Source organism: Yeosuana marina, assembly GCF_011762485.1.
Lineage (GTDB): Bacteria > Bacteroidota > Bacteroidia > Flavobacteriales > Flavobacteriaceae > Yeosuana > Yeosuana marina.
The window spans coordinates 115,344-230,686 of the sequence record NZ_JAAKGI010000003.1 but is presented as its reverse complement, the minus strand read 5'-3'; the positions used below and the strand labels follow the sequence as shown (position 1 = coordinate 230,686).

100 protein-coding genes and 2 tRNA genes (2 of these 102 cut by a window edge) are annotated in these 115,343 nt (G+C 32.9%); 43 read left to right on the top strand and 59 right to left on the bottom strand.

All coding sequences use genetic code 11. The features are described from left to right. The 3 genes from asnS to G5V56_RS05650 all read left to right on the top strand — a co-directional run. Positions 1-423, top strand: the 3' portion of a protein-coding gene (gene asnS, locus G5V56_RS05660) for an asparagine--tRNA ligase (protein WP_166962739.1). Its footprint begins 1,011 nt before the window's first position; only the last 423 of its 1,434 coding nucleotides appear in the window; its start codon lies off the left edge, out of view; the stop codon is at positions 421-423. 110 nt (positions 424-533) lie between these two features. Continuing rightward, positions 534-1,994 carry an RNA polymerase factor sigma-54 gene (gene rpoN, locus G5V56_RS05655; protein WP_166962737.1) on the top strand — a complete coding sequence of 487 codons (1,461 nt, stop codon included), beginning with the start codon at positions 534-536 and terminating at the stop codon, positions 1,992-1,994. Next, a complete protein-coding gene (locus G5V56_RS05650; RefSeq protein WP_166962735.1) occupies positions 1,994-2,599 on the top strand; it encodes a hypothetical protein in 606 nt (201 codons plus the stop codon). Before rpoN ends, G5V56_RS05650 begins: the two co-directional genes overlap by 1 nt. On the opposite strand, the gene G5V56_RS05645 is transcribed toward G5V56_RS05650, so the two are convergent. The 8 genes from G5V56_RS05645 to G5V56_RS05610 form a co-directional block, all read right to left on the bottom strand. Beyond that, entirely contained in the window at positions 2,594-3,286 is a 693-nt protein-coding gene (locus G5V56_RS05645; protein WP_166962733.1) for a porin family protein, read from the bottom strand. The genes G5V56_RS05650 and G5V56_RS05645 overlap by 6 nt on opposite strands. 86 nt (positions 3,287-3,372) lie before the next feature. Then, complete coding sequence (locus G5V56_RS05640; RefSeq protein ID WP_166962731.1) at positions 3,373-3,846, bottom strand: ExbD/TolR family protein; 474 nt, start codon at positions 3,844-3,846, stop codon at positions 3,373-3,375. A gap of 24 nt (positions 3,847-3,870) precedes the next feature. Beyond that, positions 3,871-4,458: an ExbD/TolR family protein gene (locus G5V56_RS05635; protein WP_166962729.1), complete on the bottom strand. Its 588-nt coding sequence runs from the start codon at positions 4,456-4,458 to the stop codon at positions 3,871-3,873. Positions 4,459-4,462: 4 nt separating this feature from the next. Continuing rightward, on the bottom strand, positions 4,463-4,906 hold the full coding sequence (locus tag G5V56_RS05630) for a hypothetical protein (RefSeq protein ID WP_166962727.1): 444 nt from the start codon (positions 4,904-4,906) through the stop codon (positions 4,463-4,465). Between the two features lie 18 nt (positions 4,907-4,924). Next, a complete protein-coding gene (locus G5V56_RS05625; RefSeq protein WP_166962725.1) occupies positions 4,925-5,695 on the bottom strand; it encodes a MotA/TolQ/ExbB proton channel family protein in 771 nt (256 codons plus the stop codon). Between the two features lie 73 nt (positions 5,696-5,768). After that, positions 5,769-5,856, bottom strand: a tRNA-Ser gene (locus tag G5V56_RS05620). 75 nt (positions 5,857-5,931) lie between these two features. After that, the gene (locus G5V56_RS05615) at positions 5,932-6,963 is read right to left on the bottom strand and encodes an asparaginase (RefSeq protein WP_166962723.1); all 1,032 of its coding nucleotides are present in this window, start codon (positions 6,961-6,963) and stop codon (positions 5,932-5,934) included. Between the two features lie 3 nt (positions 6,964-6,966). Next, on the bottom strand, positions 6,967-7,734 hold the full coding sequence (locus tag G5V56_RS05610) for a TatD family hydrolase (RefSeq protein WP_166962721.1): 768 nt from the start codon (positions 7,732-7,734) through the stop codon (positions 6,967-6,969). An 87-nt stretch (positions 7,735-7,821) separates the two neighbouring features. On the opposite strand from G5V56_RS05610, the gene G5V56_RS05605 reads away from it, so the two are divergent. Together G5V56_RS05605 and G5V56_RS05600 are read left to right on the top strand one after the other, a co-directional pair. Then, positions 7,822-8,262 (top strand): retropepsin-like aspartic protease family protein, encoded by a 441-nt coding sequence (locus G5V56_RS05605; protein ID WP_166962719.1) that lies wholly within the window; start codon positions 7,822-7,824, stop codon positions 8,260-8,262. A gap of 47 nt (positions 8,263-8,309) precedes the next feature. Next, positions 8,310-8,933, top strand: coding sequence for a response regulator (locus G5V56_RS05600; protein WP_166962717.1), 624 nt, complete (start codon positions 8,310-8,312; stop codon positions 8,931-8,933). A gap of 337 nt (positions 8,934-9,270) precedes the next feature. Here the strand turns inward: G5V56_RS05600 and odhB are convergent, their stop codons facing one another. Further along, the gene (odhB, locus tag G5V56_RS05595; RefSeq protein WP_166962715.1) at positions 9,271-10,485 is read right to left on the bottom strand and encodes a 2-oxoglutarate dehydrogenase complex dihydrolipoyllysine-residue succinyltransferase; all 1,215 of its coding nucleotides are present in this window, start codon (positions 10,483-10,485) and stop codon (positions 9,271-9,273) included. Positions 10,486-10,519: 34 nt separating this feature from the next. Beyond that, complete coding sequence (locus G5V56_RS05590; protein ID WP_166962713.1) at positions 10,520-13,264, bottom strand: 2-oxoglutarate dehydrogenase E1 component; 2,745 nt, start codon at positions 13,262-13,264, stop codon at positions 10,520-10,522. A 199-nt stretch (positions 13,265-13,463) separates the two neighbouring features. Between G5V56_RS05590 and G5V56_RS05585 the strand changes: the two genes are divergently transcribed. Next, entirely contained in the window at positions 13,464-13,964 is a 501-nt protein-coding gene (locus G5V56_RS05585) for a c-type cytochrome (protein WP_166962711.1), read from the top strand. A gap of 3 nt (positions 13,965-13,967) precedes the next feature. On the opposite strand, the gene G5V56_RS05580 is transcribed toward G5V56_RS05585, so the two are convergent. Further along, positions 13,968-14,315 (bottom strand): hypothetical protein, encoded by a 348-nt coding sequence (locus tag G5V56_RS05580; protein WP_166962709.1) that lies wholly within the window; start codon positions 14,313-14,315, stop codon positions 13,968-13,970. Then, positions 14,315-15,289: a polyprenyl synthetase family protein gene (locus G5V56_RS05575; protein ID WP_166962707.1), complete on the bottom strand. Its 975-nt coding sequence runs from the start codon at positions 15,287-15,289 to the stop codon at positions 14,315-14,317. Before G5V56_RS05575 ends, G5V56_RS05580 begins: the two co-directional genes overlap by 1 nt. 124 nt (positions 15,290-15,413) lie before the next feature. On the opposite strand from G5V56_RS05575, the gene G5V56_RS05570 reads away from it, so the two are divergent. Genes G5V56_RS05570 through G5V56_RS05555 form a run of 4 tightly spaced genes read left to right on the top strand, consistent with a single transcriptional unit; the run spans position 15,414 to position 22,001 of the window. Continuing rightward, complete coding sequence (locus tag G5V56_RS05570) at positions 15,414-16,016, top strand: TetR/AcrR family transcriptional regulator (RefSeq protein ID WP_166962705.1); 603 nt, start codon at positions 15,414-15,416, stop codon at positions 16,014-16,016. A gap of 3 nt (positions 16,017-16,019) precedes the next feature. Continuing rightward, positions 16,020-17,369, top strand: coding sequence for a TolC family protein (locus tag G5V56_RS05565; RefSeq protein ID WP_166962702.1), 1,350 nt, complete (start codon positions 16,020-16,022; stop codon positions 17,367-17,369). 5 nt (positions 17,370-17,374) lie between these two features. Then, positions 17,375-18,532 carry an efflux RND transporter periplasmic adaptor subunit gene (locus tag G5V56_RS05560; protein ID WP_166962700.1) on the top strand — a complete coding sequence of 386 codons (1,158 nt, stop codon included), beginning with the start codon at positions 17,375-17,377 and terminating at the stop codon, positions 18,530-18,532. A 7-nt stretch (positions 18,533-18,539) separates the two neighbouring features. Further along, positions 18,540-22,001, top strand: a complete 3,462-nt coding sequence (locus G5V56_RS05555) for an efflux RND transporter permease subunit (RefSeq protein WP_166962698.1) — start codon at positions 18,540-18,542, stop codon at positions 21,999-22,001. Positions 22,002-22,122: 121 nt separating this feature from the next. Here G5V56_RS05555 and G5V56_RS05550 read toward each other — a convergent pair whose 3' ends face one another. Then, positions 22,123-25,002 carry a TonB-dependent receptor gene (locus G5V56_RS05550; protein ID WP_166962696.1) on the bottom strand — a complete coding sequence of 960 codons (2,880 nt, stop codon included), beginning with the start codon at positions 25,000-25,002 and terminating at the stop codon, positions 22,123-22,125. Positions 25,003-25,272: 270 nt separating this feature from the next. Here G5V56_RS05550 and aspS point away from each other — a divergent pair, with 270 nt between their 5' ends. The 3 genes from aspS to G5V56_RS05535 all read left to right on the top strand — a co-directional run bounded on the left by aspS (position 25,273) and on the right by G5V56_RS05535 (position 29,173). After that, positions 25,273-27,030, top strand: a complete 1,758-nt coding sequence (gene aspS / locus G5V56_RS05545) for an aspartate--tRNA ligase (RefSeq protein ID WP_166962694.1) — start codon at positions 25,273-25,275, stop codon at positions 27,028-27,030. 17 nt (positions 27,031-27,047) lie between these two features. After that, positions 27,048-28,835: a chloride channel protein gene (locus G5V56_RS05540; protein WP_166962692.1), complete on the top strand. Its 1,788-nt coding sequence runs from the start codon at positions 27,048-27,050 to the stop codon at positions 28,833-28,835. A gap of 101 nt (positions 28,836-28,936) precedes the next feature. After that, positions 28,937-29,173 carry a hypothetical protein gene (locus tag G5V56_RS05535; RefSeq protein WP_166962690.1) on the top strand — a complete coding sequence of 79 codons (237 nt, stop codon included), beginning with the start codon at positions 28,937-28,939 and terminating at the stop codon, positions 29,171-29,173. Positions 29,174-29,276: 103 nt separating this feature from the next. On the opposite strand, the gene G5V56_RS05530 is transcribed toward G5V56_RS05535, so the two are convergent. Next, positions 29,277-29,726 (bottom strand): nucleoside deaminase, encoded by a 450-nt coding sequence (locus G5V56_RS05530; protein ID WP_166962687.1) that lies wholly within the window; start codon positions 29,724-29,726, stop codon positions 29,277-29,279. Positions 29,727-29,857: 131 nt separating this feature from the next. On the opposite strand from G5V56_RS05530, the gene dxs reads away from it, so the two are divergent. Beyond that, positions 29,858-31,618 (top strand): 1-deoxy-D-xylulose-5-phosphate synthase, encoded by a 1,761-nt coding sequence (gene dxs / locus G5V56_RS05525; protein ID WP_166962685.1) that lies wholly within the window; start codon positions 29,858-29,860, stop codon positions 31,616-31,618. 161 nt (positions 31,619-31,779) lie between these two features. Here dxs and G5V56_RS05520 read toward each other — a convergent pair whose 3' ends face one another. Further along, positions 31,780-33,120, bottom strand: coding sequence for a deoxyguanosinetriphosphate triphosphohydrolase (locus tag G5V56_RS05520; RefSeq protein WP_166962683.1), 1,341 nt, complete (start codon positions 33,118-33,120; stop codon positions 31,780-31,782). A 159-nt stretch (positions 33,121-33,279) separates the two neighbouring features. Here G5V56_RS05520 and G5V56_RS05515 point away from each other — a divergent pair, with 159 nt between their 5' ends. From G5V56_RS05515 to G5V56_RS05505, 3 genes are all read left to right on the top strand, one after another. Further along, entirely contained in the window at positions 33,280-33,666 is a 387-nt protein-coding gene (locus G5V56_RS05515; protein WP_166962681.1) for a carboxypeptidase-like regulatory domain-containing protein, read from the top strand. A 263-nt stretch (positions 33,667-33,929) separates the two neighbouring features. Beyond that, on the top strand, positions 33,930-36,779 hold the full coding sequence (locus G5V56_RS05510) for a TonB-dependent receptor (protein WP_166962679.1): 2,850 nt from the start codon (positions 33,930-33,932) through the stop codon (positions 36,777-36,779). A 38-nt stretch (positions 36,780-36,817) separates the two neighbouring features. Then, on the top strand, positions 36,818-37,999 hold the full coding sequence (locus G5V56_RS05505) for a multidrug transporter (protein ID WP_166962677.1): 1,182 nt from the start codon (positions 36,818-36,820) through the stop codon (positions 37,997-37,999). Positions 38,000-38,071: 72 nt separating this feature from the next. Here G5V56_RS05505 and G5V56_RS05500 read toward each other — a convergent pair whose 3' ends face one another. Beyond that, positions 38,072-38,428, bottom strand: a complete 357-nt coding sequence (locus tag G5V56_RS05500) for a toxin-antitoxin system YwqK family antitoxin (RefSeq protein WP_166962675.1) — start codon at positions 38,426-38,428, stop codon at positions 38,072-38,074. Positions 38,429-38,716: 288 nt separating this feature from the next. On the opposite strand from G5V56_RS05500, the gene G5V56_RS05495 reads away from it, so the two are divergent. Beyond that, positions 38,717-41,005, top strand: coding sequence for an inorganic phosphate transporter (locus G5V56_RS05495; RefSeq protein WP_166962673.1), 2,289 nt, complete (start codon positions 38,717-38,719; stop codon positions 41,003-41,005). Positions 41,006-41,165: 160 nt separating this feature from the next. Then, complete coding sequence (locus G5V56_RS05490) at positions 41,166-42,011, top strand: OmpA/MotB family protein (RefSeq protein ID WP_166962671.1); 846 nt, start codon at positions 41,166-41,168, stop codon at positions 42,009-42,011. A 94-nt stretch (positions 42,012-42,105) separates the two neighbouring features. Here G5V56_RS05490 and G5V56_RS05485 read toward each other — a convergent pair whose 3' ends face one another. The 3 genes from G5V56_RS05485 to G5V56_RS05475 all read right to left on the bottom strand — a co-directional run bounded on the left by G5V56_RS05485 (position 42,106) and on the right by G5V56_RS05475 (position 46,649). Beyond that, complete coding sequence (locus G5V56_RS05485) at positions 42,106-44,586, bottom strand: ribonucleoside-diphosphate reductase subunit alpha (RefSeq protein ID WP_166962669.1); 2,481 nt, start codon at positions 44,584-44,586, stop codon at positions 42,106-42,108. Positions 44,587-44,786: 200 nt separating this feature from the next. Next, on the bottom strand, positions 44,787-45,767 hold the full coding sequence (locus tag G5V56_RS05480; RefSeq protein ID WP_166962667.1) for a ribonucleotide-diphosphate reductase subunit beta: 981 nt from the start codon (positions 45,765-45,767) through the stop codon (positions 44,787-44,789). A 315-nt stretch (positions 45,768-46,082) separates the two neighbouring features. After that, on the bottom strand, positions 46,083-46,649 hold the full coding sequence (locus G5V56_RS05475; RefSeq protein ID WP_166963300.1) for a DUF3109 family protein: 567 nt from the start codon (positions 46,647-46,649) through the stop codon (positions 46,083-46,085). Between the two features lie 109 nt (positions 46,650-46,758). Here G5V56_RS05475 and G5V56_RS05470 point away from each other — a divergent pair, with 109 nt between their 5' ends. From G5V56_RS05470 to G5V56_RS05460, 3 genes are read left to right on the top strand one after another with little or no spacing between them, the layout of a single operon-like run. Beyond that, positions 46,759-47,340: a MarC family protein gene (locus tag G5V56_RS05470; RefSeq protein ID WP_166962665.1), complete on the top strand. Its 582-nt coding sequence runs from the start codon at positions 46,759-46,761 to the stop codon at positions 47,338-47,340. Between the two features lie 2 nt (positions 47,341-47,342). Next, a complete protein-coding gene (locus G5V56_RS05465; RefSeq protein ID WP_166962663.1) occupies positions 47,343-47,546 on the top strand; it encodes a hypothetical protein in 204 nt (67 codons plus the stop codon). Beyond that, the gene (locus G5V56_RS05460; RefSeq protein WP_166962661.1) at positions 47,546-48,154 is read left to right on the top strand and encodes an FAD-dependent oxidoreductase; all 609 of its coding nucleotides are present in this window, start codon (positions 47,546-47,548) and stop codon (positions 48,152-48,154) included. Before G5V56_RS05465 ends, G5V56_RS05460 begins: the two co-directional genes overlap by 1 nt. Here G5V56_RS05460 and G5V56_RS05455 read toward each other — a convergent pair. From G5V56_RS05455 to G5V56_RS05440, 4 genes are all read right to left on the bottom strand, one after another. Continuing rightward, complete coding sequence (locus G5V56_RS05455; RefSeq protein ID WP_166962659.1) at positions 48,151-49,740, bottom strand: S41 family peptidase; 1,590 nt, start codon at positions 49,738-49,740, stop codon at positions 48,151-48,153. The two genes, G5V56_RS05460 and G5V56_RS05455, sit on opposite strands and share 4 nt — an antisense overlap. Further along, a complete protein-coding gene (locus G5V56_RS05450) occupies positions 49,740-50,171 on the bottom strand; it encodes a deoxycytidylate deaminase (protein WP_166962657.1) in 432 nt (143 codons plus the stop codon). Before G5V56_RS05450 ends, G5V56_RS05455 begins: the two co-directional genes overlap by 1 nt. A gap of 208 nt (positions 50,172-50,379) precedes the next feature. Then, a complete protein-coding gene (locus G5V56_RS05445) occupies positions 50,380-50,967 on the bottom strand; it encodes a HupE/UreJ family protein (protein WP_166962655.1) in 588 nt (195 codons plus the stop codon). A gap of 50 nt (positions 50,968-51,017) precedes the next feature. Beyond that, positions 51,018-51,974: an NAD-dependent epimerase/dehydratase family protein gene (locus G5V56_RS05440; RefSeq protein WP_166962653.1), complete on the bottom strand. Its 957-nt coding sequence runs from the start codon at positions 51,972-51,974 to the stop codon at positions 51,018-51,020. Positions 51,975-52,124: 150 nt separating this feature from the next. Here G5V56_RS05440 and G5V56_RS05435 point away from each other — a divergent pair, with 150 nt between their 5' ends. Together G5V56_RS05435 and G5V56_RS05430 are read left to right on the top strand one after the other, a co-directional pair. Continuing rightward, positions 52,125-52,646, top strand: coding sequence for a hypothetical protein (locus G5V56_RS05435; protein ID WP_166962651.1), 522 nt, complete (start codon positions 52,125-52,127; stop codon positions 52,644-52,646). 110 nt (positions 52,647-52,756) lie between these two features. Beyond that, the gene (locus G5V56_RS05430) at positions 52,757-54,820 is read left to right on the top strand and encodes a M13 family metallopeptidase (RefSeq protein ID WP_240911227.1); all 2,064 of its coding nucleotides are present in this window, start codon (positions 52,757-52,759) and stop codon (positions 54,818-54,820) included. Between the two features lie 55 nt (positions 54,821-54,875). On the opposite strand, the gene G5V56_RS05425 is transcribed toward G5V56_RS05430, so the two are convergent. Continuing rightward, the gene (locus tag G5V56_RS05425) at positions 54,876-55,589 is read right to left on the bottom strand and encodes a hypothetical protein (RefSeq protein ID WP_166962647.1); all 714 of its coding nucleotides are present in this window, start codon (positions 55,587-55,589) and stop codon (positions 54,876-54,878) included. A 254-nt stretch (positions 55,590-55,843) separates the two neighbouring features. Here G5V56_RS05425 and G5V56_RS05420 point away from each other — a divergent pair, with 254 nt between their 5' ends. Continuing rightward, positions 55,844-56,314: a CBS domain-containing protein gene (locus G5V56_RS05420; RefSeq protein ID WP_166962645.1), complete on the top strand. Its 471-nt coding sequence runs from the start codon at positions 55,844-55,846 to the stop codon at positions 56,312-56,314. Positions 56,315-56,317: 3 nt separating this feature from the next. On the opposite strand, the gene G5V56_RS05415 is transcribed toward G5V56_RS05420, so the two are convergent. Both G5V56_RS05415 and G5V56_RS05410 read right to left on the bottom strand, forming a co-directional pair. Then, the gene (locus G5V56_RS05415) at positions 56,318-56,668 is read right to left on the bottom strand and encodes a hypothetical protein (RefSeq protein WP_166962643.1); all 351 of its coding nucleotides are present in this window, start codon (positions 56,666-56,668) and stop codon (positions 56,318-56,320) included. A gap of 2 nt (positions 56,669-56,670) precedes the next feature. Then, positions 56,671-57,201: a GNAT family N-acetyltransferase gene (locus G5V56_RS05410; RefSeq protein WP_166962641.1), complete on the bottom strand. Its 531-nt coding sequence runs from the start codon at positions 57,199-57,201 to the stop codon at positions 56,671-56,673. A gap of 177 nt (positions 57,202-57,378) precedes the next feature. On the opposite strand from G5V56_RS05410, the gene G5V56_RS05405 reads away from it, so the two are divergent. Next, a complete protein-coding gene (locus G5V56_RS05405; protein WP_166962639.1) occupies positions 57,379-57,711 on the top strand; it encodes a single-stranded DNA-binding protein in 333 nt (110 codons plus the stop codon). 426 nt (positions 57,712-58,137) lie between these two features. Then, positions 58,138-60,525 carry a hybrid sensor histidine kinase/response regulator gene (locus tag G5V56_RS05400; protein ID WP_166962637.1) on the top strand — a complete coding sequence of 796 codons (2,388 nt, stop codon included), beginning with the start codon at positions 58,138-58,140 and terminating at the stop codon, positions 60,523-60,525. On the opposite strand, the gene nadB is transcribed toward G5V56_RS05400, so the two are convergent. After that, positions 60,522-62,081 (bottom strand): L-aspartate oxidase, encoded by a 1,560-nt coding sequence (gene nadB / locus G5V56_RS05395; RefSeq protein WP_206285874.1) that lies wholly within the window; start codon positions 62,079-62,081, stop codon positions 60,522-60,524. The two genes, G5V56_RS05400 and nadB, sit on opposite strands and share 4 nt — an antisense overlap. Positions 62,082-62,083: 2 nt before the next feature. Then, positions 62,084-63,025: a quinolinate synthase NadA gene (nadA, locus tag G5V56_RS05390; protein ID WP_240911226.1), complete on the bottom strand. Its 942-nt coding sequence runs from the start codon at positions 63,023-63,025 to the stop codon at positions 62,084-62,086. 105 nt (positions 63,026-63,130) lie between these two features. On the opposite strand from nadA, the gene G5V56_RS05385 reads away from it, so the two are divergent. Further along, complete coding sequence (locus tag G5V56_RS05385; protein ID WP_166962635.1) at positions 63,131-63,586, top strand: RrF2 family transcriptional regulator; 456 nt, start codon at positions 63,131-63,133, stop codon at positions 63,584-63,586. Here the strand turns inward: G5V56_RS05385 and G5V56_RS05380 are convergent. From G5V56_RS05380 to nrdG, 3 genes are all read right to left on the bottom strand, one after another. Next, on the bottom strand, positions 63,583-65,400 hold the full coding sequence (locus G5V56_RS05380; protein WP_166962633.1) for a hypothetical protein: 1,818 nt from the start codon (positions 65,398-65,400) through the stop codon (positions 63,583-63,585). The genes G5V56_RS05385 and G5V56_RS05380 overlap by 4 nt on opposite strands. Before the next feature lie 146 nt (positions 65,401-65,546). Continuing rightward, positions 65,547-67,421, bottom strand: coding sequence for an anaerobic ribonucleoside-triphosphate reductase (gene nrdD / locus G5V56_RS05375; RefSeq protein WP_166962631.1), 1,875 nt, complete (start codon positions 67,419-67,421; stop codon positions 65,547-65,549). A 2-nt stretch (positions 67,422-67,423) separates the two neighbouring features. Further along, the gene (gene nrdG, locus G5V56_RS05370) at positions 67,424-67,873 is read right to left on the bottom strand and encodes an anaerobic ribonucleoside-triphosphate reductase activating protein (protein WP_166962629.1); all 450 of its coding nucleotides are present in this window, start codon (positions 67,871-67,873) and stop codon (positions 67,424-67,426) included. A gap of 339 nt (positions 67,874-68,212) precedes the next feature. On the opposite strand from nrdG, the gene G5V56_RS05365 reads away from it, so the two are divergent. Further along, positions 68,213-70,801, top strand: a complete 2,589-nt coding sequence (locus G5V56_RS05365) for a phosphoenolpyruvate carboxylase (RefSeq protein WP_166962627.1) — start codon at positions 68,213-68,215, stop codon at positions 70,799-70,801. Positions 70,802-70,946: 145 nt separating this feature from the next. Here G5V56_RS05365 and G5V56_RS05360 read toward each other — a convergent pair whose 3' ends face one another. The 6 genes from G5V56_RS05360 to G5V56_RS05335 form a co-directional block, all read right to left on the bottom strand. Beyond that, the gene (locus G5V56_RS05360) at positions 70,947-71,285 is read right to left on the bottom strand and encodes a P-II family nitrogen regulator (RefSeq protein ID WP_166962624.1); all 339 of its coding nucleotides are present in this window, start codon (positions 71,283-71,285) and stop codon (positions 70,947-70,949) included. A gap of 163 nt (positions 71,286-71,448) precedes the next feature. Then, entirely contained in the window at positions 71,449-72,693 is a 1,245-nt protein-coding gene (locus G5V56_RS05355; RefSeq protein ID WP_166962622.1) for an ammonium transporter, read from the bottom strand. A 24-nt stretch (positions 72,694-72,717) separates the two neighbouring features. Beyond that, the gene (locus G5V56_RS05350) at positions 72,718-73,056 is read right to left on the bottom strand and encodes a P-II family nitrogen regulator (RefSeq protein WP_166962620.1); all 339 of its coding nucleotides are present in this window, start codon (positions 73,054-73,056) and stop codon (positions 72,718-72,720) included. A gap of 156 nt (positions 73,057-73,212) precedes the next feature. Continuing rightward, positions 73,213-74,433 carry an ammonium transporter gene (locus G5V56_RS05345; protein WP_166962618.1) on the bottom strand — a complete coding sequence of 407 codons (1,221 nt, stop codon included), beginning with the start codon at positions 74,431-74,433 and terminating at the stop codon, positions 73,213-73,215. Between the two features lie 26 nt (positions 74,434-74,459). After that, positions 74,460-74,798 carry a P-II family nitrogen regulator gene (locus tag G5V56_RS05340; RefSeq protein WP_166962616.1) on the bottom strand — a complete coding sequence of 113 codons (339 nt, stop codon included), beginning with the start codon at positions 74,796-74,798 and terminating at the stop codon, positions 74,460-74,462. 27 nt (positions 74,799-74,825) lie between these two features. Further along, positions 74,826-75,824, bottom strand: coding sequence for an outer membrane beta-barrel protein (locus G5V56_RS05335; protein ID WP_166962614.1), 999 nt, complete (start codon positions 75,822-75,824; stop codon positions 74,826-74,828). Positions 75,825-76,290: 466 nt separating this feature from the next. On the opposite strand from G5V56_RS05335, the gene gltB reads away from it, so the two are divergent. The 7 genes from gltB (at position 76,291) to G5V56_RS05300 (ending at position 87,882) form a co-directional block, all read left to right on the top strand. Further along, a complete protein-coding gene (gene gltB / locus G5V56_RS05330; protein ID WP_240911225.1) occupies positions 76,291-80,805 on the top strand; it encodes a glutamate synthase large subunit in 4,515 nt (1,504 codons plus the stop codon). Between the two features lie 4 nt (positions 80,806-80,809). Beyond that, positions 80,810-82,273: a glutamate synthase subunit beta gene (locus G5V56_RS05325; RefSeq protein WP_166962612.1), complete on the top strand. Its 1,464-nt coding sequence runs from the start codon at positions 80,810-80,812 to the stop codon at positions 82,271-82,273. Positions 82,274-82,448: 175 nt separating this feature from the next. Beyond that, positions 82,449-82,745: a hypothetical protein gene (locus G5V56_RS05320; protein ID WP_166962610.1), complete on the top strand. Its 297-nt coding sequence runs from the start codon at positions 82,449-82,451 to the stop codon at positions 82,743-82,745. A gap of 84 nt (positions 82,746-82,829) precedes the next feature. Then, positions 82,830-84,422, top strand: a complete 1,593-nt coding sequence (locus G5V56_RS05315) for a SulP family inorganic anion transporter (RefSeq protein WP_166962608.1) — start codon at positions 82,830-82,832, stop codon at positions 84,420-84,422. Positions 84,423-84,427: 5 nt separating this feature from the next. Next, the gene (locus tag G5V56_RS05310) at positions 84,428-85,258 is read left to right on the top strand and encodes a universal stress protein (protein ID WP_166962606.1); all 831 of its coding nucleotides are present in this window, start codon (positions 84,428-84,430) and stop codon (positions 85,256-85,258) included. A 30-nt stretch (positions 85,259-85,288) separates the two neighbouring features. Continuing rightward, positions 85,289-85,918 carry a carbonic anhydrase family protein gene (locus G5V56_RS05305; protein WP_166962604.1) on the top strand — a complete coding sequence of 210 codons (630 nt, stop codon included), beginning with the start codon at positions 85,289-85,291 and terminating at the stop codon, positions 85,916-85,918. Positions 85,919-86,034: 116 nt separating this feature from the next. Further along, positions 86,035-87,882, top strand: coding sequence for a SulP family inorganic anion transporter (locus G5V56_RS05300; protein WP_166962602.1), 1,848 nt, complete (start codon positions 86,035-86,037; stop codon positions 87,880-87,882). 48 nt (positions 87,883-87,930) lie between these two features. On the opposite strand, the gene fbp is transcribed toward G5V56_RS05300, so the two are convergent. After that, a complete protein-coding gene (gene fbp / locus G5V56_RS05295; RefSeq protein ID WP_166962599.1) occupies positions 87,931-88,941 on the bottom strand; it encodes a class 1 fructose-bisphosphatase in 1,011 nt (336 codons plus the stop codon). A gap of 120 nt (positions 88,942-89,061) precedes the next feature. Between fbp and G5V56_RS05290 the strand changes: the two genes are divergently transcribed. From G5V56_RS05290 to G5V56_RS05280, 3 genes are all read left to right on the top strand, one after another. Further along, positions 89,062-89,541 (top strand): GNAT family N-acetyltransferase, encoded by a 480-nt coding sequence (locus tag G5V56_RS05290; RefSeq protein WP_166962597.1) that lies wholly within the window; start codon positions 89,062-89,064, stop codon positions 89,539-89,541. Then, complete coding sequence (locus G5V56_RS05285; RefSeq protein WP_166962595.1) at positions 89,541-90,791, top strand: aspartate kinase; 1,251 nt, start codon at positions 89,541-89,543, stop codon at positions 90,789-90,791. Before G5V56_RS05290 ends, G5V56_RS05285 begins: the two co-directional genes overlap by 1 nt. A 101-nt stretch (positions 90,792-90,892) precedes the next feature. Further along, a complete protein-coding gene (locus tag G5V56_RS05280; RefSeq protein ID WP_166962593.1) occupies positions 90,893-92,728 on the top strand; it encodes a GNAT family N-acyltransferase in 1,836 nt (611 codons plus the stop codon). A 72-nt stretch (positions 92,729-92,800) separates the two neighbouring features. On the opposite strand, the gene G5V56_RS05275 is transcribed toward G5V56_RS05280, so the two are convergent. Genes G5V56_RS05275 through G5V56_RS05255 form a run of 5 tightly spaced genes read right to left on the bottom strand, consistent with a single transcriptional unit; the run spans position 92,801 to position 95,284 of the window. Beyond that, positions 92,801-93,181: an NINE protein gene (locus G5V56_RS05275; protein WP_166962591.1), complete on the bottom strand. Its 381-nt coding sequence runs from the start codon at positions 93,179-93,181 to the stop codon at positions 92,801-92,803. 55 nt (positions 93,182-93,236) lie between these two features. Continuing rightward, on the bottom strand, positions 93,237-94,001 hold the full coding sequence (locus G5V56_RS05270) for a sulfite exporter TauE/SafE family protein (RefSeq protein WP_166962589.1): 765 nt from the start codon (positions 93,999-94,001) through the stop codon (positions 93,237-93,239). Positions 94,002-94,034: 33 nt separating this feature from the next. Continuing rightward, positions 94,035-94,421, bottom strand: a complete 387-nt coding sequence (locus G5V56_RS05265) for a VOC family protein (RefSeq protein WP_166962586.1) — start codon at positions 94,419-94,421, stop codon at positions 94,035-94,037. A 14-nt stretch (positions 94,422-94,435) separates the two neighbouring features. Further along, entirely contained in the window at positions 94,436-94,807 is a 372-nt protein-coding gene (locus tag G5V56_RS05260; RefSeq protein ID WP_166962584.1) for a VOC family protein, read from the bottom strand. A 21-nt stretch (positions 94,808-94,828) separates the two neighbouring features. Then, a complete protein-coding gene (locus G5V56_RS05255) occupies positions 94,829-95,284 on the bottom strand; it encodes a DUF1801 domain-containing protein (protein ID WP_166962582.1) in 456 nt (151 codons plus the stop codon). A gap of 125 nt (positions 95,285-95,409) precedes the next feature. On the opposite strand from G5V56_RS05255, the gene G5V56_RS05250 reads away from it, so the two are divergent. Continuing rightward, positions 95,410-96,630 (top strand): serpin family protein, encoded by a 1,221-nt coding sequence (locus G5V56_RS05250; RefSeq protein WP_166962580.1) that lies wholly within the window; start codon positions 95,410-95,412, stop codon positions 96,628-96,630. A 27-nt stretch (positions 96,631-96,657) separates the two neighbouring features. On the opposite strand, the gene G5V56_RS05245 is transcribed toward G5V56_RS05250, so the two are convergent. The 9 genes from G5V56_RS05245 to G5V56_RS05205 form a co-directional block, all read right to left on the bottom strand. Continuing rightward, complete coding sequence (locus tag G5V56_RS05245) at positions 96,658-97,593, bottom strand: 2-hydroxyacid dehydrogenase (protein WP_166962578.1); 936 nt, start codon at positions 97,591-97,593, stop codon at positions 96,658-96,660. Beyond that, positions 97,594-97,959, bottom strand: coding sequence for a cupin domain-containing protein (locus G5V56_RS05240; RefSeq protein WP_166962576.1), 366 nt, complete (start codon positions 97,957-97,959; stop codon positions 97,594-97,596). Between the two features lie 104 nt (positions 97,960-98,063). Continuing rightward, positions 98,064-99,437, bottom strand: coding sequence for a magnesium transporter (gene mgtE / locus G5V56_RS05235; RefSeq protein WP_206285873.1), 1,374 nt, complete (start codon positions 99,435-99,437; stop codon positions 98,064-98,066). 20 nt (positions 99,438-99,457) lie between these two features. Next, positions 99,458-100,231: a 16S rRNA (adenine(1518)-N(6)/adenine(1519)-N(6))-dimethyltransferase RsmA gene (gene rsmA / locus G5V56_RS05230; protein ID WP_166962574.1), complete on the bottom strand. Its 774-nt coding sequence runs from the start codon at positions 100,229-100,231 to the stop codon at positions 99,458-99,460. A gap of 20 nt (positions 100,232-100,251) precedes the next feature. Next, positions 100,252-100,575 (bottom strand): DUF4286 family protein, encoded by a 324-nt coding sequence (locus G5V56_RS05225; protein ID WP_166962572.1) that lies wholly within the window; start codon positions 100,573-100,575, stop codon positions 100,252-100,254. A gap of 12 nt (positions 100,576-100,587) precedes the next feature. Next, complete coding sequence (locus G5V56_RS05220; RefSeq protein ID WP_166962570.1) at positions 100,588-101,106, bottom strand: GNAT family N-acetyltransferase; 519 nt, start codon at positions 101,104-101,106, stop codon at positions 100,588-100,590. A gap of 5 nt (positions 101,107-101,111) precedes the next feature. Further along, on the bottom strand, positions 101,112-102,896 hold the full coding sequence (locus G5V56_RS05215) for a tetratricopeptide repeat protein (protein WP_240911224.1): 1,785 nt from the start codon (positions 102,894-102,896) through the stop codon (positions 101,112-101,114). Between the two features lie 456 nt (positions 102,897-103,352). Further along, on the bottom strand, positions 103,353-104,624 hold the full coding sequence (gene serS, locus G5V56_RS05210) for a serine--tRNA ligase (protein ID WP_166962568.1): 1,272 nt from the start codon (positions 104,622-104,624) through the stop codon (positions 103,353-103,355). A 71-nt stretch (positions 104,625-104,695) separates the two neighbouring features. Then, positions 104,696-105,628 (bottom strand): bifunctional riboflavin kinase/FAD synthetase, encoded by a 933-nt coding sequence (locus G5V56_RS05205; RefSeq protein ID WP_166962566.1) that lies wholly within the window; start codon positions 105,626-105,628, stop codon positions 104,696-104,698. 83 nt (positions 105,629-105,711) lie between these two features. Between G5V56_RS05205 and G5V56_RS05200 the strand changes: the two genes are divergently transcribed. After that, a complete protein-coding gene (locus G5V56_RS05200; protein ID WP_166962564.1) occupies positions 105,712-108,525 on the top strand; it encodes a zinc-dependent metalloprotease in 2,814 nt (937 codons plus the stop codon). Between the two features lie 9 nt (positions 108,526-108,534). Here the strand turns inward: G5V56_RS05200 and pth are convergent, their stop codons facing one another. The 3 genes from pth to G5V56_RS05185 form a co-directional block, all read right to left on the bottom strand. Then, positions 108,535-109,161: an aminoacyl-tRNA hydrolase gene (gene pth, locus G5V56_RS05195; protein WP_166962562.1), complete on the bottom strand. Its 627-nt coding sequence runs from the start codon at positions 109,159-109,161 to the stop codon at positions 108,535-108,537. Positions 109,162-109,241: 80 nt separating this feature from the next. Next, complete coding sequence (locus G5V56_RS05190; protein WP_166962560.1) at positions 109,242-109,880, bottom strand: 50S ribosomal protein L25/general stress protein Ctc; 639 nt, start codon at positions 109,878-109,880, stop codon at positions 109,242-109,244. 92 nt (positions 109,881-109,972) lie between these two features. Beyond that, complete coding sequence (locus G5V56_RS05185) at positions 109,973-110,914, bottom strand: ribose-phosphate pyrophosphokinase (protein ID WP_166962558.1); 942 nt, start codon at positions 110,912-110,914, stop codon at positions 109,973-109,975. Between the two features lie 143 nt (positions 110,915-111,057). On the opposite strand from G5V56_RS05185, the gene G5V56_RS05180 reads away from it, so the two are divergent. Then, positions 111,058-111,139, top strand: a tRNA-Leu gene (locus G5V56_RS05180). Between the two features lie 237 nt (positions 111,140-111,376). Continuing rightward, entirely contained in the window at positions 111,377-112,621 is a 1,245-nt protein-coding gene (locus G5V56_RS05175; RefSeq protein WP_166962556.1) for a site-specific integrase, read from the top strand. On the opposite strand, the gene G5V56_RS05170 is transcribed toward G5V56_RS05175, so the two are convergent. The 4 genes from G5V56_RS05170 to G5V56_RS05155 all read right to left on the bottom strand — a co-directional run. Continuing rightward, positions 112,616-113,416 carry a DUF4138 domain-containing protein gene (locus G5V56_RS05170; protein ID WP_166962554.1) on the bottom strand — a complete coding sequence of 267 codons (801 nt, stop codon included), beginning with the start codon at positions 113,414-113,416 and terminating at the stop codon, positions 112,616-112,618. The two genes, G5V56_RS05175 and G5V56_RS05170, sit on opposite strands and share 6 nt — an antisense overlap. Then, positions 113,413-114,309 carry a conjugative transposon protein TraM gene (gene traM / locus G5V56_RS05165; protein WP_317166400.1) on the bottom strand — a complete coding sequence of 299 codons (897 nt, stop codon included), beginning with the start codon at positions 114,307-114,309 and terminating at the stop codon, positions 113,413-113,415. Before traM ends, G5V56_RS05170 begins: the two co-directional genes overlap by 4 nt. Before the next feature lie 61 nt (positions 114,310-114,370). Beyond that, positions 114,371-114,991, bottom strand: coding sequence for a conjugal transfer protein TraK (locus tag G5V56_RS05160; protein ID WP_166962549.1), 621 nt, complete (start codon positions 114,989-114,991; stop codon positions 114,371-114,373). Positions 114,992-115,012: 21 nt separating this feature from the next. After that, on the bottom strand, positions 115,013-115,343 hold the final stretch of the coding sequence (locus G5V56_RS05155; protein ID WP_166962546.1) for a hypothetical protein. 497 nt of this gene lie beyond the right edge of the window; the window shows 331 of its 828 coding nt (coding positions 498-828); its start codon lies off the right edge, out of view; it ends in the stop codon at positions 115,013-115,015.

Sequence of the window (115,343 nt, the reverse complement as noted above, 5' to 3'; positions counted from 1 at the left end):
AAATATATAATCAAGGAATGGGGATCTGATTTACAAAGTGAACACGAACGATTTTTAGTAGAAAAACACTTTAAATGTCCTGTTATATTATTTGATTATCCTGCAAATATTAAAGCCTTTTACATGCGATTAAATGAAGATGGCAAAACCGTTAGAGCTATGGATATTTTATTCCCAGGTATTGGCGAAATAGTGGGTGGTTCTCAACGTGAAGAGCGTTTAGACGTCCTTAAAGAAAAAATGGCTGCTCTTGATATTGACGAATCTGAATTGTGGTGGTACTTAGACTTGCGTAAGTATGGCACCGCAGTACATTCTGGTTTCGGACTAGGCTTTGAGCGTCTCGTTATGTTTGCCACAGGTATGGGTAATATAAGAGATGTTATTCCGTTCCCTAGAACACCACAAAATGCTGAATTTTAGTTTAAAGATTTTGTAACAAAATAATTCTAACGTCGTTTTATTTTAAACAAATCTCTTTTAACACTTAGTTAATAGAATTTTTATACATTTATCTTAACTAGTTTTTAAATATGCTTAAGCAACAATTACAGTTTAAATTATCGCAAAAGTTGTCACCGCAACAAATTCAATTAATGAAATTGATTCAGTTGCCTACACAAGCTTTTGAGCAACGCTTAAAGCAAGAATTAGAAGAAAACCCGGCTCTCGAAGGCGGAAAAGAAGATATAGAAGATAACTATGATTCTGATTTAGACAATACTACAGATGATTTTAATGATGGAGAATCAATAAATGCCGAAGACATTAATGTTGATGAGTATTTAAGTGATGATGAAGTACCTGATTACAGAACACAAACCAGCAATTATAGCATTGATGATGAGGAAAAAACAATTCCTTATGCTGCTGGAACTTCATTTACTCAATATTTAATCGATCAATTAAACACCTATAGACTTTCTGATGAAGAGCGTGATATTGCTGAATTTTTAGTTGGAAGTGTTGATGATAGCGGCTATATTCGTCGTTCTTTATCTGATATTATGGACGATTTAGCCTTCACACAGAACGTCTTTACAACCGAAGAAAAAATTGAACACGTTTTATCCCTAGTACATCAGTTAGATCCTGCCGGTGTTGGTGCTAGAAATCTTCAGGAATGTTTAAGTATTCAATTACATAGAAAAGAAAAAAATTTAGATATTGAGTTAGCAACTCGTATTATTGATGAGGCTTTCGATCAGTTTACAAAAAAACATTACGAAAAGCTTATTCAAAAATTTGATATTTCTGAACTTCAATTAAAAGATGCTATTTCCGAAATTGAACGTTTAAACCCCAAACCTGGTGGTTCTTACGCTGGAAATAATCGTATTGTTGAACATGTTGTTCCTGATTTTGCCATTAAAATTGTTGATGGAGAATTAGAATTAACACTCAACGGAAGAAATGCCCCTGAACTTCACGTCTCTAGAGAGTATCATAACATGCTAAAAGGTTATAAAGACTCTAAAGATAAATCAAGTTCTCAAAAAGATGCTGTTGTGTTTATTAAGCAAAAACTAGATGCCGCAAAATGGTTTATAGAAGCTATTAAACAACGTCAACAAACATTATTTATTACCATGAGTGCTATTATGCACTACCAAAGTGAGTATTTTTTAACTGGCGATGAACGTAACTTAAAACCCATGATTCTAAAAGATATTGCAGATGAAATTGATATGGATGTATCTACGGTATCTAGGGTTGCTAACAGTAAATATGTTGATACTCCTTACGGAACCAAGCTTATAAAAGAATTCTTTTCTGAATCCATGAAGAATGATCAAGGTGAAGATGTATCAACTAGAGAAATCAAAAAAATCTTAGAAACAGTTATTGAGGAAGAAGATAAAAGAAAGCCTCTAACTGATGAAACATTAGCTGCTATTTTAAAAGAAAAAGGGTATCCTATAGCTCGACGCACTGTCGCTAAATACAGAGAGCAATTGGATATTCCAGTTGCTAGATTACGTAAAAAAATGTAATGAATAAAGTTCTAAAAAGTATTTCATTTTTTTTTCATCCTTTAATAATGCCTCTACTTGGTGTTATATTTTATTTCTCAAAATCACCTCGATATATTCCTATTGACATTATTAAAGCCAAATTAATTTCTCTATTTATACTCACTATTATTTTACCAATACTACTGTTTTTTTTACTAAAAACACTAGGTAAAGTAAAAACAATCTACTTAGAAACAACTAGAGAGCGTATTTTACCCTTACTACTTAATTGTATTGTTGTTTTATTAGTACTAAATAGAATCATAACACCCAATCAAATTATTGAACTGTATTACTTTTTTGTAGGTATATTAATCTCTACACTTACGTGTTTAATTTTAGTTATCCTAAAGTTTAAAGCTAGTCTTCATATGGTATCAGTTGCTGGTGTCTTGATGTTTTTTATTGCTTTAAGCATTCATTTTAGCATCAATATTAATGGAACCCTAGCATTACTATTTATCATTATAGGTGCTATAGCAACCTCAAGGTTACATTTGCAAGCGCATACATTTATAGAATTGATTATTGGTTTTTTTATAGGGCTTATCCCACAGCTAATTCTACTTAAATATTGGTTATAAAATATAAAACATAAGACCAATTTTTACAGCTTTCATATCTATTGATTTTCCATCAATCTTTGCATTACCAGAAAACAGTGGGTTTAGTCCATAATACGTATAAAAATTCCAAGTATTATACCCTATAGAAAGGGTTAAACCATACTGCAAATTATTAAAATCTTGAATCCCTTTATATTTTAAATTGCCTAAGTCTCCTACATGTTTTGTTGTACTTGCCAATACATACCCTATTTTAAAACCAGTATAGATACGCCAAAATTTATAATCGGTAGCATTTGATGTACGCCATCTAAACTCAAATGGCATCTCTATTAAGTGTTCAGAAAACTTGTTTCTTGAATATGTATCAGTGCTAGATAAAATACTGTAATTTAAAACTCCTTGGCTATCTTTATTAATTAATAAATTTTGATTAAATGAATTTGCAGAATAGCCCAATCCAATCCCTATTGCAATATTCCTATCTTTATTAATAGGCATATCTTTGATAAATCCTAAATGAAGCCCTATAGAAAAGCCACTTTGGGAAACATCGGCAGGTTTTTTACTTAATAAATTATAGCTTGTTCCAATATAAAATTGGTCTTCTTTATATAAAGAAACAACTTGTTTACCAACAGCCTCTTGCGAAAAAGACCATTGTAAACTAATCAAAAAAATACTAACACAAACAAAAGATTTCATAATTTGAATATAAACATAAAAGTATAAAAAAAGGTGTTTTGATATTTCAAAACACCTTTTTATAATATAAAATTAAGATTTAAAAATTAATGGCTAAAAACATCACCTTTTTTAGTGGTGTAATTAATTTTTAACGCATTTACTTTTCGTAATTCTTGCTTAATATCCATTATCGTTCCCATATTTGCATCTTTATCAACTTTAAGTGCAGTTGTTAAAAAAGGAACTAATTCTTCTCTTTTGGAAGCGCGTTCAGAAGCAATAAAAGCCGCTATTTCACTAACATCAGCAAATTTATCATTGAGCTGAATTTTAGTTTCTGTACCTAAATTCTTGTAAGCATCACTTGGTTTACCCGCATAAATATACATTACTAAATCCTTCTTATCTAGTTTTTCAACTTGATCTGCATATGGTAAGTCATTCTTAATCATCAACGTGTTTTCTCTCATAACCGTTGCAACCATAAAAAAGAATAATAACATAAATACAATATCTGGTAATGATGCTGTCGAAATTGCTGGCAGTTCGCCTCCTTTTTTCTTATTAAATTTACCCATATAAAATGTATTATAACTTTAAAATTATTGGACTTCAGAAAGTTTTATAGGATATTCTTCCTTAATCTTTTCTAATTTTTCCTTTAATTTAGTTTTATTTCCTACCCAGTTCACATTATCATAATCAGCTTGCATTTCAATGAAAGATTTTCCATACAATGACTTAGCCCTTGCATTCCTTAAATCGTTATAAGCAGCTACAAGTTCATTTGTTACAGCTACAAACATCTTATAAGATGTTTCCCTATCATTTTTTAGAGATATAATCGCTTTATCTGGATTATCTGAAGAACTTGGGTCTTTCTTTCCATTACAGTAATTACAAGTTCCGTCGCCTCCGTTATCTAAAAATTTAACGGCGGCTGCTCTCAAATCCTTAAGTTTCATCCTTTCATCCTCTACTAGCAAATCATCATTTCTATTAATATTTACAGTGAAAATATTTTTTTGTTTAATAATAACATCTTCTTGGTTGTCATCAACAGGTGGTAATTTACGGTTAATACCCGTATCTGTCTCTATAGTTGTGGTTACCAAGAAAAAAATTAATAATAGAAATGCTATGTCGGCCATGGAGCCTGCATTAACTTCTGGTGCTGCTCTTTTTGCCATAATATTATTTATTAAATAGGTTTTTTACTCCAGCCATTAGCATGGCAACAATTGTTCCCACTATCAATATGTAAAATGCAACAATTCCAGCTCCTACCAAATGAGATGCAGTTTCTGTTGCTGGCACACCTCCATAAAGATATTCTTTAGTGTCTCCACCAGAAACGGCATACGATATGATTAAAACGACTAGAAAAGCGCCAACGCCAATTAATGTACTTTTTAATGTAGCTGTATTTGTAAACAAGCCCTTTAATGTAAATATAAGTACTAAAGCTATTGTAACAATTAAAATAGCATAAGCAATATACATAAAGGTGTTTACTGTTCCGCTAGATTCGCCAGCTTTTATAGCCGTATCACCTGTTCCTATTATCATAGCAAGAAAGATGATTGAAAGTACGCCTACAATTCCAACAAATATAGTTGATAATTTTTTTGACATCATAATTGTGTTTTTAAATTATTACTTTTTTTGTCTGATTAGTAAATCCATTAATGTTATAGAAGCATCTTCCATATCATTAACAATACTATCAATTTTAGCAATAATATAATTATAAAAAATTTGAAGTATAATAGCAACAACTAAACCAAATACAGTTGTTAAAAGTGCTACTTTAATACCTCCTGCAACAAGTGATGGTTGCATATCTCCAGCAGCTTCAATTTTATCGAATGCTTGAATCATACCTATTACTGTACCCATGAACCCTAACATTGGAGCTAATGCGATAAATAATGATATCCAAGATACATTTTTTTCTAATTGTCCCATTTGAACGCCACCGTAAGCTACTACAGCTTTTTCAACAGCCTCTAAACCTTCATCTGTTCTATCTAAACCTTGGTAGTAAATAGAAGCAACAGGTCCTTTTGTGTTTCTGCAAACTTCTTTTGCTGCATCAATTCCGCCAGAAGACAATGCTTCTTCAACTTCTGATGTTAATTTTTTTGTGTTTGTAGTTGAAAGATTTAAAAAGATAATTCTTTCAATAGCAATTGCTAATCCTAGAATTAAACATAATAATACAATCCCCATAAATCCAGGACCTCCTTCAATAAAACGCTTTTTTAATTCTTGATGAAAACCAAGTTCTTCCGCAGGTGCTGCAGCATCATCTTGGGTTGTAGTTACTACCGTCGTTGCAGTAGATGTGTTTGCATTTGTAGTTGCATTAACAGTTCCGAATGCCATTATTCCTGAAATGGCTAGGATAGAAAATAATCTTTTCATGTTCTAGATCTTAATTTTATTAGTTAAAGTGTTAAAGATATAAAAAAAAAGTAATTAAAAATAAAAATAACAGCAGAGAGGAAGGGATTCGAACCCTCGATACGCTTTTGACGTATACACACTTTCCAGGCGTGCGCCTTCGACCACTCGGCCACCTCTCTGTATTTCAATATACTCAATTACGAGGACTCAAATAACAAAAAATTTGTTAAATGGTAAAACTTTATCCGTTAATTTTAAGACAATTCTCCTCTTAGAGAGGTTTCATATATGGTTTTGAATACATTAGAGGAGATATTTTGCCCTAACATATACATTAACTTACAAATTGCAGCTTCCGTAGTAATGTCTTTTCCTGAAATTACACCTGCTTTTATTAATTGTTCGCTAGTTTCGTAGTGTCCCATTATAACACTTCCGCCAGAACATTGTGTTATATTAATAATATGTATCCCATTTTTGATGGTTTTTTCAAGTAAATTAATGAACCATTTTTCGGTAGTACAGTTTCCTGCTCCATAGGTTTCTAAAATAATGCCTTTTAAATTTGGCGTATTACATATATTATTTAGTAATACTTCTGTAATTCCAGGAAATAATTTAACCAGTGCGATGTTTGTATCTAAATTTTTATGAACTATGAGTGACTTTTTTAAATTTGGTTTAAATAAATATGTCTTATTAATTTTTAAATGAACGCCTGATTCAGCCAAATCGGGATAATTTAATGAGGCAAAGGCTTCAAAATGTTCTGCATTAATTTTAGTTGTTCGATTACCTCTATACAATTTGTATTCAAAATATAAGCACACCTCTTTAATGATTGGTTTATTTGCATATTGCATAGAAGCAACTTGAATAGACGTAATTAAATTTTCTTTAGCGTCGGTTCGTAAATCGCCAATAGGTAATTGTGACCCTGTAAAGACAACCGGTTTTGCTAAGTTTTCTAACATAAAACTTAATGCTGAAGCCGTATAACTCATGGTATCGCTTCCGTGTAGCACAACAAACCCATCAAATAGGTTGTAATTGGTTTCTATTATTTCGGCAATTTGAACCCAATACTCTGGATTCATATTACTTGAATCAATAGGTGTTTCAAAAGAAATCGTATCAATTTTACAATCGAGTAACTGAAGTTCTGGAATTCGTTTTAAAAGATTTTTAAAATCAAAAGCTCTTAGCGCTCCTGTTTTAAAGTCTTTTATCATACCTATTGTTCCTCCAGTATATATGAGGAGTATGTTTGGACTTGATGTACTCATTCTTTAAATTTTAAAAATCTGTTTAGAATTTTGGGTAGTAATACGTGCTATTTCTTCTTTGGATATATTGTAGATTTCTGATAGTTTTTCCAATACCTTTAATATATAGAGACTTTCATTACGTTTTCCTCTGTATGGTGCAGGGGCTAGATATGGGGCATCTGTTTCTAAAACAATATGTTTCAAATCAATTTGATTTAAAAATTGATCAATTTTACCGTTTTTAAAAGTTACAACGCCACCTATTCCTAATTTCATATTATAAGACATCGCTTGATGTGCTTGCTCTATTGAACCCGTAAAGCAATGAAAAATACCAAATAAATCACTATCCTTTTCTTCTTCTAAAACTTCAAAAACTTCATTAAAAGCTTCTCTACAGTGAATAACAATGGGCAGCTTATATTTTTTTGCTAATTTAATTTGATACCTAAACGCTTCTTGCTGAATTTGCAATGTTGACTGATCCCAATACAAATCTATCCCTATTTCACCAACAGCATAAAATGGTCGTTTAGCAAACATGTCTTCTACATGTTTTAATTCCTCCTTATAGTTGTCTTTAACATGAGTTGGATGCAAGCCCATCATTAAAAAAATATTATTGGGGAATTCCTTTTCTAACTCAAGCATTGATGCTGTATATGTTGAATCTATAGCAGGAATAAAAAATCGCGTAACATTTGATTGAATAGCGCGCTCTATCATTTCTTTGCGGTCTTCATCAAAATCCTCGCTGTATAAATGTGTATGTGTATCTGTTAGTATCACTAATGGTAAGTTAAAAAAATTATAATCGTTATTCTAGCAACAAAAATAATTGTTTTACATGAGTATCTTTGTTTAAAATTAATTTTGATGCAATCACTTTCTGAATTCCTTCTTGAAAAAGGATATATTAAAATAAAACTTAAACTTGCTAAAACAGATCACTTCGAGTTGAAAGCAACTATTAATGGTGTAAAAGGTCGTTTTATATTAGACACGGGCGCTTCCAGCTCTTGCGTTGGCTTAGAAGCTATTGAAACATTTAAGCTTGCTGCGGAAGAATCTGTTATTAAAGCTGCTGGTGCTGGTGCCATAGATATGGAAACTCAAATTTCTCAAAAAAACAATATTAAAATTGGTAAGTGGAAGAAAAAAAATGTTGTTTTAATTTTATTCAATCTAACTCATGTAAATACAGCTCTGGTTAATCATAATTCAGAGCCTGTAGATGGAATTATTGGTGCCGATATTTTAAAAAAAGGTAAGGGCATTATAGATTATGAAAAGAAATATTTGTACCTAAAGCCTTAATTAAATAACAAAATTCTTACATTTATGGTCTTTAATCCCTTAAATGAATGAATTCAATAGTAATCGCAGATGATCACCCTCTTCTGCTAAGAGGTCTGAGTGATTTTTTAACGTCGAAAGGCTTTAACATTATTGGTGTTGCTGAAGATGGACAAAGCGCCTATAATTTAATAGTGAAACTAAAACCCGATATTGCCATTCTTGATATAAGGATGCCGCATAAAACAGGATTAGAAATTGCTGAAGATTGCCAAAAGAACAAGTTAAGCACTAAGATTATTTTAATAACCTTTGATCAGGAAGAAGAATTATACGAGCAAGCGAGATCTCTTAATGTTTATGGTTATATTTTAAAAGAATTGGCTATTGAGGAAATTGAAATTTGTATCCAGCACCTTCTAAAAAATGAACCCTATTTTAGTAAAGAAATTGAAAGTCATCTTAAAAAAAGCACTTCAAGTGATGATGCTTTAAACATATTAACTAAAACTGAAAAAAAGGTTATAAAGCTAATTGCTGCGAATAAGACTAGTCAAGAAATAGCAGAGGAATTATCGGTTTCAATAAAAACAATTCATAAACACAGAAGTCATATAATTGCTAAGCTAAAATTAGACAACAAACCCATGTCTCTTTCTGTTTGGGCCAATTTAAACAAGGAACAATTTTAAAAAATACGCATAAGTGCGTATTTTTTTTTACAATGCTAAAACATATCTTTACAGTGCTATTAATTAATTCTTAGGGAGAATTTACGAAAACTCTGTGTTGTAATGATACAGAGTTTTCAATTAAAAAAGTTAAAAGTGTAAAACCCAAATCTGCCTATATAATGTTAAATAATAAATTTGATAAATTTTTTATGGTTACGTTAATCATCTTAATTGTTATAGTTATTTCCATTAATATCTTTGTTTGTTTCTTTTAATCATTTCTATTATTAGTTAAAAAAACAAGGCTTCCTAAATTTAGGAAGCCTTGTTTTTTTATTATAGATTAAATAAAATATTAAAGTTCTAACGCTTTTTTAACATCATTATTCATTAATAATTCAATAGGATTTTCTAATGCTTCTTTAACAGCTACCAAAAATCCAACACTCTCTTTACCATCAATAATTCTATGGTCGTAAGATAAGGCTACATACATTATAGGTCTAATCTCAACTTTTCCATCAATTGCAACTGGTCGCTCAACAATATTATGCATTCCTAAAATACCACTTTGTGGCGGATTGATAATTGGCGTAGACAACATACTGCCAAAAACACCTCCATTAGAAATAGTAAAGGTTCCACCTGTCATTTCATCTACAGTAATTTGTCCGTCACGAGCACGAATTGCTAAACGTTTTACTTCAGATTCTACTCCTCTAAAACTCATATTTTCCACATTTCTCATGACTGGAACCATTAAACCTTTAGGACCAGAAACCGCGATGCTAATATCACAAAAATCATATGTAATCATTTCCTTCTCGTCAATCATAGAATTAACTGCAGGATACATTTTCAAAGCTCTTACCACTGCTAAAGAAAAGAAACTCATAAACCCTAAGCCTACACCATGTCTCTCCTTAAAGGTTTCTTTATATTCGTTTCGTAACGCAAAAATTGGTGACATGTCAACCTCATTAAAGGTGGTTAACATGGCTGTTTTGTTTTTAGCTTCTACTAAACGCTCTGCTACTTTACGACGTAACATTGACATTTTACTTCTTGAACTTCCTCTATTTCCACCAGTTGGTGTTCCCATAGATGGTGTAGCTTTTACAGCATCATCTTTAGTAACTCGACCATCCTTACCAGTTCCTTTTACTTCAGATGCTTCCATTCCCTTTTCAGCTAAAATCTTTTTTGCTGCTGGACTAGCGGTTCCTGTGGCATATGTTTTAGACTCAGTTTCTTTTTCAACCGGTTTTGAAACCTCAGCTTTTGGCGCTTCCTCTTTCTTGTCTTCTTTTGAGGAATCTCCTTCTGGTTTTTCAGCACTGGTGTCAATTAAGCAAACAATAGCTCCAACTTCAACGGCATCTCCCTCTTCTGCCTTTAAAGTGATGATTCCACTAGATTCTGCAGGTAATTCGAGGGTCGCTTTATCACTATCAACTTCGGCAATAGCTTGATCTTTTTCAACATAATCACCATCTTCTACCAACCATGTAGCAATTTCTACCTCTGTTATAGATTCCCCTGGTGAAGGGACTTTCATTTCTAAAATCATTCGTTATAATTTTAAGTGTCTTCTTAATTTAACTCTACTTATTTACTTCAAAAACAGCATCAATAACACGCTGTTGTCTTCTTTTATCACGTGTACTAGATCCTGGTGCAGGCACAGAACTATAGGGTCTAGATATAACATCTAGTTTTACCAAATTCATTCGTTGTGCCATAAAACTCCAAGCTCCCATATTTTTTGGTTCTTCTTGTGCCCAAATATATTCTTTAGCATTTGAATACTTATCAATTACTTGTTGTATTTTATCAAAATGCAAAGGGAACAATTGCTCAATTCTTATTAAAGCAACATCATCTCTATCTAATTTTTCTCGTTCTGTTAGTAAATCATAATAAAACTTACCTGTACAGAAAACCAGTCTCTTTATGTTTTTAGAGTCTAAAGTATCGTCAATAACTTCATTAAATTGTCCATTTACCAAATCTTCTAAAGGCGAAACAGCTTTAGGGTTTCTCAACAAACTTTTAGGGGTAAATACGATTAAAGGCTTTCTGAAATCACGCTTCATTTGTCTACGAATCAAATGAAACATATTAGCTGGAGTAGTACAATCTGCAACAGTCATATTATCATCTCCACACAACTGCAAATAACGCTCTATTCTTGCCGATGAATGTTCGGACCCTTGACCTTCGTATCCATGAGGCAATAACACGACAATACCATTTTGTGACTTCCATTTATCTTCTGCTGCTGATAAATACTGATCAAAAATAATTTGAGCACCATTACTAAAATCTCCAAATTGAGCTTCCCAAAGGGTTAATGTATTTGGATTAGCCATTGCATATCCATAATCAAAACCTAGCACTGCATATTCTGATAGCAACGAATTGTATATAAACATTTCACCTTTACTTTCAGGATTGATGTTTAGCAAATTAATTCGTTCTTCTGATATTTCATCACGAAGAATCGCATGACGATGGCTAAATGTTCCGCGTTCTACATCTTGACCGGACATCCTTACATTGTAGCCTTCTTCTAACAAACTACCGTATGCTAGGGTTTCAGCGATTCCCCAATCAAGAGAATTTGATTCAAAAACCATCTCAGCTCTACCATGCAAAATCTTTTCGGCTTTTCTTAAAAACTTAACACTTTCTGGAACTGTAGAAACTACTTTAACAATGTTTTCTAGTTTGTCTTTAGGGTAACTTGTGTCAACCGGTTGCAACATCTCTTCTAATCCCTTACGGCTAAAGTTAGTCCATCGTTCTTCCATGAATTCTCTAACCTTGGAAGATTCTTCTTCTTTAGACTTCGTATATTCTCTTTCCAAGAAGTCTTTAAATTCATCAACAACACCATCAATATAGGCCTTCTCAAGTGTTTTCTCTGAAATTAACTTATCTGTATAAATTTTAAAAGGATTAGGATGTTTTGCAATTTCTTTATAGAGTTTTGGTTGTGTAAAACGAGGTTCATCGCCTTCATTATGACCGTATTTTCTATAACCTAATAAATCAATATAAACATCTCTTTTGAAGCGCATTCTATAATCTAAAGCCATTTCTACCGCATGAACAACTGCTTCTGCATCATCTGCATTGACATGCAATACAGGAGACAATGTAACTTTTGCAACATCTGTACAATAGGTGCTTGAACGAGCATCGAGATAATTCGTGGTAAAACCAATTTGATTATTGACGACAATATGAATAGATCCTCCTGTTTTATAGCCTCTTAATTGACTCATTTGAGCAACTTCATAAGCAATTCCTTGACCAGCTATAGCAGCATCACCATGCACTATAATAGGTAGTATTTTAGAATCGTCTCCCTCGTAATCATTATCAATTTTCGCTCTGGTAATTCCTTCGGCAACTGAGGCTACAGTTTCTAAATGTGACGGATTAGGCACCAAATTCATTCTGATACTTTTTCCGTTTTGATACGTTTTTTCAAGTGTTAATCCTAAATGGTATTTTACATCGCCATCTATATCTTCATCTTCAAAATCTTTACCATCAAACTCACTAAACAATTCTTTTATGGGTTTTCTAAAAATATTTACAAGCGTATTTAAACGTCCGCGATGCGCCATTCCTAGCACACATTCTTTAACATCATACAAATCAGATGCATTAAAAAGTGCTACACTTATAGCTGGAATTAATGTCTCCCCACCTTCTAAAGAAAATCGTTTTTGACCAACATATTTGGTTTGTAAAAAATTCTCAAAAGCTACAGCTTGATTTAACTTTGAAAGAATATATTTTTTGGCACCCTCTGAATAATTAGGATGATTATCATTTACATTTAACTTGTCTTGCCACCACTGTATAACTTCAGGGTTTCTTATATACATATATTCTACACCAATAGAACTACAGTATATTCTATTTAAATGCACAAGAATTTCACGCAATGGTTGTGCTCCAATACCCAAAACTTCTCCTGCTTTAAAAACCGTATCTAAATCACCATCTGAAAGTTTAAAATTCTCTAAATCTAACGTAGGTTCGTAGGTTCTTCTGCTTCTAACAGGGTTTGTTCTTGTAAACAAATGTCCTCGCGTTCTGTAACCGTCTATCAATCTTAAAACCTGAAACTCCTTTTGAACGTATTCAGGAACTTGAGTTGAAACACCTTCAATCATTTCTCCATCAAGATCATAATTTTCAGATCCAAAATCATAACCTTGGAAAAAGGCTCTCCAACTTGGTTCTACAGAATCTGGGTTATGTAAATATTGTTCATATAATTCAGAAAAATATGACGTATGAGCAGCATTAAGAAAAGAATATTTATCCATTATTTTATATCAGATAATCGTATGATTGCAATTTTTTTTCAAAAATACAACTTTTACTAAAATTAGATATTGTTTTATACTTTTTATATATATACACTATTTTAACAAAACTATTAAACTAAAATGCTTTTTAAGGGATAATTTAATGAGTTTTATCACATAATTATTTTTATTAGCTTTACCACATTAAAATTTTTAGATGCGAAAAACGTTACCATATCTCTATTTATTCATTACTGTCTTATTTTTAAGTTGTGGTGGAAAAGAAAAAAAGAAAAAAGAAGGTTTTACTTATGAAAAGATACAATCGGATACAAAGCAATCAAATAATAATGTAAAAACCTTAGCATCAGAAAAAGTAGATCTAAAAAATAAAGGAATCGGGCCAATTTCAGAATTAAAATTACCCGAAAATATCGACCAAAACTTGGCTAAAAATGGTGAAGCTATCTTTAAAAAAATGTGTACCGCATGCCATAGGCCAGACAAAAAATTTATTGGTCCTGCGCCTAAAGGTATTTTAAAGACAAGAACTCCCGAATGGATTATGAATATGATTTTAAATCCTGAAGAAATGCTTAGAAAAGACCCCTTGGCTAAAGAATTACTTGCTGAGTTTAATTACGCTCCAATGATTAAGCAGGATATTTCTGAAAGTGATGCTAGAGCTATTCTTGAGTATTATAGAACACTCGATTAGGTTTTAAAATTTATTGCGATACCACACCTTTTGCCATTCTCTTTTTAAAATTAAAAACGACACTTGCTCTGCCAGTTGAATAGTATCATCACCATCTAATTGTCTAACTTGTTGTTCTGGAACATCAATGATGTACAATAAATTTAAATACTCTGTAAATTTGTGTTGTATCAGTTCATAAATGGTTTCATGAAGCATTATTTTCAAACTTGAAGGTAAAATTTCTTCATGAAAATCTGTATCAATATTAGCTAATAAGAAGTCTTTATTAAGTTGTTCAACAAGTTTTTTATACAAGTCTAACTGAGTAGCTTCTTCAACTAAAACATCAAAATTTGCAGGAACTTGCATTATACGTTTCTATTCATTAACTGTTCGCCAAACCGTTTTAAAATTAACTTTTTATCTTCTGAGATGTTTAGCGTTTCTAAAACAGAAAATGCTTGCTGGGTATACGATTTTATTTCTTGTTTTGTAGCATCCGCAGATCCGCTTGATATAAAAATCTGTTTTGTAATTTGAATTTTTTCTTCTGGATTACTTGGGTTGATGCTAAACAAATGTTGTAATTGAAGGCTATCTTCAAGACTTGATAATTTTAACGCATTGATAAATAAAGCTGTTTTTTTGTTTTCAATAATATCACCTCCTATTTGCTTTCCAAAAGCTTTTGGATCTCCAAACGCATCCAAATAATCGTCTTGTAATTGAAAGGCTATCCCTAAATTCTTTCCAAATTGATAAATTTTATTTTGATCTTCTTCAGATGCTTCAGCTACAATGGCTCCCATTTTCATAGCAGCTCCAACTAAAACAGCGGTTTTGTATTCAATCATTTTTAAATATTCATCAATAGTAACATCTCCTCTTGTTTCAAAATCAACATCATACTGTTGGCCTTCACAAACCTCTAGAGCGGTTTTACTAAATAACTTAGCTAAAGACTTAAACGTCTTGTTATCATAGTTTTCAAACAATTGATACGCCATAATAAGCATCGCATCACCCGAAAGAATTCCAGTATTTACATCCCACTTTTCATGCACTGTTTCTTGTCCTCTTCGTATGGGCGCATCATCCATAATATCGTCATGAATAAGTGAAAAATTATGGAAAACCTCTATGCTCAAAGCCGCATTTAAAGCCTTTTTGTAATCAGTGTTAAAAATCTCTGATGTCATTAACGTTAAAACAGGACGCAACCGTTTTCCTCCTAATTTTAAGATATATTGAATAGGCTCGTAAAGACTTTCTGGCTCTTTTATAATTGAATACTCTTCCAAATATTCAACAAACTTTTCTTGGTATGTTTCTATTAATAGCATAAAGCAAAAATAAATTAAAACATCGTATGTAAAAGTAACAATGTAAATTATATGTTAAAAAATCATTAAAACTTTGGAAACTTTTTTTGTTTTATAAGTTTCCAATTGTATATTTGCGCCCGTTATGAGAGAAAAAATATTAAATAATGCAACTGATTTGTTTTTAAACTATGGGTTTAAAAGCGTGACAATGGATGATATTTCCAATAATTTAGGTATCTCAAAAAAAACAATTTATCAGCATTTTCAAAATAAAACAAGCCTCGTGGAAGCTGTATCCATGCATGTTTTTGAAAATATTTCGTGTGGAATTAATGAAATATGCAACTCAAAAAAGAATCCTATTGAAGAAATTTTTGATATAAAGAAGTTTGTAATGGAACATTTAAAGGATGAAAAATCATCTCCTCAATATCAATTACAAAAATATTATCCTAAGATTTTTACTACACTTAAAAAGAAACAGTTTGAAGTTATGCAAGAGTGTGTTAAAGACAACCTTAACAGAGGTATTGAGCAAGGAATCTACAGACCTAACATAAATATAGAATTTATCTCTAGAATTTATTTTCATTGCATGACTATTCTAAAAGATAACGAGTTGTTTCCACTAAACCATTTTTCTATGAATACCCTATTAGATAACTATTTAGAGTATCATGTAAGAGGTATAAGCACGGAAAAGGGGCTTCTAACATTAAACAAATTCATCAATAATCAATCTTAAAACATGACCAAAAAAATTGCTTTTATATTCGTTTTTCTAATAAATATTTCAATCTTTTCGCAAGAAAAAAACCAACATTTTAGCTTGCAAGAAGCTATTGACTATGCTTTAGAAAATAATAGAACCTCAAAAAATGCGCAACGAGATATTGAGGCTGCTAAACAACAAAAATGGGAAACTACAGCAACAGGATTACCACAAATAGATGCTACTATAGATTACCAAAACTTTTTAAAACAACAGGTATCATTGATACCAGCTGAATTTTTTGGAGGAAACCCAGGAGAATTTGCCGAACTTACTTTTGGTACTAAACAAAGCATGTCTGCTACTGCTACGCTAAGACAAAAACTGTTTGACGGTTCTTATTTAGTTGGTTTACAATCTGCTAAAGTATATTTAGAGATTTCTAAAAATGCAAAAACAAAAACAGATTTAGAAGTTAGAAAAGCCGTTATTAACGCTTATGGAAATGTGTTGCTAGCTGAACAAAGTGTTCAAATTCTGGAACGCAACAAAGCAGTCCTTGAAAAAAACCTGAATGACCTGACCCAAATGTATAAAAATGGCCTTGAAGAAGAAGAAAGCGTTGAGCAATTACAAATCACTTTATCTGGTGTAGATAGCTCATTAAAAAATACGCTTCGCTTAAAAACTTTAGCCTACCAAATGTTAAATATTACCTTAGGACTGGATGTGCATAACAAAACCATTGTTACCGATAGTCTTGAAGATTTAACTTTGAAAAATATGTCGTTAGACTTGCTTGAATCTCCTGTGAATGTTGAAAACACTATTGATTACCTAATTGCAGAAAACGATAAAAAATCAAAAGAGTTGCTGCTTAAATTAGAAAAAAGCAAAGCGCTTCCAACATTAAATGCTTTTGTTAATGGGGGTTATCAAGGGTATGGAGATAACTTCAACTTTACCAGTAAAGACCAAAAATGGTTTGGCTCATCCTTATTAGGGATTAACATGAACATTCCAATTTTTAGTTCTTTAGGACGAAGTGCTGCTACACAACGAGCTAAAATTAACCTTGCAAAATCTGAGGACGATTTAATTGAAACCGAACAAAAATTACAACTTCAAATAGCTTCGGCAAAAAGCGATTATCAATTCGCTATCGAAGATTACGATAACAAAAAGCAAAATTTAAATCTTGCAGAACGTATTGAGAAAAAAAACGAAATCAAGTTTTTTGAAGGGATTGCTTCAAGCTTCGATTTAAGACAAGCCCAAACCCAATTATATACTGCTCAGCAAGAATTTTTACAAGCTATGCTTGACGTTATCAATAAAAAAGCAGAACTAGAAACTATAACAAACTCAATCAACACAAACGAATAATTATTATGAAACAAATAATCACTATTACTATTTTGTCATTGGCACTTTTTTCTTGCGGGAATAAAGAAACTTCGGTCGAAGATTTAGCCAAAAACGGTTCTTTAACAGAGTTACGTGCCAAGAAAAAAGAACTTGGACAACAACAAACAGAAATAAAACGTCAATTAACCGTTCTTGAAGATAAAATCAATGAGTTGGATAATACTAAACACAAAGACCTAGTAACAACGTTAACACTAAAAGACACCATTTTTAAACATTTTACCGAAGTACAAGGTGATGTAGAAACAGACCAAAATATTATTATCTATCCACAGTTCTCAGGTACTTTAACCAAAATTTACGTTAAAGAAGGCCAAAACGTAAGTAAAGGGCAACTTCTTGCAAAAATTGATGATGGCGGACTTTCTAGTCAATTGGCTCAGGTAAAAGCACAAACGGAATTGGCAAAAACTACTTTTGAACGCCAGTCGCGTTTATGGGAACAAAAAATTGGTAGTGAAATTCAATATCTGCAGGCCAAAACCAATTACGAAGCTTCAAAAAATTCGTTTGATCAATTGGAAAAACAATTAGGAAAAACCAATGTAACAGCTCCTTTTAGCGGTACCATAGACCAGATTATTACCGACCAAGGAAGTTTGGTAAGTCCTGGACAAAGCCCTCTAATGCGAATTGTTAATACAAACAATATGTATGTAAAAGCCGATGTTCCAGAAAACTATTTAGGCAAAGTAACTGAAGGATCTGAAGTTCTCGTCGATTTTATTTCGCTCGGAAAAACCTATACAGGAAAAATACGTCAGGTATCAAATTACATCAATCCTGACAATCGAAGTTTTAGTGTTCAAGTGGCTCTTCCAAATAAAGATCATGTGCTTAAACCTAATTTAATTGCAACCATAAAATTGAACGACTATGTTGCTAATAACACTATAGTAATACCAAATAATATCGTTCAAAAAAATGGCAAAAATGAATCTTTAATTTTTATGTTTATACCAGAAACCGATTCCACGGGTACGGTAAAACAAACCATTATAAAAACGGGCAAAGAACAAAATGGTGAAACTGAAGTATCAGAAGGATTAAAATCTGGTGATATTATCGTTATTGAAGGCGCTAGAACCTTACGCGATGGTCAAGAAGTAAGCATTAAATAAGCAACACATGAGCACTAAAAACAACTATAAAGATTTTAAACTTTCTACTTGGGCCATCGACAATCGAATGACGGTTTATGTCATCATTCTTATTGTGTTAATTGGTGGCGCTATGGCCTATTACAATATGCCAAGAGAATCATTCCCTGAAATTATTGAAACTAAGATTTATGTTAGTACTTTAAATCCTGGAAACTCTGCCGAAGATATTGAAAAGTTTATCACAGAACCTCTTGAGGAGGAATTTAAAAACATCAGTGATGTTAAAGAAATAACCTCTCAAACAGTTCAAGATTACTCAACAATTTTGGTAGAGTTTGAAGAAACAGTACCCATTTTTGAAGCCAAACAACGTGTTAAAGACAAAATTGATCAAGTAAAAACTGATGTTACCTGGCCAACCCTGAGTAATGGCTCTAAGGCTGAACCCAATGCATTTGATTTGAATATTTCTGAAGAAATGCCAATTCTTAACATCAATCTTACAGGAAATTATACCTCAGACCAGCTAAAGGATTATGCCGAACATTTACAGGATAAAATTGAACTCTTACCGCAAATTAAAGAGGCTACCATACGGGGTGTAGACGATAAAGAAGTTGAAGTTGCTGTAGATATCTACAAAATGTCCGCAGCTATGGTAAGTTTTGATGACGTTATTAATGCCATTAATTATGAAAATAAAACTGTTTCTGGGGGTAATATTATTAATAATAATTTTCAAAAGAATATTCGAATTATAGGCGAAATTGATTCTCCTTCAGAATTAGAAAATATTATTGTGAAAAAGGATGGAGGCAATGTGTATTTAAAAGACATTGCTCAAATTAGTTTTAAAGAACAAGATGCAACAACTTATGCTAGAGAATATGGGAAGCCCGTAGTAATGCTTGATGTTAAAAAGCGTTCTGGCAAAAATATGATCCAAGCTGTTGAGCAAATTAAAGAGATTATTAAGAAGGAAAAAGCTGATTTTTTCCCTGAAGGCTTACATATTTCGACTTCCAATGATCAGTCCATCAAAACCGAAAACCAAGTAAATGATTTGGTTAACAATATCATTTTTGGAATTATTTTGGTAGTTGGAGTCCTCATGTTCTTTTTAGGATTTAGGAATGCTTTATTTGTTGGATTTGCCATTCCTCTCTCAATGCTAATGTCGCTTATCATTTTAAGTTCGTTTGGTTACACAATGAACACCATGATTTTGTTTGGATTGGTTATGGGGCTCGGTATGTTGGTTGATAATGGTATTGTGGTTGTAGAGAATGTGTATTCGTTAATGTCGCAAGGAATGCCAAGATTAAAAGCCGCTAAACAAGGTATGGGAGAAATAGCATGGCCTATTATAGCATCAACGGCTACCACGTTAGCAGCATTTTTTCCTTTAGGATTATGGCCAGGAACTATTGGTAAGTTTATGATTTACTTTCCAATTACGCTTTCTGTCGTGTTAACCTCATCGCTATTTGTCGCATTAGTAATTAACTCCATGCTCACAGCACGTTTTATGAAAATTGAAGAGGAACCGCTATCAAAACGTAAATTAATACGTTGGAGTTTAATCATGTTTTTTGTTGGTGTTCTTTTATTAGTTGGAGGACTTGCTATAAACTCTGGTACCTTAGTTGGCTTTGGTAATTTATCTATTTTAACAGCTATCATGTTATGGGCTTACAAGTACTTCTTAAAAGGTGCAATTGATTATTTCCAAAACAAATGGCTTAATAAATTAGAGGATTTTTACGAATTAACATTAAGTAAGGCCATTAACGGTAAAATGGCTTATGTGGTTTTAATAGGAACCTTTGTATTACTTATATTTTCATTCATATTAACAGGCATTGCGCAACCAAAGGTTTTATTTTTTCCTGAAAACGAACCGAATCAAATCATTACTTACATAGAATATCCAGAAGGTACAGCTATTGAAAAAACCAATGAGCTCACAAAACAAATTGAGCAACGCATTTATAAAACCATTAAAAAATATGAAGACGCTGATGGTTATAATTACATGGTAGAGTCAGCGGTTTCACAGGTTGGTAAAGGCTCTGGAAATCCACAAACCGAAAGTGGTAATCAAAGTGATATGCCACATAGAGCAAAAGTTACGCTATCTATGCGCGATTTCCAATTACGAAGAGGTGTTAAAAGTAGTACCGTTTTAGAAGAAGTTAGGAGTGCTGTAAGAGGCTTTCCAGGAGCGTCTGTAGTAGTTGAAAAAGATGCCGCTGGTCCACCAACTGGCTACCCAATAAATATTGAAATTAGTGGTGACGATTACGACCGAATGCTAATTGTAGCCAAAAATATGAGAGCGTATATTGAAAGTTTAGGCGTTGCTGGTATTGAGGAACTCAAAGTGGATGTCAATAAATCGAAACCTGAATTAGATTTACGAATTGACCGACAAAAAGCGGGACAATTAGGAGTTTCCACAGCACAAATAGGCAATACTATTCGTCGTTCTATTTTTGGGCAAGAAGCTTCAACCTATAAAGATGGTAAAGATGACTACCCAATTAATGTGCGCTTTAATAGTGCCGATAGATATGATGAAAGCACAATTTTGAATCAGCCTATTACCTTTAGAAACAATAAAGGACAGTTAGTACAAATTCCCATTGCACCTTTGGTGAAAAAAACAAATATTGAAGCTTTCAACGTCATAAAACGAAAAAACTTAAAACGCGTTATAACTATATATTCTAATGTTTTGGGTGGTTATAATCCTACCGAAATCGTAAATGAGCTCAAACAAGACCTTAATAGTTACGAAATGCCTTCAGACATTAACTTTAAATTTACTGGAGAACAGGAAAAACAAGCAGAAAATCAAGCTTTTTTAATGAAAGCTTTATTGTTCGCACTAGGAGGTATCCTATTGATTTTGGTAGCACAATTCAGTTCTATTTCAAAACCAATCATCATCCTTAGTGCTGTCGTGTTAAGTTTAGCTGGCGTATTTTTAGGCTTAGTAATTTTTCAAATGGATTTTGTGGTAATTATGACTATGATGGGAATTATCTCGCTTGCAGGAATTGTGGTTAACAATGCCATCGTACTCATCGATTACACCCAAATCCTAATAGATCGTAAAAAAGAAGAATTAGGCATTGATGATGAACAATACTTAACCAAACAAATGTATTACGAACTGATTATCGCTGGTGGAAAATCGCGTTTACGACCTGTGCTTTTAACGGCAATTACAACAGTTTTAGGATTGATTCCACTTGCAGTTGGATTGAATATCGATTTCTTCGGATTGTTTACCAAATTCGATCCAAACATTTATGTTGGCGGAGATAACGTAATATTTTGGGGACCATTGGCATGGACTGTTATTTTCGGATTGATTTTCGCAACGTTCCTAACTTTGGTAGTTGTTCCGGCTATGTTTTACCTATCTAATCGCGCTAAAATTAAGTACGCAAAAGACGATATGTTACCTTTGGGTAAATAAAGTTCTTAGTTTAGGAAAAGTCTTGTAAAAAAGATTTTTCTAGTTAACAAACTTTGTCCTTACCGACAATAAAAAAGCCTCGACAAAAGTCGAGGCTTTTTTTCTTTATACACTTTTTAAATTATTTAAGATTAAAACTTAATCTAGCAAAAAGAAAACGGCCTCCAATTCCAAATTGTTGGGCTCTTCTTGACCAATCAAAACGACCATCACTTCGGTTATTAAACTGAGGTGCCGCTCTATCTGGATAGATATCAAACAAATTATTTGCACCTATAGTAATGGTTGTGCTCTCTGCTACTTTATATCCAAAAGATAAATCAGTTACTAATTTTGATCCAAATACTTGTTGGTTAGCAACTGTTGAAGTTGCTTCAGTAACTTTACCAAACCAAACATTTCTTAAAAAGACATTAAACTTATCTGTTGTTAAACTATTTGATAGGTTGATTTTAGTTCTTGGCACAGCTTCTTCTAAGTATACCCGGCTATCTTCTGGGAAATAGGTGCCAACTTGACCAGCATTAATTAAAACTTGTGATGCTTTAATACCACCCACTTGTTTTGTTTTAGAAAACGTTCCAGATAAATCACTTTTTAATTTTGCAGATGTTCCTACTCTGGCATCATGAGTTATTACAACATCTAATCCTCGTGACTCTGTATCAATGGCGTTAGCAAAAAAGGATGCCGCAGAAGCGTTGGCTTGAGATAATAACTTATCCAATTCTGTTCCTGTTCCAGGTCCTTTAAATTGACCTGTGTAGACAACTCTATCATTGATACCAACCCAATAGCCATCAACAGTTAGTGTTAAGTGGGCATCAGGAAATTTAGATGTAAACCCTAAACTAACACTTTTTGATGTTTCTTGTTTTAATTGTGGAATTCCCAATAATTTAGCAGCCTTACTATCATTTGAGAATGTTCCAACTTCTTGTGGATTTCCAGCATTATCAAAAATAGTTGAAGTCGAATTAAAATTCAATTGATGCAAAGATGGCGCCCTAAAGCCCGTATTAAATGCGGCTCTAAAATTAGTGTTTTCTCCAGCTTTTAATCTTGTAGCCACTTTAACATTAAGCGTTGAACCAAAATCTGAATAATCTTCAAATCGTAAGGCTCCACTTAATAGAAAACTTTCAGTAATGTCTGCTTCCAAATCAAAATACCCTGCTACACTACTTCGTCCTCTAGATAATTCGTTAGCCGGACTAAATCCAGGAAATACTTGAGATCCGCCAGGTCTTGAAGCTCCAAAGAAATCTTTTGCAGGTATTTGTGAAGCTAATGTAATTACCTGACCATCTGCCGTGTATTGTGCATACGAAGGTTGCTCGCCCGCAACAATTTCATAATTTTCTAAACGATATTCAGCACCAAAAGCCACGTTTAAACCAGACATAATATCATCATAAAACTTACTGATATCTAAATTGGTTGTGTTTTGTGCAAACGAAAATCCACCAGCATCAAAAAATGTTGGAGATGCTTTTTGCATAGAAGCGTTGTAGGTATTACCAATGGTGTATAAAAAAGAGTTTTTTCCATAGGTATTACTAAAATCAACATCCCAATCGTTAATTTTACCTTTAATCCCTACAGCAATTGATTTATCACTGATAGTTGAATTAATTTCTGGTAAAAACCCGTTAATGTATGCAGGCGTATACGTTCTACTCTGATTAGGCAATCTATAAAACCCGGCTGAATTTCCTGTTCTTGAACTTAAGCCCGCAAAAGAATACAACTCGGTTCCTTTATCATCTAAAGGCAAAGAGAAATTTGCGAAAAAACGACCACCACGCAAAGCAGATTGGCCAACGCGCATATTAAAGTCGCTTCTTGTCAATCCTCTAGCTGCTAACTCTGCAGCCGTATTATCACCAGATAAAATTGGCTGTAAGTCTGCTTTGGTCGATGCTCCATTTAATACAATTCCCGCTTGGTTTGCATACTGAATAACATCAGTTACATCATCATCTAATAATTGAGATAAATCATATCCATCATTATTAGCAAATCGTTCAACTGTATTATACAGATTGAAAATAGTTCCTTCCCATTCTTTCATTCTGCTATAATCCTGTCTAACATCAAAATCACCAGTAAAATTGATGAATCCTCCTTTATCACCAAGGTCTAAACCATAGTTGGCACTAACATTAGTTGTTTCTCCATCTACTCCACCAGTTTGATCATTGGCATTCTTTGAGAAATTTGCACCGCTTGTAACGTTTAACATTAATTCATTGGTACTTTTCTTTAGTACTATATTAATGACACCCGCAATAGCATCCGATCCATATTGTGCGGCGGCTCCGTCACGTAAAACCTCAATACGAGCTATTGATGCTGCTGGAATCGCATTTAAATCAGTTCCTACACTACCACGCCCAAAGGTTCCGTTAACATTGATTAAAGAGGAGTTATGACGCCTCTTTCCATTAATTAAAACTAATACTTGATCTGGCCCTAAACCTCTCAAAGAGGCCGGATCAACATGATCTGTACCATCTGAAATGGTTTGAGTGTTTGAGGTAAAAGAAGGTGCTACATAATTTAAAATTTGATTTAGATTTACTTGTGGACCTGCAGTAACTAGTTCAGATACATCAATTACATCAACTGGTACGGCCGTATCAATTGACGATCGATTCGGGTTTCTTGTACCAATAAGCATCACTTCATCTAAAGCAACACCTTCTGTTAGTGACACCGTAATTTTTTGTCCCGATGATACGGCGACTTCTTTAGTGTCATATCCAAGAGAGGATATTACAATCGTAGCTGGAAAACTAGCTACATTTAAACTAAAGTTACCATCAAAATCAGTAACAGTACCCGTTGTAGTACCTTTAATGATTACGTTAGCCCCAGGAATAGGACTGTTAGAACTTGTCTCAATTACTGTTCCCGTAATCATTCCCTGAGCCATCATAGCTAGCGGAGAAAACAGTAATACAAACAAATAAAAGTTAAATTGTAAAGTTTTTTTCATAAGTTAATTGTTAGAGTTAGTATTAAATTATTTTGAATAAGTGTGAAGAAAATTACAAAATAATTGTCTTGATAACAATTAATTTGGCTTTTTAACAAATTAAATAGCGTCTTTTAGTTAATTAATTAGGAATAAATAATTTAAAAAATTATACTAATAAGATATAAATTATACACTAAATCTTAGTTTATTAATAAGATATCTTCCTAAATTTGCACCCTGTTTAATTCGTGCTATGTTTTTAGCATTAAGTGTTTTAATTTCTAATATATGTATCGAAGTCATAATTGTGGTGAGTTAAATGCATCACATATAAATACAGAAGTAACATTAGCTGGCTGGGTTCAAAAATCTCGTGATAAAGGATTTATGATTTGGGTAGACCTTCGTGATCGCTACGGTATAACGCAACTTATTTTTGATGAAGAACGTACCCCAAAAGCTATTATCCAAGAGGCCAAACTTCTTGGTAGGGAATTTGTAATTCAAGTTAAAGGAAACGTTATTGAGCGTAGTTCTAAGAATCCAAATATCCCAACTGGTGAGATTGAAATTTTAGTATCAGAATTGACTATTCTTAACAAAGCGTTATTGCCTCCTTTTACTATTGAAGATAAAACCGATGGAGGTGAAGAACTACGAATGAAATATCGTTATTTAGATATTCGTCGTAACCCTGTAAAAAACAGTTTAATTTTTAGACATAACGTTGCGCAAGCTGTAAGGAACTATTTATCAAAAGAAGGTTTTATAGAAGTTGAAACACCGTATTTAATAAAATCAACTCCAGAAGGAGCGCGCGATTTCGTGGTACCTTCTCGCATGAATGCGGGTCAGTTTTACGCCTTACCTCAATCTCCACAAACCTTCAAGCAATTGCTTATGGTTGGCGGGATGGACAAATATTTTCAAATTGTAAAATGTTTTAGAGATGAGGATTTACGTGCCGACAGACAACCCGAGTTTACACAGATTGACTGTGAAATGGCATTTGTTGAACAAGAAGATATTTTAAATGCTTTTGAGGGATTAACACGTCATTTACTTAAAGAAATTAATGGTATAGAGGTAGAAAAATTTCCCAGAATGTTGTACGATGATGCCATGCGTCTATACGGTAATGACAAACCAGATATTCGTTTTGGTATGGAGTTTGGCGAGCTAAATAGTGTTACGCAACATAAAGATTTTGGTGTTTTTAATAGTGCCGAATTAGTTGTTGGTATCGCTGTTCCTGGTGGAAATGTATATACAAGAAAAGAAATAGATCAACTTATTGATTGGGTAAAACGCCCGCAAGTTGGAGCTTTAGGAATGGTGTATTGTCGTTGTAATGAAGATGGAACTTATAAATCATCTGTAGATAAATTTTACGACCAAGACGATTTCGCAAAATGGGCAGAAATTACTGGTGCTAAACCAGGAGATTTAATATGTGTTTTGTCTGGTGAAACTTATAAAGTAAGACCTCAATTAAGTGCTCTAAGAATGGAATTGGCAACACGCTTAGGGTTACGCAAACCAAACGAGTTTGCGCCATTATGGGTTATTGATTTTCCACTTTTAGAATGGGACGAAGACACTAAGCGTTATCACGCTATGCATCACCCTTTTACATCTCCTAAACCAGGGCAATTAGAATTATTAGCTACAAATCCTGGAGATGTTAAGGCCAATGCTTACGATTTAGTTTTGAACGGAAATGAAATTGGAGGAGGTTCTATCCGTATTCACGATAAAAAAACACAATCTTTAATGTTTGATTATTTAGGGTTTACAGAAGAAGAAGCAAAAGCACAATTTGGATTTTTAATGGATGCCTTTCAATATGGTGCGCCACCACATGGTGGTTTAGCCTTTGGATTAGACAGATTAGTCGCCATATTAGCCGGTCAAGAAATTATAAGGGATTTTATTGCGTTCCCAAAAAATAATTCTGGTCGTGATATTATGATTGATGCTCCAGCTTTTATTGATCAAAACCAGTTAAAAGAATTGCATATTAAATTAGAAGGATTAGACAAATAAAATTATCTGAAAAAATAATGCCTTTACGTTCAAAAGAAATCTTTAAGAAATTTTTAAAATGGAAATATAAAAATATTTCCAATAAGCAGTTTATAAATATTTCGAGTGCCATAATTGGCCTGTTGGCTGGTCTGGGTGCAGTTACTTTAAAAAATGCTACACACTTTATTCAGCATGTATTAGAAGGAGCTATTTTAAAAGAAATTCACGAAAATCTTTATTTTATTTTCCCTGTTATTGGATTGTTTTTCGTGTTAATTTTTATAAAATATGTAGTTAAAAAGAAAGTTGGCCATGGTATTCCCTCTACGTTATTTGCTATATCCAAACTAAAAGGCATCATGCCAAAACACCAAATATGGGCGTCTGTTATTACTGCCCCATTAACGGTTGGTTTTGGAGGTTCTGTTGGGCTAGAGGGTCCAACGGTTGCAACCGGTGCTGCTCTAGGGTCAAATTTTGCTCGCCTTTTTCACTTAAATCAAACTACAAGAAACTTATTAATTGGTGCAGCAGCAGCAGGCGCCATGTCAGCTATTTTTAAAGCGCCCATAGCAGCTATTGTATTTGCTGTAGAAATTTTTAGCTTAGAACTAACTTTAGCCTCTATGATTCCTTTGTTATTGGCTTCAATAACAGCTATTTTAACATCTTATTTCTTTTTAGGCGATGATGTATTATTGCATTTCACTTTAGATGATAAATTTTTATTAAAAGATGTTTTATTTTATGTGTTTCTAGGGGTTTTTACTTCCTTAGTTTCAGTATATTTTAGCAAAGTATATTTTGGAATTAGTGACTTTTTTAGCAAAATTGCCAGTCCCTACAAGCGGTTATTAATTGGTGGTATTCTATTGGGAGGCCTCGTTTATCTTATCCCACCATTATTTGGTGAAGGTTACGAAACAATTAATAGAGTTTTAAGAGGAAATATTACAGCTGTTGTTAACGACAATTTTTTTAATTCAGTAAACAATAATACTCTCGTTATCGGTCTATTCCTTTTAGGCTTAATTTTATTTAAAATTATAGCAACATCTCTAACCTTTGGAGCTGGTGGTATTGGTGGTGTTTTTGCTCCTACGCTTTTTACGGGTAGTTTAACAGGTAGTTTGTTTGCCTTTTTAATGAACTATTTTTTTGGATACGACCTCTCTTTAATCAATTTTGCAATGGTTGGTATGGCTGGCCTTATGGCTGGTGTTTTATTAGCTCCGTTAACAGCCATCTTTTTAATTGCTGAAATTACAGGCGGATACGAATTATTTATTCCATTAATGATTGTGGCCTCCATCTCCTTTATGATTACCAAACGCTACATACCACATAATATTTATGCGGCTCAATTAGCAAAAAGAGGCGAACTTGTTACACACGATAAAAACAAAAACATATTGATGTTTTTAGATATTAACAGAATTATAGAAACAAATTTCTCAGTTATCACGTCCAATATGAATTTAGGAGAAATTGTAAATACAGCTGTTATTCTATCTAAACGAAATATTTTCCCAGTTATTAAGGCTAAAACTAAAGAATTAGCTGGTATTATTCTTTTAGATGACCTAAGATCTATCATGTTTGATCAAGATTTATATGGTGAAGTAAGAGCTCGCGATATCATGCATGCTCCTCCTGAAATCATTGATATTGACAAAGATAAAATGACTGATATAATGAAAAAATTTCAAGATAGCAGCGCTTGGAATTTACCGGTTGTAAGAGATGGTGTTTATATTGGTTTTATTTCTAAATCTAAACTTCTAACAGCTTACAGAAACAAGTTAATTGAAGTGAGTGGTTAAACTATAAACACATGAAACGAGCATTCTCAAAGTATTATTATCTTCGGGAATGATTGTCTGCGAACGGCATGTGACCGATGAAAAACAATAAAATTAAACACATGAAATACCTTATTGCATTCTTATCAATACTATCTGTTGGTTGTATCTTTACGGGATATGTAATGGATTTTGAAAACTCTCAAAAACTAATTGGTTTTGGAGTTCTCGGATTGTTTTTTCTAGTTTTTCCGTTATTCGCGTATCACAGATGGAAAGATAAAGATGTTAAAGATTACATGCTTACCAAAGAAAACCTAGATAAAATGCGCGAACGCGAAGGCGACACCAGAAGATAATTATATTTTGGGCGTTACCCTAAAAGGGTCGGGCTGTCCGTTTCAAGTCCTCGCTCGTACCTCGCTGCGGGCTTTCCTCTACCATCCCTAACGCAAACCAGACCTAATTCAAATTCCGTCTTTCAATAAAAAAACATTTTAAAAGGTCTGAAGCTTCTTCTTCCATAACACCACCTTTTATCAATGTTTTAGGATGTAGTTTAGTTTTTAAATTAATACAACCGCGTTCTAAATCTCTAGTCCCATACACAATATTAGAAATCTGACTCCAATACAAGGCGCCTGCACACATCTGGCAAGGTTCTAATGTTACATACAAGGTACACTTTTGCAAGTATTTACCACCCAAAAAATTAGCGGCTGCTGTAATAGCCTGCATTTCAGCATGAGCTGTTACATCATTCAATGTTTCAGTCAGGTTATGACCTCTAGCTATTATTCTATTTTCAATAACAATAACAGCACCCACAGGAATTTCGCCCTTTTCGTAAGCAATATCAGCTTCCTGCAAAGCTTTTTTCATAAAATAGGTATCATCAAAAGGTTGTATCATAACAACAAAAATACAATTTCATCTGATACTATTTATTGTTTTTTTGAAGTCAGATGCAATGCCTTAGTTTCCTTTTTTAAATTCTATTAAATTTTTTGTTATGGCATTTCAAGTAGTACATTTGTAGTCATATGCAAAAATTGTTACACACAATAAATTCACCCAAAGAACTTCGTCTTCTAAAAACAAAGGACTTGCCTCAACTCGCTCAAGAATTACGTGAATTTATAATCAATATTGTGGCTACTAAAGAAGGGCATTTAGGTGCAAGTTTGGGTGTCGTTGAATTAACAATTGCATTACATTATGTATTTAACACCCCAGAAGACCAGTTAATTTGGGATGTTGGCCACCAAGCCTACGGACATAAAATTTTAACTGGAAGACGAGATAATTTCCACACCAACAGACAAGTTGGTGGATTAAGTGGTTTTCCAAAACGCAGTGAAAGTATCTATGATAGTTTTGGAGTTGGGCATGCCTCAACCTCTATTTCTGCTGCTTTGGGAATGGCTATTGCGTCTCAATTAAAAGGAGAGAATAAGCATCATATTGCGGTGATTGGAGATGCCTCAATTGCAGGAGGCATGGCTTTTGAAGGCTTAAATCATGCTGGGGTTACAGACGCTAACCTTCTTGTTGTTTTAAATGATAACGCAATTGGTATTGACCCCAGTGTTGGTGCTTTAAAACAATATTTAACCAATGTTAAAAAAGGTACTCAAAAACGAAATAATATTATTAAAGCCTTAAATTTTGATTATTCTGGACCTATTGACGGACATGATATCGAAGCCATTATTTCAGAATTAAAACGATTAAAAAACGTAAAAGGTCCTAAATTTTTACATGTTATAACTACCAAAGGAAAAGGCCTAAAACAAGCCGAAGAAGACCAAGTAAAGTACCACGCCCCTGGAAAGTTTAATGCCTCTACAGGTGATTTAATTTCGAAAACTCAGTCTGAATTTACTAAATACCAAGATGTTTTTGGTTTAACACTAGTTGAACTAGCCAAACTAAATAAAAATATTGTCGGCATAACTCCTGCAATGCCAACTGGCAGCTCGTTAAAATATATGATGAATGAAATTCCAGACAGAGCCTTTGATGTTGGTATTGCCGAACAACATGCCGTTACGCTGGCGGCTGGTATGGCAACTCAAGGTCTCGTTCCTTTTTGTAATATTTACTCAACCTTTTTACAACGAGCTTACGACCAGATAATCCATGATGTAGCGCTTCAAAAACTACCCGTTATTTTTTGTTTGGATCGTGCTGGTTTGGTTGGTGAAGATGGTGCTACCCACCACGGTGTATTCGATTTATCGTACTTAAGATGTATTCCTAACCTCATTATTTTTGCGCCAAGAAACGAAATAGAGCTACGAAACATAATGTATACGGCTCAACTGGGATTAGATCTTCCCATAGCTATTCGATATCCAAGAGGTAGCGGCATCACAATTGATTGGAAGCAACCCTTTGAAAAAATTGAAATCGGTAAAGGTGTAATGCTTAAAAACGGACATACCTTAGCCGTTTTAAGTATTGGAACGATTGCTAAAAATAGTACTGAAGCCATTACTAATTGCAGCAATCCTGAAGCTATGGCCCATTTTGATATGCGCTTTGTAAAACCTTTGGACGAAGCCTTACTGCACACTATTTTTAAAAAATTTAATACTATTATTACTATTGAAGACAATGTGCTAAATGGCGGATTTGGAAGTGCTATTCTTGAATTTGCTTCAAAAAATAAGTATACAAATTCTGTGAATACCTTAGGAATACCTAATACTTTTATTGAACAAGGTAGCATTGCTGAATTACAACAATCTGTTGGATTGGATGCTGAAAACCTACGAGTAGTATTTAATAAGGCTTTGTAAGGACCTTGGTTTAGGTTTTGCTTGACTTTGTGAGAAAAAGATTAAACCTAAAATTAACCAGTTCCTATTCCGCGTTAGGGATTGAGGCTTTTTTGGAGCTACTTGCAAAGAGCGACTGCCGAAAGCCCGTCCACACCTTAGTGTGGTAACGCCCAAAATTATTAAAAGTGCATGCCTTTTATTTTCTTATAATTTAAAATAGCATTGCTATCGGACAATAAAGACACATAATTACAAACAGACAGCAGACGTTTGTATAAACTATCGTCATTAAGTTTCATCGTTTTTGGTAATCTGTTTAAAATAAGTTTATCATAATTTGAAGCCTTACCATTAAAATTATTATTTATAGCTGATGTATAAACACTCAAAAGATGTTTTATAATTTCATAGCCTGCAATTTCTTTATCAATTACATCCTCTGATTTATACACATTTTCTACACTTATTTTAATGATGTCATTAATTTGTGCATCATACTTACTTTTATCTAACAAGGCTGTTTGAAATTCACCTGTTAAAATAGCTTCTTCGTTGTCTATAAAAATGGTAACTACTTCATTAATCAAGGTGTTTATTGCCAACGCACGTAGATAACTTACTCGGTCTTGCGTATTTTTAAGTTGATGGTATTTCTTTGTGTTGATGGTATCTCGTACTAAATTAATTAAGTATTCAAGCGCGAATTCTTCCTGAATAAGTCCAAGGTTAATACCGTCTTCAAAATCAATAATGGTATAGCAAATATCATCGGCAGCTTCCACTAAAAAAGCTAATGGATGACGCGAAAAACTAGCGTCTGTTTTGCTTCGTTTTAACAAGCCTAATTCATCAGCTATATTTGAAAATGCCTCTTTTTCACTTTGAAAAAACCCATATTTCTTATCTGCAATATGACTAGTTGGTTTTTTAGGTAAAGATTCCTTTGGATATTTCATAAAGGCACCAAGCGTTGCATAACTTAAGCGTAAACCGCCATCTCTTCCATCTCTACTTTCGGTTAAAATTTTAAATCCGTTAGCATTCCCTTCAAAATCACATAAATCCTGATATTCTTTATCCGTTAATTGCTTTTTAAAATTGCTTCCATCCCCTGTCTTAAAAAATTCGCCAATAGCTTTTTCTCCTGAATGTCCAAATGGCGGGTTCCCAATATCATGCGCCAAAGCTGCCGCAGCTACTATAGCACCAAAATCATTACCCTGATAGCCATGAACTGTTTGTAAATGCGGATGTTTTTCTAATAATTTTTGACCTACTTTACGCCCTATAGAACGTCCTACAACACTCACTTCTAAACTATGAGTTAAGCGCGTATGTACAAAATCTGTTTGCGACAGCGGGATAACCTGAGTTTTATCTTGAAGAATTCTAAACTCCGATGAAAAGATAACACGATCATAATCTACTTCAAAACCAAGACGAGTTTCGTCCTGTTCTTTTCTAATACGTTTATTAGTATCTCCAAATCGTTTTAAGGATAATAATTGTTCCCAGTTCATAGTATAAATTTAAGCACAGGCAAGATAACTAATTTAAGTAAAAACAAAACCTAAATTTGGTAACATTAAGGTAACATTTTAATCATGGTTGTTTAATGATTAGATAACATCTTAGTAAAAGCAATACCATTTATTTGTAACATAATTTCAAAGAAACAAATGAAGCAGTTATTAATTTTATCTATCTTTTTATTTACAAGCATGGGGTTTGCTCAAAACACTGGTTTGATAGTGGGTAAAGTTTTAGATAAGGAACTAAATAACGAGCCTTTAGTATTTGCTAACATTGCTATAAAAGGCACTTCTACAGAATTTAACTCAGACACTACAGGTTTATTTGTTATTGAAAATTTAGAGGAAGGGGACTATACATTGGTTTGTAGTTTTGTAGGGTATGAAACCAAAGAAATTAATGTTCACGTTAACGCTACACAACCAGTAGAGTTAAATATTCCTTTAGCCGCTAGTACAGTGTCTTTAAATGATTTTGCCGCCTTAGGTAATATTGCAACGAATGATGACCGAACAGCTGTTGCTTCCAAATAAATAATTTATCTTTTTTATAAATTTTCAATGTTAACAATTACCATTTGTTAAACAGAATTTTTACTTCCTATTTCTTATTATAGAAAATTATTATTTTGTAGAAAAACACATTCTTTCTACAATGTTAACTTATTGTTTACAGATTAAAATTTCGTAATAAAAACGTAACATTGAGATAACCCTATCATTACTGTTGTTTAATCTCTAGGTAACATCCTATTCACATTCTGTGCGTTTCTTTGCAGCAATAAATTAAAAAACTAATGAAGAAATTTATACCATTATTTATACTATTCATAACGTCACTTTCCTTTTCACAGAACACAGGTTCTATCGTTGGAAAACTTATTGATAAAGAATATAATAATGAGCCACTTGCGTTTGCAAACGTATTAATTAAAGGAACCACCAAAGGAACAACATCTGATATTGACGGGTTATATGGCTTTGAAAATTTAGAACCAGGAGCATACACATTGGTGTTCAGTTTTGTTGGTTACGAAACTCAAGAAGTTAATGCACAAGTAGTAGCAGGCAAAGTAACTGAAATTAATGTTACTATGGGGGCAAGTGCTGCCTCTTTAGATGAAGTTGTTATTACCACCACAACTAAAAGAGAAAGCGAAACCGCTTTATTATTAGAGCAAAAGAAAGCTGTTGAAATAAAACAAAGCATTGGTGCTGAAGAGTTATCAAGAAAAGGGGTTAGCGATGCTGCTGGCGCCATTGCAAAAATATCTGGTATTTCTAAACAAGAAGGTTCCAGTAATGTGTATGTAAGAGGTTTAGGAGACCGTTACCAAAACACCACCTTAAACGGGTTGTCGTTACCTTCAAACAACGTTAATAAAAAGAATATCGACTTAAACTTGTTTTCAACAGATGTCATCGAAAACGTCTCTGTTGCGAAGGCTTATTCGTCAAAATTTTATGGAGATTTTTCTGCTGGAAACGTCGATGTTAAATCAAAAGACTATACAGGAAATGGATTTTTAGAGTTATCTGCTGGTTCTAGTTTTAATACGAATGCTATAGACAAAAACTTTGTAAGAAGTGAAGGTACTGGCTTTTTTGGTTATTATGGCCGTTATGCCCACAACCCATTTGCCATCGTTTTATCTCATGGCATCGATCCAGTAAATGCTGGTACACCAATTAATATTAATTATGGAGGTTCTGCTGGAAAATCATTCAAGTTCAATGATGGTTCAAAATTAAGTTTATTCTTAACAGGTTCATTTGCTAATAGCTATGAATACAGAAGAGGTAGTGCCGTTGATTATACGTTAACAGAAAAAAAGGCTTTTGATGCTGCTGAAGAATATGAATATGGAACGAATTCAACTGTAATGGGGACAGCTCAATACAGAATTAATGATAAAAACAAATTAAAATATACCTCATTATTTATTAATAACTCATCAGACGTTGTTGGGTATTTTGGTACTGACGGAGCAGGCAGAAGTAGAGATGCGCAGTTAGATACCCAAAGGGGTTTCTACCAAATGAATGCTCAGTTCGATCAAACTCAAATGACTATTAATCAGCTAGAGGGTTCACATAGTTCTGGAAAATTGGATGTAGATTGGGGTATTGGCTATAACTTAGTGCATTCAAAACAACCAGACAGAAAGCGTATTACTTTAGAGAATTATCAATATGCTTTAGATAATGACCCAAATACAAATCCTACTTTTTATAACAACGTAGATTACGATAACCAACGTTATTTTCAAAATATCACCGATGAAGAAATCAATAGCCGATTAAATTTAGCTTACAACGTTTCAGATAACTTGAAAATTAATTTAGGTTATGATGGCAAAAACAAAACAAGAGACTTTAACAACATCCGATATGGTTATCAAATTGTTGATACAAAATATCCTGTAACTGATGTTAGTAATTTTGATGATGTGTTTACACTTGATAATTTACGTGTTAACCAAAACCAAACCAATGGTATTTATCAAATAAAAGTTTTTAAACCTATTCCTGGATTAACCAATGTTAACCGTCCTGGTTTACCAGAAAACACGTATAAAGGAGTTTTAAACGTCTATGCAGGATATGCAAATGCTGAAATTACAGCAGGCGACAAATGGTTATTTGTTCCTGGTATTCGCTTTGAAAACATCGAACAAAATATTTCTTATAACGTTATTAATTTAGGTAACAAAGGTATTGATACTGTTAACACTATGAGTAATATCTTTCTACCTAGCTTAAATATTAAGTATGCTATAAATGACGATCAAAACTTACGTTTTACAGCTAGTCAAACCGTGTCGCTTCCAGAATTTAAAGAAGCTGCCCCTTTTGTTTACGAAAACGTATCGTCTAGTATTGGTGGTAACCCAGACATTCTTGGTGCTACAGGATCTAATCTTATAAATATTAATAATACAGCATATTCTAAAATCTATAACATCGATTTAAAATATGAGTGGTTCTTTAGCAAAAGTGAATTACTATCCGTATCAGCATTCACAAAACAAATAAAAGACCCTATCAACTTAGTGGTGGGTGCAGATGCCACAGGAACACAACGTTATTTTAGAACTGGAGATAAGGCAACTATTTATGGAATTGAAGTTGAATTAAGAAAAAACTTAATTACTTCTGATGATGACGATGCTACATTATCAATAGGCTTAAACGGTACCTATATGAAAACCGAACAAAACTTATATGATCAAATAGTAGGTACACGATTCAATTTATCATTCAATAAAACTAAAGATAAATTACAAGGAGCTTCTCCATTCTTATTAAATGCAGATATTCAATACGCTCCTGTATTTAACAACTACAAACCATCAGCAACCTTAGTATTCTCATATTTCGCTGATAGAATTGATGCTCTAGGATCTGGAGATTTAGGAAACATTTTAGAAAAAGGAGTTCCTACATTAGATTTCGTTTGGAAAAATAGATTTTTTAAGAATAAATTGGAGGCAAACCTAAGTGCAAAAAACTTACTAAATCCTACTATTAAATATGTTAGAGAAGCTACTATAGGCGATGTTGTAGTTACTTCAGCTAACGGAAAAGGCATTTCAAACTACAAACGAGGTATGAATATAGGCCTACAATTAAAATATAAATTTTAACCACTAATATAAAACAGAAATTAATTAAACAGAAAAAGATGAAAAATAATTTAATTTTAGGATTAGCAATTATAACCTTGCTTTTCTCTTGTACAACAGACGATACAGCTGATATTGTTATAAACGATAATAGCGTTACCAATAACACTGGAGGTGGTGGTGAAACAACTAAACCTCTTGTTTACATATCTGGCACTATGTCAACTAACTTGACTTTAAGTTCTGACAACCAATATATTCTTAATGGCCCATTAATTATGGAAGCTGGTACAACTTTAACAATCCCTGCAGGCATGACCATAAAAGCAGAAGCAACTGGTGCTAGCGTTTATATTGCCATATCACAAGGAGCCAAAATAATCGCAGAAGGAACTGCAGATAAGCCTATTGTTTTAACTTCTAATGCCTCAAACCCTGTTGCTGGTAACTGGGGAGGCTTAATCCTTTTAGGAAAAGCTCCTGTTAATTCAGTAACTGGAACACAAACTTCAACTTCTGAAATTGGTAGTTTACCTTATGGAGGAACTGATCCTACTGATAATTCTGGCTCATTAAAATATGTCCGTCTTGAATATTCTGGAGGTGCTGCAAGCGGTTCAAGTGAAAACAACGGATTCTCTTTTTACGGCGTTGGTAGTGGTACAGTAGTTGACTACATAGAATCGTATGAAGGTAAAGATGATGGTGCTGAATTTTTTGGAGGTACCGTAAATGTTAGCCACTATGTAGCGGTTAACAACCATGATGATTCCATAGACTGGACTGAAGGATTTTCAGGATCAATAACTGATGCTTATGTAGTTCACGGCCCAGATCATGACAATGGTATTGAAGCTGATGGTTACAATACAGATTATTCACATGCTGCTGCTTTTTGGTCGAACCCAACTTTAACTAATATCACTATTATTGGTAACGGTTCTGCTGATGGCAGAGCAACACATTTTAGAGTAGGAACAAAAGCGTCATTAAACAACCTGTATATTCAAGGTTTTAGTTTAGCATTCCAAATTGATGGAGATGCTGCTGACAATCCAACAGGTGCTTGGATAGCAGATGGCTCACTACACGTAACTGATATAACTTTTAATGATGTTACAACAGTACTAAAAGATGTTTCTACTGGAGAAGCTTTCACAGAAAGCCAATTTATTGAAGGTGTTGGTAACGGAACTGCTACAGACTTTGCTACTTGGGGAGCAGGTTGGTCAAGAGAATAATTAAAAACATTCATACAATAAAAAAAGCATCCTAAGTTTAGGATGCTTTTTTTATATATATTTTTGTTTCTTTTAAAAATCTTCATTTGCTTTTAAGTCAGTTTCTTTTAAACTAGCTATAACGTTTTTACTATAATCAACTTCTTTAACAGTTCCATTATCAGTATAGTAAAACCATTTTCCTGATTTTTTTCCGTTATCATAATTAGCTACAATAGTTTTGTCGCCTTCTTTATTATAACTAACCCATTGGCCTTGTAATTTACCATCTAATGTATAAGTTCCTGTTTGACTAACCTCCCCATTGTCATGATAATAAACCACTTCAATTAAATTAGTGTCTTTATTAACTTTTAAAGTTCTTTCTTTTTTTTGAGCAAAGCTTATTGTAGCAAATAAAGCAATTGCGATTATCATTATATTTTTCATCTTATGTGGGGTTTTGTTTAATAATTATATAACAAATATACTTAATATTTTACATTTGTAAAACATTTACATAACGTTAGCTTAACATTGAAATTTTAAGTATCTGTTTATCAGTTATTTATATTTTAAAATAATTAAAAACTTAACATTGGAACAATAATAAGGTGAATAATATTGTGTTTAGAGACGCAAAATTTTATTAAAAAACTTTAAAGAACATAACATTTCCGTAACATTGAGTTCAATTTAAAACGTGAAATTTGTTATTAATTTTTTTTCATATTTAGTATGGACAATATTTATTTTTACATGATAATTGCTCTTGCTCTCTTAGCAGTAGCAGACTTAATCGTTGGCGTTAGTAATGACGCCGTAAATTTCTTAAATTCTGCCATTGGTTCCAAAGCAGTTTCTTACAAAACAATTATTATTGTAGCAAGTCTTGGCGTCGCCGTAGGTGCTTTAACGTCAAGCGGTATGATGGAAGTTGCGAGAAAGGGGATATTTAATCCAGGAGAATTCATGTTTAATGAAATCATGATCATTTTTATGGCGGTCATGATTACAGATATCTTGCTATTAGACTTCTTTAATACCATTGGTCTACCTACTTCAACTACAGTCTCTATTGTATTTGAGCTTCTTGGAGCTTCAGTATGTATGGCACTTATTAAAATTTCAAACAGTGACTCTCAGACTCTTTTTGATTTAGGGCACTATATAAACAATGACAAAGCCATCGAAATAATTTTCGGGATTCTGTTATCGGTCGTTGTTGCATTTACCGTTGGTGCTTTTGTTCAGTGGGTTTCTCGTGTTTTATTAAGTTTTAAATTTGAGCAAAAACCGTCTTGGCATGGTGCTGTTTTTAGCGGTATTGCCATAACCTCTATAACTTACTTTATCATTATAAAAGGTTTAAGTGGGGCTGATTTTATGCATGGAGATTTTATAAACTCACTTTTACAAAACACCTATTTATTATTAGGTATTAATTTAGTTATTTGGACGGTTTTATCATTTGTCTATATTCAAGTCTTTAAAACTAATATCTATAAAATCATTATCATGGTTGGAACTTTTGCTTTAGCATTAGCTTTTGCTGGGAATGATTTAGTTAATTTTATTGGAGTTCCTATTGCTGCTTATAACTCCTATCTTGATTGGGTAGGGAGCGGCCAGCTAGCAACTGCATACAGCATGAGCAGCTTAGCCCAAAAAGTCGAGACACAACCCATAATTTTGCTAATTGCAGGCTTAATTATGGTTATTACACTATTCTTTTCGAGTAAAGCAAAAGATGTTGTAAAAACATCTGTTGATTTGTCACGTCAAGAAGATATTAAAGAACGATTTCAACCCAATTTTTTATCTCGAGGTTTTGTAAGAATGTCTATGGGGTTATCTCTAATGGTTTCTTACATCATTCCAAAATCATGGCAAGCAACGTTAGATAAACAATTTGAAAAACCTGCGGTTACTTTACCACAAGACAAAAGTATTGAACTTCCTGCTTTTGATATGGTACGCGCTGCTGTGAACCTTATGGTTGCTGCCGTATTAATATCTTTAGCAACCTCTATGAAGTTGCCATTATCAACAACCTACGTAACCTTTATGGTTGCCATGGGATCTTCTTTAGCAGATAGAGCTTGGGGTGCTGAAAGTGCTGTTTACAGAGTTGCAGGAGTTTTAAATGTAATTGGAGGTTGGTTCTTTACCGCTATTATTGCCTTTACTGTAGCAGCTTTAGTTGCCTATATTATAAACATTAATGTGCCTGTAATGGTTTCCATTCTTCTTGTTATTGCTATTGCGTTAATTACAAGAAGTTATATAGCACATAGCAAAAAATTAAAAGAAGTTAAAGCTGAAGACCGATTAACTAAAGCCGAAAGTAGTTCTATTCAGGGAGTGATTCATGAAAGCGCCAGTAATGTTGCCAATGTTATTAAAAGAGGAAATAAAATTTATTCAAACGCTATCAATGGTTTAGCAAAGCAAGATTTAAACTTACTTAAGAAGAATAAAAAACAAGTTGCAAAATTGTCTGATGAGATCGATGATTTGCGTGATAACATCTTCTATTTTATTAAAAATTTAGATGAATCGAGTGTTGGCGCTAGTAATTTTTATATCCATCTTTTAGGATATTTACAGGATATGGCACAATCTTTAGAGTACATTTCTAAAGTAAGCCATAAACACATCCATAACAACCATAAAAAATTAAAATTCAACCAAATTAAAGAATTAAAAGAAGTTGATGAACGTTTTGAACGCTTATTTGAAAATACTCAAAAAGCCTTCGAATCTCGTTCCTTTGAAGAGATTGGTAATATCCTAACACGAAAATCTGAAATTTCAAAATTAGTTAAAGATAAAATTCAAAAACAAGTTGAACGTACCCGAAATGAAGAAGTGAGTCCTAAAAACACAACATTGTATTTTAGTCTTTTATTAGAAACAAAAGACCTACTAAATGCCATTATGAGCTTGCTGGAAGAATACCACGATGCTCATGACAGCTCTGTAAAACCTGCCAAGTTTGCAAGCCCGCCTGAAGAGGAAGAATAAATGATATATCTGCTTTAAAAAAACCACCTCAATTAAGGTGGTTTTTTTATGATGTACCAGCATTATCATACAATTTATTAGAACTCATGTTAAAAAATAATGCGTTTAACATCCATAATTACATTGCTTACGTAAATCAAATAAACCATTAAATATTATTATGAGAAAAATTTCAATTTTATTAGTAGCAACATTAGTATTCTCTTGTGTTTCAAAGAAAAAATATGTTGCTCTGCAACAAGAAAATGGAGAAATTAAAAGTGAACTTACCAAGACCAGAGTTGAGAAAGAAGATTTAGAAAATAAATTTGCGGTCATTCAAGCGCGAGTTGATGAGTACAATTCAAAAATAATGTCTTTAAAAGAAGATGTAGGAACACTTACTGAAGAAAACAATTCAAAGCTAGATGTTGACAATGGAGCCGTCATATCAAATGATGCAAAAGCAAGCATGCGTGAAACTTTAAAACATGTAGATGCTAATAAACTAAGTCAGGCAAAAACATTAAAAGACTCTATGAATTTAGCTGTCGCTTACAATCTAGAGAAAACAATGACTTCAAGTGATATTAATGAAGATGAAGACATTTCAGTTAATATTAACGAAACCGTTGTTATGATTTCTATTTCAGACAAAATGTTATTTAATAGTGGAAGCTATAGAGTGAGCTCTAAAGCCAATGCTATTTTACAGAAACTAGCAGATGTTATAAACTCAGAACCTAGCTTAGAAGTTATGGTTGAAGGTCATACAGATTCTAGAAGTATAAACACAGAAAAAATAGCTGATAACTGGGATTTAAGTGTATTAAGAGCGACTTCTGTTGTTAGAAAACTCCAAAATCAATATAACGTAGCTCCTGAAAAAATGATTGCTGCCGGTAGAAGTAGTTATCAACCTCTTACTGATAATAAAACAGCTGCAAATAGAGCAAGAAATAGAAGAACTCGTATTGTTATTCTTCCAAACATTGATAAATTTTTTGCTTTAATGACCTCAAAATAATTTATATTACAAATAATATTATATTAAAAAGCACCTCAATGAGGTGCTTTTTTTATAACACTTAACAATAAAAATTATTCATAGAAAAATCTTTCTACGACCCACACATTAAACAGTCATCTCCACCAGAAGATTCTTTAGCTTGCGCTATCAAAGCTTTCATTTCTTCAGGAGACATCGGTTGAACTTCGGTGTTTTGTTGGGCAAATTTAGCAGCAGCCTTAACTGCTGATTTCTTTTGTTGGGCTAAATGCTCTTCATTAACTTCAATAACCTCTTCTACTTGTGCTACTGGTTCTTCTTTTTTAGCTTTATCTAATGTAAACTTAATCGCATCTACAGCACTCTTCGTGCGTAAATAATACATACCAGTTTTTAAGCCACTTTTCCATGCGTAGAAGTGCATAGACGTTAACTTAGCCATTGTAGCACCTTCTAAAAACAAGTTAAGAGATTGTGATTGATCAATAAAGTACCCTCTTTGACGGGACATATCAATAATGTCTTTCATACTCAACTCCCATACTGTTTTATATAAATCTTTAATATCTTGAGGAATTGCATCTATGCCTTGAATAGAACCATTAGCCCTCATAACTTCTTGTTTTAAACTATCATTCCATAAACCAAGTTCAACTAAATCTTCTAATAAATGTTTGTTTACTACAATAAACTCACCCGATAACACACGTCGTGTATAAATATTAGACGTATAAGGCTCAAAACACTCATTATTTCCAAGAATTTGAGAGGTTGAAGCTGTTGGCATTGGCGCTACTAATAATGAGTTACGCACACCATGTTTCATAACTTGTTTACGCAATTTAGCCCAGTCCCAAAGACCACACATATCTTCGTCATTTAAACCCCATAAATTGTATTGAAACTTACCTTTACTTATTGGAGATCCTTCAAAAGTTTTATAAGGCCCGTCAATTTTCGCTTCTTCCATACTAGCGGTAACGGCCGCAAAATAAATCGTTTCAAAAATATCCTGATTTAACTTTTTAGCTTCATCGCAAGTAAATGGTAAACGCAACTGAATAAACGTATCGGCAAGACCTTGAACGCCTAAACCAATAGGTCTGTGACGAATATTAGAATTTTCTGCTTCCTTAACAGGATAATAATTTCTATCTATAACTTTATTAAGGTTTTTTGTGACACGTTTTGTAACCCTGAATAATTCCTTATGATCGAAAGCTCCATTTTTAACGAACATTGGCAACGCAATTGACGCCAAATTACAAACAGCTATTTCATCTGGAGACGTGTACTCTAAAATCTCTGTACATAAATTTGATGAACGAATTGTTCCTAAATTTTGTTGATTGGATTTACGGTTTGCCGCATCTTTATACAACATGTATGGCGTTCCGGTTTCAATTTGAGATTCCATTATTTTCTCCCAAAGATCACGCGCCTTAATGGTTTTTCTTCCCTTGCCTGCAGCTTCATATTTTAAATATAACGCTTCAAACTCTTCGCTATGCACATCGCACAATCCTGGACACTCATTTGGACACATTAAAGTCCATGGACCATCCTCTTGCACTCGTTTCATAAATAAATCTGAAATCCACATTGCATAAAACAAATCGCGCGCACGCATTTCTTCTTTACCGTGGTTTTTCTTCAGCTCTAAGAATTCAAAAATATCGGCATGCCAAGGTTCTAAATAAATAGCGAAACTTCCTTTGCGTTTTCCGCCTCCTTGATCGACATAACGCGCCGTATCATTAAACACTTGCAACATTGGCACAATACCATTACTGGTTCCGTTAGTACCCGCAATATAACTTCCGGTAGCACGCACATTATGGATAGATAATCCGATACCACCGGCAGATTGTGATATTTTAGCAGTTTGTTTTAAGGTATCGTAAATACCATCAATACTATCGTCTTTCATTGTTAACAAGAAACATGAAGACATTTGTGGCTTTGGTGTGCCCGCATTAAACAAGGTTGGCGTAGCGTGTGTAAAATATTTTTTAGACATGAGCTCATAGGTTTCTATGGCAGACTCAATGTCATTTAAATGAATTCCAACAGCAACACGCATGAGCATGTGCTGAGGACGCTCAGCAATTTGACCGTTTAATTTTAATAAATATGAACGTTCTAGTGTTTTAAAACCAAAATAGTCATATCCAAAATCACGATTATATATAATAGTAGAATCTAGGGTATCTTTATGTTCCATGATTACTTTGTAAACATCATCAGCCAAAAGCGGTGCATCTTTGCCTGTTCTAGGGTTTACATAAGTGTATAAATCATGCATGACGTCGCTAAACGTTTTCTTGGTGTTTTTGTGTAAGTTAGAGACCGAAATTCGCGCCGCTAAACGTGCGTAATCTGGATGAGCAGTCGTCATAGTAGCAGCAATTTCTGCCGCAAGATTATCAAGTTCGCTGGTAGTCACACCATCATATAAGCCTTCAATAACGCGCATTGTTACTTTTAACGGATCAACTAATTCGTTTAATCCATAACATAATTTACGCACTCTTGCAGTAATCTTATCGAACATAATTTGTTCTTTCCTGCCATCTCTTTTTATTACATACATTGTTTACACGGTTTTTAATTTTTTTCTGACACACCTTCAGAAAAATGGTTAGTTATTTGTTCTAGTTTTTAATTCTAATATATAATTAGATAAAACTTAGTGAGTTATTATTTGTTTTAATTAGCTATAATGTTGAATTCAAATGAATAGGAATCAACAACGCATTCTATTTATATCAATAAAGGGTTTGTAATGTCTGATTAAAAATCAGCATCAAAACTAAATTTATCTTTATCTTCTTCTTTATTAAGAACTCCAGCTTTTTGGTATTCAGACACACGTTTCTCAAAGAAATTTGTTTTTCCTTGTAATGAAATCATGTCCATAAAATCAAATGGATTTGTTGAATTGTATACTTTATCACAACCAAATTCACCTAGCAACCTATCTGTTACAAACTCCAAATATTGGGTCATTAACTTAGAATTCATACCAATTAAACTTGCTGGTAACGATTCTGTGATAAACATGCGTTCAATATCTAAAGCATTAGTTAAAATTTCTGTAATTCGCTCTTTAGGCACTTTGTTTACAATGTGGTTTTCGTGTAAATGAACAGCAAAATCGCAATGTAAGCCTTCGTCTCTCGAAATTAGCTCGTTAGAAAATGTTAATCCTGGTAACAAACCACGTTTTTTAAGCCAGAAAATAGAGCAAAAACTACCTGAAAAGAAGATGCCTTCAACCGCTGCAAATGCAATTAAGCGCTCTGCAAAACTTGGAGATTCAATCCATTTTAAAGCCCAATCTGCTTTTTCTTTAATTGCTGGAAATACTTCAATAGCCTTAAATAACTGGTCTTTCTCTTTTTCGTCTTTAACATAGGTATCAATTAACAGGGAATATACCTCTGAATGGATGTTCTCCATCATAATTTGAAACCCATAAAAGAATTTTGCTTCGCTATACTGAACTTCAGATACAAAATTTTCCGCCAAATTTTCATTAACAATACCATCGCTAGCTGCAAAAAATGCTAAAATATGCTTTATAAAATAGCGCTCATCATCGGTTAATTTATTATTCCAGTCTGACAAATCTTGATGTAAATCAATTTCTTCTGCAGTCCAAATACTTGCTTCTTGTTTTTTATACCATTCCCAAATATCATGGTGTTGAATAGGAAAAATAACAAAACGATTTTTATTTTCTTGTAAAATGGGCTCCATTGTCTGCGACATTATTTTGATGATTTTTTAAAAGTTAAACGAAAATTTGCTTCGATTTGGGATTAACAAAGATTCAAAAAAGACCTCGAAAATGAAAGGTATAGTTATAAACATTGTCAACAAGTTTTTAACAAATCTTAACATTTATAAGATTTAACCGTCAATTTTTTTATTAAATACAAATTATTGATTATCAGTATATTACAAAGTATAAAAATAGCTTAAGCCCTATAGAATAAGGATTCCTAGTTTTGTGTAATCTGACAAAAAAATACTTTTTTGCAACTACTTTTTAAAAAGAAATAGAGGATTTGTTTTGAGGAAAATTTATTTAAAAGTATCAGCTACCTTTTCTAGCTCGGCATACCAATCTTCGCCAAATTTTCTGATGAGTGCTTCCTTTACAAACTTATAAATGGGTACTTGTAATTCTTTACCTAGTGTGCAGGCGTCATCGCAAATATCCCATTTCTCATAGTTTACTCCAGAAAACTCTGTATACTCTCTTACTCTTACAGGATATAGATGACAAGAGACTGGCTTCTTCCAAGAAATTTCTCCTTGATTATAAGCTTCTTCAATAGCACAAAGCGCCGTTCCCTTGTTATCGAAAATCACATAGGCACAATCTGCACCATTTATTAATGGGGTTTCAAAATCTCCAAGCTCTGTAGTTATAAACGTTCCTTGAGCTTCAATAGCTTTAATACCTGCTTTTCGCAAAAACGGTTTTACTTTTGGATAAATATCCTCCATAATTTTTGTTTCTTCTTTATCCAATGGCGCTCCTGCTTCGCCGTCTATACAGCAAGCTCCTTTACAGGCAGAAAGGTTGCATAAAAAATCCTTTTGAATAATATCTTCTGACACAATGGTTTTCCCAATTTGGAACATAAAAGCAATCTGTTTTAAGTCTTCAAAAATAACCAAACTTTCATATTATTTAGACTAATATATCAGTATTAATACTATACTTTTGCAAAAAATTTAAACACGCTTAAAAATGCAACTTAATTTTAAAGAAATTTTTACTGTTTTTATGGTTTTATTTGCCGTAATAGACATTGTTGGTAGTATTCCTATTATAATTGATTTAAGGAAAAAAGTAGGTCATATTCAAAGTGAAAAAGCATCTATAATAGCAGGAGTTATTATGATTATATTTCTATTTCTAGGAAAAAGTATCTTGAATCTTATTGGTATTGACGTCAGCTCTTTTGCTGTTGCCGGCTCGTTTATATTATTTTTTATAGCTTTAGAAATGATTTTGGGCATCACACTTTATAAACAAGAAGAGACAAGCCCTATAACTGCTTCTGTATTTCCATTAGCTTTTCCTTTAATTGCTGGCCCCGGAAGTTTAACCACTATATTGTCTTTACGTGCGGAATATGATCTGAAAAATATCATTATTGCCATTATCTTAAATGTTATTGTTATTTTTATAGTTTTAAAAACATCAGCAAAAATTGAACGTCTTATAGGACAAAACGGCATTAATATCATACGTAAAGTTTTTGGCGTTATTTTACTGGCTATTGCTGTTAAACTTTTTGCGCACAACATTAAAATATTATTTATTTAATTATGAAAATTGTAACTATCATACTAAGTATTATTGCTATTGCACTTATTGTTTTCAACGTAACAAAAATTAACATGAATGCTCCATTTGAAGGAGAGAGTGTTATAGCATTAATAACCATGTTAGCAGCACTTTGTGCTTTAATTCTTTTACAAATTCTTAGAATTTCAAAACGTATAGAACAAAAAGTAAAAAATAAAAGTTAATGTTTGATGTATTAATTGTTGGAGGTGGAGCTGCTGGACTATCTTGTGCTTTGGTGCTAGGCTCTGCAAAAAAGACCTTGTACGCTAAAGACAAACGTATTGGGGTCATCACCCATCAAAAAACATCAGATTTACAAAATGCTTTATTTAATAATGTTTTGGGGTTGACACCGGGAACTACAGGTGCATCTATTTTAAATGATGGCAAAACCCAATTATCATCTCTTTATCCGCATGTTGAACAGATTGATACCGAAAAAGCCAAGGAAATTATCCGTACTGAATATGGATTTGAGGTTGTAACCAATAAAAATTCATATCAAGCAAAACTAGTGGTTATTGCTGTTGGCTACACCAATTTAATAACCATCGATGGGCTTGAATCTTACATTGAACCACACCCAAGAGCAGCAAAAGAAAAAAATCGTATCTGGTTAAAAAACAAAGATCATCTTATAGAAAAAGGCCTGTATGCAGCTGGAACTTTAGCTGGGTGGCGAAGCCAATTTGCTATTGCCTCAGGAAGTGGTGCTCAAGTTGCTACCGATATTTTAACGCTTTGGAACGATGGTAAGCATACCAAAGTGCATGATAAGGTTGAAGTTTAATTTTCCTTGCTCAATTTAAGAACCTCATCAATCATCATATCACCTTTATTAAAAACTTCTTCAAAAGTCCCATCTCCATAAAGCTGATCTCCTAAAGTCGCTTTTAAATATTGTTTAACCTCATCGTGATACGCTACAAAAGTGATTTTAGAATCTAACCTTGCATTTAAGTAATCTTGAAAAGCAAAGATCATATCTTCACCAATTTCAAAATTATCTATAAAATCTTGTTTAGTCATATCCTTGTATGCACTTCTATCTTTGTCTAACATTTCGAAAACAAAATAGCCTATAAATCCTTTTCTTAACAAATATGATAAGGTTTCATTTTGCATACCAGTATCAATAGGCACAAAAACATCAGGAATAATACCACCGCCACCGTAGACTATTTTTCCTTTTGGTGTTGTGAATTTTAAAGAATCTGCCACTTGAATTTTAGCAGAATCAACTAACTCTCCGCTTTCCAATCTATTATAATAATCATCATAATAATCTTGAATACCGTGATCGTATGGTTTCTGAATAGATCGTCCTGTAGGTGTATAATAACGAGATACAGTTAAGCGTATGGCGCTGCCATCACCCAAGTCCATTTCGCGTTGCACAAGTCCTTTACCATAAGTACGCCTTCCTACAATGGTTCCTCTATCATTATCTTGAAGCGCTCCTGCTACAATTTCACTGGCAGACGCCGAATTTTCATTAACAAGCACATATACGTCACCTTTTTCAAAGTCTCCTTTATCTGTTGCGATACTTTTTTCAATAGCACCACTTTTATTTTTAGTAAACAAAATAAGCTTCCCATCTTCTAGAAATTCATCTGCAACTTTTTCGGCAATACCCAAAAAACCTCCGGGATTATCTCTTAAATCAAGTACCATTTTTGTGGCGCCTAAGTCCTCAAGTTTACGAATTCCTTTTTCAAATTCTTTATAGGTAGTCTCCGCAAAACGGTTGATTTTAATATATCCTAAATCTTTTGTAAGCATGTAGGATGCATCAACACTTTTAATAGGAATATTGGATCGTTTTACTTTAAAGTCTAACAGCTTTGGCTCACCTTTTCTGTAAATTTTTAAATCTACCTTTGAATTAATAGGTCCTTTTAATTTGTCTACTATTTGATCATCTTTCAAAAATTTTCCAGAAAGTGAATCGCCATTTGCCATAATGATTCTATCACCACCTTTAATGCCAGCCTTATCACTTGGACCTCCTTCCACAGATCTAATTACAGCAATGGTATCTTTATAGGTATAAAAGCTAACACCAATACCTACAAAATCACCTTTCATATTTTCAGTAACGCGCTGCATATCTTCTTTTGGGATGTACACCGAATGTGGGTCTAGATTTTCTAAAATGCCATTAACCGTAACATCTACAATGCTGTCTGTATTAACATCGTCAACATAGTCATAATCTATATAATCAATAAGTCTGTTAAGTTTATCTTTTTTACTATTAGAAGAAAATAACCTGTCTGGAGAATCGGAAAAATTTAACTTTCCACCAATAAAAATACCAAAGGCAATAGCGATGCCTAATAGTAATGGTAAATATTTTTTTTGAATATGCATTATGCGTCTATATCTTCAATTAATGTGAGTTCTATGCCAGCTTTCTTTAAAAATTGTAATCCGGAATCGTCCTTATAAGCTACTTTGTAAACCACTCTAATAATTCCTGCTTGATGAATTAATTTACTGCATTCTTTACATGGCGACATGGTAATATACAAGGTAGCTCCTTTACAAGATTGCGTAGAGCTGGCTACTTTTAAAATAGCATTTGCCTCAGCATGCAACACATACCATTTGGTATAGCCATCTTCATCTTCACAAAAGTTTTCAAATCCAGATGGTGTTCCATTATAACCATCAGAAATAATCATTTTATCTTTTACAATTAAAGCTCCAACTTGTTTGCGCTTACAGTACGATAATTTACCCCATTCATTTGCAATTCTTAAGTAGGCCTTATCGTATTTAAGTTGTTTATCTTTTGACATGAATATCGTAATTACTAATTGTATTTCCTCTTCTAATTACTTGATTATAATAAAGCAACAGCTATAAAAAGAGCGTTTATAAATGCTTATTGGTTTAAAGTAAAATTATATAACGAAGATAATTGGTTGGAATTTCAATTACAACGCCAATTCGTTAAAGTTTTATGAATATTTAACAAAAAGAGATTAGACTTCTAGGTTTTTTAAGCTAGAAAATCCACCTGTGAATAATCATTGGGATAACAAGCCCCACTACTATGGCCGAAACAACCATCATCCAATCGCGTTTTGAAAACCTAAAAAGCGTTTGCATTAAATATCCTAAGAATAGCACACAGAATACAATGATAACTTGAGAAATTTCAATACCAAGAGCAAACTCTACTAGTAACGCTAACTTACTGTCTGTTTTTCCAGCTAGCATTTGAAATTCTCGAGCAAACCCTAAACCATGGATTAAACCAAAAAACAAGGTTGAAAAAAACAAAACACCCACTTTTCCTTTTTGAGGTCCTCTTCCAGCCGTAAAGACATTAAAAACTGCAATGATTAAAATAGTAACAGGTATTAAAAACTCTATTAAAGCTCCATTGACGCTTACGATATGATAAGCCGCTAAAACAAGTGATAATGTATGCCCAATAGTAAATGTAGACACCAATAAAAAAACTCGTTTCCAATCTTTAAATACATAAGGAATGGTTAGAACAATAAGAAATAAGACATGGTCGTAGGCATTAATGTCAAGTACATGGTTAATTCCATACTGTACATTGAACCAAAAATTTTCAAGCATATTATCAGGATATTTGGAAACTCAAATATACAATTATTGAGGACTTTCAATTAAGACTCCTTGTATTTTTCGTTCAATTGCATAAGCATCTCTTTAGTAATATCTTCAAGAGAAAACTTGTGTTTCCAATTCCAATCTTGTCTGGCCTGAGAATCATCAATACTTTTTGGCCAACTGTCTGCAATTTCTTGCCTAGAATCTGGTTTATAGGTTATTTCAAAATCTGGAATAAATGCCTTAATGGATTGGGCAACGTCTTTAGGTGTGAAACTTATTGCCGACAGGTTATATGAAGATCTTATTTTAATATCAGCTTTATCAGAAGACATAATGTCTACTGTTGCTTTTATAGCATCATCCATAAACATCATTGGCAATTCGGTGTCTTCCTTTAAAAAACATTCATATTTTTTTTCGGTCACTGCTTTATGATAAATATCGACTGCATAATCGGTTGTTCCACCGCCTGGTAATGTTTTCCAACTTATAATTCCTGGATAGCGCAAACTGCGTACATCAACCGCATATTTTTTGTGATAATACTCACACCATCTTTCTCCTGTTTGTTTAGTTATTCCATAAACAGTCGATGGCTCTACAATGGTATATTGAGGTGTATTATCTTTGGGAGTTGTCGAACCAAAGATGGCAATACTTGATGGCCAAAACACCTTTTTTATAAATTTTGCTTTTGCCAGATTTAAAACGTGAAAAAGCGAATTCATATTTAAATCCCAAGCTTGCATAGGGTATTTTTCTCCTGTAGCACTTAACATCGCTGCCATTAAGTACACCGTATCTATACGATACTTCTCAACACAAACCTTAACGGACTCGTAATCTTGGGCATCAACAATTTCAAAAATCCCCGAATTAACAATATCTAAATTAGTATAACTTATATCACTAGCTATCACATTTTTGTCGCCATATAGCGACCTTAATTTGTATGTTAGTTCTGAGCCTATTTGACCACAAGCTCCAATAATTAATATTTTGGGATTCATTTAAATAACATTTTATAAGAATATGTCAAAAATAATAAGATTTTATTGATGATACTTTATTTTAAAGCAAAATATTAAAAACCTTTTGAGTATAATTTAAAATTAAATAACACATTCATATATATTTGTAAAAGCCTTAAAATTTAAAAAATGAAAAAATATATTATCGTTACTTTCTGTGTTAGCATGTTTTGTTTTTCATGTAACAAAACTCAAAAAGACACGACTACAGAGAAAACGTTTCAACAACCAGTGAGTAAAAGTTTTTCAGAAAAGGATATATCAAACCTTAAATATGTAGAATACACTCTCGATTCTAAAACAAAAAAAGCTATTGAGGACTGGATTAAATACAACGATCTTAAAGAGATTGTTCAGAATGTAAAAAAAGGAGATTTGTCTTATTTTATGGATAATAATAAAGCTATAAAAACTTTTTTAAAGGAGTTTAAAAAAACCATACCCGATACTCTTAACACACCTTCTGTAATGGCAAGAATAACGGCATTTGAAACTAAACTTTATAAATTAGAAAGTGTAACTAACTTACAAACAACAACGAAACAAGAATTAGGGTCAACAATCAAAGAATTTTTGCAATCAATTTCAAATTTAAATCTACAAATGAATAAAAAATTAGAAAAGGATTCTCAATATATTGAAAAGCCTTAACTTACATAAAAAAAAATAAAACTATTTCTACTAGCTTTAAAAATTTAATACTACACTATACATTACTGCAAACCATCCCAAACTTAATTTTTTATAATATGAAAAAACTCATGCTTACACTTATCGCAATTACAAGTTTATTAGCTTGTAAAAACGATTCAAAAAAAGAAATTGCAGATATTCAAAAAGTACCTGCTCTTAATTTAGACAACATGGATACGTCTGTAAAACCAGGAGATGATTTTTATAGGTATGTTAATGGCAAATGGTTAGACACCAATAAAATTCCAGACGAATATTCATTTTGGGGAAGTGCTTACGAAGTGTTTAAAAAAACAAATGATGATGCCCTTGCTATTTTAAAATCAGCCATGTCAGACAATAAAGATCTTGAAAAGATTGAAGTAATGCCAGGTTCAGACCAGGAAAAAGCGGTAAATCTATTTCAAACCATCATGGATACTGTAAGCAGAAATAAACAAGGGGTAGACCCTTTAAAGCCATATTTAGCTAAAATAAATGCTATTAAAGATATTAATGACTTACAAACCTTTTTAATTGAAATGGAGCCAACAGGTGGTGCTGGATTTTTCGGCTTTGGAGTGAGCTCTCATCCAAAAAATAGTAATATGAATGCCGGCTATTTAGGAGGTGGTCAATTAGGATTAAGCAGAGATTATTATGTAGACCAAGATGATGATACGAAAGAAAAAAGAGAAAAATATAAACAGCATATTGTAAGAATGCTGCAATATATTGGGGATTCAGAAGAAGAAGCCAAAGTCAATGCTGAAACAGTTTTAACATTTGAAACAAGAATGGCTGAACCTAGAATGACCAAAGAAGATAGAAGAGATGCTCGTAAGCGTTATAATCCAAAATCAATGAGTGATTTGAGTAAGTTAGTACCAGAAATTAACTGGAACAATTATTTTAAAGGAATTGGTGTTAAGCAATTAGATACTGTAATCGTTTCTGATCCTGGATATTTTAAAGCCTTAAACACCATTTTATCTGAGAATAATTTAAATGATTGGAAACAATATTTAAGATGGTCGTTAATAGATCGTTCTGCCGGATTATTATCTACAGAAATTGATCAAGCAAATTGGGAATTTTACAGCAGAGATTTAAGAGGAGCAAAAAAACAACGACCACGAGAAGAACGAGCCTTAAGTACTTTAAACGGAACAATTGGTGAAGCTCTAGGTAAATTATATGTCGACAAAAAATTTCCACCTGAAGCTAAAGCTAAGGCAAAACAAATGATACATAATGTTATATTAGCCTATGAGCATAGAATAAATGCTTTAGATTGGATGAGCGAAGAGACAAAGAAAAAAGCCATTGAAAAGTTACAGGCAACTTCAATTAAAATTGCATACCCAGACCAGTGGAAAGATTATTCTAAATTAGAGATTAAAAGCGTTGAAGACGGAGGTACATATCTGCAAAACATGTACAATGCTAGAAAGTGGAATTTTAATAAAGATTTGGCTGATTTAGGAAATCCAGTTGATAAAACACAGTGGTTTATGGCTCCACAAGTGGTAAATGCTTATTATAACCCTTCCTTTAACGAAATTGTATTCCCTGCGGCCATTTTACAACCTCCTTTTTATAATTACAATGCAGATGACGCTGTAAATTATGGGGCAATAGGAGCTATTATCGGTCATGAAATATCGCATAGTTTTGATGATTCTGGAGCTCGTTTTGATAAAGATGGAAACCTTAACAATTGGTGGACTGATGATGACCTAAAACAGTTTGAAGCTTTAGGAGCTAAACTAGCAGATCAATATGACCAAATAGAAGTGCTTCCTGAAACGAATATTAATGGAAAATTTACTTTGGGTGAAAACATTGGAGATCTTGGCGGTATAAACGCTGCTTACGATGCCTTGCAATTAAGTTTTGAGCAAAATAGCAGGCCAGAAGATATTGATGGTTTTACGGCCGAACAACGTTTTTTCTTATCATATGCTACCGTATGGAGAACTCTATCAAGAGATGAAGCTCTTAAAAACCAAATTAAGACAGATCCACATTCGCCTAATATGTATCGGGCTTTACAACCGTTAAAAAATGTTGATGCTTTTTATAAAGCTTTTAATATTAAAGAAACAGATAGCATGTATTTAGAACCGAGTAAACGCGTTAAAATTTGGTAAACAAAAAAGAGCGTTTTATTATGATAAAACGCTCTTTTTTTATATATAAATTTATTTAATTTTTCGGTTGAGCAGCTTCCGCTTGTAACGCTTGTTTTTGTCTTAATAACTCATTTTTAGACAACTGTATCAAATTGAAATTTGGAGCTGTTTTTAATGCGGCATCTAGAATGTCTACAGCAGCATCAATATTTGCTTTTGTATCTTTATTATAGATAACTAAAGCTTTTAAATACATAAATGCCGATTTTAATGGCACTTTATAAGGCGTTTGCGTTTCATAAAATGTTTTTGTCATATCGTCCTTTGAATTTGCCAAACCATAGGTAATATGCTTTTCAGCTTCTGCTAAATTTTTTAATTGTAGATTCAGTTCTGCTAATTCATAAGCAACATGAGGATTCGGATTTCTTTTAAACATTTCGTTAAAAAATCCAATTGCCAATTTTGGTTGTCCTAACGATTTTAATGAGACAGCCTTTACCTGAATGGCAATATCAGAATCGTTAACTACTTGATCTATCCCTATGGTATTTAAGGCTTGAGAATATTGCCCCTCGCTCATGTAAATATATCCTAAAGTATCCAATCGTTCTTGAGAAGGAGATAACACATTTAAATGAGTCATGGCGTTAATAATTCCTTGTACATCGCCTTGTTTTTTCATTTGCTTATAAAAAGCCTCATAATGCTTGATTAATTCTGCATTTGTTTGTGCATTTAATTGAAAACTACTAACTAGCACAATTAAAACCAATAATCGTTTCATCTTAATTTTATTTAGTATTTGTTTGAAAGCGATAAAACTATAAAATTTTAACATGTAATCTCTTAAAACAATGCTAATTATTTCAATAAAATTACATCTTAAAATTATAAATACTCTTTTTTACCAATGCCTCAACAAATTAAGCTAATATTGTTTAAGTTTATAAATTCCAACTGTTTAAACCACTAAAAAATATACATTTAGGAAAAATCAAAAAAAATAATTACATTTAGTAACCTTAAAATTTAATCAACATGGGAATAAAAAGTTTTCTTGCCGCTAGACGAAATCCAAAAAAAACAACTGGAGATGCTCCTTTGAAGGTTAGTGACTATATGACTAAAAATTTAGTGACATTTAAATCTAATCAGCCCATAGAAGAAGTTGTAAATGCCATTATTAAATATCGTATTTCTGGTGGGCCCGTTGTGAATGAAAAGCATGAATTAATTGGAGTAATTTCAGAAGGTGATTGTATTAAAGAAATAAGTGAAAGCAGATATCATAATATGCCCATGAGTAATCATACCGTTGAAAACTACATGGTTAAAAATGTTGAAACTATTGATGGAAATATGAATATTTTTGATGCTGCTAATAAATTTTTAGAAGCAAAAAGAAGACGTTTCCCAATTGTTGAAAACGGAAAACTTGTCGGACAAATAAGTCAGAAAGATATTTTAAAAGCCGCCCTAGCACTTAAAGGTTCTACCTGGAAAAAATAGTTTTTAGTTTTCTCTTTTTACTAAGGCATAGTAATCTCCTTCAAGTGGTAAATACCCTTGATCATATACGAAATAGTATATGGTTCCAGCTTTTGTGGTATAAATACTGGTAAAATAATTAAAATCGAATCCAGCTTCTATAAGTTTGGCTCTGGATGTCTTGGTTTTTTGATTAGGATTAAGAACTTCTAAAATTCTGTAATTTTTGCGAAGTCGGTTATTAGTATTTCTTATTAAGTTTTTACTGTCTTTATTAACCTTATTATTGTATGCATTCCTGCAGCCGTCACTACAAAATTTTTTATCAATTCTGCCCACAATTTTTTCACCACATTCTAAACATTGTTTTGCCATCACTAGTAATTTTTTAGTTTATACCAACGTAAATTAAGTTTCCATTCCTCCGAATAAAAATCTTCAATATAATTGAGTCCAATTTTAAGTAAGGCATTGTGTGATGCCTGATTACCTATTTCGGTTGTAGCATAAAGGGTTGATAATTTCAAAACGTTAAACGCATAGTCAATGGCTGCTTTTCCAGATTCTGTAGCATAGCCTTTACCCCAATATTTTGGGATTAACCTGTAACCCACATCATAATATTCAGTAAAACCATTCATATTGTATTCGTTATTAAGTCTTAAACCTGACCAGCCAATAAATTCACCTGAAGATTTTTCAATAGCAGCCCATCGTCCAATGCCTCTTTCTTGATATTGACTGATTACTGATTCAATCATTTTAAGAGATTCATTTTTAGTTTTAACAGGTTTGTTACCTAAATATTTATGAACTTCAGGGTTAGAATCCAATTCAAACATACCCTCTAAATCAGTCACCCTTAACTCTCTTAATAACAATCGTTCTGTTTCTATGTGAAATTTCATAAAGTAAAATAATGCCTAAATATAACAAAAAATATCCGTTTACAAACGACTACAAACATTTACAAACGATTTTAAATATTTATATACCGAATAAAATTTGCAAACCACCACATCTTTGCTGTGTCGAAACATAAGAACTCGATAGTATTAACTGTTTAACGATTAAAATTTAAAATTATGAACACGCTTAGAAACAAAGTACAGTTGATTGGTAACTTAGGAAATGATCCAGAAATCATCAATTTAGAATCAGGAAAAACATTAGCAAAATTTACTATTGCAACCAACGAAAACTACACTAATAATAAAGGTGAAAAAATAACCGATACGCAATGGCACAATATTGTAGCTTGGGGTAAAACTGCTCAAATAATAGAAAAATATGTAACCAAAGGAAAAGAAGTAGCTATAGAAGGTAAATTAACCTCACGAAGTTATGATGACAAAGAAGGCAATAAACGCTATATTACTGAAGTTGTTTGTAGTGAACTTTTAATGTTTGGTAAGTAATACTTAACCTATACGTTATAATTTGTAAGCGAGGTTTTCCCCAAAACCTCGCTTATTTTTTGATATTATCAATACTAAAGTAACCGCTTTATTTTTAGTTATTTCTAAAGATTTTCTGATAAATAAATGTTATATATCAATCAAATTATTTAGTGTACAAAGATAAGTTGTTAATAAAGGCAAATTGACCAATCGCTATTGTGACCCTAAAGAAGATGAAAAGAGTCGTATACCCTGAACTAGTTTGTAATGAACTAGTCATGTTAAAAAACAATTAATTTAAAAAGGGCTCTTAAATCAATGTACTATTTTATATAATTTTATCGATTAAATACATTTTTATCAGTCAAATTGCATGTTTTAGTGTGAAAAACAGATAAACATAAAAAGTTTTAATTATGTTTGAAGTCGTTATATGTCCCAACCATGAAACAACTTCTACTATTTATATATATTTTAGGATTTAGCTTATATGCTCAACAAGAAGCTTTTAATCCTCAAAATAGCAAAGGCAGTCTTTATGAATATGCTGAATTTTCAAATGCTGGTAGGTTAAATTTTGACATTCATGATGTTATCAGTGACTCACATCTAAAGTACAGCAATTTAGAATCTGAAAACCATAGCGTAGGATTTACTTCAGATAATTATTGGGTACGTTTTAAACTTATAAACAGCTCAAAAAGTCCAAGTGTTTATTATTTAGAAACAGCAAGGCCAATTACTGATATTGTAGATTTATATCAAATTAGTGAAGGTAAAATTCAACAATTTAATAGTGGTGATAAAATACCTTTTAAAGACAAACAAGTAACTAATCGGTCTACAGTATTCAAATTAACTTTACCTCCTAAAAAAATTCAGCAAATTTACATTCATCTTAAAAGCGATGGAGAAACTATTAATCTACCATTAAATCTTTATACTCAATCTTCTTTTTTGATGATGACCTATAAACAGCAATTGTTTTTAGGCCTTTTTTATGGTTTGCTTTTTTTGGCAGCTCTTATTTACTTATTTTTCTATACAAGTTTAAAAGAAAAAGCATTTTTATACTATGGCTTTTATGTGTTTTCAATTGCAATGATGCAAGCTGCATTAGATGGGTTAATACATGAATTTATTTTTCCAGAATCAGGCTATTTGAATGACAGAGCCGTTTTAATAACTGCTTTATTTTCAAATTTCTTTTTATTAAAATACTGCGAACACTTTTTAAGAATAAACAATTTTTCTAAAAGATTTTTAAAAGGGTTTAATGTTATTTATGGTGTTTTAGCTCTACTATTTGTTATGCTATTTATAAATACAAAAACCTTAAAAATAGCTTACCCTTTAAGTAACTTAAACGGATTATTTAGCCTGATATTAATATTAGCAACCATCTTTACAATGCGCTACAAGCGCATTAAAATCGACCCATACTTTTCCTTCGGGATTTTGTTTTTGGTGATTGGTCTTTTAGGGTTTGTCATGAATAATTTAAGCTTACTTCCAAATAATTTTTTCACACTTAACAGTGCTAAATTTGGATCTGGTTTCGAGGTTATATTTCTTTCATTATCGATGACAAATCTTATCCGTGAATTACGATTAGAAAAAGAAAAATCACAACATGAAGCCCTTAAAAAATCTGAAGAAATAAGTCAGTTAAAAACGTATTTCATGTCTAACATGAGCCATGAATTAAGAACACCTATAAATGCTATTATGGGAATTGCTGAACACGAATTGGAATCACTAAAAAACAATAAAAACCGTAAGCCTTTCGAAATCATTAAAAATGCTTCTTTAAGTTTATTAAGTAATGTAAATGATATTATAGACTTTGAGAAAATTGAAAACAATGAACTTAAATTAAGTTCAGAAGAATTTAATCCTTCCATAAAACTAAATCAAATAAGTAATAATTGGAAAGCTGAAGCACAAAAAAAGGGGTTGGATTACAGGTTTGAAATGGATCCTGAAATTCCTTCAGTGATTTATGCCGATGCCGAACGTTTTATTCAAATTATAAATAATATATTATCAAATGCTATAAAATATACTGAAAAAGGGGGTGTTTTATTTAAACTTACTTGTTTAAAACAACCCAATTATTTATGTCGCTTTTCGTTTCAAATATCAGATACAGGTATTGGTATTAACCCAAATGATAAGGAAACCATTTTCAATAGTTTTGGTCAAATGAAACTTGACCACAAAAGGCGTTTCGGAGGCATTGGTCTTGGGCTTACAATTGTTAAACACATTGTTGAACTGCTTGGGGGAACTATAAACATTGAAAGTGAACTTAATAAAGGTACAGACGTTTTTATAGATTTAACTTTAAAAAGTATTGTCAAAGAAAGAATTGTTGTTGATTCTATAGCTGATGATGATATGCCTCTTCACATACTTGTTGTTGAGGATAACAAGCTCAACCAAATGGTTATGCGAAAAATTTTGAGCAGTTCTTCAAAAATAAGTTTTGCGGTTGCCAATAACGGTCAAGAAGCTATTGATGCATTAAAAAAAGATGTTTATGATATAGTCTTAATGGATTTACAAATGCCTGTAATGGATGGATATGAAGCTACTCGCATTATTAGAAGTGGTGATTTAGGAAAACCAATAAACAACATTCCTATTATTGCGGTTACAGCCGATGCCATCCAAGAAACAAAAAATCGTGTTTTAGATTTAGGAATGGATGATTACATGACTAAACCAGTTAATAAAGACCTTTTATTTAAAAAAATGTATGCTGCTTGTAATTTTTATAAAAACGGCTCAAAAGAAAATGATGATGATGAAAATTTAAAAATAGCCTAATTTTTCACATTATCAATATTAAAATAACCTCCTTTATTTTCAGTCCTTTCCAAAGATTGCCTGATAATTAAATGCGATACATTTATCATATTTCTCAACTCACATAAAGAAGTAGTTATTTTAGATTCTTTATATAAATCTTCAACCTCATCATATATCAAATCTAAATGCCGTATCGCTTTTTTTAAGCGTTTGTTACTTCTTACAATACCCACATAATCACGCATCAACGCTTGCAATTGTTTTAAGTTATGCTGAATTAAAACATGCTCTTGTGGAATTACAGTCCCTTCATCATTCCAATCGGGAATCTCCAAATCCAATGAAGGATATGCGTTCTTACTATGATACTTAAAAATATTATGTGCATATACCAAGGCCTCCAACAACGAGTTAGATGCCAATCTATTGGCTCCATGCAACCCTGTTCTGGAGCATTCTCCGCAGGCAAATAAATTAGCAACGGTAGTTTTTCCCTTTTTATTAACCTTAATACCGCCACACAAATAATGTGATGCCGGAACCACAGGAATCCAATCGGTTTTAATATCGATATGGTGTTTTAAACATTCCTTATAAATATTAGGAAAATGATTGATAAACGCCTTTATATCTAGATGCGTACAATCTAAATACACGTACGTTTCACCAGATTTTTTAAGCTCACTATCAATACTTTGCGATACAATATCTCGGGAGGCTAATTCTGCGCGTTCATCGAAATCGGGCATAAACCTATGGCCTGCCTTATTTCTAAGATACGCACCAAACCCTCTAACCGCTTCTGAAATTAAAAAAGAAGATTCTCCCTTTGCCTCATACAATGCCGTAGGATGAAATTGCACAAACTCCATATCTTTTATTCTTGCTTTTGCTCTATACGCCATCGCCACGCCATCGCCTGTTGCGATTATGGGGTTTGTAGTGTGGCCGTAAACACAACCTATTCCGCCGGTAGCCAACAAGGTGCTATTTGCTTTTATAGTGATGATATTTCCGGTTTTTTGATCTAAAATATAGGCTCCAAAACAGGATAATTTTTCTGTTTTTAAATCTTTAATATGATGATTGGTAATTAAATCAATCGCAAAATGATGCGGTAAAATGCAAATATTTGGCAATTGATGAACACGTTTTAGCAAGGCACGTTCTATTTCAAAACCAGTAATATCTTTATGATGAACAACCCGATATTCAGAGTGACCGCCTTCTTTGCCTAAATCGAAATCACCACTTCCATCAACATCAAAATTAGCGCCCCAAAGCAGTAATTCTTTAAGACGCTTTGGACCTTCTTCAATAACCATTTTCACAACCTCTTCATCACATAACCCGTCGCCTGCAATAAGCGTATCTTTAATATGCTTTTTAAACGAATCTGTTTCTGTATCTAACACCACCGCAACACCGCCTTGAGCATATTTGGTATTCGATTCTTCCTCGTCTGCTTTGGTAACAATAGTAACCGTTCTATCAGGAAATTTTTCGGCAATTTTAATAGAAAATGTTAATCCGGCAATGCCTGAACCAATGACTAAATAGTTTGTTGTCATCATGATTATTTTGATAATTCAAGCATACGCTCTATGGGCAATAATGCTTTTTTTCGAATGTCTTCGGGAACTTCTATTTGTGGTGTTTCATTCAGTAAACAATCATACAATTTTTGCATGGTGTTCACCTTCATAAAACCGCACTCACTGCACGCGCAGGTATTATCTTCTTGTGCTGGCGCAGGAATAAGTTCCGTATTAGGAACTGCTTGCTGCATTTTATGTAGAATACCAGCTTCGGTGGCGACAATAAATTTTTCTTGAGAATGTGCTTTTACATAATTAATCATGCCCGAAGTAGACCCAATATAGGTCGCTGTATTTAAAATATGTTCTTCGGATTCTGGATGCGCGATAATTTTATGGTCTGGATATTTTTGATGCAGAGCGATTAGTTTATCAATTGAAAACGCTTCATGAACAATACAACTGCCGTCCCATAACAACATATCGCGACCTGTTTCTTTTATGATATATTTTCCTAAATTTTTATCAGGCGCAAAAATAATTGGCACGTCTTTAGGGACAGATTGCACTATTTTTAACGCATTAGCCGATGTACAAACAATATCGCTCAGCGCCTTAATTTCAGCTGAACAATTCACGTATGTTATCACCACATGATTGGGATGTTCTTTTGTAAATGCTGAAAACGCTTCTGGCGGACACGAATCTGCTAACGAACAACCTGCAGCTAAATCTGGTAACACAACCATTTTTGATGGATTTAATATTTTAGCAGTTTCGGCCATAAAATGCACGCCCGCAAAAACAATAATATCAGCATCCGTTTCTGCTGCCTTTTGCGATAACCCAAGACTGTCACCAACATAATCTGCGATATCTTGAATGTCTGCTGTCTGATAATAATGCGCTAGAATTACAGCATTTTTTTGCTTTTTAAGCTGTATTATTTTTTCTTTTAAATCCATTTCTTGAATGATCATTTTGAGTGTATAAAATTATTGCTTTTTAAATGAAATTCATAAATATTCACTTATTTAAAGACTAAAAAATCTTTTTTTAGTATGTTTGAAGACTAAAACAAACATATGCTCTCAAATGCTTGTCAATATGCCATTCGCGCAATTTTATATTTAGGGATACAAACTGACGAAAACAATAAAATTGGAGTTAAACAAATTTCTGAAGACTTAGAAACTCCACAACCTTTTTTAGCGAAGTTATTACAACAACTCACTAAAACTAATTTGGTCTCCTCAACAAAAGGACCCAACGGTGGTTTTTATCTTTCAGAAAAAGACACAAAAAATTCCGTTTGGGATGTTATTAAAACCATTGATGGCACTTCAAAATTTGATAGCTGTTTTTTAGGATTATCTAAATGCACTGATGAAACACCTTGTCCTGTCCATTTTATAGTATCTCCGTTTAAAGAGAAACTACTCAATAGTTTTAGAGATAAAACCATTGAGCAGTATGTGATTGAAATCCAACAAACAGGAAAAATTATTTCTCTGAAGGATTTTGATATTTTAAAAAACTAATTTGTAACTGGAATTAGTGACAAATTATCTATTTCTGAACCTACGTTTTGTAAGGTTCGCATACTAACTTCCAATTCATTTAAAACAGATTCTTTTATATCCTCAAAAGTATGTGCTACCATAGCAAATAAGTTTTGGTAATATAAAACACCATCTTTCATATTGTTAGTAAAGGTTACCAAATACTTTTCTTCCTTTTTATTCATACTTTGTTTAGCTTCTTCTAATTTATTTTTTAAGAAGTCTATGTAAATATGAAGTTCTTTTATAAACATATTTGGACGATCTGTTCTACTTATCATACAGTCTCTACCATAAATATGATCTGTCATATTTTTTAGACTCATTATTTTTGAATAATATGCCATATTTGGTCCTGGACAGATTGAAACACCTTCGCCTTCTACCTTGGTATCTAAATTATACGCTAATAGTGCTGATGTGCCTAAGCCGACACAAGTACAAGTTTTTTCTGTAATTTTGTTTAAGGCACTTTTGTATTCTTCAGAAGGCAGCTCTTTAGCATCCAGTTCTTTAATTTTTAAATATTGATACTCTCTTGAAGCTGTACAAATACCTGTCTCCTTAAATTCTTTATTTAGAGACACAAATTTCTTTGGACATGAACTCCCAGGTCTTCCTTTGTTTATAAAAGATTCCTTTTCTAAATCTTTGGTATTGGCTCTAAGATTATTAAACGGCACTCCTAATGGTGAAATATCACTTAGATACAAATCTTCTTCTTTTGCTTCTGCTAATTGATTTAATGTTTTTTCATCGACCGTTGTGGCCTCAGGAACTAATAAAAATGGCGTTCCCCAACCAATAGAATCGAGTTGGTAATGATCTAATAAAAATTCGTGTTCTTCCTCCGTACCAACACCTCCTTGAGCTGTAATTTTTAATTCTAATGAATTATCTGAAATAACACGTCCTTGATTTTCTAATTCTTGATTTAAAACGTCTTGGATAGTAGTTCTCAATTCTTCACGTTTTTCTTTGAATTCTTGTAAAACAGGCCCTAAAAGATACCCATCTGTAGCAAAGGCGTGACCACCACAATTAAGTCCAGACTCTATTCTGTATTCTGAAACCCATAAGCCTTTTTTCGCTAAAAATTTCCCTTGAATTAACGCCGATCTGTAATCACTAACTTTTAAAATAATTTTCTTATTGAAATGCCCTGTTGTGTCTGGATAAAAATCTTCGAACTGACTCATGTAAGCATACAAACGAGGGTTCATACCTGCGGAAAGAATCACTGATGATTTTAATTTACTTTGTGCAAATCCTCTTAATGCAGCATGAGCATCATTGTATTCAACTGGAAGTTTTTCATTTTTTATATAATTATCTTTATCAACCTTGGTCATGATGTTTACATCAATACTGCCCATGGTTAAGTTTTTATTTGCCCAACTTTTAATTTCTGATAAATCAAAACTACCTTCAATGAGTTTATTAAACTCAGCTTTTAATCTAGATCCATCAGGAAGCATAGCGATATACTTCTTTATTTCGTCACTTTTTTCATTAGACATGTTTTTTAAAGCTTGGAAATTTTTTTCGGCTAAATCACTTATCAAATTTAAATAAGAAGTGATTCTTTTGGCTCTAAAATCATCAATCTTGTCTGTGATTTCTTTATAAGGAATCTCGAACTTTTCACTATACATTTTTCTTAGTTTCTCTAATAAAATATCATCAACTAAAGAAATAACTGAATCTATACCGTATTGAGCAACCTTTAATGGTGAGTCTATTGTAAATCCAATACCCATAACAGGAATATGGAATGTGTGTTTATCTTTCATAGGTTTATTTAAGAATGAGTAAATCGGTAAAGGTACTTTGTTGAAACCTTATGAAACATGATATTCATCATGTATTAAAAGATAATCTCCTTTAGGGACTTCTTTTTAACATTACACTATACATAACATGTATGTATGATATAGTTCTAAACTTTATTTACAAAAGCGTCCTGCTGTTTTTCTTGATTTTGCTCTTGAAATTTTGCTATAGTGTTTACCCTTATATCTGCTAACTTATTTGATGTTTTTTCAAGATGGTAATGTCTTAGTTGATGTTCTTGCTGTCTGCCAGAACTAAAGCTTGATACGCGTTTTAAATAACCAATGACACGAGTTGCATGATCCACATCAATAGAGCCACAAGTAGTACATACATAATTAGTTTTTTTATCGATAGTATTACAATGATTACAAATTGTAATTTTAATATTGAAACAGAAATAGTTGCATCCTGCAGCAGCCGTAGCATGAATAAGTTTAATAAAACCTTCTTTATTAGGTGCTTCTTCAAGATTAAGGTGAAGTGCAGAACCACCATCAAGATATTTTATAATCTCTTTGCCGTGTAAAATGATTTTATCTAAAGTATTTGTTTGTTCGTCCTCGACTTTATAGAAATACGAATTATAACAGTCCCTAGAAACTAATAATCCATCTTGTTTATCCCATTTAGCATTTTTTATACCTAAATTTTCAGCAGGTACAAATTCTGTGTTAAACATATGTCCAAACTCTTTTTTAGCTAATTTATTTTCATCATAAATTGCTTTTAAATGGGTATTGACAAACTTTTTATAGTCTGAATTATTCCCCACACGAATGCCTAGACTTTCTGCTGCTTCAACCATGCCGTTAATACCAATGGTTAAAAATTGTTTGTCCAACGATATAAAACCAGCTTGATATACTGGCAGTAGTCCTGCTTTTTCATACTCTTCAATAAGACTTCTGTAGGCTAATTGGTATTTATGTATTTTTCTAACTTCTTCAACAATATTTGCGCCTTGTTGAACCAAACGATTTATATTAAGCGTAATAACATTAATGGAACCTGTGGCAACACCTCCAGCTCCTAATGAATAACTAAATGTATTATCACTTATTTCATTGCGCAACCTGCAGCATGACGCCAGGCTATCCGCACTTTCAGATTGGTATATAAAGAATGAGTTTCCTCGACTTAATTCTTGTGCACACATATCTGTAAATTCTACATCTACAGGTTTGCCATCATTAATCAACATAGCGGCTGTTACCACAGGAAATGTAAGAATGGCTTTATTGCGTTCTTGACTAAACCATTTCATGAAAAACGCTTGAAGTTTTTTAACGCTTTCCCATTGTGGCTTCGTCATATCTGGAAACACGAAATCTGAAAACATACTATTAAAATAAGCTTCATCATATATTGAAATGTTCCAAAATACAGATTGATAACCTCTTGCTGCAGCTGGCTGATTAACCGCGTAAACGACATGTTGCAAATGATTTGCGATGATTTCCTCATTCGTTTTTAAATAATTTGCTCCGTAATCTTTTGATGCAAAATGGTCGAAATACATTAAAAACTCAACCGTTGCTAAAGCTCCTGCAAATTGAGAACTTATAGCAAAAACCAAATTAACAAACTCTCCACAAAAACTTTCAAGATGCTTCGGGGCTCTACTTTCTCCTCCCACTTTAGTAAGTCCATCCAATAAAAACGGATACATGCTAATTGAAACACAATACGGTTTTAAAGACGTTTCATCATGCACATAAATTTCATGAGATTCTATTTGCCTCGTATATTCTTCAGCCAAATCATCACCAAATAAAGAAGCTATTTTACGTTTTACCAAAGCCCTATTCACCTGAATATTGATATCCTTATTAAGCTCTGCCTCCATAGTCGCGATGTTTTTAGACGTTACATTGGCATTAGCATCTACTTTAGAACCATCGGCTGCATTTGCTGAATGGATATATTGATGAATAAAATCAATTTTTTGATTTACTTGGGCGTCGGTCAGTCGTATCATGTTTAGGTTTTTATAAATAAGTTATTTTTTATGGTATTTGTTTTAACATCAATAAATTTTTGATTGGTATTTTTACTGCTTAATCCTCCCAATTCTTCAACCCACTTTCCAGTTTTTATCCAATTTAATTCGTTACGTATTGCCTTAGATACGTTTTCTTGCCCTGTATACAAACAGGTTTTATACATATGTTTCTTTGCTATTTTTAGCATTTCAAGAAGTTCTTCTTCATGCCATTCACCACCCATAAAAATCACACAGGTAGCAAGATCATCATATTGTAATAAGAGTTGTTCAAATTTTTTATAGGTAAGTAATTCTCCGTTTTCCTCGTTCCATAAATGCGAAGAGTGGCATCCTTTACATCGAATAGGACATCCACAAATAGTAAAACATAAACTAATTTCTCCCGGCACTTCTTGGAATACGACTTGAAAATCGTAATAATTCATACTAAAATATAATTTATAAGATTAAAAGGTCTTTTATTAATTTATAAAAATAAAGACTAATAGGGCTCATCTAAAATGAAATGAAATGAGTTATTAAAAATGTTATTAACAATGTCGTAATAGCTGAATTTTAAAGGAAATAGATAAAACGCTATGAAGTGATTTTATTTAATAGTTTTACATAACATGGTTATAAAAAGAAAGTAATTAACCGACTGTTTTTTTTAATTATTCCTAACGATAATTGGTTATACTTTATAATTTAATAAAACTTGTTAGAGAAATCGTTGATTAATTTATGCTTCATTACTTTTACATTTAATAAAAAAGATCGATTATATGTCAGTAGAGCCAAAATTAGCACGATTCAAGCAAAACGTCTTGTCTAAATATCAAATATACAATAGCATATTTATGACACTTCCATTTGACTCTATTACCAAAACAGGAGTCTTACTTCCTTTATTTCATGAAACATGTAAAAAAGGATTTGCCAATGGAGATAATCCTACTACTATTGTAGATACTTTTTTTAAAAAATACCAGGCTAGACGTACCACAGAAAGTCAAATAAATTTATTGTTTAGATTTATTCAATATATTGAGCGTCAGGTGGTTTTATTTGATGCTGTTGAAGATTCTGCATTTCCAATAGTTAATAATATGGAAGGTATTGGAACCTTGAGAAACTTGAAGGAATCTGCTGTTTCTGAAAACAGATTGGAAGAATTAAAAAACTACCTTGATGAGTTTAAAGTTCGTATTGTTTTAACAGCGCACCCCACACAGTTTTATCCTGGATCTGTGTTAGGTATTATTACCGATTTAACTCAAGCTATTAAAGAGAATAACCTTAAAGAAATAAATAATTTGTTTGCCCAACTTGGTAAAACACCTTTCTTTAAACATGAAAAACCAACACCTTATGATGAAGCTGTAAGTTTAATTTGGTATCTGGAAAATGTCTTCTATAAATCATTTGGAGAAATATATAACTACATTCAACAAAATATTTACGACGATAGTAAAAAGCACAACGATATTATTAATATAGGCTTTTGGCCAGGTGGCGACAGAGATGGAAATCCGTTTGTTAAACCCGACACAACCCTTAAAGTTGCGGCAAAACTAAAACAATCTGTCTTAAAAAAATACTATGCAGACTTAAAGGATTTAAGACGGAAATTAACGTTTAGAGGTATTGAAGAGCGCATTATTCGTTTAGAAACTATTATGTACAATTTTAGCATTGATTTAAATGCACAAGAAACCATAACTTCTAAAGAACTTCTTCGCGAACTACTTGATATTAGAAACACTGTTACAGAAAAACATCAATCATTGTATGTTTCAGAAATAAATAATTTAATAAACAGAATCCGTCTTTTTGGTTATTATTTTGCAACGCTTGATATAAGACAAGATAGTAGAATTCACCATTCTGTTTTTACAACAGTTATAGACTATTTAATTGAAAATGACCATCCTTCATTTCCTAAAAATTATCATGATTTATCTGAAGACGATCAAATCAAAATTTTGTCTGAGGTGACAGAAGCCGATATTGATATTAATGCCTTTGAAGATGAAATGGTCTTTAATACTTTAAAAACTATTGAAGCCATCAAACAAATTCAACAAACCAATGGTGAAAAAGGAGCAAACAGGTATGTTATTAGTAATAATCAAACAGCGCTAAATGTCATGCAACTGTTTGCAATGCTTAAAATGGTAACCTTTAAAGATAATCTAACAGTTGATGTTGTGCCTCTTTTTGAAACCATTACCGACCTAGAAAATGCTCCAAAAGTGATGGAACAGTTATATACCAACCCTAATTATATGGCGCATTTAAAAAGCCGAGGCAACAAACAAACCATTATGCTTGGGTTCTCTGATGGCACAAAAGATGGCGGATATTTAATGGCCAACTGGGGTATATATAAAGCTAAAGAATTGCTGACAGCTATGTCTAGAAAGTACGATATAACTGCTATATTTTTTGATGGGCGTGGTGGACCTCCAGCAAGAGGTGGGGGAAAAACACATCAGTTTTATGCATCATTAGGACCATCTATTGAAGACAAAGAAGTACAACTTACTATACAAGGTCAAACCATTAGTTCTAACTTTGGAACGCTTGATTCTTCACAATATAACTTAGAACAATTAATAAGTTCTGGCATGTTTAATCGTTTAGGAAAAGAAAAGCTTGCTATGTCTGATGAAGATAGAGTTGTTATGAACGATTTAGCTGAAACCAGTTATGATGCCTACAAAAACTTTAAAAATCATCCTATGTTCATTCCTTATTTAGAAAGAATGAGCACCCTTAAATATTATGCTAAAACCAATATAGGTAGTAGGCCATCAAAAAGAGGCACGTCTGATAAATTAGTTTTTTCAGATTTAAGAGCCATTCCGTTTGTAGGTTCTTGGAGTCAATTAAAACAAAACGTCCCAGGATTTTTTGGAGTAGGAACTGCTTTAAAAGCTTATGACGAACGAGGAGAATTCTATAAAGTAGAATCATTATATAAAAATTCTAAATTCTTTAAGACTCTATTGGAAAACAGTATGATGTCTTTAACTAAATCATTTTTTGATTTAACACAGTACATGTCTAAAGATGAAGAGTTTGGAGGTTTCTGGAACATTATTCATGATGAATATCTTACTACAAAAAGTCTGTTATTAAAACTTACTGGTTATAAAGAATTAATGGAAAATGAACCGTCTGGAAAAGCATCCATCGATGTAAGAGAATCTATTGTATTACCGTTGCTTACGATTCAACAATATGCGCTTAAAAAGATTCAAGAACTCGAAAAAGAAGATGTAAAAGATGAGGAGCAAATTAAGATTTTTGAAAAAATTGTAACACGCTCTCTATTTGGAAATATTAACGCTAGTAGAAATTCTGCATAACAAGCATTTTAAAAACTGTTAAAAAAGGAAGCATAAATTATGATTCCTTTTTTTGTGATGATTGATAAATTAATGCTTTTTGAACTTATAATATTGATAAGCTCAAACATTATTAGATATAAGCAGTTCTGTAACTAGTTTTAAATTATTTTAATGTGTCTCCGCCTTTTTCTCCTGTTCTAATTCTGTAAGACTCTTGTATATCTGATACAAAAATCTTTCCGTCTCCCACATCACCAGTTGCCGCTGAACTGATAATAGCATTGACCGTTGCATCAGCAAAATCATCATTGACTACTATAGAAAGATATCTTCTCTGAATATCACTGGTACTGTATGTAACACCCCGGTAAACATGTCCCTCTTTTTCGTTGCCTATCCCAGTAACATCCCAATACGAGAAAAAATTAACTCCTACATCGTGTAGCGCCTTTTTTACCTCAATGTATTTAGATTTTCTAATAATTGCTTCTACTTTTTTCATGGTTTCCAATACTTGTATTAATTCATATGAAAATACATAAAATATTATTAATATTTTTTATGAGACCATATTTATTTGGTTTTATTATGAATAAAAAAAGATGGCTCCCTAAGGCGAACCATCTTTTTTACAATATCTAACAATACCATGCAATAACTAAATTTTAGTGCTCATTTAACCTAAAATCTGGATAGGCATCCATACCATGTTCATGAATATCTAAGCCTTCTAATTCTTCTTTTTCAGAAACCCTAATTCCAACGGTTTTCTTCAATACAAATAATATGACAAAACTTGTTATCAAACAAAATATAGCATAAGCTCCAACACCCATTAATTGACTAAAAAATTGACTTACTCCAGCTAAATTACCAAAAATTCCAACGGCTAAAGTCCCCCAAACACCACAAATTAAGTGAACCGCAATAGCCCCTACTGGATCATCTAATTTTATTTTGTCAATACACGCAACAGCAAAAACAATAAGGGCTCCTGCTATTGAACCAATTAATATTGCATCCATGGGACTCATTTGATCTGCTCCTGCCGTAATACCAACCAAGCCTCCTAAAATACCATTTAAAAACATGGTTAAATCTAAATTTTTGTACATAACCGTAGAAACCAACATACATACAACTCCTCCAGCTGCTGCTGCCAAACAGGTTGTTACTAATGTTAAAGATGTTAAACTAGGGTCTGCAGAGAGCACAGATCCGCCATTAAAACCGAACCAACCTAACCAGAGTATCAAGACACCAGATGTTGCCAAAGGCAGGTTATGTCCAGGTATTGCTTGTGCTTTCCCATCTTTAAATTTACCTATTCTAGGTCCTAATAACCACACGGCAACCAAAGCTGCCCACCCTCCAACTGAGTGTACTAATGTTGATCCTGCAAAATCATAAAAAGGGGTTTCCATAGACTGTAAAAACCCTCCGCCCCATTTCCAAGAACCTGCAATTGGGTATACTAATCCTACATAAAATATAGTAAAAATCATAAACGGTACTATTTTCACACGCTCAGCTACAGCACCAGAAACTATGGTTGCAGCTGTTGCAGCAAACATGCCTTGAAACAAGAAATCCGTCCAATAAGTATATCCTCCATCTGCATAAAATGATCCATCTGCATTGGTAAATGCATTTTGCATATCTCCTAAACCAATACCAAAATGTGGCATAGCCAAAACCCCATTAAATTCTCCTGGATACATCAAATTAAATCCTACTATAAAATATAGTAAAAGGCCAATTGTAATAATGAAAATGTTTTTGAATAAAACGTTTATTGTGTTTTTTTGTCTTGTTAGTCCTATTTCTAAAAGGGAAAACCCTAAGTGCATAAAAAAAACAAGCGCGGTACAGATCATCATCCATACATTATTTGTAGTAAGTAATTCCATAAAAATTTATTATAGTTTAGTAGTTTATTTTAAAGTTTGTTCTCCTCTTTCTCCAGTTCTAATTCTAATAGACTCTTGGATTTCAGAGACAAATATTTTTCCATCACCAACCTCATCTGTTCCTGCAGAACCAATAATTGCATTAACCGTTGCATCTGCAAAATCATCATTTACAACTATAGATAAATACCTGCGTTGAATATCACTAGTACTATATTCTATACCCCGGTAAACATGCCCTTCTTTTTCATTTCCAATTCCGGTTACATCCCAGTAAGAAAAAAAGTTTACTCCAACATTATGCAATGACTCCTTTACATCTCGATATTTTGATTTTCTAATAATTGCTTCAATTTTTTTCATATTGTTATTTATGCTTTGAAGCCAAAAGTATATAAATTAATTTAAAAATATATAAACAGGAAGGGTGTATGGAGTAAAAAATGATAAAATAACAAAAGGACCCCTAAAAATTTAGGGATCCTTTTACAAAAAATGCTTTTTTAATTTAATATGATATTAATGCTCATTTAATCTGAAGTCTGGATACGCCTCCATACCATGCTCATGAATATCTAATCCTTCAACTTCTTCTTTTTCAGAAACTCTTAATCCAATTGTTTTCTTAAGAATAAATAATATGATGAATGATGTCACTAAAGACCAAGCGCCTATTCCAAATACACCAGCAGCTTGTGCTCCTAATTGTGAGAATCCACCACCGTAAAATAAACCACCATCTGTAGCAAACACACCTACAAGTAACGTGCCTATTGCTCCACAAACACCGTGAACAGATACAGCTCCTACAGGATCATCAATTTTTAATTTTTTATCAATAAACTCAATTGATAAAACAACTATAATTCCACAAATAAGTCCAATTGCTGTTGCTCCATAATTATCTACAGCAGCACAACCAGCTGTTACACCAACTAATCCTGCTAGAGCACCATTTAACGTCATAGATGCATCTGGCTTACCATACTTTATCCAAGTTAAAAACAAGGCTGCAATAGCACCAGCCGCTGCGGCTAAGTTAGTTGTTATGATAATATTTGATACGTGATTAGCACTATCTCCTGAAATTGCTAACTCAGAACCACCATTGAATCCAAACCATCCTAACCAAAGAATAAATACACCTAACGCTCCAAATAGAATGCTATGTCCAGGAATTGCATTTGATTTCCCGTTAGTATATTTACCAATTCTTGGGCCAACTAATGCTGCAGCAACTAAAGCCGCCCATCCACCAACTGAATGTACCACTGTTGAACCAGCAAAATCAATAAATCCTAAGTTAGTTAACCAACCATCTCCTTGCCATACCCAGTGACCAGATATAGGATAGATAAGAACTGTCATCACAAAAGAGAAAATTAAATAGGTAGAGAATTTAGTTCTTTCTGCAATAGCTCCAGAAACAATAGTTGCGGCTGTAGCACAAAATACTGTTTGGAAAAACAGATTATGCATTTCTCCATCAACATTATAAAACAATGAAGGGTTACCAATAAAACTTCCTATATCGTCTCCATACATAAGTGTGTATCCTATTAACCAAAACCCAAGAGACCCTATACATAAGTCCATTAAGTTTTTCATAATAATGTTAATAGTATTTTTAGACCTTGTGAATCCTGTTTCTACTAATGTAAATCCAGCTTGCATAAAGAAAACCAATATACCAGCTATTAATATCCACATTAAATCTAATACTGCATTTACTTCTTCCATAATTAAATGTTTTTAATGATTGATTATTATTTTAAAGTGTCTCCACCTTTTTCTCCTGTTCTTATTCTATAGCATTCCTGTATATCTGATACGAAAATTTTGCCATCTCCAACTTCTCCAGTTGCAGCAGAACTAAGGATAGCATTTACCGTAACTTCAGCAAAATCATCATTTACAACTATAGACAAATATCTGCGTTGAATATCACTAGTACTATAAGTTACACTTCTATATACATGCCCTTCTTTTTCATTTCCCAATCCTGTAACATCCCAGTAAGAGAAAAAGTTTACTCCAACACCATGCAGAGCTTCTTTTACTTCGCGGTATTTAGATTTTCTAATTATTGCTTCAATTTTCTTCATAATTATTATGTATTTTAATTAAGGTTTTTAGAAACTATATATTGCAGCTAAAGCAAATGAACTTAAGCTTTTAGATGGTGCCCCGTTACTATCAAGTAAAAAACTTGAATCGTCAGATGAACTATCCAATCTTAGTTCTGGTTTAATAGTTAAATTTTCAATTGAATAACTTCCTGTTAATGTTAAGGCAAGAACACTCGTGTCTTCTAAACCAGTTCCTATAGCTCCATAATCACCCATTTCTTCAAAATATTCTCCTCTTAAACCAATAGTAAAAGAATCTGAAGTAGCTAATTGAGGGTATAAAGCAGCCCCATAAAAACCTAGACCATCGTTATCTTGGTAAGCAGCATTAATACCTAAGAAGAAAGAATCTGATAAATCAAATCCACCTGTATAATCAATTTCGAATCCAAGTTTTACACCAGAATCATAATAGAAATTTAAGAATTGACCTGAATATCCCAATTGTGCCCCTAAAGCATAATCACCAGTCATATTATTGTTTGTATCTGTCGCATTCATAACGGCTAACATTAAACTAAAATCATCAGATAATGCAAAATCAGCTTTTAATCCTACATGAGAGAATGGTCCGTAAGAAAACAAATAAGAAGTACTATAGTTAAAATTAGCTGCTGGTGAAATGACCTCATACCCTAAATAAGTATTAAAACGACCCATTGTTAATGTTGTGCTTTCAGATACATTCCAATAAGCATATAATTGGTTAAGGTTGTAACCTCCTATAGCAGCATCTCCTCTTGGTCCAAAAACTACATCGGCAACAACACCTGTTTTTTCACCATCATAAGACGCAATAATATTAGCCATCCCTAAAGCAAACCCTGTTTCGTTTGCAAAAGAAGTCCCGGGAGTAGCAGATAAATTATCTGGAGAACTTAAGTTTGTTTTGTAATAAGTATCTATCGTACCGCTAATACTAACTTTTTTAGCTGGTGCTTCCTCTTGAGCAAAAATTGCCGTTGCCATAAAGAGCATCGAAAGTGTAATAAGTTTTTTCATAATTGTTTAATTTTAAGTTATTGTTTTTAAGTGTTATTTTTTTGTTAATACGACGTAAACTTATGTAAAAAACTTTTATACCCTAAAAAAAATAGGGGTCATTGGTTAACTTTTATTGATTTAAATATTTTTACCCTATTTTTTTGAGGGCATTTTATTTATTATTTGATTTTTTGATTTTTTAATAATACTAGAAATTGAGTATTTCATATTAATTATTATTATTTGATGTCATTATTGTTGTTTAAACCCACTTTTGTTATGATTAATTTACAATTTGTTAATTTTTGTTAATTATTTAACAAATGAATATTTGTTAAAAAAAACCGCAATTATTGATATATACTTATTTTTATATCACATATGCATCAAAAATCGAAATAATGAAATAGCACTTGTTGTAATTCAAAATCTACTGCATATATTCGCTTTGAAAAGTCTTATTTCAAACCAAAATTTGTTGATTATGTTGAAGAAACAAGGAATGTATTTACCAGAATTTGAACACGAAAATTGTGGAGCTGGTTTTATTTGTAATCTTAAAGGAGAGAAAACAAATCAAATCATCCATGATGCGTTAGAAATTCTTGTAAAATTAGAACACAGAGGAGGTGTTAGTGCCGATGGGAAAACAGGTGATGGTGCAGGTTTATTAATTGATATCCCTCACGAGTATTTTAAACGTGTCTGTAATTTTAAAATTCCGGCACAACGAGACTATGCTGTAGGCATGGTATTTCTACCGAAAGTTTCCAATCAATATCAGTTTTGTAAAACCATTTTTGAGCAAGAAATAAAAGCCCAAGGATTGTCTCTATTAGGTTGGAGAAAAGTACCTGTAGACTCCTCCAATCTTGGAGAAATAGCCTTGGCTTCAGAACCAATTATCGAACAAATTTTTATTGGTAAAACAGAAGATATTTCTGAAAATGTTTTTAAAGCAAAGCTTTATGCAGCACGTAAAATTACAGAGCACACCATTAGAAATTCTAAAATTTCTGAAAGCGGTTACTTTTATGTACCAAGTTTATCAACAACAACCTTAATATATAAAGGCATCATCATGCCTGAAGATATTGGGCCGTATTATACAGATTTACAACAGATAGATTTGGTTACTCGTCTAGCTCTAGTACATCAGCGTTTCTCTACTAATACGATGCCCACTTGGGAGTTAGCACAGCCATTCCGATATATGTGTCAAAATGGAGAAATTAATACCCTACGAGGAAATGTGAGTAGAATGCGTATTCGTGAAGAAATCATGAAAAGTGATGTCTTCGGACCACAAATAGAGAAATTATTCCCTATAATCTTGCCAGGAAAATCTGATTCTGCCTCTATGGATATGGTGGTTGAATTATTGACTCACACAGGAAGATCGTTACCAGAAATTATGATGATGATGATTCCTGAAGCCTGGGAAAAACATCAAACCATGACAGAAGATAGAAAAGCCTTCTACGAGTATAATGCCTGTATCATGGAGCCTTGGGACGGTCCTGCTTCTGTGCCTTTTACAGATGGCGACTATATTGGTGCTTTATTAGATAGAAACGGTTTAAGACCATCAAGATATACCGTTACAAAAAGTGGTAAACTTATTATGTCTTCTGAAATAGGCGTAGTTGATATTGCTCCCGAAGATGTTGAAAAACATGGTCGATTAGAACCTGGTAAAATGTTCTTGGTAGATATGAACGAAGGACGCATTATTGAAGATGAAGAAATTAAAAGTAAAATTGTTTCAGAAAGACCCTATAAAGAATGGCTGAAAAATAAAAGGCTTCATTTAAAAGATGTGCCTTACACCAATGACACCTGTCCCATTGAAACTATCGATATAAAGACAAGACAACGTTTATTTAATTATACGTTTGAAGATATTCAAGAGGTTATTACCCCAATGGCTGTAGGTGGTAAAGAAGCTTTAGGCTCCATGGGTATTGATACCCCTTTAGCCGTATTATCTGATAAACCTCAACTCATTTCAAACTATTTTAAACAATTATTTGCACAGGTTACCAACCCACCGTTAGACGGTATTCGTGAAGAAATTGTAACGGATATAAGTTTAAACCTTGGTGAAGATAGAAATATCTTTAATATCTCTGAGGAGCAATGCCGAAAACTAAAAATTCAAAACCCAGTAATATCTAATGCCGATTTAGAAAAAATAAGAACCATTTCTATTGAAAGTTTTAAAGCGGAGACTATTGAAATTTTATATCCAAAATCCGAAGGACTTAATGGTCTTGAAAATGCTTTAGAAGATATTATCGTTCAAACAACAAAAGCGCTAGAGAGAGGTACAAACATCATTATTCTGTCAGACAGAGGTGTTAATAAACAATTTGCACCTATCCCTGCTTTATTGGCGTGTTCTTATGTAAACCATCAAATGAATCGTTTACGCAAGCGTTCTTATTTTGATATTATTATTGAATCTGCAGAACCCCGCGAACCACATCACTTTGCTACCTTGTTTGGTTACGGCGCTAGTGCTATTAATCCATATATGGTGAATGAAATTATCAGAATGCAAGTGAAAGAAGGATTTATTGTAGGTATGGACGAGCAGAAAGCTGTTGATAATTTTAATAAAGCTATAGGAAAGGGAATTTTAAAAGTGATGAATAAAATAGGAATCTCTACACTCCATTCATATCGAGGTTCTCAAATTTTTGAAATCGTTGGCTTTAACTCTCAATTTGTAGAAAAATATTTTCCTTACACAGCCTCTAGAATTGAAGGTATTGGTTTATATGAAATTGAAAAAGAAATTAACGAGCGTTATAAATACGCCTACCCAGATAACACCATAGATAAACGATTAGGTTTAAATATTGGTGGCGATTACAGATGGAGACGTAACGGAGAAAAACACTTATTTAATCCTACAACCGTTGCTAAATTACAGCAAGCCGTTAGGTTAAGCGATCAGGCAAGTTATGATGTTTATTCAAAAGCTATCAATGAACAGTCTGAAAATTTAATGACCATTCGTGGTTTATTTGAGTTTGATAATTTAGACCCTATTCCTCTTGAAGAAGTAGAAGATTGGACTGAGATTGTAAAGCATTTTAAAACAGGCGCCATGTCTTATGGGTCTATTTCACGCGAAGCCCATGAAAACTTAGCGATTGCTATGAATCGTATTGGCGGAAAATCAAACTCTGGAGAAGGTGGAGAAGATAGAAAACGTTTTCATCCAGATGTGAATGGCGATAGCCGCAACTCTGCTATTAAACAAGTGGCATCAGGTCGTTTTGGAGTTACCTCGCACTATTTAACAAATGCAAAGGAGATTCAAATAAAAATGGCTCAAGGTGCTAAGCCTGGAGAAGGAGGTCAGCTTCCTGGAGAAAAAGTATTACCTTGGATTGCAGCCGCTCGTAACTCAACACCTTTTGTTGGTTTAATATCACCTCCTCCTCATCACGACATTTATTCTATTGAAGATTTAGCGCAACTTATTTTCGATTTAAAAAATGCCAACCGTGATGCTAGAGTTAATGTAAAATTAGTATCTGAAGTAGGTGTTGGAACTATTGCCGCCGGTGTAGCAAAAGCAAAAGCCGATGTTGTTTTAATTTCGGGTTATGATGGTGGAACAGGAGCATCACCTCTCACCTCACTAAAACATGCTGGATTGCCATGGGAACTTGGTTTATCAGAAGCGCAACAAACTTTAGTTTTAAATAACTTAAGAAGTAGAATTGTTGTAGAATGCGACGGTCAACTAAAAACAGGTCGTGATGTTGCAATAGCAGCCTTATTAGGAGCCGAAGAATTTGGTTTTGCAACAGCGCCTTTAGTAGCGTCAGGTTGCATCATGATGCGTAAATGTCACTTAAACACCTGTCCTGTCGGTATCGCAACTCAAGATAAAGAATTGCGTAAAAACTTTAAAGGAACGCCAGAACACGTGATTAACTTCTTTTATTATATTGCTGAAGAATTAAGAGGTATCATGGCGCAATTGGGCTTTAGAACCTTAAAAGAAATGGTTGGTCAAACACATAAAATAAATGCCAACAAAGCAATCAAACATTATAAAGCAAAAGGTTTAGATCTTTCGGCTATTTTATATAGACCAGAAGCTTACAGTAAAATGCCCGTTAGAAATACTGAGAAGCAAGATCATAATTTAGAAGACGTGCTTGACTTCACTATTCTTAAAGATTCTCATAGAGCTTTATATAGAAAAGAAAAAATGGATTTAGCCTATCCTATTAATAATACAAACCGAACCGTTGGAGCTATTGTTAGTAACGAAATTTCAAAAATTTACGGTCATCTTGGTTTACCAGAAGACACATTAAATATTGGTTTTAAAGGATCTGCTGGCCAAAGTTTTGGAGCTTTTGGAGCACACGGCTTAACATTTACACTTGAAGGAAACACTAATGACTATTTAGGAAAAGGCTTATCTGGTGCTAAACTAATTGTAAAAAAACCAGCCAAAGCAGACTTTATAGCCGAAAACAATATTATTGTAGGTAATGTTTGTTTATTTGGAGCCGTCCAAGGTCAAGCTTTTATAAACGGTATAGCTGGTGAACGTTTTGCCGTTAGAAATTCTGGTGCTACTGCTGTAGTAGAAGGTGTAGGCGATCATTGTTGTGAATATATGACAGGAGGAAAAGTAGTCGTACTTGGAAGAACAGGCAGAAACTTTGCTGCTGGAATGAGTGGTGGTATTGCTTATGTTTATGATCCTGAAAATAAATTCACAAACGGTTTATGTAATACAGAAACGATTGAGTTTGAAACCATAACAGCTGAAGATGATTCAGAATTAAAAACTTTGATTGAAAAACACGTTTTATATACTAACAGTAGCCTTGGTAATAGGCTGTTGGCCGATTGGGAAAACAGCTTAAACAATTTTGTAAAAGTAATGCCAACAGAATATAAGCGAGCTTTAAAACGTCTAGAGACAGAAGAACCAATGGTAGAAGAATTAACAATAGCATAGTGTCATGGGAAAAGTAACAGGATTTAAAGAATTTGAAAGACAAGATGAAACATACACGCCTGTTCCAGAACGTGTAAAACATTATAACGAATTCACCGTACCTTTAAGTGAGGAAGACCTTACTAAACAAGGATCGCGTTGTATGGATTGCGGTATTCCATTTTGCCATAGTGGATGTCCTCTAGGAAATTTAATTCCAGATTTTAATCATATGGTTCATCAAGGAGAATGGCAAAAGGCCTCTTGGATATTACATTCAACCAACAATTTCCCTGAATTTACAGGGCGTTTATGTCCTGCTCCATGTGAAAAATCATGTGTGTTAGGAATTATTGAAGACCCTGTTTCAATAGAAAACATTGAGAAAAATATTGTTGAACGTGCCTTTAAAGAAGGTTGGATAAAACCGCAACCACCAAAAACAAGAACTGGTAAAACCGTGGTTATAGTGGGCTCAGGACCAGCTGGACTAGCTGCTGCTCAGCAATTAAACAGAGCTGGACATACCGTAACTGTTTTCGAAAGAGATGATGAAGTTGGTGGTCTTCTCAGGTATGGTATTCCAAACTTTAAAATGGAAAAAGGTATTATTGAACGCCGTGTTGCTATTTTAGAAGCTGAAGGCATCACTTTTAAAACCAATGTGAATGTTGGGGTAAACTATGATGTAGAAAAATTAAAAATATTTGATGCTGTTGTTCTTTGTGGTGGTGCAACTGAAAGACGAAGCTTGCCAACACCTGGTAGTGATGCCGATGGCGTGGTACAAGCTATGGATTTCTTAACGCAGCAAACCAAAGTGTTATTCGGGAAAGAAGTTAAAGACCAAGTACTAGCTACCGATAAACATGTTATCGTGATTGGTGGTGGCGATACGGGTTCTGATTGTGTAGGAACATCGAATCGCCAAGGCGCTAAATCGGTTACTAATTTCGAAATCATGCCAAAACCGCCAGGACGACGTTCACCATCTACGCCTTGGCCATATTGGCCTTTACAACTTAAAACATCATCATCTCATGAAGAAGGAGTTGAAAGAAACTGGCTCATTAATACTAAAGAGTTTGTAAAAGATAGTAACGGAAAATTAACAGCCTTAAAAACGGTGAATGTTGAGTGGAAAATGGTTCCAGGTGAGCGCCCTCAACTTATAGAAATTGCAGGTACAGAAAAAACGTGGCCATGTGATTTAGCATTACTAGCACTAGGATTTACAGGTCCTGAGAGTACAATTGCAGACCAATTAGGTATTGAAAAAGATGTTCGCTCAAACTATAAAGCAGACTATGGCAAATACCAAACCAATATTCCAAACATATTTACTGCTGGCGACATGCGTCGTGGTCAATCATTAATTGTTTGGGCAATTTCAGAAGGACGTGAAGCTGCCAGACAAGTGGATATTTATTTAATGGGAAAATCAAATTTACCATCCAAAGATATTACTGGAGACTTGGTTGCTCTTTAAAAATTTATAACATTTTTAATGCTCCTTTCAATCTTATTGGAAGGAGTTTTTTATTATATGTTTGTTATAAACTAATGAAATATTTAAGGAGACTAAATTATGTTTTGCTGTTATTTAGACATAATTTAACAGTTTAAACCATGTTAAACATTATATTTGTTTTTTTAAATTTTAGATGAAGAAAAGTATTATTTCAATATCTCTTACTGTATTATTTTTGGGGCTCATTGTTGCTCCAACAGTTATTGCTGTATTGGATGATTCTATTGATACTTCAATATTTTATTCTATCACTGAGGAAGAAGAAAATGGAAAAGCTAAGAACTTACTATCTCCTTTTTCATCAGAAAACAATGATGTCGCTTCAGATTTTTTACTGGAAGTCCATCAATCTTTCTGTTACAAATTTAAAAATTATCCAAAACCGCATTTAAATCTTATTTCACCCCCTCCAGAATTAAGCATATTATAATTTACGCTTTTTCAGGCTTAACAAAGTCTATTAATCAAGTTTAACTACTCTTGGCTAACTAGCCTTGAGTAAAAATATTATAATATGTTTAAATATATAAAAAGTGACTTGCCAGCGAGTATAGTCGTATTTTTTGTGGCATTACCGCTATGTTTAGGTATTGCTTTAGCCAGTGGAGCTCCATTATTTTCAGGAGTTATTGCAGGGATTATTGGAGGAATTGTTGTTGGAGCTCTAAGTGGTTCTAAAGTTGGTGTTAGTGGTCCTGCGGCAGGACTTGCCGCTATTGTTTTAACTGCCATTGGTTCTTTAGGCGGTTATGAAAACTTTCTTGTAGCCGTAGTACTAGGAGGTGTTATTCAATTATTATTTGGAGTTTTAAAAGCGGGTATTATAGGTTACTATTTTCCTTCTTCAGTCATAAAAGGGATGTTAACCGGTATTGGAATTATTATTATTTTAAAACAAATACCTCACTTCTTTGGTTATGACACAGAACCAGAAGGTGCCGATAGTTTTATAGAAATGTCTGGCGAAAACACATTTTCAGCCATTTTAAATATGTTTAACAACATTACTATTGGCTCAATGATTATAGGAATTATAGGTCTAGGAATTATCCTATTATGGGATAAAGTCCTTTCAAAAAAAGCAAAATTTTTCCAAGTTATCCAAGGCCCTCTAGTAGCTGTTGTTATTGGTATTGTTTACTTTGCCGTAACTTCGGGAATGGAAACATTTGCTATTCTTCCAAAACATTTGGTAAATGTCCCTATCCCTGAAGATGCAACCTCCTTTTTTAATCAGTTTAGTTTTCCCAATTTCGGAGCGATTACAAATCCAGAAGTCTGGATTACGGCATTCACAATAGCACTTGTAGCTAGTTTAGAAACATTACTGTGTGTTGAGGCAACTGATAAAATAGATCCACATAAAAACGTAACGCCTACCAACAGAGAACTATTAGCACAAGGTACTGGGAACATACTTTCTGGACTTGTTGGTGGTTTGCCTATCACTCAAGTGATTGTGCGTAGTTCTGCTAATATTCAATCTGGTGGACGAACAAAATTATCAGCAATCATTCATGGTTTTTTATTATTAATATCGGTAATAATAATTCCGAAGCTATTAAATATGATTCCACTATCTGTTTTAGCTGCCATACTGTTAGTAGTAGGTTTTAAATTAGCAAAACCATCCTTATTTAAAAAAATGTTTGCTCTGGGATGGAAACAATCTGTTCCGTTTACGGTAACCGTTGTTGGTATTGTTTTTACAGATTTATTAGTTGGTATCAGTTTAGGGCTTTTGGTTGGGATTATAGTTATCCTATTAAAAAGTTACCAAAACTCTCATTTTCTTCACATTGAAGATAAAAGCAACGGAAAACACAAGATAAAAATGACGCTTGCAGAAGAGGTTACATTTTTTAATAAAGGAGCTATTCTAAAGGAATTATATAGTTTGCCAAGAGATACTTATTTAGAGCTAAACCTTATGAAAACCAGGTATTTAGATAATGATATTATTGAAATACTAGATGACTTTGCTTTTAAAGCTAAAGAAAGAAATATTGATATCAAGTTAGTTTCTAAACGTGGTGTCGTTGAAAACCCAGAAAGTTTTTTCGAGTTTTTTAGACACAGACCTAAATCAAGTTTAAGCTTAAGTTAATCATCATGAAAAAGAATAAGTATAAAATCTTAGTGCTTACAGATTTAAAGGACTCTACAAGCACTACTATAAAAAGCACTATTAGTCTTTCTAAAATGATTGATGGAGACATTGAACTTTTTTATGTAAAAAACGCTTCTGATGTTGTTAAACAAGATAATCAATTATCGGCCATTCGAACCATTAATGGTGAATACAGAGCTGCAAATAAAAAAATACAAAATTTAATAAAATCCGTTTCTGATGATTATCATGTAACCATAAATTATAGATTAGCCATTGGTAATGTTAAAAATGAAATTGTCACATACATTGAAGAACATCAACCAGATATCATTGTTCTAGGAAAAAGAAAATCAAAACCCCTGAATTTCATTGGCGACAATATTACAGATTTTATTCTAAAAAACCACAATGGTGTCATTATGATAGCTGCCAATGAAAATCCTTTAGAACCCAATAAAAAATTATCCCTTGGTATATTAAATGGCATAGAACAGACTTCAAATATAGTGTTTGCAGAAGATTTAATTAGTTATGCCCAAAAACCACTAAAATTGTTCAAAATTATTAAAAGCTCTAACACAACAAAAGAGACAAACAGTCTTGCGGACAAACAAACTGTTGAATATGTATTTGAGCACGGAGATAATTCCATCAGTACACTTTCTAACTATCTATCAAAGAAAAATATTAACTTACTATGTATTGATAGAGATAAAAAGGATGCTAACAATAAAGTAAATACAAGTAAATTAGACATTAAAGATGTAATAAGTAAGCTTAACGTGTCATTACTACTATCTGGTAATTCAAACTCTTATTTACATCAATAATAAATTTATAATATTATTTAAACTATAAATATGAAAGCACATACAAGAGAAACACAAGCAACAATGACTCCGCAAAAGTCATTGCAATATTTAAAAGAAGGAAATCAACGATTTCAAAATAATTTAAAAGCAAACAGAAATTTATTAGAACAGGTTAATGATACAAGCGAGGGACAATTTCCATTTGCAACTATTTTGAGTTGTATCGATTCGCGCGTATCTGCCGAGTTGGTTTTTGACCAAGGATTAGGAGATATTTTTAGTATAAGAATAGCCGGAAACTTTGTGAACGAAGACATTTTAGGAAGTATGGAATTTGCCTGTAAATTAGCAGGAACAGAACTAATTGTTGTATTAGGACACACCAGTTGTGGTGCTGTAAAAGGTGCATGTGATGATGCTAAACTAGGCAACCTAACTGCCATGCTTAGCAAAATAAAACCTGCGGTTAATGCGGTTAAAGAACCTGTAGATTCTAGTTTAAGAAATTCTAAAAACTTAGAATTTGTAGATAATGTATCTCATATGAATGTTCAATTAACAATTGACAGAATTCATGCAGAAAGCCCTGTACTTAGTGAGATGGAAAAAAGTGGAGACATCTTAATTATTGGCGCTATGTATGATATTAATACAGGTGCTGTTGAGTTTTTTGAATAAAAAAGGAAAATTCAAAAGAGGCAATATTATAATCACTTAATACTACCTTAAAGTAAAGATTATTTCGTTTCAATTAAAAAAACATTAAATTACAGGTAATAAAAAACTTATACATTATGAAGAAACTCTTTTCTAACATTAAAGGAGATGCCTTTGGTGGCATTACAGCAGGCATTGTTGCATTGCCTCTAGCTTTAGCCTTTGGAGTTTCTTCTGGTTTAGGTCCTAGCGCAGGACTTTATGGCGCTATTTTTCTTTCTTTTTTCGCCTCAATTTTTGGAGGTACAAGCACTCAAATATCGGGTCCAACCGCACCTATGACAGCCGTTAGTATGGTAGTTATAGCAGGTATTATTGCCGTTAATGATGGTGATGTAGAAAAAGCATTACCAGCTATCTTAACAGTGTTTTTGTTAGCCGGATTAATGCAAGTAGGACTTGGTGCTTTAGGTTTAGGAAAGTATATTAAATATATCCCTTATCCGGTAGTATCTGGCTTTATGACTGCTATAGGTGTAATTATTCTAATTACACAAGTTTTACCTTCTATTGGGTATTATCCAAAAGAAGACACAGAATTTGTCAGTCAATTTAAACCACAAGCGGAAGAATTAATTCTGCAAAACATTTTAAAAGAAGAAGCTGGTGAGGGCATTTTAGTCTTAGAAAATTTTAAGGAAACGGTCAACAGAGCAGAATATACTTCTGAAAATGATATTTTAAAAGAATCGAAAACACTTGCCAAAAACAAAGCTTCAGGTGTTTTAGGAACCCTAAAAGTGTTACCCAGGGCTTTTCAACATATTAATTGGATAGAATTAATTTTAGCATTAGCAACTATAATTATTATTTATGGATTTAAACGCATCACCACCAAAATACCAAGTACATTAGTTGCTCTGGTTGTTGTATCTGGTGCTGCTATTGCCTTTGGGGTAAATTACAGACCTATTGAAGAAATTCCAAGTGGCATTCCTATTCCTAATCTAGAAATTTTCACGAGTTTTAGTTTAGCTGGTATCACGCCCTATATATTTACTGCTTTAACATTAGCTCTACTTGGTGCTATAGATTCTTTACTAACAAGTGTAGTCGCCGATAATATGACAAAAACCAAACACAAACCAAACAAGGAACTAATTGGTCAGGGTATAGGAAATAGTATTGGAGCCCTTTTTGGCGGTATTCCAGGAGCTGGAGCAACTATAAGAACTGTTGTAAACATTAATTCTGGAGGGAAAACAAAATTATCAGGTATGATAGCTGGTATTATGTTACTCATCATATTATTAGGTCTTGGACCCGTGGCTTCTAAAATTCCGGCCGCAGTACTTGCAGGTATTTTAATTACTGTTGGGATAGGCGTTATGGATTATAAAGGTTTAAAAGCCATCCCTAGCTTACCTAAAGATATTAAAATAGGCCCATTTAAATTAAGTTCAGAAGTATTAGTAATGATTGTAGTGTTATTGCTCTCAACCTTTTGGAATTTAGTGTATGCCGTAGGAGTTGGTTTAGTTATAGCATCATTAATGTTTATGAAAAAAATAGGTGATTTAACTGCAGAACGCTCTGATGTTAAATCATTAAAAGAAGAAGCTTGGAAAGATGAAATTGGATTCCCTGATAAATTAAAAGAGGATGTATTTATAAAGCATATTAAAGGCCCCCTGTTTTTTGGCTCAACAAATGAATTTCAAAGTTTAGCAGCACAAATTCCAACAACAGCGTCTAAAGTGATTATTCGTTTAGACCGTATGCAGTATATCGATCAGTCAGGATTATATGCTATGGAAGATGTCTTACAAGAACTTACTAAAAACAATATAGTCGCCTTATTTGTTGACTTACAAGACCAACCCAAATATATGATGGAACGTATAGATATCATCCCAGATTTAATCCCGTATGAGCATATTTTCGAAACTTTTAATGACTGCATGAGTTGGATTAAAGAACAATAAAGATTAAAAAAAAAGCGAACTTAACAGTTCGCTTTTTTAATGCTTTTATTATTGATGAGCTTCTCGCATAAACTCTTCTACTTTTTCAACCATGTTTTTACTTCCACAAACAAAAGGCACACGCTCGTGTAACTCGGTAGGTTGAATATCCAAAATCCTTGTAAAACCATCACTTGCTTTTCCGTTAGCTTGCTCTGCTAAAAATGCCATAGGATTACATTCATACAATAACCGTAATTTTCCTTTAGAAGTTAATGAACTTTTAGGGTACAAATAAATACCGCCTTTGATCATATTTCTGTGAAAATCTGACACTAAAGAGCCAATATATCTTGAGGTATATGGCCTATCACCTTCTTCTTTCTGACAATATTTTATATAGTTTTTAATGCCTTGAGGAAAATGAATATAATTTCCTTCGTTTACAGAATAAATGGTTCCATTTTCTGGAAATTGCATATTAGGATGCGATAAATAAAACGTGCCAATAGCTGGGTTAAGTGTAAAACCATTAACCCCATCACCCGTTGTATAAACCAACATAGTAGAAGTTCCGTAAACCACATAACCAGCAGCTACTTGTTGATTTCCTTTTTGTAAAAAGTCTTCCATCGTAACAGGAGTGCCAATAGGCGTAACACGTCTGTAAATTGAAAAAATGGTTCCAACAGACACATTCACATCAATGTTTGAGGAGCCATCTAAAGGGTCTATTAAAACGACATATTTATTTTGGTGATTCTCATCTTGACTGTTAATAGATATAAAATCGTCTTCCTCCTCACTAGCAATACCGCAAACAATATTTCTGTTGGTAAGAGTTTGAATAAATTTATCATTAGCGTACACATCTAGTTTTTGTTGGTCTTCACCCTGAATATTTACATCGCCTGCAGCTCCAATGATATCAACCAATCCCGCTTTATTAACTTCATGATTCACGACTTTTGCCGCTAAGCGAATGGAATTGATAAGGCTAGATAATTCTCCAGATGAATACTTAAAAGACGCTTGATTTTCAATAATAAATTCACCTAATGTTTGCTTTTTATTAGCCATATCCTTTTAGTTTGTTTTGTACAAATATCTAGCATTTTTAAACAAACTACAACGTTTTAGCATATTTATCACATTTATAAATAAAGAACTTTACCCTATCTTTGAATCAAATTAAACACTATGAATTTTACTATTAGAAACGCAACCAAGCAAGATATGCCCCAAGTTCTCAATTTAATTCATGAGCTAGCAATCTTTGAAAAAGAAGCCGATGCTGTTGAAGTAACCGTGAGCGATTTAGAACAAGACGGTTTTGGTGAAAATCCTGCTTTTCATTGTTTTGTAGCCGAGGTAAATAACAAAATTGAAGGTATGGCGTTGGTTTACTTTAGATATTCAACCTGGAAAGGAAAAGCATTACATCTTGAAGATTTAATTGTAAGTGAAGCTATGAGAGGTTCAGGAATTGGGTCTAAATTATTAGATGAAGTTGTAAAATACGGTTACTCTTTAGGAGTAAGACGTATTAACTGGGAAGTCCTTGATTGGAACGAACCAGCCATTATTTTTTACGAAAAAAATGGGGCCAATGTGATGCGCGATTGGAATGTAGTTCATCTCAACGAACAAGCTATAAAAAATTATATATCAAAGCTATAATGCAAGTATTTAAATTTGGTGGCGCCTCTGTAAAAGATGCCAATGGAGTTAAAAACTTAGCTTCAGTATTGCAAAAAGTAGGCTACAATAATACCTTAGTAGTGGTTTCGGCTATGGGAAAAACTACCAATGCCTTAGAAGTTGTTATTAATAACTATTTTAACAATAAAGCCGAATTACAAAGCTCATTACAAGAGGTTAAAAAATACCATAACTCAATTCTTTTAGATTTATTTGACAATGAACATCATGCTGTTTTTAAAAATGTATCTAATTTATTTGATGAGTTAAATCGTTTTTTAGATAGCAATAAATCGCCGGATTATAATTTTGTTTATGACCAAATTGTAGGGTTTGGAGAATTAGTTTCCACCCTTATTATTAGTCATTACTTAAACGATATAGGGTTAAAAAACACCTGGTTAGATGTTAGAGAATATATTAAAACTGATAACTATTACAGACGGTCCAACGTAAATTGGGAAGATACACAGCATTTAATAACAACGAAATTCAACACCTTTACGTTAAACATAACGCAAGGTTTTTTAGGGAGCGATGCCAACAATTTCACAACCACTCTCGGTAGAGAAGGTAGTGATTATACTGCTGCCATTTTTGCTTATTGTTTAAATGCAGAAAGCGTTACAATTTGGAAAGATGTTCCAGGTGTTTTAAACGCCGACCCTCGTTATTTTGAAAATGCACAATTACTTAATATGATATCTTACAGAGAAGCCATTGAACTCGCTTTTTATGGCGCTTCTGTTATTCATCCAAAAACCTTGCAACCATTGCAAGGCAAGGAAATTCCGTTGTACGTAAAGTCGTTTTTAAACCCTGAAAAATCGGGCACTAAAGTTGGAAAAGGCACAGCGCTTGAACCTGATATCCCTTGTTTTATAGTCAAAAAAAATCAAGTATTAATCTCTTTGTCTTCTTTAAATTTCTCATACATTGTTGAAGAAAATATTAGCGAGATATTTAGCTTACTTCATTTATATAAAATGAAAGTAGATGTCATTCAAAATTCGGCTATAAGTTTTTCTGTTTGTGTTGACAATATGTATAATAATCTTGATAAACTACTGCAGCATTTAAAAGCAAAATTTAAAGTTAGTTGCCAAGAAAATGTATCGCTTTATACAATAAGAAATTATAACGATAAAGCCATTCAGCAATTAGAACAAGGTAAAACAATATTACTTAAACAGTTAACACAAGGAACCATTCAAATAGTGACACAATAATATTTTAAAAATATAACTGAAGTAAATTTTAACTGATTTAGTAATGCGTTTGCTATATAATTTGAGTGAAAAAAATAAAAAAATTGATTAGGTTTGTAGGGATGTCCAAAAAAGTTGATACCGGTTTAGTTTCTGCAAAAGAAGTTGCTAAAGTTATAAATATTGATAACTACGGCTTCATTGGCACTTTTATTGGTTGGCTTCTTATTAAGTTGTTAAAAATATCTACACTTAACAAAATTTATAAACGCAATAAACACCTTACAGATCTTACGTTTTTAAATAGTATTTTGGATGATTTTGAAATAAAATTTGAAATCCCAGAAGAAGATTTAAAACGACTGCCAAAAGATGGTGCTTACATTACTATTTCCAATCATCCATTAGGAGGAATTGATGGTATTTTGCTATTAAAGTTAATGCTTGAGCAACGCAAGGATTTTAAAATAATAGCCAATTTTCTGCTACATAGAATTGAGCCTTTAAAACCATTCATCATGCCTGTTAATCCTTTTGAAGACAGGAAAGATGCAAAGTCAAGCATTTCTGGTTTTAAAAATTCGTTATTACATCTAAAAGAAGGTCATCCGCTTGGTATTTTTCCAGCTGGTGAAGTATCAACCTACCGAGATGGCAAGTTGGTAGTTGATAGACCCTGGGAAGAAGCCGCTATGAAATTGGTTAAAAAAGCTGAAGTTCCCGTTGTTCCTATTTATTTTCATGCCAAAAATAGTCGGCTTTTTTATAAACTTTCTAAAATTAGTGACACCTTAAGAACCGCTAAATTACCATCAGAATTATTAACGCAAAGGCGTCGTGTTATTAAAGTTAGAATTGGAAAACCTATTTCGGTTGCCGATCAAAAAGAGCATGCATCACTTGAAGATTTTTGCGATTTTTTAAGACGAAAAACTTATATGCTTTCCAATGCGTTTGAAAGCAAATCTAAAATATTAGATAACCTCTCGTCCTCTCTAAAAGCTCATAAAATACCTAAGCGTATTGTAACGCCTATTGCACCAGAATTAATGGCTAAAGAAGTTGAAAAACTTAGACAAGACGATTGCAGGTTATTACAAAGTAAAAACTATGAGGTGTTTTTAGCGCAAGCGGATCAACTCCCTAATATATTAAGAGAAATAGGAAGACTGCGTGAAATAACCTTTAGAGAAGTTGGTGAAGGTACTAATGAAGCAATAGACCTTGATACTTTTGACACCTATTATCACCATATGTTTTTGTGGGATAACGACGCCCAATTAATTGCAGGCGCCTATAGAATGGGACTTGGTTCAAAAATATTTGCAGAATTTGGTATAGATGGGTTTTACCTTCAAGATCTTTTTAGGTTTGAGCCAGAGCTTTATAAAATGATGAGCCAATCTATTGAAATGGGGCGTGCTTTCATTATTAAAGAGTATCAGCAAAAACCCATGCCGCTATTTTTACTTTGGAAAGGTATTGTGCACACCACATTGCGTTTTCCAGAACATAACTTTTTAATTGGTGGTGTTAGTATTAGTAATCAGTTTTCTAACTTCTCTAAATCGTTGATGATTGAGTTTATGAAATCTCATTACTACGATCCCTATTTAGCACAATATGTACATCCTAAAAAAGAGTTTAAAGTAAAACTTAAAGATGCTGATAAAGATTTTGTTTTTGATGAAACCGAAGCCGATTTAAATAAGTTTGACAAAATTATTGACGAAGTAGAACCAGGAGCCTTACGCTTACCTGTTCTTCTTAAAAAATATATTAAACAAAATGCACGCTTAGTAGCCTTTAATGTAGACCCTTTGTTTAATAACTCTGTAGATGGCTTGATGTACATTAAAATTGCCGACTTACCAGAAAGTACTGTGAAACCCGTTATGGAAGAGTTTCAAGCAGAATTAGAGCGTAAGTTTACAGAGAACTCAGAAGAGAATTCTTAGGTTTAAAAGAAAAAATACAATAAAAAAGCCCAAAACTGATTTTGGGCTTTTTTATTATACCTATCTAATTTATTAAAACCAAGGTTTCTTGCCAACTTGGTAGGTATTATAAAATTCTTCATCAGATTTAGTCAAATAAATAATTCCTTCAACAAGACCAATTATACTTACTCCCCAAACTAAAAAAACACCAACACCAACACAAGAAAGCACAATTCCTATTAATGTAATGCCCAATAAAATAGCTCCTTCTTTAGTATATCCTAATATAAACTTGTGAACCCCAAATATTCCCAATAAAATAGCAAGAACGCCTGCTAAAATTTTCTTGTTACTATCAGTAAATGTTTGTTTTGCATTTTCTGCAAACTCTGAAGCTGTTTCCTTGGCATCTTCAGTGAATTCTTTTGCCTTATCTTTAAGGTCGTCACTAAAATTTTTTTCTTCTGACATGATGGTTTTATTTTGGTTTGAAATTTAAAAGTAATAAAAAAATCGTTTCTAAATTTTATCTTAAAAATAAAATAACACCCCCAATAGCAGTGACTATTAAAATAAAACGACGGTAGTTCAAATTTGAAATTAGTTTTACAATAGAGACTCCTACAAAAAAACCTATGACAACAATTGGTATCATAACCGAATTTAAAACTAAGGTGTTTACGGTTACCGTTTTCCAAACAAACATATGAAATGGTAATTTAAATACATTGATGATAAAAAATAACCAGGCCGCTGTTCCTATAAACTCATTTTTAGGAAATCGCATTGCAAGAAAATACACGTTTGAAACGGGTCCGGCCAAATTACCTATCATAGTGGTAAACCCTGCTAAAAAACCCGCTATCCAAGACACTATTTTGTTTTTTGGTACGGCAGTTGACTTTCTTTGTTCAGATAAAAACATAAGGATTACAGATCCAATAATGATAATAGCCATTAATCGTTTAAACAATACTTCAGAAATATCATTACCTAACCAAACACCAACTAAAACCCCAACAATCATCATGGGTAACAGCTTGAAAATATAGTTCCATTGTGCATGCCGATTGTAATAAATAACGGCTAAAATATCGGCACTAATTAACATAGGTAATAAAACGCCTGTAGATTCTTTTTCACCAAAAACAAAAGCCAGAATCACAACAAGGATAATCCCGATTCCTTTAATGCCTGCCTTTGAAAGCCCTAATAAAAAAACAGCTAAACCAATAGCTGCCCATTGTAACCATGATAAATGATACGATTGGAGAATCTCTATGTAAGTCAATAGTATTTAAGCTTTGAAAAATAATTGACGAAGTTACAAAAAAGGAGTATCAATGGGTTCCCAAAGCTCTATTTTATTGCCATCATTATCGAGTATCCAACCAAATTTACCATACTCGTATTCTTCAATATCTCCAACAATAGTAACTCCTTCTTTTTTTAAGGCTTTTAAAAGTTCTTTTAAGTTTTCAACACGATAGTTAAACATAAAGTCCTTTTTTGAAGGCTTAAAATAGTTAGTGTCATCTGGAAATGGGCTCCATTGTGTTGTGCATTCTTTACCCTCTTGGTCTTTCCACTTAAAGGTACAGCCATAATCATCGGTATTAAATCCTAAATGTTTCTTATACCAATCTTTAGTCGCCTTAGGGTCCTTGGTTTTAAAAAACAAGCCTCCTATTCCTGTTACTCTATGTTTCATTTTTTGATTTTTTATTATACATGTTGATCAATAAGTATGGTATTCCCATCAGGGTCGTACATAACTATACTTGCAGGTCCAGAAGTGTTTTCATCCGTTTCTCTTTCTAGTTTAATATTATTTTCTTGCAAGTGCTTTTGAATGGCTCTTACATCATCAAATGGTTCTACTTTATTGGCATTTTCGTCCCACCCTGGATTGAAAGTTAAAATATTTTGTTCGAACATACCTTGAAAAAGACCAATTAGCGCATTGCCATTTTTCATAATGAGATAGTTTTTATCAATATCTCCTGCAAAAACACTAAACCCGAGTGTTTCGTAAAACTGTTTTGATACCTTAATGTCCTTGACACTAAGACTAGCTGAAAATGCTCCTAATTTCATATTTTAAGTTTTTATTGATTATTATTTTTTGATTGCAGATTCGTAAATATCAACGCATTCTTGAACCTTTATTTTCTTTGACAATTCTCCAATTAATTCAAAAGGTATGTCATTTATCTTTTTAAATCGAATACAGCTTTTACCCATATCAAGTTTAGTTTTGCTATATTTTGGATATTCACTAACAAACCAATCATATAATTCTTTTTTTGAATACAGACCCATATGGTATACGTTTATTGAGTTTTTTTGCGATGCAAAACTCATAAAAGGCAAAGGTTCTTTTGGGTTACAATGGTAACCATCCGGATATATCGAATGTGGAACCACATAACCAATCATGCCATAACTTATAGTTTCCTCAAAACCTTTTGGGAGATGTTCCTTAATTGTTTTTCGAAGTTTGCTAATGATTAGTTGCCGCTCCTCAGAAAGTTGTTTTATGTAGTCTTCAGGAGAATTAGCTATGTATTGCATGTTGATATCTTTTAGATTTTTAAAGTTAATAAAAAATTTCAATTGGACTTTTCTTATCATTAACCGCAACCTTTTGATACTTTTCGCATCTTAAAATTGTAAACAATATCGAAACTTGAATAGTTATGAAATTAGACCATACTTTATTGCTTCCCTTTTTAATTTGTGTAATCACTTTTCAATCTTGCAGCACTTCTAATGATGAACCATTAATACCTTTTGATACTGTTTCTAAAGGACATCAAATTGTTTCTGCAAATAATGATTTTGCGTTTTCATTATATAAAGAAATTGCTCAAACTGAAACTGAAAATAATTTCATGATTTCTCCCGTAAGTGCTTCTTTGGCTTTAGGTATGGTGTATAACGGTACCGATGGAGAAACTAAACAGGCTTTTGCCAGTATGTTTAACTATGGAAACACTACAATAGAAGAAACCAATTTAGTGAACCAAAACATTATAGAAAACCTTACTAGAACAGCTTCTAGAACAACTTTTGACATTGCTAATTCACTTTGGATAAAAAATACTTTTCCCGTTAAGGAATCATTCTTGACAACAAATAAATCATATTATTTTGCAGAAGTACAAAACAAAGATTTTAACGATCCCCAAACCTTAAAAACTATAAACAACTGGGTATCCAATAAAACCAATGGAAAAATACCGAGTATTTTAGATAACATTTCGGCAGATGCAGTATTATATGCTATTAATGCCATTTATTTTAAAAGTGATTGGGAGTTTCGCTTTAAAACAGAAAATACCAAGCTATTATCTTTTCATCTAGCCAATGGTAATGTGAAACAAGTTGAGATGATGTCTATGCAACAAGATTTAAAATATATGGCAAACGACATATTTTCTTCTGTTGAACTTCCTTATAAAAACAATAAATATTCCATGACGCTAATACTGCCTAATACCAACAAAACGTTTGATGATGTTATGCCTATAATGAACAGTGAAAATTGGTTAGATTGGCAGAACAACTTTACAGTTCAAGATATTAAAATCACCTTACCTAAGTTTAAATTTTCCTCTAAAAAGGAATTTAACGATGCTCTTGCCAACTTAGGTTTAGGCATAGCTTTTAGTAATAATGCTAATTTTAGTAATTTAAGTAATACGGACACTAAAATTTCATTTGTATTACAAAAAACCTTTATCGATGTTAATGAAAAGGGAACTGAAGCGGCAGCAGTTACTGCTGTGGGTATAGTAACTACATCAATAGGAGAGTCAAAACAATTTTTATTAAACAAACCTTTTCTATTCGTAATAACAGAAAAAGAAACAGGTTCAATTTGTTTTATGGGTAAAGTAGGAAATCCAGAATATTAGAAATAGCTTTCTACCTATAAATAGAAATTAACAAAATTTAGCTTTTATTTTATTTACTATAGTTTGTGCTAGTTTTTCTTTGCTTTCAATAGTCCAACCAGCAACATGAGGTGATAAAATTACATTTTGAGCGTTTATTAAATATTGAAAAGCATAAGGCATTTCTGAAGAAAATAAGTTTTCAAACGATGCCTTTTCATATTCTAAAACATCTAATCCGGCACCAAGAATTTTACCAGATTTTAGAGCATCTACTACATCATCCGTTACCACACTTTTCCCACGCGCCGTATTTAAGAACCAAAATGGCTTTTTAAACTGGTTGATAAATTTGGTATTTATCATATTCAAGGTTAATGGTGTTTGTGGTGTATGCAAACTAACAACCTCAACTTGTTCTTGAAATTCTTTTAGCGATACCTGTTTAGCGTTTTCGTCACCAACATGCGGTTTTATATCGTAACACAACACCTCAACATCGAAACCTCTTAACTTTCTAGCAAAGGATTTTCCCATATTTCCATAGCCAATAATGCCTACTGTTTTTCCATACAATTCAATACCTCTGTTATCTTCTCGAAGCCATTTGCCCTGTCTTACCTCAGCATCTGCTTTATTAAGTTTGTTGAATAATGATAACAACATCCCTAAAGCGTGCTCCCCAACCGCATTTCTATTTCCTTCTGGTGCGGCTATTAAAGTAATTCGCTTTTCTTCGGCATACGCGCAATCAATATTCTCTAAACCAGCTCCTACTCTTCCAATAAATTTGAGATTGGTTGCTGCATCCAAAAATTGTTTATCAATGCTGAATCGGCTTCTTAAAATGATACCATCGTATTGATTTATTTTGGTTTCAATGTCTTCTTTAGAAGATGAATAATCTTCGTCGTTTTGAAATCCCAAATCGTTTAATTGATTTAGAAGTAATTGATGGTTTGTATCTAGATGAAGGATTTTCATTTAAATTTTAGGATAATGTGTCTGTGTTTTTTCGTGTTGTACTTTTCCGGTATGTGCGGTCGATAATTTTTCAAACAAAATAACATGTACCTCTTCGTTATTTTTTGTCATAGGGTTATGCTCAACCCCTTTTGGTACGACAATTAGTTCTCCTTCTTTTACAATTTCAGTACGGTCACGAAATTGCATGTACAGAGTTCCTTTGACAACCTGAAATAATTCGTCTTCATCCTCATGGCTGTGCCAAACAAATTCTCCTTTTAGTTTTGCTAAAAGCACCTGCATATTATCAACTATTGCAACTTGATGAGGATGCCAGTTTTTGTTAAATTTTGAAAATTTATGTTGAATATTAATTGCATCCATTCTGTAAATTTACAAAGTTTTGCGTTAGCGATTGCAGTAAAAATCCTTTTGCTTTTGCAAAAGATTGTCACGAAAAGCGCGACCCAAAGGGTAACGCCCAATCATTAAAATCCAAGAATCATTTTAGCTATTAAAAAGTATAAGAGTATTCCAAAAATATCATTACTCGTTGTAATAAAAGGTCCTGTTGCTACAGCTGGATCTACGCCGCGTTTATCTAAAAATATGGGAATAAACGTGCCTATTAAAGCGGCAATTATAATAACGGTTATTAGCGCAGCTCCTATGGTTAAAGATACTAAATAAGCTGTATGAAAAAAGAAATGACTAATTATAATGGCTACTAGCGCAATAGCTACGCCGTTAACTAATCCTAGCAAGAACTCTTTAAATAAACGTTTTAATATCTCTCCTTTTATTGTGTCGTTAGCCAACCCTTGAACAACAATAGCAGACGACTGTACGCCAACATTACCAGCAGTTGCTTGGATTAACGGTACAAAACTTAAAAGTATAGCGTAATTATTTAATACGGTTTGAAAATTAGTGATAATAGTTGCTGCACCTATACCTCCAAACATACCTATAAATAACCATGGTAAACGGGCTTTAGTGAGTTCCCAAATACTATCATCAGCCTCAACATCGCTTGTAATACCAGCTGCTAACTGATAATCTTTTTCAGCTTCCTCTTTCATGACATCGACAATGTCATCAATAGTAATTCTTCCTAAAAGTCGTTGATTATTATCGACAACAGGAATGGCTTCCAAATCATATTTTTGCATCACACGGGCAACATCTTCAGCATCATCATGAACATTAACACTATCAACACTTTTTATGTATATATCTGTAATTTTTTGGTCACTTTTTGCTACAATCAAATCTTTTAAAGACAACCTACCAATAAGCCTATTTTGTTTATCTACTACATAAATAGAGTGTACCCGAGTTACTTCTTTGGCTTGCCCTCTTATTCTTCGTAAACATCCAGCGACCGTCCATGTTTCATAAACCTTAACCAACTCTTTTGCCATCAATCCACCAGCTGTATCTTCATCATAAGCTAGAAGCTCTCTAATTTCTTCTTTATGCTCTTCGTCTTCAATATGTGAGATAACCTCTTGCTGACGGTCTTCTGGCAATTCGGCAATAATATCGGCAGCGTCATCGGTATCTAGTTCTTCAACCTCTTCGGCAATTTCCTTATTAGATAAGTTTTTTAAAACCTTCTCTCTGTTATCTTCATCCAATTCCATGAGGACATCAGAGGTCGTTTCAGAATCCAGAAGTTTGATTACATACATAGCGTCTTCTAGATTCAATTCATCTAGAATCTCTGCTATATCAGCGTAGTGAAACTCTTTTAAAAGCACTTGTAACTCTTTGTTGTTTTGTTGTTCAACTAAAAGTTCTACCTGCTCAATAAGTTCATCGCTTAATTGAAATTGTATGTTTTCATTTTCTTCTGCCAACTTGAATGAATTTATAGGTTTTAAATATCATTTTCAATCAATTGTGTTAAAGAAATAAATTCTTGAACACTTAATTGCTCCGGACGTTTGCCAAAGATAACATCTTCTCTTAAACTATCGCTTAAATTAAATGTTTTTAAACTGTTACGAAGCGTTTTACGGCGTTGTTGAAAAGCTGTTTTAACTACTTTAAAAAGTAACACATCATCACATGGCAATACGTAGTCTTTTTTTCTAGTGAGTTTTAAAACGCCTGATTCTACTTTTGGTGGCGGATTAAATACCGAAGGTGGTACTGTAAATAAATAATCGGCATCATAAAATGCTTGTGCTAATACCGATAAAATCCCATATACTTTACTACCTTCTTTTGAACAGATGCGTTGGGCTACTTCTTTTTGAAACATCCCTGAAAATTCAGGAATTTGGTCACGCATTTCTAAGGTTTTAAACACAATTTGTGTGGATATATTATAAGGAAAATTTCCGATAATGGCGAAAGGTTCTCCTTTGAAAACCTCTTTTAAATCATATTTTAAAAAATCTTGTTCAATAATTCTTGGAGCGAGATTTAAGTAGCTGTCTTTTAAATAATCAACAGATTCTGAATCAATTTCAATAACATAGGTTGTAATATCTTTTTTAAGAAGATATTTTGTTAGAACGCCCATACCAGGACCAATTTCCAAAATCTTTTTATAACCGTTTAAAGACAGTGTATCTGCAATTTTTTCTGCAATACTTTCATCATTCAAAAAATGCTGTCCTAAATGTTTCTTAGCTTTTACGGTCATAATTATGAGTATCCTTTAAATTATTTTTCTGTTACTGTGTATTCATCTATAACCTCAAGCTCTGTTCTAAAAGACAAGACGCTTTCTCCAAAATGCTTTAACACATCTTGACGCAACGTATCCGCATCATTTTTATAATATGCATCAAGGGCTTCTCTAGATTTTGCTCTGTATTGAATAGAGTAGGTAACACCACCTAAATCTTCTTCAACCAAAACTCTGGTAAGTTTGGCTTCTGTAAAATGTCCTGTTGCCAACACTTGTGGAATATGTTCCTTAACCCATACCAACCATTTTTGATGAATGCGTTCATCAATATTTGAGGTGACATTATAAATTATCATGGTTATAAATTTTTATTCTAAATTTAATTGTTTTGCAAATAACAGGAGTTCTTGATCATCCTCAAAAGGTTTTACTCTTTTTTCATAAGTAAAACCTAATTTCTCTAATAATTTTTTAGAATTTGTATTGGCAGGTAAGGTGATTGCTACTAGCTTTTTAAGACTAAACTCTTCTTTTGCTAATTTTAACATAGCTATTGATGCTTCGTACCCAAACCCCTTGCCTTCAAATTCTGGTAAGAAGGCGAATCCTAAATCAACATCATTTAGTTGCTCTCTTTTTATTAAGCCGCAAGTTCCAATTGTTTTCTGCTGTTGCTTTTCTTGTAGTTTATAAAACCCAAAGCCATGATCTTTATAGCTTTTTAAGGTGCCGTTTGTTAGATAGTTCTCGGCGTCTTCAATGGTTTTTAGATTTCTATCTCCTATATATTTTATCCAATTTGGGGTATTAACTAATTTTAAAAAAAACGGTGCATCATCAAGTGAAAACTTTGATATTAAAAGTCTTTCTGTTTCTGCTACTATCATGTAAACTAGTTTATTGCATCGCCCCGTAAAGCTCTAAATTTCTTTCGTGCATCTACAAAATAAATACTATCTGCATGGTTTAAAAAAATGTCTTCATACAATGCCTTTGCCTTTTCTGGTAGTGATAAATGATTCACATAAAGTTCAGCTAAGGCATAAGTAGCATCATCAACCAGAATACTTTCTTTATAATTTGTTAGAATAGCATTATAGTTGGCTTCTGCTCTTACATAGTCCTTTTTGCTTTCAAATAACTGAGCTTGTTTATAAAGTGCTTGAGGAACAATATGTTCGGTTTTATGTTCTTTTAATATAGTATCTAAAAGTGTAATGGCTTCGTCGTTTTTATTTTGAAAAGCTAATAAATCGGCCTTTGCATATAATTTTAAAGCCACATGAAGTGAATCGTCGTATTTATTGTCTGAAATAATGAGCTTTAAATCCAACGCATCATTCGCTATTAATTGCGAGGTTGATGCTTTTAAAATTTTAAGCTGTGATTCTGCCCAATCAAAATCCCCTTTATAATAACTTGCTTTGGCTACTTTATATCTTGCTTCTTGCGAAATCGTACTATTTTTTAAACTACGTTGTATTTGTGTGAAATAAATTAACGCTGTATTAAACTCTTCTCGTAATACAAAAATATCTCCTAGCTCTAATTTAACTTGTGCTTTTTGTGTGTCGTTTAACGGTAATTCTAAAGTTCTTTCTAAAAACGTGGTGGCGCTTTTAGTATCATTCATATAGAATGCTAAAAAATGAGCATAAGCAACTTGCAAGTTTAAGGTTTGAGAAAAAGTTCCGTACTTTTTAAATAATGCATTGTAAGAATCCTTTATGTTTTGGTAATCCTCCTTAGTGCTTTCTTTGGTTTGCAGTTGAAGTAAATTATAATATGCATTTAATAACGTGTCTAAATCTTGAGCTGTTTCAATTAAATAGCTGAGTATATTTTTTGCTACTTGATTATCATTTTCACTCATGGTAATAGCAGCTAATTCTTCTATTCTGCTTAAACTTTCTGGATCTCTATTAAAAATAGCTTTCTCCTGGATAAACGCTTTGTTATAGTCTTTTTGTTGCACAAAAAGCCAACTTAACATATCATTCCAAATGACATTGGGTTCTTCCTGAATTTTCTGTAGAATAATCTTCCGAAGTAATATATTGCTTTGATTACTACTATCTTCAGTTACAAAATCACTAAGAGCCCGTTTAATATTTCCAACGGCAATAGGATTTTCTTGTATGAAATTAATATAGCCAACAAACATTTTTTCGACATCGCCTAGTTCTCCATAAATTTGTGCCATTTGTAGATTAAAATTAAAATCTGACTTCATGGTCATTGCTTTTTCATAAGCAGCAAGTGCTTCATTTAAAAGTGTATGACTTTGAAAACTTCGCGCTACAGCAAACACATTGTTGACATTTTGGTCTATACTAGAAAGAGCTTGGGTATAATATGAATTTGCATTTTTTAAATCGCCTTTAAGTTGATACGTATACCCTAATTCAACATAAAAAGCAGGGTATTTAACTCTATTGATTAGCGACAACACAAACTGCTCTGCTTCATTATACTGTTCTAGTTGCTGATAAGAGCTGACTATTTGATTTATGTAATTAATATTTGAGGGTGATTGGGCGTATAATTTTTTGTATTCGTATAGCGCTTTCTCAAAATCACCATTTTCAAAATACTCTTTAGCAAACAAATCATCATCCTGTGAAAAGGCATGTGTGCCCATCAACATTAGTATCACTAAAACAAATTTCAATCTCATAAGGTAAATATAACAAATGTGATGAGTAGAAGTTGTAAATATTATTATAAAAAAAATGCCCGAATAAAATTCGGGCATTTACCAACCTAAATAAATACCTATTAATCTCCGTTAATTTAAAAACGAAATAATCACTAGATTGGGGACATTCTTCAAACGAAATAAAGCCCTATTTATTTACTACTGCTGTTGTTTTATTTTCAGGTTTAACAAGATGGAAATCTGAAAATAAAACCTTGCTAGCAATAAAAACTAGTAATAAAAGAAGGAAAAGTCTTTTAAGATTTTTCATGGTTAGTAGGTTAGCTAAAAATTGGTTCAGCTAACGTCTGAAATAAATATGAAAACTCAAAAGAAATTAATAAAAAATCGTTAAACGACTTATTTTTTTTGCACTTAGTCGATTTAATTAAAAAATAGAAAAATAAAAAGTAAGTTTAAGATTACTTTAACAGTTTAATCAATTTTAGAAAAACCTGTATATTTTTGCAACACATCTGGAATTACAATACCATTTTTGGTTTGATAATTTTCTAAAATTCCAGCCAATACTCTTGGCAATGCTAATGAGCTTCCGTTAAGGGTATGAGCTAACTCATTTTTGCCATCACTGTTTTTAAAACGCAATTTTAAACGATTAGCCTGAAAGGTTTCAAAATTTGATACAGACGATATTTCTAACCAACGATTTTGTGCTGTTGAAAACACTTCAAAATCATAGGTTAAAGCGGATGCGAATGAGGTATCGCCACCACATAATCTTAAAATTCTATAGGGTAATTTTAATTCTTTTAAAATACCTTTAACATGCTCGACCATCTCATCTAATGCTTTATATGAATTGTCGGGATGCTCCACTCGGATAATTTCAACTTTATCAAACTGATGCAGTCTGTTTAAACCTCTTACATGCGCACCGTAACTTCCGGCTTCACGACGAAAACAAGGTGTATAACCCGTAATACCAATTGGCAAGTCGCTTTCATTAAGCAAAACATCTCTAAAAATATTCGTTCCAGGCACCTCTGCGGTAGGTATTAAATATAAATTATCTTCGGTAACATGATACATTTGCCCTTCTTTATCTGGCAATTGACCCGTGCCAAAACCTGACGCTTCATTTACTAACAATGGTAACTGATATTCTGTGTAGCCAGCCTCTGTATTTTTATCAAGAAAATAGGTGATTAAAGCTCGTTGTAGTTTAGCGCCTTTTCCTTTATAAACCGGAAAACCAGCACCTGTAATTTTGTTACCTAATTCGAAATCTATAATATCGTATTTCTTTGCTAATTCCCAATGAGGTAAAGCGTTTTCAGGCAATACAGGAATATTGCCTTCTTTGTAAACTTCTTCATTATCATCTTCAGTACTTCCTTGAGATACGATTTCATTTGGAACATTAGGTATTTTATAAAGCAACTCTGTTAACGCTTCAATTTTGTTGTTAAGAGACTCGTTAAGTGCTTTGGTTGTTTCTTTAATCTGACCTGTTCTTTCTTTTAAAAGATTAGCTTTTTGAGCTTCACCAGATTTGTACAAGTTTCCAATTTCCTTTGATAATGTATTCGATTCGGCTAAGAGGCTATCTAATTCTGTTTGAATACGACGTCTGTCTTCATCAAAAGAAATAACATCCTGTATCATACTAGCTGCATCAATATTTCGCTTTGCAAGACCAGCAATTACCAAATCTTTGTTTTCTCTAATAAAAGGTACTTGTAACATGTTTTAAAATTTAAGTGACAAATTTAGGAATTACTAGGAAACTTAACTTGTTTTTATATGTAAAAATCTAATTATTTAAAATGTGATTTTACATATTGAAGTGAGGTTTCTTTATCTTTTAACAACTGCGTTTTTAAAGCTTCAACAGAATCAAATTTAACTTCATCACGAAGACGATGTAATAAATTAATTTGAATGTTTTTGTTATAGATATTGCCATTGAAATTAAAAAAATGAACTTCAATACTTTCATTTGTACCATCAACAGTTGGGTTAATGCCAATATTCATCATCCCGTAAACCTGATTGTTTTCAATTATTGAACTCACAATATACGCCCCATGTTTAGGAATTAATTTGTAAGTCTCTTTAATAAAAATATTGGCTGTTGGAAATCCTAATTGATTGCCTAAACCTCTGCCTTTTACAACCGTTCCAGTAAGCATAAAACTATATCCTAAATAGGAGTTTGCTTTTTCTATATTGCCTTCATGCAAGGCTTTTCTAATTTTTGTGGAACTTACTGCAACATCGTTAATATCTTGAACCGATATTTCTTCAACCTCAAAACCATAAGCTTCCCCAAACACTTTTAAATCATCAATATTGGCATTTCTATTTCTTCCAAATCTATGGTCATAACCTATAATAACTTTTTTTGCATGAAGTTTATCAATCAAAATTTGTTTTACAAAATCTTCGGCAGACAATCGAGAAAACGCATGGGTAAACCTTTTTATTAGTAAAAAATCTAAATCTGAGGTTTCAATAATACTAGCTCGCTCATCAATGGTATTAATAAGTTTAATGCTAGAATCCTTTTGCAAAACCATTCTAGGATGCGGAAAAAACGTAAGAATAACAGATTTAAGGTGGTCTCGTTTAGCTGTATCTATAAGGCGTTTAATTATTTTTTGATGACCAATATGCACGCCGTCAAAAGTTCCAATGGTGACAACTGTTTCCTTATTAGAGTCATATGATTCTAAACTATTATTCCTCATAAAAAAGTTCAATTGCTAATTTCATTTAAAAAAACTAGATTTGTTATAACAAGTTAAATGAATTTTGCCCTAAGTTATAATTTATGAAAGCAAAACTACATTATGTTTTCTCATTCGCAATATTTTTGATTGCTTTTTCAACTTTTGGCCAAAATTCATCTTGGAAAGAGATTAAAAATAATTTAGAAAATAAGACGCTATCTAAACTAGGTTTAGAAAAAAGTAAAGTTCATGTGTTTGAAATAAACATGACTTCATTAAAACAAGCAGTGTCTACTTCGAAATTAAGAACCAATAAAACCAAAGATAAAAAAACTACTATAAGTTTGCCCTCCCATAATGGTAAACTAGAAACTTTTAATATTTTTGAATCTCCAGTTTTGTCTCCATCATTAGCTTTAAAATATCCAAATATAAAATCATATGTAGGAATTGGTGTAGACAACCCACAGGCACATTTGCGTATGAGCGTATCTCCTCAAGGGGTACAAACAATGATTTCTTATACTGATAGATCGACTATTTTCATGCAGCCTGTTTCAAAAAATTCTAATAAATACGTTTTATATAACAGAACGTCTAAAGATAATCTGGATAACAGATTTAAATGTGAAACCTTAGATAATCCAAATAACTATTTCAATAAAAAAAGTATAACTTCTAAAACCTCAATTAATGAAGGGGGCGCCAACAATCAAACACTACAAAAATTTAGATTAGCTATATCTACAACTGCCGAATACACAGCGTATCATGATGATGGAGATCCTTTAAATGGAGATGCTGTAGCCGATGCCCTTGCAGCAATAAACGCTACTTTAACCAGAGTAAATGAAGTTTTTGAAACTGATATGGCTGTAAGATTTGAACTTGTTGATGCTACTCAATTAATCTATACAGACTCAACAACAGACCCCTATTCTGATGCAAATGTAGGAGCATCTGATACTAATTTTGATAGTTTGGACGGGTGGAGTCTTCAACTTCAAAATACATTAACTAGTGTTATCGGTAATTTTACTTATGATATAGGTCATTTGTTTGGTGCTACTGGGGGAGGAGGAAATGCAGGATGTATTGGGTGTGTTTGTGAAAATGATCCCCCAGGCGATTACGACCATAAAAAAGGAAGTGGTTTTACTTCTCCAGGGAATGGCATCCCAGAAGGTGACACTTTTGATATCAATTACGTCGCCCATGAAATAGGTCATCAAATGGGCGCCAATCATACCTTTGCTTATGCCACAGAAGGATACAATGTAAACTCTGAACCTGGAAGTGGTAGTACCATTATGGCTTATGCTGGTATTACTGGAACTGATGATATACAAGCTAATAGTGATGCTTACTTTCATTATCATAGTATCAGGCAAATATTAGATAATCTTACGACAAAATCATGTCAAACAACTACACCTATTTCCAATAATCCGCCAAGCGCGAATGCCGGAAATGATTATAAAATTCCAGCAGGAACTCCATATATTCTTAAAGGGGCTGCCACAGATACTGATAGTGGAGATGTGTTAACCTATTGCTGGGAAGAAATCGATAGTGGTAAAGTAGATCACTTAAATTTTGGCCCTACTCTTACTAGTGGTTCTATGAATAGATCATTGCCTCCTTCAACATCTCCAAACAGATATATTCCAAGACTATCTAGTGTTTTAGTAGGCGATATTGAACAAACAAACCCAGGTTTGGGAAGTGATTGGGAAACGGTCGCTAGTGTTGATAGATTTTTAAATTGGGCATTAACTGTTAGGGATAGAAATACAAGTAATTCCATAAGTGGGCAATCAAGTTATGACACTATGCAAATTGAAGTTATTGACGGAACAGTTTCTCAACCCGTTGGTCCTTTTGAAGTCACATCGCAAACAACATCTGGTATTAATTGGACACAAGGAAATACAGAAACTATTACTTGGAATGTTGCTAATACTGACGATGTAACTGGTATCAATACATCAAACGTTAATATTTTATTATCTACAGATGGTGGCAATAATTTTGACACTGTATTGAAAACTAACACCCCAAATGACGGAACTGAAAACATAACGGTGCCTAATATAGCAGCTCCTTTTTGTAGAATTATGGTTGAACCTGTCGATAACATATATTATGCTGTTAACCCTATTGACTTTGCTATTGGGTATACAATAACTACCACTTGTAATCAACAATTTTTATCAAGCTCTAATTTAGATCTTCCTATTCAAGATGGACAGGAAACTGTCAGTACTATTAATATTCCTAATAATGGAGCTATTAGTAATATCAAGGTTCATGTTAATGTAACCCATTCTTTTATTAGCGATTTAAAAGTTGTACTAAAACATCCTAATAACACCACCGAATCTACGCTTTGGGAAAAAAATTGTTTTAAGTCTACTGGTTATGCAGATTTTAATATAACTTTCGAAGATGGCTCGAGCACCGTATCATGTGCTAGCCCTACAGAAGGTACTTATATTCCTGCTACTCCATTAAGTGTATTTAATGGCCTAGATATTTCTGGAAATTGGACCCTTTCAATTATAGATGATTCTACTGGTGATGTTGGTGTATTAAATGATTGGTCACTAGAATTCTGCTCAACCACAACTACGCTCAATACCCCAGAAAGCACAGAGTTACAAACATTAAGTGTGTTTCCTAATCCAAATAAAGGTGAGTTTACAGTTTCGTTAAAACCTAACTTATTGGAATCAAATCATATTGATATTGCCGTTTTTGATTTACGAGGACGACAAGTTTTCAAAAAGAACTTTAAAGATATTAGTAATCTTTTTTACGAAAAAATAAACTTAAATAACATACAATCTGGCATGTACATTTTAAATGTAAGTGACGGCATTAGAAATTCTACTAAAAAATTAATTATAGAATAACTTTATTAATTACTTACCGTTAAAGGTATTCATAGTTGTATTGACGCCTGCTAAAACAAACGATTTAATAAGTTCCACAGATTTATCTAAGCGTTCTTTTAGGTTTTTTTGTTCGTCTTCTGTCCATTCGCTTAACACATAATCTATTTGCTTGCCTTTGCTAAAAGCATCGCTTATTCCAAACCTAAAGCGATTGTATATTGTAGTATTAAGCTTTTCTTGAATATCTTTTAAGCCATTATGTCCGCCATCACTTCCTTTTGTTTTAAGGCGAATGGTACCGAAGGATAAGTTTAAATCGTCTGTAATTATTAATAAGTTTTCTAAAGGAATTTTTTCTTTTGTTAACCAATACAAAACGGCTTTACCGCTCAAATTCATAAACGTATTAGGCTTTAAAAATATAAAGGTTCTTCCTTTTAATTTATATAACGCTACGTCTCCTAATTTTTGTGTTTCAAAAGTCAACGCTTCTTGGTCTGCAAATCTATCTAATATTTTAAATCCAATATTATGTCGGGTGTTGGCATACTTTTCACCAATATTTCCTAAACCTACAATTAAATATTTTTTCATACTATCTTGTTCTTCTACATATTGTTTTCTCTTGAAAACAGTTCTAAAAAATGAATACATAAAAGTTTAATTTGTGTAAAAATAAAAAAGCATCCTGAATAATACAGGATGCTCATTTATAATTATCGTAAGAATACTAGTTATTCTTGAGTAGCTTCTCGCGCATCTCCTTCTGACGCTCCTTCTGCTCCTTCTACGGTTTCTTCTTCATCATCTTCAAACTCATCAATTGAAGCTCTAGAACGTCTTACTTGACAAACAACAGTGTTATCTGGATGCATAAATTTGTAAGCATCATTTTCTAATGTTGTAATATAAAGTTTCCCACCAATTTTAAGAGGTGTAATATCTGCTTCTATAAAGTCTGGTAAATTACCTGGTAATGCTTTAATACGCAAACTTCTTTTGTTTTTACGTAATACACCACCATTTTTTACACCTCTAGAATTTCCAACAAAGTTTACTGGAATAGTCATGGTAATCTCTTTGTCGTCAAATGTTTGATAAAAATCTACGTGTTGAATTTTATCGGTTACAGGATGAAACTGAATGTCTTGTAAAATGGCATTATAGGTTTCACCACCTTCCAAAGCAATCACAACTGTATGCGCATTAGGCGTGTATACAAGTTTGGAGAATGCTAATTCTTCTGCTGTGAAATGAACTGGCTTATCTCCTCCGTATAATACGCAAGGAACCTGACCAGCATTACGTAAGGCTTTTGTTGCTTTTTTGCCCACGCTTTCTCTTTGAGATCCGTTGATTGTAATTGATTTCATAATTGTTTATTTATTATTACTTAATTGTATTAAGAAAACTACATTGATACAAATCAACTTGTTTTCATTTATTATTGATATTCATTGTTAAACTACATGATAAAATTAGAGCTTATCGAACTGTTTTCATGTACTTTATGCATTACATCAGCAAAAAGGTTTGAACATGTTAAAACTCTTATTTTGTCACTTTTTGGTAATACCGGAATTGAATCTGTTACTATGAGTTCTTGTAACTTTGATTTATTTATTTTATCATAAGCCTTACCAGATAATATAGGGTGTGTACAAATAGCTCTTACACTTATAGCACCACGCTCCATCATTAAATCGGCAGCTTTTGTTAAAGTGCCTGCAGTATCAACCATATCATCAACCAATACGACATTTTTTCCTGTAACATCACCAATCAGCTCCATATGAGATATTACATTTGCTTTTTCTCGTTGTTTATAACATATTACGACATCAGATTCTAGTGCTTTAGAATAGGCATATGCTCTTTTTGAGCCTCCCATATCTGGTGATGCAATAGTTAAATTTTCTAAATTTAAACTTCTCAAATAAGGTAAAAAGATTGTTGATGCGAATAAATGATCAACCGGTTTTTCGAAAAATCCTTGAATTTGATCTGCATGCAAATCCATGGTAATGATTCTTGTTGCTCCAGCTGCTTCAAGCATTTTAGCTACCAATTTAGCTGCAATAGGAACTCTTGGTTTATCTTTTCTATCTTGTCTAGCCCAACCAAAATAAGGAATCACAGCCGTTACATGTCTTGCTGAAGCGCGTTTTGCTGCATCAATCATCAGCAACATTTCCATTAAATTCTCTGGACCTGGGTTTGTTGATCCTATAATAAAAATACGTGTTCCTCTAATAGATTCTTCATAAGATGGTTGAAACTCGCCATCACTATACGTTGATGTAATAACATTCCCCAATTTAGCTCCAAAAGCTTTAGCAATTTGTTCTCCAAGAACTTTACTTTGGGTGCACGCAAAAATTTTAGCTTCTGTTATTACAATTGGCATAGTTAACGTATTGTTTTATAGTACTAAAGGCTTCATTTTTTTAATGAGGTGCAAATTTATACATTTATTTTAACCTAAAAAGTATATTGTAGTCTATTTTTATGCATAATATAGAAAAATAATATATTTTTGCACTCTGCAATGCTCAAGTGGCGGAATTGGTAGACGCGCTGGATTCAAAATCCAGTACTTTCGGGTGTGTGGGTTCGATTCCCACCTTGAGTACGAATATTATTACAAATTTAAACAAAACCCTATAAACACTACGTTTATAGGGTTTTTTAATTTTACTTATTCTCAAATAAACCCCTTTAATTTTAAATAAAAGGTGAGTAATTCGGTGAGTACTTTTGCATTTAAATTTACTCACCGAATTAGACTTAATTTACTGTTAAACAATTACTTATATTTTACTGTAAATTATTTTTTTTCTATCTTTAACCGTCAAAAAAGTACTCACCTATGCAAAATACATTTTCAATACTTTTCTACCCAAAACAAAGTGATGTAGACAAAGAAGGCAAATCCCCTATTTATATGAGAATCACTGTGAATGGTAAGCGAAGTGAAGTAAGTATTCAACGTAAAATTGAAGTTTCTAAATGGAATATAAAAGCTGGAAAGGTTAGAGGAACTACTTCAGATGTAAAGAATCTTAACAGATTTATGGATTCCATAAAAAGTAAAATATACAACTATCACCAAGAATTAATTGAAAAAAACAAAACCATAACCGCAAGAGCATTAAAGAATTCCTATTTAGGTATTGAAGAAAAACAAATGATGCTACTTGATGTTTTTAAAACCCACAACAATCAAATTAAGACATTAGTCGGTAAAGAATATGCCCTTAATACCTTAAAAAGGTATGAAACAACGCTTAATCATATTCAATCATTTATAGACTCTCACTATAAAATTGATGACATTCGAATAAAGGAAATAGGTCATCAGTTTTTAACTGACTTTGAATTCTATTTAAAAAGTGTCAGGAATTGCAATCATAATTCTACAATGAGATATCTTAAAAGTCTGAAAAAGATTATTGGAATTGCAATTGCCAATAATTGGATCGATAAAGACCCTTTTAGAAATTATAAAACCCAATCTAAAGAAACTGAACGTGAATTTTTGTCGGATGAAGAAATACAGACGATGCTAAATAAGAAATTGAAGATATTACGACTTGATCAAGTAAGAGATATTTTTATTTTTTGTTGCTTTACTGGTCTTGCTTATTCAGATGTAAAAAAATTGACTAGAACCAATTTGGTAAAAGGCATTGATGGCGAAATGTGGGTGAAATTTAAGAGAACTAAAACAGACACAAGGAGCAATATCCCATTACTCCCTATACCATTAATGATTTTAGAAAAATATAAAACTCAGGTTGATGACTCAGAAAACGATGCGTTGCTGCCTGTTTCCAGCAATCAAAAAATGAATGCCTATCTCAAGGAAATAGCGGACATATGTGGTATAACTAAAAATCTAACGTTTCATTTAGCGCGACACACATTTGCAACGACCGTAACATTGACTAATGGTGTACCTATTGAATCAGTAAGTAAAATGTTAGGCCATAAATCCCTTAAAACGACCCAACATTACGCAAAGATATTAGACAGAAAAGTGAGTGATGATATGAAAGCTTTAAGGAGTAAATTCCAGTTAGAGGAAAACACTAATATAGCATCTAACTCATAGGTTACTTTTCAAAGTAATGCTTCTACTTCCTTTCAATTCTTTAACTTTAATGAGTAATTTCTCATCATCACCTAATACAAACTTGGGAAGTACATATACAAAACGCTTTGAGCTGTTGTTTAAAATACGTTGCGGCACACCATGTTCATAAATAATCTCTTGTCTCAGTTGCTGAGAAGATGATGCCCTCTTGTTATTTTTATTAATAATTGAGATATTTAAATAATCCATTTCAAAATCAATTCCCGATTTATTTTTAATCTCCATGACTAGGTATACTTCATTCTTGTTGTAGGTCACGTTTAATAATCTAAAGCGTATACCCTTTTTTCGCCTTGTTGCCAATGGAACACCTTTTGTATTTGATACATGCTCACTAAACCTTTTTAAGTAAAGCGTCTTTACTTTCTTTTTTGCAATCGTATCATTTTCAATCTTAGGGATTTCTGAAACAGGTTTTTCTTGTCCGATACTCTTTTTTTTAGAAATAAAATAGTTTAGTTTTGCAATCGTATCCTGGTATTTCAAAATATAGGAATATACCTGACCATCATTAGTAACCGCTAAAAGATTACTCTCAGTTCCTGGTCTTGCCTGAAGCAAACCAAAGTATTGTTCCTTGTCTCTATTATATGTAAACACAAAATGGTCCGCACCTGCTATACCTTGACGTATTGGGCTCGGAAAAAAAAGAGAGACGTTCATTTTGTCATTAACATAAATAGTATCTAAGGATTTCTGTGCACAAATGGACATAGATGTTAAAACTAATATATAGGTAGCGAATGATCTCATGGCATTGGTTTTAAGATTAATTGATAGTTATTTAATACCGTTACTTTGGTGTTTCTATTATCCCGCCGAAATATCTTTTTGATACCGCTAACTTGAGGTACTCCAGAAATATTGATGTCTTGAGCTACATCGTCAATCACTTCACGAGTGGCATCCGAACGAAAGCTATTTTCTACATAAATACCTTCGCGCCCATCTTGAAAATCAAACGCTTTTAATTTTACGGGAGCCTGGTTAATATTATCAATCTCTATCAAAGCCCGATTCGGCTGAAAACTTATAAACCCATAAATAAGCGTATTCCTTGGAATATAGATATCTTTAATCACAACATCCCTCATGGATCTCATCCTTAACCGGTAATTGGCTTTTACGGTTTGATTGCCATCCACAATAACTGGAATACATTGATCTGAATACTTGGGCAAAAAACCTTTTTCTTTTTCAGGATTAGAAGCAAAAAAGAGTTGATGTTCCAAACTTATTTCTTGGACTGATAGTTTTGGTAGTGTCTCAACTTCAGAACGTATTGTATCCACTATGGGGTTTCTAATTTCTGGTTCTGTTTTGGGGGTAGTCGTTTGATATGGCTGTTCATTGTAAGCCATACGATCTTGATTATAAATACTATCCATAATTCGCTGTTTTTCCTTTTCCAATAAATCAGGATCATAAACTCCTGTGGAGTCTAGTAGCTTTTCGTCATAGATACTTGGTGCATTGGTCTGCCTAACTTCCTTTAGATCATTGAGCGCATCCAATTTCGATTCATAGACATCCTGTTCGTCTTCCAGTTTTGGCACCGGAATTTGATTATTTTCAATGACTGTTGCTTCATTATCATCAAATACCAGCAAAGTATAAGCTCCTATAAATAGGATAATACAAAGCAATACGGAAGCAAATACAATTTTGTTTTTTTCTAATTTCATATGATTTAATTTTAAATGTTGATTATGATTCTTGATCTTGTTCTATTTTTCTAAGACTGTTTTCAAAGAAATTGGTTATGAGTAATCCATGGGTGTTCTTAGGGAAATTTCTATCTACATGGATTAGATTCCCAGTTGTTTTTAATTCGTAGGTATCGATAACCGATCCCCGATTGACTTCAAATATGGTGGTGGTTTTAAACGTATAAGGTTCCTTTTGAATGTCTACTTCTGATTTTATACTAAGGACTTTTTGAACCAAGGAATACTGAAGCAAACGATTATAGACCCCATCTGCCTTTTTCTGTCGGTAGAGAGCATCTACAGAACTATTCCCCAACCATAGTGCTTTTTCTAAATTTTTTTCATAATTACTTCCATCAATGTTATAGAAATAGGTATGAAACAATTCTAAATGAGCCAAGGCTTCCACTTCTATGTTCTCCTTTTGAGATACTAGCTTTAATGGGATTACGCTACCTTCGGTATTGACCACAAAAGCATGATTGACAGTGTCTCGATGCACCTTTAAAACCATTACGACTGAAACGATACTAATGATTGCAGCGCAGATAACAACTGCTAACACGATAAGACGATTTAATTTTAAAACCGTATAAATATTTTTATAAGGTGTTTTCATAGTGTATGTATTTAATTTATGTTAACCTCCAACAAATAGTTTGATGACAAATGATGTAGCTCGCCTGTACAACTTGAATTTGAGTAGTACTATAAACCCTATGGATCCTAATTGGATAAGTGGTGCAAAAAATTGACTCCCCCAATCGGTACCAAATAAGGTGGACCAAAAATTGGTATTAACCTCTGTATACAATTGATTGACAAAGACGTTCACGAGAAAAAACGCAGGAACCAACATATATACCGCAGCATAAAGTTTAAAGAAGTTATAAGCTAAGTTTCTAAACTTCTCAAAAACTGCCAAACTGATGACCAATGGGAAAAAGGCCTGCATAATACCTAATAAGAAA

Bases quoted from the DNA above. Each gene is read 5' to 3' on its own strand.
- rpoN (WP_166962737.1), top strand. From the start codon at position 534: ATGCTTAAGCAACAATTACAGTTTAAATTATCGCAAAAGTTGTCACCG.
- G5V56_RS05650 (WP_166962735.1), top strand. From the start codon at position 1,994: ATGAATAAAGTTCTAAAAAGTATTTCATTTTTTTTTCATCCTTTAATA.
- G5V56_RS05645 (WP_166962733.1), bottom strand. From the start codon at position 3,286: ATGAAATCTTTTGTTTGTGTTAGTATTTTTTTGATTAGTTTACAATGG.
- G5V56_RS05640 (WP_166962731.1), bottom strand. From the start codon at position 3,846: ATGGGTAAATTTAATAAGAAAAAAGGAGGCGAACTGCCAGCAATTTCG.
- G5V56_RS05635 (WP_166962729.1), bottom strand. From the start codon at position 4,458: ATGGCAAAAAGAGCAGCACCAGAAGTTAATGCAGGCTCCATGGCCGAC.
- G5V56_RS05630 (WP_166962727.1), bottom strand. From the start codon at position 4,906: ATGATGTCAAAAAAATTATCAACTATATTTGTTGGAATTGTAGGCGTA.
- G5V56_RS05625 (WP_166962725.1), bottom strand. From the start codon at position 5,695: ATGAAAAGATTATTTTCTATCCTAGCCATTTCAGGAATAATGGCATTC.
- G5V56_RS05615 (WP_166962723.1), bottom strand. From the start codon at position 6,963: ATGAGTACATCAAGTCCAAACATACTCCTCATATATACTGGAGGAACA.
- G5V56_RS05605 (WP_166962719.1), top strand. From the start codon at position 7,822: ATGCAATCACTTTCTGAATTCCTTCTTGAAAAAGGATATATTAAAATA.
- G5V56_RS05600 (WP_166962717.1), top strand. From the start codon at position 8,310: ATGAATTCAATAGTAATCGCAGATGATCACCCTCTTCTGCTAAGAGGT.
- odhB (WP_166962715.1), bottom strand. From the start codon at position 10,485: ATGATTTTAGAAATGAAAGTCCCTTCACCAGGGGAATCTATAACAGAG.
- G5V56_RS05590 (WP_166962713.1), bottom strand. From the start codon at position 13,264: ATGGATAAATATTCTTTTCTTAATGCTGCTCATACGTCATATTTTTCT.
- G5V56_RS05585 (WP_166962711.1), top strand. From the start codon at position 13,464: ATGCGAAAAACGTTACCATATCTCTATTTATTCATTACTGTCTTATTT.
- G5V56_RS05580 (WP_166962709.1), bottom strand. From the start codon at position 14,315: ATGCAAGTTCCTGCAAATTTTGATGTTTTAGTTGAAGAAGCTACTCAG.
- G5V56_RS05575 (WP_166962707.1), bottom strand. From the start codon at position 15,289: ATGCTATTAATAGAAACATACCAAGAAAAGTTTGTTGAATATTTGGAA.
- G5V56_RS05570 (WP_166962705.1), top strand. From the start codon at position 15,414: ATGAGAGAAAAAATATTAAATAATGCAACTGATTTGTTTTTAAACTAT.
- G5V56_RS05565 (WP_166962702.1), top strand. From the start codon at position 16,020: ATGACCAAAAAAATTGCTTTTATATTCGTTTTTCTAATAAATATTTCA.
- G5V56_RS05560 (WP_166962700.1), top strand. From the start codon at position 17,375: ATGAAACAAATAATCACTATTACTATTTTGTCATTGGCACTTTTTTCT.
- G5V56_RS05555 (WP_166962698.1), top strand. From the start codon at position 18,540: ATGAGCACTAAAAACAACTATAAAGATTTTAAACTTTCTACTTGGGCC.
- G5V56_RS05550 (WP_166962696.1), bottom strand. From the start codon at position 25,002: ATGAAAAAAACTTTACAATTTAACTTTTATTTGTTTGTATTACTGTTT.
- aspS (WP_166962694.1), top strand. From the start codon at position 25,273: ATGTATCGAAGTCATAATTGTGGTGAGTTAAATGCATCACATATAAAT.
- G5V56_RS05540 (WP_166962692.1), top strand. From the start codon at position 27,048: ATGCCTTTACGTTCAAAAGAAATCTTTAAGAAATTTTTAAAATGGAAA.
- G5V56_RS05535 (WP_166962690.1), top strand. From the start codon at position 28,937: ATGAAATACCTTATTGCATTCTTATCAATACTATCTGTTGGTTGTATC.
- G5V56_RS05530 (WP_166962687.1), bottom strand. From the start codon at position 29,726: ATGATACAACCTTTTGATGATACCTATTTTATGAAAAAAGCTTTGCAG.
- dxs (WP_166962685.1), top strand. From the start codon at position 29,858: ATGCAAAAATTGTTACACACAATAAATTCACCCAAAGAACTTCGTCTT.
- G5V56_RS05520 (WP_166962683.1), bottom strand. From the start codon at position 33,120: ATGAACTGGGAACAATTATTATCCTTAAAACGATTTGGAGATACTAAT.
- G5V56_RS05515 (WP_166962681.1), top strand. From the start codon at position 33,280: ATGAAGCAGTTATTAATTTTATCTATCTTTTTATTTACAAGCATGGGG.
- G5V56_RS05510 (WP_166962679.1), top strand. From the start codon at position 33,930: ATGAAGAAATTTATACCATTATTTATACTATTCATAACGTCACTTTCC.
- G5V56_RS05505 (WP_166962677.1), top strand. From the start codon at position 36,818: ATGAAAAATAATTTAATTTTAGGATTAGCAATTATAACCTTGCTTTTC.
- G5V56_RS05500 (WP_166962675.1), bottom strand. From the start codon at position 38,428: ATGAAAAATATAATGATAATCGCAATTGCTTTATTTGCTACAATAAGC.
- G5V56_RS05495 (WP_166962673.1), top strand. From the start codon at position 38,717: ATGGACAATATTTATTTTTACATGATAATTGCTCTTGCTCTCTTAGCA.
- G5V56_RS05490 (WP_166962671.1), top strand. From the start codon at position 41,166: ATGAGAAAAATTTCAATTTTATTAGTAGCAACATTAGTATTCTCTTGT.
- G5V56_RS05485 (WP_166962669.1), bottom strand. From the start codon at position 44,586: ATGTATGTAATAAAAAGAGATGGCAGGAAAGAACAAATTATGTTCGAT.
- G5V56_RS05480 (WP_166962667.1), bottom strand. From the start codon at position 45,767: ATGTCGCAGACAATGGAGCCCATTTTACAAGAAAATAAAAATCGTTTT.
- G5V56_RS05475 (WP_166963300.1), bottom strand. From the start codon at position 46,649: ATGTTCCAAATTGGGAAAACCATTGTGTCAGAAGATATTATTCAAAAG.
- G5V56_RS05470 (WP_166962665.1), top strand. From the start codon at position 46,759: ATGCAACTTAATTTTAAAGAAATTTTTACTGTTTTTATGGTTTTATTT.
- G5V56_RS05465 (WP_166962663.1), top strand. From the start codon at position 47,343: ATGAAAATTGTAACTATCATACTAAGTATTATTGCTATTGCACTTATT.
- G5V56_RS05460 (WP_166962661.1), top strand. From the start codon at position 47,546: ATGTTTGATGTATTAATTGTTGGAGGTGGAGCTGCTGGACTATCTTGT.
- G5V56_RS05455 (WP_166962659.1), bottom strand. From the start codon at position 49,740: ATGCATATTCAAAAAAAATATTTACCATTACTATTAGGCATCGCTATT.
- G5V56_RS05450 (WP_166962657.1), bottom strand. From the start codon at position 50,171: ATGTCAAAAGATAAACAACTTAAATACGATAAGGCCTACTTAAGAATT.
- G5V56_RS05445 (WP_166962655.1), bottom strand. From the start codon at position 50,967: ATGCTTGAAAATTTTTGGTTCAATGTACAGTATGGAATTAACCATGTA.
- G5V56_RS05440 (WP_166962653.1), bottom strand. From the start codon at position 51,974: ATGAATCCCAAAATATTAATTATTGGAGCTTGTGGTCAAATAGGCTCA.
- G5V56_RS05435 (WP_166962651.1), top strand. From the start codon at position 52,125: ATGAAAAAATATATTATCGTTACTTTCTGTGTTAGCATGTTTTGTTTT.
- G5V56_RS05430 (WP_240911227.1), top strand. From the start codon at position 52,757: ATGCTTACACTTATCGCAATTACAAGTTTATTAGCTTGTAAAAACGAT.
- G5V56_RS05425 (WP_166962647.1), bottom strand. From the start codon at position 55,589: ATGAAACGATTATTGGTTTTAATTGTGCTAGTTAGTAGTTTTCAATTA.
- G5V56_RS05420 (WP_166962645.1), top strand. From the start codon at position 55,844: ATGGGAATAAAAAGTTTTCTTGCCGCTAGACGAAATCCAAAAAAAACA.
- G5V56_RS05415 (WP_166962643.1), bottom strand. From the start codon at position 56,668: ATGGCAAAACAATGTTTAGAATGTGGTGAAAAAATTGTGGGCAGAATT.
- G5V56_RS05410 (WP_166962641.1), bottom strand. From the start codon at position 57,201: ATGAAATTTCACATAGAAACAGAACGATTGTTATTAAGAGAGTTAAGG.
- G5V56_RS05405 (WP_166962639.1), top strand. From the start codon at position 57,379: ATGAACACGCTTAGAAACAAAGTACAGTTGATTGGTAACTTAGGAAAT.
- G5V56_RS05400 (WP_166962637.1), top strand. From the start codon at position 58,138: ATGAAACAACTTCTACTATTTATATATATTTTAGGATTTAGCTTATAT.
- nadB (WP_206285874.1), bottom strand. From the start codon at position 62,081: ATGATGACAACAAACTATTTAGTCATTGGTTCAGGCATTGCCGGATTA.
- nadA (WP_240911226.1), bottom strand. From the start codon at position 63,025: ATGATCATTCAAGAAATGGATTTAAAAGAAAAAATAATACAGCTTAAA.
- G5V56_RS05385 (WP_166962635.1), top strand. From the start codon at position 63,131: ATGCTCTCAAATGCTTGTCAATATGCCATTCGCGCAATTTTATATTTA.
- G5V56_RS05380 (WP_166962633.1), bottom strand. From the start codon at position 65,400: ATGAAAGATAAACACACATTCCATATTCCTGTTATGGGTATTGGATTT.
- nrdD (WP_166962631.1), bottom strand. From the start codon at position 67,421: ATGATACGACTGACCGACGCCCAAGTAAATCAAAAAATTGATTTTATT.
- nrdG (WP_166962629.1), bottom strand. From the start codon at position 67,873: ATGAATTATTACGATTTTCAAGTCGTATTCCAAGAAGTGCCGGGAGAA.
- G5V56_RS05365 (WP_166962627.1), top strand. From the start codon at position 68,213: ATGTCAGTAGAGCCAAAATTAGCACGATTCAAGCAAAACGTCTTGTCT.
- G5V56_RS05360 (WP_166962624.1), bottom strand. From the start codon at position 71,285: ATGAAAAAAGTAGAAGCAATTATTAGAAAATCTAAATACATTGAGGTA.
- G5V56_RS05355 (WP_166962622.1), bottom strand. From the start codon at position 72,693: ATGGAATTACTTACTACAAATAATGTATGGATGATGATCTGTACCGCG.
- G5V56_RS05350 (WP_166962620.1), bottom strand. From the start codon at position 73,056: ATGAAAAAAATTGAAGCAATTATTAGAAAATCAAAATATCGAGATGTA.
- G5V56_RS05345 (WP_166962618.1), bottom strand. From the start codon at position 74,433: ATGGAAGAAGTAAATGCAGTATTAGATTTAATGTGGATATTAATAGCT.
- G5V56_RS05340 (WP_166962616.1), bottom strand. From the start codon at position 74,798: ATGAAGAAAATTGAAGCAATAATTAGAAAATCTAAATACCGCGAAGTA.
- G5V56_RS05335 (WP_166962614.1), bottom strand. From the start codon at position 75,824: ATGAAAAAACTTATTACACTTTCGATGCTCTTTATGGCAACGGCAATT.
- gltB (WP_240911225.1), top strand. From the start codon at position 76,291: ATGTTGAAGAAACAAGGAATGTATTTACCAGAATTTGAACACGAAAAT.
- G5V56_RS05325 (WP_166962612.1), top strand. From the start codon at position 80,810: ATGGGAAAAGTAACAGGATTTAAAGAATTTGAAAGACAAGATGAAACA.
- G5V56_RS05320 (WP_166962610.1), top strand. From the start codon at position 82,449: ATGAAGAAAAGTATTATTTCAATATCTCTTACTGTATTATTTTTGGGG.
- G5V56_RS05315 (WP_166962608.1), top strand. From the start codon at position 82,830: ATGTTTAAATATATAAAAAGTGACTTGCCAGCGAGTATAGTCGTATTT.
- G5V56_RS05310 (WP_166962606.1), top strand. From the start codon at position 84,428: ATGAAAAAGAATAAGTATAAAATCTTAGTGCTTACAGATTTAAAGGAC.
- G5V56_RS05305 (WP_166962604.1), top strand. From the start codon at position 85,289: ATGAAAGCACATACAAGAGAAACACAAGCAACAATGACTCCGCAAAAG.
- G5V56_RS05300 (WP_166962602.1), top strand. From the start codon at position 86,035: ATGAAGAAACTCTTTTCTAACATTAAAGGAGATGCCTTTGGTGGCATT.
- fbp (WP_166962599.1), bottom strand. From the start codon at position 88,941: ATGGCTAATAAAAAGCAAACATTAGGTGAATTTATTATTGAAAATCAA.
- G5V56_RS05290 (WP_166962597.1), top strand. From the start codon at position 89,062: ATGAATTTTACTATTAGAAACGCAACCAAGCAAGATATGCCCCAAGTT.
- G5V56_RS05285 (WP_166962595.1), top strand. From the start codon at position 89,541: ATGCAAGTATTTAAATTTGGTGGCGCCTCTGTAAAAGATGCCAATGGA.
- G5V56_RS05280 (WP_166962593.1), top strand. From the start codon at position 90,893: ATGTCCAAAAAAGTTGATACCGGTTTAGTTTCTGCAAAAGAAGTTGCT.
- G5V56_RS05275 (WP_166962591.1), bottom strand. From the start codon at position 93,181: ATGTCAGAAGAAAAAAATTTTAGTGACGACCTTAAAGATAAGGCAAAA.
- G5V56_RS05265 (WP_166962586.1), bottom strand. From the start codon at position 94,421: ATGAAACATAGAGTAACAGGAATAGGAGGCTTGTTTTTTAAAACCAAG.
- G5V56_RS05260 (WP_166962584.1), bottom strand. From the start codon at position 94,807: ATGAAATTAGGAGCATTTTCAGCTAGTCTTAGTGTCAAGGACATTAAG.
- G5V56_RS05255 (WP_166962582.1), bottom strand. From the start codon at position 95,284: ATGCAATACATAGCTAATTCTCCTGAAGACTACATAAAACAACTTTCT.
- G5V56_RS05250 (WP_166962580.1), top strand. From the start codon at position 95,410: ATGAAATTAGACCATACTTTATTGCTTCCCTTTTTAATTTGTGTAATC.
- G5V56_RS05245 (WP_166962578.1), bottom strand. From the start codon at position 97,593: ATGAAAATCCTTCATCTAGATACAAACCATCAATTACTTCTAAATCAA.
- G5V56_RS05240 (WP_166962576.1), bottom strand. From the start codon at position 97,959: ATGGATGCAATTAATATTCAACATAAATTTTCAAAATTTAACAAAAAC.
- rsmA (WP_166962574.1), bottom strand. From the start codon at position 100,231: ATGACCGTAAAAGCTAAGAAACATTTAGGACAGCATTTTTTGAATGAT.
- G5V56_RS05225 (WP_166962572.1), bottom strand. From the start codon at position 100,575: ATGATAATTTATAATGTCACCTCAAATATTGATGAACGCATTCATCAA.
- G5V56_RS05220 (WP_166962570.1), bottom strand. From the start codon at position 101,106: ATGATAGTAGCAGAAACAGAAAGACTTTTAATATCAAAGTTTTCACTT.
- G5V56_RS05215 (WP_240911224.1), bottom strand. From the start codon at position 102,896: ATGAGATTGAAATTTGTTTTAGTGATACTAATGTTGATGGGCACACAT.
- serS (WP_166962568.1), bottom strand. From the start codon at position 104,624: ATGTTACAAGTACCTTTTATTAGAGAAAACAAAGATTTGGTAATTGCT.
- G5V56_RS05205 (WP_166962566.1), bottom strand. From the start codon at position 105,628: ATGAGGAATAATAGTTTAGAATCATATGACTCTAATAAGGAAACAGTT.
- G5V56_RS05200 (WP_166962564.1), top strand. From the start codon at position 105,712: ATGAAAGCAAAACTACATTATGTTTTCTCATTCGCAATATTTTTGATT.
- pth (WP_166962562.1), bottom strand. From the start codon at position 109,161: ATGTATTCATTTTTTAGAACTGTTTTCAAGAGAAAACAATATGTAGAA.
- G5V56_RS05190 (WP_166962560.1), bottom strand. From the start codon at position 109,880: ATGAAATCAATTACAATCAACGGATCTCAAAGAGAAAGCGTGGGCAAA.
- G5V56_RS05185 (WP_166962558.1), bottom strand. From the start codon at position 110,914: ATGCCAATTGTAATAACAGAAGCTAAAATTTTTGCGTGCACCCAAAGT.
- G5V56_RS05175 (WP_166962556.1), top strand. From the start codon at position 111,377: ATGCAAAATACATTTTCAATACTTTTCTACCCAAAACAAAGTGATGTA.
- G5V56_RS05170 (WP_166962554.1), bottom strand. From the start codon at position 113,416: ATGAGATCATTCGCTACCTATATATTAGTTTTAACATCTATGTCCATT.
- G5V56_RS05160 (WP_166962549.1), bottom strand. From the start codon at position 114,991: ATGAAAACACCTTATAAAAATATTTATACGGTTTTAAAATTAAATCGT.